The sequence below is a fragment of the Pseudomonas sp. TMW 2.1634 genome (assembly GCF_001703595.1).
GTDB lineage: Bacteria > Pseudomonadota > Gammaproteobacteria > Pseudomonadales > Pseudomonadaceae > Aquipseudomonas > Aquipseudomonas fragi.
In genome coordinates this window covers 4,290,066-4,405,408 of record NZ_CP016849.1, presented here as the reverse complement: position 1 = coordinate 4,405,408, position 115,343 = coordinate 4,290,066, and the positions used below count along the sequence as shown (strand labels likewise).

General features: G+C 60.4%; 99 protein-coding genes, 1 tRNA gene and 1 riboswitch (2 of these 101 cut by a window edge). Of the genes, 64 read left to right on the top strand and 36 right to left on the bottom strand.

Features of this window, described 5'->3' with window-relative positions; translation table 11 throughout:
• The 11 genes from BFC21_RS20840 to BFC21_RS20790 form a co-directional block, all read left to right on the top strand.
• Positions 1-2,384, top strand: the 3' portion of a protein-coding gene (locus BFC21_RS20840) for an LPS-assembly protein LptD (RefSeq protein WP_095003885.1). Its footprint begins 370 nt before the window's first position; only the last 2,384 of its 2,754 coding nucleotides appear in the window; its start codon lies off the left edge, out of view; the stop codon is at positions 2,382-2,384.
• Positions 2,359-3,699, top strand: a complete 1,341-nt coding sequence (surA, locus tag BFC21_RS20835; RefSeq protein WP_177342599.1) for a peptidylprolyl isomerase SurA — start codon at positions 2,359-2,361, stop codon at positions 3,697-3,699. Before BFC21_RS20840 ends, surA begins: the two co-directional genes overlap by 26 nt.
• Positions 3,696-4,685, top strand: a complete 990-nt coding sequence (gene pdxA, locus BFC21_RS20830) for a 4-hydroxythreonine-4-phosphate dehydrogenase PdxA (RefSeq protein ID WP_016782428.1) — start codon at positions 3,696-3,698, stop codon at positions 4,683-4,685. The genes surA and pdxA overlap by 4 nt, the downstream gene beginning before the upstream one ends.
• The gene (gene rsmA / locus BFC21_RS20825; RefSeq protein ID WP_086795727.1) at positions 4,682-5,500 is read left to right on the top strand and encodes a 16S rRNA (adenine(1518)-N(6)/adenine(1519)-N(6))-dimethyltransferase RsmA; all 819 of its coding nucleotides are present in this window, start codon (positions 4,682-4,684) and stop codon (positions 5,498-5,500) included. The genes pdxA and rsmA overlap by 4 nt, the downstream gene beginning before the upstream one ends.
• A gap of 123 nt (positions 5,501-5,623) precedes the next feature.
• Complete coding sequence (gene apaG, locus BFC21_RS20820) at positions 5,624-6,004, top strand: Co2+/Mg2+ efflux protein ApaG (RefSeq protein WP_016782430.1); 381 nt, start codon at positions 5,624-5,626, stop codon at positions 6,002-6,004.
• The gene (locus BFC21_RS20815; RefSeq protein ID WP_120266463.1) at positions 6,004-6,885 is read left to right on the top strand and encodes a symmetrical bis(5'-nucleosyl)-tetraphosphatase; all 882 of its coding nucleotides are present in this window, start codon (positions 6,004-6,006) and stop codon (positions 6,883-6,885) included. The genes apaG and BFC21_RS20815 overlap by 1 nt, the downstream gene beginning before the upstream one ends.
• Before the next feature lie 32 nt (positions 6,886-6,917).
• Positions 6,918-7,247, top strand: coding sequence for a thiosulfate sulfurtransferase GlpE (gene glpE / locus BFC21_RS20810; RefSeq protein ID WP_016782432.1), 330 nt, complete (start codon positions 6,918-6,920; stop codon positions 7,245-7,247).
• Between the two features lie 299 nt (positions 7,248-7,546).
• Entirely contained in the window at positions 7,547-9,469 is a 1,923-nt protein-coding gene (locus BFC21_RS20805) for a PrkA family serine protein kinase (RefSeq protein WP_016782433.1), read from the top strand.
• Between the two features lie 100 nt (positions 9,470-9,569).
• On the top strand, positions 9,570-10,844 hold the full coding sequence (locus BFC21_RS20800; RefSeq protein WP_016782434.1) for a YeaH/YhbH family protein: 1,275 nt from the start codon (positions 9,570-9,572) through the stop codon (positions 10,842-10,844).
• On the top strand, positions 10,841-12,403 hold the full coding sequence (locus tag BFC21_RS20795; RefSeq protein ID WP_120266462.1) for a SpoVR family protein: 1,563 nt from the start codon (positions 10,841-10,843) through the stop codon (positions 12,401-12,403). Before BFC21_RS20800 ends, BFC21_RS20795 begins: the two co-directional genes overlap by 4 nt.
• A 58-nt stretch (positions 12,404-12,461) precedes the next feature.
• On the top strand, positions 12,462-13,685 hold the full coding sequence (locus tag BFC21_RS20790) for a multifunctional CCA addition/repair protein (RefSeq protein ID WP_088378818.1): 1,224 nt from the start codon (positions 12,462-12,464) through the stop codon (positions 13,683-13,685).
• A 132-nt stretch (positions 13,686-13,817) separates the two neighbouring features.
• Here BFC21_RS20790 and folK read toward each other — a convergent pair whose 3' ends face one another.
• Positions 13,818-14,342, bottom strand: coding sequence for a 2-amino-4-hydroxy-6-hydroxymethyldihydropteridine diphosphokinase (gene folK, locus BFC21_RS20785; protein WP_088378817.1), 525 nt, complete (start codon positions 14,340-14,342; stop codon positions 13,818-13,820).
• Complete coding sequence (gene folB, locus BFC21_RS20780) at positions 14,333-14,686, bottom strand: dihydroneopterin aldolase (RefSeq protein ID WP_029611601.1); 354 nt, start codon at positions 14,684-14,686, stop codon at positions 14,333-14,335. The genes folK and folB overlap by 10 nt, the downstream gene beginning before the upstream one ends.
• A 74-nt stretch (positions 14,687-14,760) precedes the next feature.
• Between folB and plsY the strand changes: the two genes are divergently transcribed.
• Positions 14,761-15,330, top strand: a complete 570-nt coding sequence (gene plsY, locus BFC21_RS20775; RefSeq protein WP_088378816.1) for a glycerol-3-phosphate 1-O-acyltransferase PlsY — start codon at positions 14,761-14,763, stop codon at positions 15,328-15,330.
• A gap of 44 nt (positions 15,331-15,374) precedes the next feature.
• Here plsY and tsaD read toward each other — a convergent pair whose 3' ends face one another.
• On the bottom strand, positions 15,375-16,400 hold the full coding sequence (gene tsaD / locus BFC21_RS20770) for a tRNA (adenosine(37)-N6)-threonylcarbamoyltransferase complex transferase subunit TsaD (protein ID WP_086795725.1): 1,026 nt from the start codon (positions 16,398-16,400) through the stop codon (positions 15,375-15,377).
• A gap of 198 nt (positions 16,401-16,598) precedes the next feature.
• Between tsaD and rpsU the strand changes: the two genes are divergently transcribed.
• The 15 genes from rpsU (at position 16,599) to BFC21_RS20695 (ending at position 36,017) form a co-directional block, all read left to right on the top strand.
• Positions 16,599-16,814, top strand: coding sequence for a 30S ribosomal protein S21 (rpsU, locus tag BFC21_RS20765; RefSeq protein WP_002551877.1), 216 nt, complete (start codon positions 16,599-16,601; stop codon positions 16,812-16,814).
• Between the two features lie 470 nt (positions 16,815-17,284).
• Complete coding sequence (gene dnaG / locus BFC21_RS20760) at positions 17,285-19,240, top strand: DNA primase (RefSeq protein WP_088378815.1); 1,956 nt, start codon at positions 17,285-17,287, stop codon at positions 19,238-19,240.
• 67 nt (positions 19,241-19,307) lie between these two features.
• On the top strand, positions 19,308-21,155 hold the full coding sequence (gene rpoD, locus BFC21_RS20755; protein WP_016782443.1) for an RNA polymerase sigma factor RpoD: 1,848 nt from the start codon (positions 19,308-19,310) through the stop codon (positions 21,153-21,155).
• A gap of 116 nt (positions 21,156-21,271) precedes the next feature.
• Entirely contained in the window at positions 21,272-24,628 is a 3,357-nt protein-coding gene (locus BFC21_RS20750) for a bifunctional diguanylate cyclase/phosphodiesterase (protein ID WP_088378814.1), read from the top strand.
• Between the two features lie 30 nt (positions 24,629-24,658).
• A tRNA-Ile gene (locus BFC21_RS20745) sits at positions 24,659-24,735 on the top strand.
• A gap of 262 nt (positions 24,736-24,997) precedes the next feature.
• Complete coding sequence (locus BFC21_RS20740) at positions 24,998-25,450, top strand: Lrp/AsnC family transcriptional regulator (protein WP_016782458.1); 453 nt, start codon at positions 24,998-25,000, stop codon at positions 25,448-25,450.
• Positions 25,451-25,600: 150 nt separating this feature from the next.
• Positions 25,601-27,283, top strand: a complete 1,683-nt coding sequence (locus BFC21_RS20735) for an NAD(P)/FAD-dependent oxidoreductase (RefSeq protein ID WP_088378813.1) — start codon at positions 25,601-25,603, stop codon at positions 27,281-27,283.
• A gap of 172 nt (positions 27,284-27,455) precedes the next feature.
• Positions 27,456-28,250: a carbon-nitrogen hydrolase family protein gene (locus BFC21_RS20730; RefSeq protein ID WP_088378812.1), complete on the top strand. Its 795-nt coding sequence runs from the start codon at positions 27,456-27,458 to the stop codon at positions 28,248-28,250.
• Between the two features lie 39 nt (positions 28,251-28,289).
• Positions 28,290-30,719 carry a pyrroloquinoline quinone biosynthesis protein PqqF gene (pqqF, locus tag BFC21_RS20725; protein WP_120266461.1) on the top strand — a complete coding sequence of 810 codons (2,430 nt, stop codon included), beginning with the start codon at positions 28,290-28,292 and terminating at the stop codon, positions 30,717-30,719.
• A gap of 152 nt (positions 30,720-30,871) precedes the next feature.
• Positions 30,872-30,946, top strand: a complete 75-nt coding sequence (gene pqqA, locus BFC21_RS20720) for a pyrroloquinoline quinone precursor peptide PqqA (protein WP_003444522.1) — start codon at positions 30,872-30,874, stop codon at positions 30,944-30,946.
• An 82-nt stretch (positions 30,947-31,028) separates the two neighbouring features.
• Positions 31,029-31,940, top strand: coding sequence for a pyrroloquinoline quinone biosynthesis protein PqqB (gene pqqB / locus BFC21_RS20715; protein WP_120266460.1), 912 nt, complete (start codon positions 31,029-31,031; stop codon positions 31,938-31,940).
• A gap of 116 nt (positions 31,941-32,056) precedes the next feature.
• Complete coding sequence (gene pqqC / locus BFC21_RS20710) at positions 32,057-32,809, top strand: pyrroloquinoline-quinone synthase PqqC (RefSeq protein ID WP_016782463.1); 753 nt, start codon at positions 32,057-32,059, stop codon at positions 32,807-32,809.
• Positions 32,806-33,081: a pyrroloquinoline quinone biosynthesis peptide chaperone PqqD gene (gene pqqD, locus BFC21_RS20705; RefSeq protein WP_016782464.1), complete on the top strand. Its 276-nt coding sequence runs from the start codon at positions 32,806-32,808 to the stop codon at positions 33,079-33,081. Before pqqC ends, pqqD begins: the two co-directional genes overlap by 4 nt.
• A complete protein-coding gene (pqqE, locus tag BFC21_RS20700; RefSeq protein ID WP_186349587.1) occupies positions 33,074-34,219 on the top strand; it encodes a pyrroloquinoline quinone biosynthesis protein PqqE in 1,146 nt (381 codons plus the stop codon). The genes pqqD and pqqE overlap by 8 nt, the downstream gene beginning before the upstream one ends.
• Complete coding sequence (locus tag BFC21_RS20695; protein ID WP_120266459.1) at positions 34,185-36,017, top strand: S9 family peptidase; 1,833 nt, start codon at positions 34,185-34,187, stop codon at positions 36,015-36,017. Before pqqE ends, BFC21_RS20695 begins: the two co-directional genes overlap by 35 nt.
• Before the next feature lie 132 nt (positions 36,018-36,149).
• On the opposite strand, the gene BFC21_RS20690 is transcribed toward BFC21_RS20695, so the two are convergent.
• Both BFC21_RS20690 and BFC21_RS20685 read right to left on the bottom strand, forming a co-directional pair.
• Positions 36,150-36,311 (bottom strand): YqaE/Pmp3 family membrane protein, encoded by a 162-nt coding sequence (locus BFC21_RS20690; RefSeq protein WP_016782466.1) that lies wholly within the window; start codon positions 36,309-36,311, stop codon positions 36,150-36,152.
• A gap of 185 nt (positions 36,312-36,496) precedes the next feature.
• On the bottom strand, positions 36,497-37,780 hold the full coding sequence (locus BFC21_RS20685; RefSeq protein WP_095003899.1) for an aspartate aminotransferase family protein: 1,284 nt from the start codon (positions 37,778-37,780) through the stop codon (positions 36,497-36,499).
• Positions 37,781-37,997: 217 nt separating this feature from the next.
• Between BFC21_RS20685 and BFC21_RS20680 the strand changes: the two genes are divergently transcribed.
• Positions 37,998-38,897 carry a LysR family transcriptional regulator gene (locus tag BFC21_RS20680; RefSeq protein WP_016782468.1) on the top strand — a complete coding sequence of 300 codons (900 nt, stop codon included), beginning with the start codon at positions 37,998-38,000 and terminating at the stop codon, positions 38,895-38,897.
• Positions 38,898-39,240: 343 nt separating this feature from the next.
• On the opposite strand, the gene BFC21_RS20675 is transcribed toward BFC21_RS20680, so the two are convergent.
• The 7 genes from BFC21_RS20675 to bioB all read right to left on the bottom strand — a co-directional run bounded on the left by BFC21_RS20675 (position 39,241) and on the right by bioB (position 47,923).
• Positions 39,241-41,019 (bottom strand): acyl-CoA dehydrogenase C-terminal domain-containing protein, encoded by a 1,779-nt coding sequence (locus BFC21_RS20675; protein WP_088378807.1) that lies wholly within the window; start codon positions 41,017-41,019, stop codon positions 39,241-39,243.
• 275 nt (positions 41,020-41,294) lie between these two features.
• On the bottom strand, positions 41,295-43,100 hold the full coding sequence (locus tag BFC21_RS20670; RefSeq protein WP_016782470.1) for a phenylacyl-CoA dehydrogenase: 1,806 nt from the start codon (positions 43,098-43,100) through the stop codon (positions 41,295-41,297).
• Positions 43,101-43,354: 254 nt separating this feature from the next.
• Positions 43,355-44,035, bottom strand: coding sequence for a dethiobiotin synthase (gene bioD / locus BFC21_RS20665; RefSeq protein WP_088378806.1), 681 nt, complete (start codon positions 44,033-44,035; stop codon positions 43,355-43,357).
• A complete protein-coding gene (bioC, locus tag BFC21_RS20660; RefSeq protein ID WP_095003900.1) occupies positions 44,032-44,844 on the bottom strand; it encodes a malonyl-ACP O-methyltransferase BioC in 813 nt (270 codons plus the stop codon). Before bioC ends, bioD begins: the two co-directional genes overlap by 4 nt.
• Positions 44,837-45,568, bottom strand: a complete 732-nt coding sequence (locus tag BFC21_RS20655) for an alpha/beta fold hydrolase (protein ID WP_088378804.1) — start codon at positions 45,566-45,568, stop codon at positions 44,837-44,839. The genes bioC and BFC21_RS20655 overlap by 8 nt, the downstream gene beginning before the upstream one ends.
• Positions 45,561-46,733 (bottom strand): 8-amino-7-oxononanoate synthase, encoded by a 1,173-nt coding sequence (gene bioF / locus BFC21_RS20650; RefSeq protein ID WP_088378803.1) that lies wholly within the window; start codon positions 46,731-46,733, stop codon positions 45,561-45,563. The genes BFC21_RS20655 and bioF overlap by 8 nt, the downstream gene beginning before the upstream one ends.
• A 134-nt stretch (positions 46,734-46,867) precedes the next feature.
• A complete protein-coding gene (bioB, locus tag BFC21_RS20645) occupies positions 46,868-47,923 on the bottom strand; it encodes a biotin synthase BioB (RefSeq protein ID WP_016782475.1) in 1,056 nt (351 codons plus the stop codon).
• A gap of 87 nt (positions 47,924-48,010) precedes the next feature.
• Here bioB and BFC21_RS20640 point away from each other — a divergent pair, with 87 nt between their 5' ends.
• The 5 genes from BFC21_RS20640 to rarD all read left to right on the top strand — a co-directional run bounded on the left by BFC21_RS20640 (position 48,011) and on the right by rarD (position 53,920).
• Positions 48,011-48,751 (top strand): ComF family protein, encoded by a 741-nt coding sequence (locus BFC21_RS20640; protein WP_088378802.1) that lies wholly within the window; start codon positions 48,011-48,013, stop codon positions 48,749-48,751.
• Positions 48,752-48,808: 57 nt separating this feature from the next.
• On the top strand, positions 48,809-49,573 hold the full coding sequence (locus BFC21_RS20635) for a TOBE domain-containing protein (RefSeq protein ID WP_088378801.1): 765 nt from the start codon (positions 48,809-48,811) through the stop codon (positions 49,571-49,573).
• A 183-nt stretch (positions 49,574-49,756) separates the two neighbouring features.
• A complete protein-coding gene (locus BFC21_RS20630; protein WP_088379563.1) occupies positions 49,757-51,658 on the top strand; it encodes a PhoX family phosphatase in 1,902 nt (633 codons plus the stop codon).
• A gap of 177 nt (positions 51,659-51,835) precedes the next feature.
• Complete coding sequence (locus BFC21_RS20625; protein WP_088378800.1) at positions 51,836-52,810, top strand: serine/threonine protein kinase; 975 nt, start codon at positions 51,836-51,838, stop codon at positions 52,808-52,810.
• 222 nt (positions 52,811-53,032) lie between these two features.
• On the top strand, positions 53,033-53,920 hold the full coding sequence (gene rarD / locus BFC21_RS20620) for an EamA family transporter RarD (protein WP_088378799.1): 888 nt from the start codon (positions 53,033-53,035) through the stop codon (positions 53,918-53,920).
• 3 nt (positions 53,921-53,923) lie between these two features.
• Here the strand turns inward: rarD and BFC21_RS20615 are convergent, their stop codons facing one another.
• Complete coding sequence (locus BFC21_RS20615) at positions 53,924-54,442, bottom strand: glycine cleavage system protein R (protein ID WP_016782481.1); 519 nt, start codon at positions 54,440-54,442, stop codon at positions 53,924-53,926.
• A 431-nt stretch (positions 54,443-54,873) separates the two neighbouring features.
• Between BFC21_RS20615 and BFC21_RS20610 the strand changes: the two genes are divergently transcribed.
• Positions 54,874-57,051, top strand: a complete 2,178-nt coding sequence (locus tag BFC21_RS20610) for a malate synthase G (RefSeq protein WP_088378798.1) — start codon at positions 54,874-54,876, stop codon at positions 57,049-57,051.
• A 60-nt stretch (positions 57,052-57,111) separates the two neighbouring features.
• On the opposite strand, the gene BFC21_RS20605 is transcribed toward BFC21_RS20610, so the two are convergent.
• A complete protein-coding gene (locus tag BFC21_RS20605) occupies positions 57,112-57,552 on the bottom strand; it encodes a response regulator (protein ID WP_016782483.1) in 441 nt (146 codons plus the stop codon).
• 294 nt (positions 57,553-57,846) lie between these two features.
• On the opposite strand from BFC21_RS20605, the gene BFC21_RS20600 reads away from it, so the two are divergent.
• From BFC21_RS20600 to BFC21_RS27335, 7 genes are all read left to right on the top strand, one after another.
• Positions 57,847-59,781, top strand: coding sequence for a putative nucleotidyltransferase substrate binding domain-containing protein (locus BFC21_RS20600; protein ID WP_088378797.1), 1,935 nt, complete (start codon positions 57,847-57,849; stop codon positions 59,779-59,781).
• On the top strand, positions 59,778-60,488 hold the full coding sequence (locus BFC21_RS20595) for a PolC-type DNA polymerase III (protein WP_086795690.1): 711 nt from the start codon (positions 59,778-59,780) through the stop codon (positions 60,486-60,488). Before BFC21_RS20600 ends, BFC21_RS20595 begins: the two co-directional genes overlap by 4 nt.
• Positions 60,489-60,689: 201 nt before the next feature.
• Complete coding sequence (locus BFC21_RS20590) at positions 60,690-61,214, top strand: RNA polymerase sigma factor (protein WP_162939361.1); 525 nt, start codon at positions 60,690-60,692, stop codon at positions 61,212-61,214.
• The gene (locus BFC21_RS20585) at positions 61,211-62,188 is read left to right on the top strand and encodes a FecR family protein (RefSeq protein WP_095040597.1); all 978 of its coding nucleotides are present in this window, start codon (positions 61,211-61,213) and stop codon (positions 62,186-62,188) included. The genes BFC21_RS20590 and BFC21_RS20585 overlap by 4 nt, the downstream gene beginning before the upstream one ends.
• A 90-nt stretch (positions 62,189-62,278) precedes the next feature.
• Entirely contained in the window at positions 62,279-64,714 is a 2,436-nt protein-coding gene (locus tag BFC21_RS20580) for a TonB-dependent siderophore receptor (protein ID WP_088378796.1), read from the top strand.
• 141 nt (positions 64,715-64,855) lie between these two features.
• A complete protein-coding gene (locus BFC21_RS20575) occupies positions 64,856-65,968 on the top strand; it encodes a PepSY domain-containing protein (RefSeq protein ID WP_088378795.1) in 1,113 nt (370 codons plus the stop codon).
• Positions 65,965-66,141: a hypothetical protein gene (locus BFC21_RS27335; RefSeq protein ID WP_162939360.1), complete on the top strand. Its 177-nt coding sequence runs from the start codon at positions 65,965-65,967 to the stop codon at positions 66,139-66,141. Before BFC21_RS20575 ends, BFC21_RS27335 begins: the two co-directional genes overlap by 4 nt.
• 63 nt (positions 66,142-66,204) lie before the next feature.
• Here the strand turns inward: BFC21_RS27335 and fba are convergent, their stop codons facing one another.
• The 5 genes from fba to tkt form a co-directional block, all read right to left on the bottom strand.
• On the bottom strand, positions 66,205-67,269 hold the full coding sequence (fba, locus tag BFC21_RS20570; RefSeq protein WP_004419605.1) for a class II fructose-bisphosphate aldolase: 1,065 nt from the start codon (positions 67,267-67,269) through the stop codon (positions 66,205-66,207).
• A 258-nt stretch (positions 67,270-67,527) separates the two neighbouring features.
• The gene (locus BFC21_RS20560) at positions 67,528-67,746 is read right to left on the bottom strand and encodes a hypothetical protein (RefSeq protein ID WP_016782492.1); all 219 of its coding nucleotides are present in this window, start codon (positions 67,744-67,746) and stop codon (positions 67,528-67,530) included.
• 32 nt (positions 67,747-67,778) lie between these two features.
• Entirely contained in the window at positions 67,779-68,942 is a 1,164-nt protein-coding gene (locus BFC21_RS20555) for a phosphoglycerate kinase (protein ID WP_016782493.1), read from the bottom strand.
• 26 nt (positions 68,943-68,968) lie between these two features.
• Positions 68,969-70,024, bottom strand: a complete 1,056-nt coding sequence (gene epd / locus BFC21_RS20550; protein ID WP_083369740.1) for an erythrose-4-phosphate dehydrogenase — start codon at positions 70,022-70,024, stop codon at positions 68,969-68,971.
• Between the two features lie 145 nt (positions 70,025-70,169).
• Positions 70,170-72,167, bottom strand: coding sequence for a transketolase (gene tkt, locus BFC21_RS20545; protein WP_016782495.1), 1,998 nt, complete (start codon positions 72,165-72,167; stop codon positions 70,170-70,172).
• Between the two features lie 260 nt (positions 72,168-72,427).
• Between tkt and BFC21_RS20540 the strand changes: the two genes are divergently transcribed.
• The 3 genes from BFC21_RS20540 (at position 72,428) to BFC21_RS20530 (ending at position 75,218) form a co-directional block, all read left to right on the top strand.
• On the top strand, positions 72,428-73,423 hold the full coding sequence (locus BFC21_RS20540; protein WP_088378794.1) for a metalloregulator ArsR/SmtB family transcription factor: 996 nt from the start codon (positions 72,428-72,430) through the stop codon (positions 73,421-73,423).
• 19 nt (positions 73,424-73,442) lie between these two features.
• The gene (metK, locus tag BFC21_RS20535) at positions 73,443-74,633 is read left to right on the top strand and encodes a methionine adenosyltransferase (protein ID WP_016782497.1); all 1,191 of its coding nucleotides are present in this window, start codon (positions 73,443-73,445) and stop codon (positions 74,631-74,633) included.
• A gap of 189 nt (positions 74,634-74,822) precedes the next feature.
• Entirely contained in the window at positions 74,823-75,218 is a 396-nt protein-coding gene (locus tag BFC21_RS20530; protein WP_095003908.1) for a DUF1090 domain-containing protein, read from the top strand.
• A 120-nt stretch (positions 75,219-75,338) separates the two neighbouring features.
• Here the strand turns inward: BFC21_RS20530 and BFC21_RS20520 are convergent, their stop codons facing one another.
• A complete protein-coding gene (locus tag BFC21_RS20520; RefSeq protein WP_029611611.1) occupies positions 75,339-75,788 on the bottom strand; it encodes a cytochrome c in 450 nt (149 codons plus the stop codon).
• A gap of 128 nt (positions 75,789-75,916) precedes the next feature.
• Here BFC21_RS20520 and BFC21_RS20515 point away from each other — a divergent pair, with 128 nt between their 5' ends.
• Positions 75,917-77,071, top strand: coding sequence for a murein transglycosylase A (locus tag BFC21_RS20515; RefSeq protein WP_088378793.1), 1,155 nt, complete (start codon positions 75,917-75,919; stop codon positions 77,069-77,071).
• 135 nt (positions 77,072-77,206) lie between these two features.
• Here the strand turns inward: BFC21_RS20515 and BFC21_RS20510 are convergent, their stop codons facing one another.
• Positions 77,207-77,593, bottom strand: coding sequence for an MAPEG family protein (locus BFC21_RS20510; RefSeq protein WP_088378792.1), 387 nt, complete (start codon positions 77,591-77,593; stop codon positions 77,207-77,209).
• Positions 77,594-77,606: 13 nt separating this feature from the next.
• Entirely contained in the window at positions 77,607-78,440 is an 834-nt protein-coding gene (locus BFC21_RS20505; protein WP_088378791.1) for a DMT family transporter, read from the bottom strand.
• 199 nt (positions 78,441-78,639) lie between these two features.
• On the opposite strand from BFC21_RS20505, the gene BFC21_RS20500 reads away from it, so the two are divergent.
• The 3 genes from BFC21_RS20500 to BFC21_RS20490 all read left to right on the top strand — a co-directional run bounded on the left by BFC21_RS20500 (position 78,640) and on the right by BFC21_RS20490 (position 82,460).
• On the top strand, positions 78,640-79,899 hold the full coding sequence (locus BFC21_RS20500) for a sodium:proton antiporter (RefSeq protein WP_083369739.1): 1,260 nt from the start codon (positions 78,640-78,642) through the stop codon (positions 79,897-79,899).
• A gap of 198 nt (positions 79,900-80,097) precedes the next feature.
• Positions 80,098-80,472, top strand: coding sequence for a hypothetical protein (locus tag BFC21_RS20495; protein ID WP_088378790.1), 375 nt, complete (start codon positions 80,098-80,100; stop codon positions 80,470-80,472).
• On the top strand, positions 80,469-82,460 hold the full coding sequence (locus tag BFC21_RS20490) for a pyrroloquinoline quinone-dependent dehydrogenase (protein WP_088378789.1): 1,992 nt from the start codon (positions 80,469-80,471) through the stop codon (positions 82,458-82,460). The genes BFC21_RS20495 and BFC21_RS20490 overlap by 4 nt, the downstream gene beginning before the upstream one ends.
• Before the next feature lie 116 nt (positions 82,461-82,576).
• Here the strand turns inward: BFC21_RS20490 and BFC21_RS20485 are convergent, their stop codons facing one another.
• Positions 82,577-83,485, bottom strand: a complete 909-nt coding sequence (locus BFC21_RS20485; protein ID WP_088378788.1) for a LysR family transcriptional regulator — start codon at positions 83,483-83,485, stop codon at positions 82,577-82,579.
• Positions 83,486-83,592: 107 nt separating this feature from the next.
• On the opposite strand from BFC21_RS20485, the gene BFC21_RS20480 reads away from it, so the two are divergent.
• The 3 genes from BFC21_RS20480 to BFC21_RS20470 are packed head-to-tail and all read left to right on the top strand — an operon-like array spanning position 83,593 to position 86,131.
• A complete protein-coding gene (locus tag BFC21_RS20480; RefSeq protein WP_088378787.1) occupies positions 83,593-84,825 on the top strand; it encodes a D-amino acid dehydrogenase in 1,233 nt (410 codons plus the stop codon).
• Positions 84,826-84,855: 30 nt separating this feature from the next.
• The gene (locus BFC21_RS20475; RefSeq protein WP_088378786.1) at positions 84,856-85,206 is read left to right on the top strand and encodes a RidA family protein; all 351 of its coding nucleotides are present in this window, start codon (positions 84,856-84,858) and stop codon (positions 85,204-85,206) included.
• A gap of 22 nt (positions 85,207-85,228) precedes the next feature.
• Positions 85,229-86,131 carry a transporter substrate-binding domain-containing protein gene (locus BFC21_RS20470; RefSeq protein ID WP_088378785.1) on the top strand — a complete coding sequence of 301 codons (903 nt, stop codon included), beginning with the start codon at positions 85,229-85,231 and terminating at the stop codon, positions 86,129-86,131.
• Between the two features lie 169 nt (positions 86,132-86,300).
• On the opposite strand, the gene BFC21_RS20460 is transcribed toward BFC21_RS20470, so the two are convergent.
• Both BFC21_RS20460 and BFC21_RS20455 read right to left on the bottom strand, forming a co-directional pair.
• Complete coding sequence (locus tag BFC21_RS20460; protein WP_016782510.1) at positions 86,301-87,020, bottom strand: 16S rRNA (uracil(1498)-N(3))-methyltransferase; 720 nt, start codon at positions 87,018-87,020, stop codon at positions 86,301-86,303.
• A gap of 136 nt (positions 87,021-87,156) precedes the next feature.
• Positions 87,157-88,563 (bottom strand): adenosylmethionine--8-amino-7-oxononanoate transaminase, encoded by a 1,407-nt coding sequence (locus BFC21_RS20455; protein ID WP_088378784.1) that lies wholly within the window; start codon positions 88,561-88,563, stop codon positions 87,157-87,159.
• A gap of 272 nt (positions 88,564-88,835) precedes the next feature.
• Here BFC21_RS20455 and BFC21_RS20450 point away from each other — a divergent pair, with 272 nt between their 5' ends.
• Both BFC21_RS20450 and BFC21_RS20445 read left to right on the top strand, forming a co-directional pair.
• Positions 88,836-89,387, top strand: coding sequence for a cytochrome b (locus BFC21_RS20450; protein WP_016782512.1), 552 nt, complete (start codon positions 88,836-88,838; stop codon positions 89,385-89,387).
• A 32-nt stretch (positions 89,388-89,419) separates the two neighbouring features.
• Positions 89,420-89,995, top strand: a complete 576-nt coding sequence (locus tag BFC21_RS20445) for a YceI family protein (protein ID WP_088378783.1) — start codon at positions 89,420-89,422, stop codon at positions 89,993-89,995.
• Between the two features lie 159 nt (positions 89,996-90,154).
• Here the strand turns inward: BFC21_RS20445 and BFC21_RS20440 are convergent, their stop codons facing one another.
• From BFC21_RS20440 to ahcY, 3 genes are all read right to left on the bottom strand, one after another.
• On the bottom strand, positions 90,155-91,999 hold the full coding sequence (locus BFC21_RS20440) for a DEAD/DEAH box helicase (RefSeq protein ID WP_095003915.1): 1,845 nt from the start codon (positions 91,997-91,999) through the stop codon (positions 90,155-90,157).
• A 387-nt stretch (positions 92,000-92,386) separates the two neighbouring features.
• Positions 92,387-93,232, bottom strand: coding sequence for a methylenetetrahydrofolate reductase [NAD(P)H] (gene metF, locus BFC21_RS20430; RefSeq protein ID WP_016782516.1), 846 nt, complete (start codon positions 93,230-93,232; stop codon positions 92,387-92,389).
• Positions 93,233-93,380: 148 nt separating this feature from the next.
• Positions 93,381-94,790 carry an adenosylhomocysteinase gene (gene ahcY / locus BFC21_RS20425; RefSeq protein WP_088378781.1) on the bottom strand — a complete coding sequence of 470 codons (1,410 nt, stop codon included), beginning with the start codon at positions 94,788-94,790 and terminating at the stop codon, positions 93,381-93,383.
• Between the two features lie 22 nt (positions 94,791-94,812).
• Positions 94,813-94,919: riboswitch (S-adenosyl-L-homocysteine riboswitch) on the bottom strand.
• A gap of 195 nt (positions 94,920-95,114) precedes the next feature.
• Between ahcY and BFC21_RS20420 the strand changes: the two genes are divergently transcribed.
• Both BFC21_RS20420 and BFC21_RS20415 read left to right on the top strand, forming a co-directional pair.
• Positions 95,115-95,516 carry an acyl-CoA thioesterase gene (locus tag BFC21_RS20420; RefSeq protein ID WP_088378780.1) on the top strand — a complete coding sequence of 134 codons (402 nt, stop codon included), beginning with the start codon at positions 95,115-95,117 and terminating at the stop codon, positions 95,514-95,516.
• 169 nt (positions 95,517-95,685) lie between these two features.
• On the top strand, positions 95,686-96,543 hold the full coding sequence (locus BFC21_RS20415; RefSeq protein ID WP_016782519.1) for a formate/nitrite transporter family protein: 858 nt from the start codon (positions 95,686-95,688) through the stop codon (positions 96,541-96,543).
• Between the two features lies 1 nt (position 96,544).
• On the opposite strand, the gene BFC21_RS20410 is transcribed toward BFC21_RS20415, so the two are convergent.
• The 7 genes from BFC21_RS20410 to pilG all read right to left on the bottom strand — a co-directional run bounded on the left by BFC21_RS20410 (position 96,545) and on the right by pilG (position 107,683).
• Positions 96,545-97,162 (bottom strand): hemolysin III family protein, encoded by a 618-nt coding sequence (locus tag BFC21_RS20410; RefSeq protein ID WP_086795678.1) that lies wholly within the window; start codon positions 97,160-97,162, stop codon positions 96,545-96,547.
• A gap of 695 nt (positions 97,163-97,857) precedes the next feature.
• Positions 97,858-98,310: a chemotaxis protein CheW gene (locus tag BFC21_RS20405; protein ID WP_088378779.1), complete on the bottom strand. Its 453-nt coding sequence runs from the start codon at positions 98,308-98,310 to the stop codon at positions 97,858-97,860.
• Positions 98,303-104,179, bottom strand: coding sequence for an Hpt domain-containing protein (locus BFC21_RS20400; RefSeq protein ID WP_088378778.1), 5,877 nt, complete (start codon positions 104,177-104,179; stop codon positions 98,303-98,305). Before BFC21_RS20400 ends, BFC21_RS20405 begins: the two co-directional genes overlap by 8 nt.
• 27 nt (positions 104,180-104,206) lie before the next feature.
• Positions 104,207-106,264 carry a methyl-accepting chemotaxis protein gene (locus BFC21_RS20395; RefSeq protein WP_016782523.1) on the bottom strand — a complete coding sequence of 686 codons (2,058 nt, stop codon included), beginning with the start codon at positions 106,262-106,264 and terminating at the stop codon, positions 104,207-104,209.
• 41 nt (positions 106,265-106,305) lie between these two features.
• Positions 106,306-106,845, bottom strand: coding sequence for a chemotaxis protein CheW (locus BFC21_RS20390; RefSeq protein ID WP_016782524.1), 540 nt, complete (start codon positions 106,843-106,845; stop codon positions 106,306-106,308).
• A gap of 10 nt (positions 106,846-106,855) precedes the next feature.
• Positions 106,856-107,233, bottom strand: coding sequence for a twitching motility response regulator PilH (gene pilH / locus BFC21_RS20385; protein WP_016782525.1), 378 nt, complete (start codon positions 107,231-107,233; stop codon positions 106,856-106,858).
• 42 nt (positions 107,234-107,275) lie between these two features.
• Entirely contained in the window at positions 107,276-107,683 is a 408-nt protein-coding gene (pilG, locus tag BFC21_RS20380; RefSeq protein ID WP_016782526.1) for a twitching motility response regulator PilG, read from the bottom strand.
• A 340-nt stretch (positions 107,684-108,023) separates the two neighbouring features.
• Here pilG and gshB point away from each other — a divergent pair, with 340 nt between their 5' ends.
• The 7 genes from gshB (at position 108,024) to BFC21_RS20345 (ending at position 114,004) form a co-directional block, all read left to right on the top strand.
• Complete coding sequence (gene gshB / locus BFC21_RS20375) at positions 108,024-108,977, top strand: glutathione synthase (protein ID WP_088378777.1); 954 nt, start codon at positions 108,024-108,026, stop codon at positions 108,975-108,977.
• A 77-nt stretch (positions 108,978-109,054) separates the two neighbouring features.
• Positions 109,055-109,954 carry an energy transducer TonB gene (locus BFC21_RS20370; RefSeq protein WP_088378776.1) on the top strand — a complete coding sequence of 300 codons (900 nt, stop codon included), beginning with the start codon at positions 109,055-109,057 and terminating at the stop codon, positions 109,952-109,954.
• Positions 109,955-110,116: 162 nt separating this feature from the next.
• On the top strand, positions 110,117-110,689 hold the full coding sequence (locus BFC21_RS20365; RefSeq protein ID WP_088378775.1) for a YqgE/AlgH family protein: 573 nt from the start codon (positions 110,117-110,119) through the stop codon (positions 110,687-110,689).
• Positions 110,689-111,129 (top strand): Holliday junction resolvase RuvX, encoded by a 441-nt coding sequence (gene ruvX / locus BFC21_RS20360; RefSeq protein ID WP_088378774.1) that lies wholly within the window; start codon positions 110,689-110,691, stop codon positions 111,127-111,129. Before BFC21_RS20365 ends, ruvX begins: the two co-directional genes overlap by 1 nt.
• Positions 111,130-111,212: 83 nt before the next feature.
• Positions 111,213-111,719 (top strand): bifunctional pyr operon transcriptional regulator/uracil phosphoribosyltransferase PyrR, encoded by a 507-nt coding sequence (gene pyrR, locus BFC21_RS20355; protein WP_016782531.1) that lies wholly within the window; start codon positions 111,213-111,215, stop codon positions 111,717-111,719.
• 12 nt (positions 111,720-111,731) lie between these two features.
• The gene (locus BFC21_RS20350) at positions 111,732-112,736 is read left to right on the top strand and encodes an aspartate carbamoyltransferase catalytic subunit (protein ID WP_088378773.1); all 1,005 of its coding nucleotides are present in this window, start codon (positions 111,732-111,734) and stop codon (positions 112,734-112,736) included.
• Positions 112,733-114,004, top strand: coding sequence for a dihydroorotase (locus BFC21_RS20345; protein WP_088378772.1), 1,272 nt, complete (start codon positions 112,733-112,735; stop codon positions 114,002-114,004). The genes BFC21_RS20350 and BFC21_RS20345 overlap by 4 nt, the downstream gene beginning before the upstream one ends.
• 119 nt (positions 114,005-114,123) lie before the next feature.
• On the opposite strand, the gene BFC21_RS20340 is transcribed toward BFC21_RS20345, so the two are convergent.
• Positions 114,124-114,540 carry a TM2 domain-containing protein gene (locus BFC21_RS20340; protein WP_120266457.1) on the bottom strand — a complete coding sequence of 139 codons (417 nt, stop codon included), beginning with the start codon at positions 114,538-114,540 and terminating at the stop codon, positions 114,124-114,126.
• Positions 114,541-114,542: 2 nt separating this feature from the next.
• Here BFC21_RS20340 and BFC21_RS27330 point away from each other — a divergent pair, with 2 nt between their 5' ends.
• Both BFC21_RS27330 and BFC21_RS20330 read left to right on the top strand, forming a co-directional pair.
• Positions 114,543-114,782, top strand: a complete 240-nt coding sequence (locus BFC21_RS27330) for a hypothetical protein (RefSeq protein ID WP_029611614.1) — start codon at positions 114,543-114,545, stop codon at positions 114,780-114,782.
• Between the two features lie 10 nt (positions 114,783-114,792).
• Positions 114,793-115,343 carry the 5' portion of a C40 family peptidase gene (locus BFC21_RS20330; protein ID WP_029611615.1) on the top strand. It continues 97 nt past the right edge of the window, so the window shows 551 of its 648 coding nt (coding positions 1-551); it begins with the start codon at positions 114,793-114,795; the stop codon falls past the right edge of the window.

Here is a 115,343-nt window from a genome sequence, read left to right as displayed (position 1 = left end):
CCGGTTCGTACGTGGAGCCCATCCGTCCGGGCATGAACGACCCCACCAGCAAAAGCGATGCACCGACCTTTATCGGCGCCAAAGCCTCCCGCTACGAGCAGGAAGAGCAGGTGGCGACCCTGGCAGGTGACGTCGTGATGCGTCAGGGCAGCATGCAGATCGAAGCCGACGAAGCCAGCCTGTACCAGGCTGAAAGCCGTGGCGAGCTCAATGGCAAGGTGCGCCTGCGCGACAACGGCGCGCTGATCGTCGGCGACCACGCCGATGTGCAGCTGGACACCGGTGCGGCCAAGGTCGACAACGCCGAATACGTGCTGCACAAGTCGCGTATCCGCGGCAGTGCGCTGTATGCCAAGCGTGCCGAAGACTCGATCATCCGCCTCAAGGATGGTACCTACACCACGTGTGAGCCAAGCAGCAACGCCTGGCAGCTCAAGGGCAACAACATCACGTTGAACCCGGCCACCGGTTTCGGTACGGCCACCAACGTGACGCTGCGGGTCAAGGACATTCCGGTGTTCTACACCCCGTACATCTACTTCCCGATCGACGACCGCCGTCAGTCCGGTTTCCTGCCGCCGTCCTTCAGCAGCAGCACCGACACCGGCTTTATGCTCGTGACCCCGTACTACTTCAACCTGGCACCCAACTACGATGCCACGTTGTACCCGCGCTACATGACCAAGCGCGGCTTGTTGATGGAAGGCGAGTTCCGCTACCTGACCGAATCCAGCGAAGGCCAGTTCGGTGCCGCGTACCTCAACGACGACGACACCAAGCGCAAGGGTCAAACCGACTACACCGACAAGCGCTACATGCTCAACTGGCAACACAAGGGCGGCCTGGACTCGCGCGTACTGACCGAGGTTGACTACACCAAGATCAGTGACCCGTATTACTTCCAGGACCTGCAAAGCGACCAGATCGGCGTTGAAAGCCGTGACTACCTGAACCAGCAGGCCGCCGTCAGCTACCGTGGCGATGACTACACCGCCAAGCTGAACGTGCAGGCCTATCAACTGGCCACCGTTACCCAGATCACGCCTTACGACAAACTGCCGCAGCTCACCCTCGATGGCATGCTGCCCACTCACCCGGGTGGCCTGAACTTCGCCTACAACACCGAGCTGGTGCGATTCGACCGCAGCCTGGAAAACGGCAAGTACACCAACGAAGACGGCACTGAAGCAGATCGGCTGGATACCAACGTAACCGGCCTGGCCCGTGCCAACGGTACGCGCATGAACCTGGCGCCAAGTGTCAGCCTGCCGCTGAACTGGAGCTATGGCTTCCTGACGCCGTCCCTCAAGTACATGTACACCCAGTACGATCTGGATCTGGATGGCACTGGCAAGACTCAGTTGGCCACTGCTGGCGGCAAGTTCGACAGCTCGGTCAACCGCAGCGTGCCAATCGCCAGCGTCGACAGCGGCCTGTACTTCGACCGCAACACCAACTGGTTCGGCACCAACTACCGCCAGACCCTGGAGCCGCGTGCGTTCTACCTGTATGTGCCGGAGCGCAATCAGGATGACATCCCGATTTTCGACACCAGCGAAAGCACCTTCAGCTACTCCTCGCTGTGGCGTGACAACCGCTTCACCGGCACCGACCGTGTGGGCGACGAGAACAAGCTGTCGCTGGGCCTGACCAGCCGCCTGATCGAAGACAACGGCTTTGAGCGTCAACGCATCAGCGTGGGCCAGGCCTACTACTTCAAGGACCGCAAGGTTCAGTTGCCGGGCATTGACGCAGACCGTGCCGATGCAACCTCCAGCGTGTCGCCGTATGCACTGGAATACGCCTATCGCTTCAACCGCGACTGGCGTGCGACGGCCGACTACAACTGGGACCCGGAGAGCCACAGCCCGCGCTCTGGCAGTGCGATGATGCACTACCAGCCTGAAGACAACCCGAACAAGGTGGTCAACGTCGGCTACCGCTACCGCAACGACCAGGTTCGTTACGACCAGTACACCGGCAAGTGGATTGTGGGCGGCGGTGACTACGGCACCCCTGGCCAACCGGGTTACATCAAGGACTACTACAAGATCCAGCAGCACGACTTCTCGGTTATCTGGCCGATCGTGCCGCAATGGAACGCCATCAGCCGCTGGCAGTACGACTACAACCGCAACCGTACCCTGGAAGCCTTCGGTGGCTTCGAGTACGACAACTGCTGCTGGAAGCTTCGTCTGATCAGCCGTTACTGGGTATCCAACGACGAGTACACCCAGGAAGCCCCTCAAAACGAGAAGGGCGACCATGGTCTCTTCCTCCAAGTTGTGCTGAAAGGTCTCGGTGGCGTTGTTGGCACCAAAGTAGAGAGCTTCCTCGACAAAGGCATCCAAGGTTATCGTGAACGTGAAGATCAAGCTTTCTGAGTGTCTGCGCCCGCTAATGCTGGGCGCGTTGTTCCTGGGTACTGCAGCCAGCGCTGCAGTACAGCCCCTGGATAAAGTGGTGGCCATCGTCGACAACGACGTGATCATGCAGAGCCAACTGGACCAGCGTGTCCACGAAGTTCAGCAAACCATCGCCAAGCGCGGCCAGGGCGTACCGCCTGCCAGCGTTCTGGATCAGCAGGTGCTTGAGCGCCTGATCGTCGAAAACCTGCAACTGCAGATCGGCGAACGCTCTGGCATCCGTATCACGGATGAAGAGCTGAACCAGGCCATTGGCACCATTGCCCAGCGCAACAACATGACCATCGAGCAGTTCCGTCAGGCCCTGGCCCACGACGGTCTGTCCTATGAAGATGCCCGCGAGCAGGTTCGTCGCGAAATGATCATCAGCCGTGTGCGTCAACGCCGCGTGGCCGAGCGCATTCAGGTCACGGACCAGGAAGTGAAAAACTTCCTGGCCTCGGACCTTGGCAAAATGCAGATGTCCGAAGAGTACCACCTGGCCAATATCCTGATCCCGACGCCTGAAAGCGCCAGTTCGGAAGCCGTCCAGAACGCAGCACGCCAGGCTGAAGAGGTCTACAACAAGCTCAAGCAAGGCGCTGACTTCGCACAAATGGCCATCGCCCGCTCCGGCAGCGACACGGCACTGGAAGGCGGCGACATGGGCTGGCGTAAAGCTGCTCAACTGCCACCCCCTTTCGACCGCATGCTCAGTGAGATGCCGGTGGGTGACGTAACGCCTCCGGTACGGACGCCAGGCGGCTTTATCATCCTCAAGCTGAATGCAAAACGCGGCGGCGGATCGGTGGTGGTGGACGAAGTCCATGTGCGCCATATCCTGATCAAGCCAAGCGAAATTCGCACTGAAGCACAAACCAAGGAACTGGCCGCCAAGATCTACGACCGCATCACCTCGGGCGAAGACTTTGCCACCCTGGCCAAGACGTACTCCGAAGACCCGGGTTCCGCCCTCAACGGTGGCGACCTGAACTGGGTTGACCCGAATTCGCTGGTACCCGAGTTCCGCGAAGCAATGGCCGACACCCCGCAAGGTGTACTGTCCAAGCCGTTCAAGACCCAATACGGCTGGCATGTTCTGGAAGTCCTTGGCCGTCGTGCCACTGACAGCACCACCCAGGCACGCGAGCAACAGGCCATGAACGCTCTGCGTAACCGCAAGTACGACGAAGAGCTGCAATCCTGGCTGCGCCAGATCCGCGACGAAGCCTATGTTGAAATCAAGCTTCCGGGCGCCAGCGCAGCAGACGGCTCCAACCAGGACGCGCAGTGAAAACACAGCGTTTTGCCCTGACACCCGGCGAACCGGCAGGCATAGGTCCCGACCTGTGCCTGCTGCTCGCCTCGCAACACCAGCCACACCCCCTGATTGCCATCACCAGCCGCGACCTGCTCCTTGAGCGGGCCGCGCAGCTCGGTGTGGCTGTCAGCCTGCTACCGGTGGGGCCAGGCAACTGGCCCGAACAGCCAGCTCCGGCAGGCAGCCTGTATGTGTGGGACACCCCGCTGAATGCCACGGTTACCGCCGGCAAGCTGGACAAGGCCAACGCAGCCTTTGTGCTGCAGACCCTGACCCGCGCCGCACAAGGCTGCATGGATGGCGACTTCGCCGGCATGATCACCGCCCCGGTGCATAAAGGCGTGATCAACGAAGCAGGCATCCCGTTCTCCGGGCACACCGAATTCCTTGCCGACCTGACCCATACCCCACAGGTCGTGATGATGCTGGCCACCCGCGGATTGCGCGTGGCACTGGTCACCACGCACCTGCCGCTACGTCAGGTCAGCGATGCAATAACCCCCGAGCGACTGATGCGGGTCACCCGCATTCTGCACGCCGACCTACAACAAAAATTCGGCATTGCCCGGCCGCGAATCCTGGTGTGCGGGCTCAACCCCCATGCCGGTGAAGGCGGCCATTTGGGCCATGAAGAAATAGATATCATCGAACCAACCCTGGAGCGCCTGCGCAGCGAGGGCATGGACCTGCGTGGCCCGCTGCCTGCCGACACTCTGTTTACCCCCAAATATCTGGAACACTGCGACGCAGTGCTGGCGATGTACCACGACCAGGGCCTGCCCGTACTCAAGTACAAAGGGTTTGGCGCCGCCGTCAACATCACCCTGGGCTTGCCGATTATCCGCACCTCTGTCGACCACGGCACCGCCCTGGATCTGGCGGGCAGCGGCAAGATCGATACCGGCAGCCTGCAAGTCGCGCTGGAAACCGCCTACCAGATGGCCGAGACCCGTATATGAACGAGCAATACCAACACAAGGCGCGCAAGCGCTTTGGCCAGAACTTCCTGCACGATGCAGGCGTTATTGACCGCATCCTGCGCGCCATCAACGCCAAGGCAGGCGAACGCCTGCTGGAAATCGGCCCGGGCCAGGGCGCCCTGACCGAAGGCATCCTCAACAGCGGCGGTCAGCTCGACGTCGTTGAACTCGACAAGGACCTGGTGCCGATCCTCAACCGCCAGTTTGCCGGGATGAGCAACTTCACCCTGCACCAGGGTGACGCGCTGAAGTTCGACTTCAAAAGCCTCAATGCTGCACCGCGCACCCTGCGCGTGGTCGGTAACCTGCCGTACAACATCTCTACGCCGCTGATTTTTCACCTGCTGAAAAACGCCGACCTGATCCGTGACATGCACTTCATGCTGCAAAAGGAAGTGGTCGAGCGTATGGCCGCCGGCCCTGGCGGTGGTGACTGGGGTCGTCTGTCGATCATGGTTCAGTACCACTGCCGCGTCGAACACCTGTTCAACGTAGGCCCGGGGGCATTCAACCCGCCGCCGAAAGTTGATTCGGCGATTGTCCGCCTGGTACCGCACGAAGTCCTGCCGCACCCGGCAAAGGATCATCGCCTGCTTGAGCGCGTGGTTCGCGAAGCGTTCAACCAGCGTCGCAAAACCCTGCGCAACACCCTCAAGGCCTTGCTCAGCAACGCTGAAATCGAGGCCGCTGGCGTCGATGGCAGTAAACGCCCGGAGCAACTCGACCTGGCCGCTTTCGTGCGCCTGGCCGACAAACTCAGCGAACAACCGGTCGTGGCGCCCGCCGAAGACTGATCGCCGAGAAAAAACGGCTGCCCGGCCAGACGCCACGTCTAGCCGGGTACCCGTTGTTTGGCCTAGACTCAGGGATCAGTTTTATCCCGAACTGTGTCTTCGCTTTCAAGTAAGGCCTCTCGCATGCACGATCCCCGCTATCTGGTCGACGTCAGCGTCGTCACACGTTACCTGCCAGAACAATCGCAGCCCGAACACCAGCGCTTTGCCTTTGCATACACCATTACGGTGCGCAACAACGGCTCAGTCGCCGCCAAGCTGCTGTCCCGGCACTGGGTCATTACCGACGGCGATGGGCATGTTGAAGAAGTCCGTGGCGCAGGCGTTGTAGGGCTGCAACCCAAGATTGATCCTGGCAGCGAACACACCTACAGCAGTGGCTCAGTAATCACCACCAAAGTCGGCACCATGCAGGGCAGCTACCTGATGCACGCCGATGACGGCCACGAGTTCAAAGCCATTATTGCGCCCTTCCGCCTCGCGGTACCCGGAGCCCTGCACTGATGGCGGTGTATGCCGTGGGTGACCTGCAAGGTTGCCTCAAGCCGCTCAAACGCCTGCTCGAACGTGTGGCCTTCGACCCTGCCAAAGACAAGCTCTGGCTGGTGGGCGACCTGGTCAACCGCGGCCCCGAATCGCTTGAAACCCTGCGTTTTCTGTACCGCATGCGCGAGTCACTGGTCTGCGTACTGGGCAACCATGACCTGCACCTGCTGGCCGTGGGGCGCAATATCGAACGCCTGAAAAAAGGCGACACCCTGCGCGAAATCCTCCAGGCCCCCGACTGCGATGAACTGCTGAACTGGCTACGCCAGCAACCGCTGCTGCACTTCGATGCAGAGCGTGATACCGCACTGGTGCATGCCGGGATTCCGCCGCAGTGGACGCTGAAAAAAGCCCTCAAATGCGCCAGCGAAGTCGAACAGGCCCTGCGTGATGACAACCTCATAGGGCCTTACCTTGACGGCATGTACGGCAACGATCCCGCCAAGTGGGACAACGAGCTGACCGGTGTGACCCGCTTGCGGGTTATTACCAACTATTTCACCCGCATGCGTTTTTGTACCCGAGAGGGCAAACTCGACCTCAAAAGCAAAGAAGGCGTAGGCACTGCACCGCCAGGCTTCGCGCCGTGGTTCAGCTACAAAGAACGCAAGACCCAGGGCCTCAAGATCATCTTCGGGCACTGGGCCGCACTGGAAGGCAACTGCAAGGAGCCGGGCATCTATGCCCTTGATACCGGTTGCGTCTGGGGCGGGGCCATGACCCTGCTCAATGTCGACACCGGCCAGCGCCTGCTCTGCGACTGTGACGACCCGGCCCTTGCCGCGCCCTCCATTGCTCCACACACCGAGCCATCTTCCCAACCCTTGGGCGCCGGCTAACCGCGCCCGCTGTCAGGCCACAGGAATCCCCCATGACCGAATTCAAACGTATCCCGCCCGAGCAAGCCCAGGCCCTGCGCGAACAAGGCGCCGTCGTCGTTGATGTGCGCGACCCGCAGGCCTTTGCCGCCAGCCATATCAGCGGCGCCAAGCACCTGGACAACCACTCGCTGCATGACTTCATCGCCAACGCCGACCTCGACGCCCCGCTGATCGTGGCCTGCTACCACGGCAACTCCAGCCAGAGTGCTGCAGCGTATCTGGTCGGCCAGGGCTTCAGCGAGGTCTACAGCCTGGATGGCGGCTTCGAGCTGTGGCGCGCCACTTACCCGGACGAAACCGCCCAAAGCCCGGGCGAATAATATTTTTATCAGCCCCAGCCCCCGTGATCAGAGGGCTGGCGGCCCGCCTGACCAACGGTCAGGCGCAACATTTCACGCATCCGCCCTTGACCTCCCGGATTACCAACTATCCTTTACCTCAGGCCATCCAAATCTGGGGAGAGCCGGTACACCGGCGAATGGATCATCGGTAGTAACTTCAAGGGTTTAGCCACCTTGATGGTGTCCTGGGGGGTACACAGCAGCACACATGCTGCTGCATGCCAGCACTCGAACTGACCGATCTATCGCCGACTCCACGTATCGAGCGAGGTGACGTCATGAGTATTTTTAGCCACTTCCAACAACGCTTTGAATCCACACGCCAGGAAGAGCTCACGCTCCAGGAATATCTTGAGCTGTGCAAACAGGACAAAAGCACTTATGCCTCTGCCGCTGAACGGCTCCTGCTGGCCATTGGTGAGCCGGAACTGCTGGACACCTCAACCGATTCCCGGCTATCGCGGATTTTTTCCAACAAGGTGATTCGCCGCTATCCGGCCTTTGAAGACTTCCACGGAATGGAAGAATGCATCGACCAGATCGTTTCCTACTTCCGCCATGCTGCACAGGGCCTGGAAGAGAAAAAGCAAATCCTCTATCTGCTGGGCCCGGTCGGGGGCGGCAAATCATCCCTTGCCGAAAAACTCAAACAGCTGATTGAAAAAGTGCCCTTCTATGCCATCAAGGGTTCACCGGTTTTCGAGTCGCCCCTGGGCCTGTTCAACGCCACCGAAGATGGCGCGATCCTCGAAGAAGACTTCGGCATCCCCAAACGCTACCTGAGCACCATCATGTCGCCGTGGGCCACCAAGCGCCTGGCCGAGTTTGGCGGTGATATCAGCCAGTTCCGCGTGGTTAAGCTCTACCCTTCGATCCTTAACCAGATCGGTGTCGCCAAAACCGAACCCGGCGACGAAAACAACCAGGACATTTCGGCTCTGGTCGGCAAGGTCGATATCCGCAAACTGGAAGAATTCCCGCAAAACGACGCCGACGCCTACAGCTACTCGGGCGCCCTGTGCCGGTCCAACCAGGGCTTGATGGAATTCGTGGAGATGTTCAAGGCACCGATCAAGGTGCTGCACCCACTGCTGACGGCCACCCAGGAAGGCAACTACAACAGCACCGAAGGCCTGGGCGCGATCCCGTTTACTGGCATCCTGCTGGCTCACTCCAACGAATCGGAGTGGCACACCTTCCGCAACAACAAGAACAACGAAGCCTTCATCGACCGGATCTACATCGTCAAAGTACCGTATTGCCTGCGCGTCAGTGACGAAGTGAAGATCTACGACAAACTGCTGTTCAACAGCTCGCTGGCCAAAGCCCATTGCGCGCCCGACACCCTGAAAATGCTGGCCCAGTTCACCGTACTGTCACGGCTCAAAGAGCCGGAAAACTCCAACATCTATTCCAAGATGCGGGTGTATGACGGCGAGAACCTCAAGGATACCGACCCGAAAGCCAAGTCCATCCAGGAGTACCGTGACAACGCGGGTGTCGACGAAGGCATGAATGGCCTGTCGACCCGTTTCGCGTTCAAGATCCTGTCCAAGGTGTTCAACTTCGACCCCCACGAAATTGCCGCCAACCCGGTCCACCTGCTTTATGTGCTCGAACAGCAGATCGAACAGGAACAATTCCAGGCTGAAACCCGTGAGCGCTACCTGCGTTTCCTCAAGGAATACCTGGCGCCGCGCTACATCGAGTTTATCGGCAAGGAAATCCAGACCGCTTACCTGGAGTCCTACAGCGAATACGGGCAAAACATCTTCGATCGTTATGTGCTCTACGCCGACTTCTGGATTCAGGACCAGGAATACCGCGACCCGGAAACCGGCGAGATCCTCAATCGCGTGGCCCTCAACGAAGAGCTGGAGAAAATCGAAAAACCGGCCGGTATCAGCAACCCGAAAGATTTCCGCAACGAAATCGTCAATTTCGTGCTGCGTGCCCGCGCCAACAACAACGGCAAAAACCCGACCTGGCTCAGTTACGAGAAGCTGCGGGTGGTGATCGAGAAGAAAATGTTCTCCAACACCGAAGACCTGCTGCCGGTTATCAGTTTCAACGCCAAGGCAAGCAAAGAGGACCAGCAAAAACACAACGACTTCGTCACGCGAATGGTCGAACGTGGCTACACCGACAAACAAGTACGGCTGCTCTCCGAGTGGTACCTGCGGGTCCGCAAGTCGCAGTGAGGCGGTTGTAAGCCTCAAGCCTCAAGCTGCTTGAACAGGCAGGGCAACTGCTTGGACTTGCAGCTTGCAGCTCACAACTTGAAGCTGCCCGGAGGGCCTAATGAGCTATGTGATCGACCGACGCCTCAATGGCAAGAACAAGAGCACGGTTAACCGTCAGCGTTTTCTGCGGCGCTACCGTGACCATATCAAAAAGGCCGTAGAAGAGGCCGTGGGCCGCCGTTCCATTACCGATATGGAACATGGCGAGCAAATCAGCATCCCTGGCCGCGATATCGATGAGCCGGTGCTGCATCACGGCCGTGGTGGCAAGCAAACCGTGGTTCACCCCGGTAACAAGGAATTCACCAGCGGTGAACATATTCCGCGCCCTCAAGGTGGCTCGGGAGGTGGCGGCGGGCCAGGCAAAGCGGGCAACTCCGGCGAAGGCATGGATGAGTTCGTGTTCCAGATCACCCAGGAAGAGTTCCTCGAATTCATGTTCGAAGACCTTGAGCTACCCAACCTGGTCAAACGCAACCTGACGGGCACCGACACGTTCAAAACCGTTCGCGCCGGTATCAGCAACGAGGGCAATCCGTCCCGTATCAATATCATCCGCACCTTGCGCTCCGCCCATGCACGGCGCATCGCCCTGTCCGGCAGCAGCCGGGCAAAACTGCGCGAAGCCAAGGCTGAGCTTGAGCGGTTAAAACGCGAAGAGCCGGACAACTTCGGCGATATCAAGACCATCGAAGCTGAAATCGAGAAGCTCAGCGCGCGTATTCATCGCGTGCCGTTCCTCGACACCTTTGACCTCAAGTACAACCTGCTGATCAAACAGCCCAACCCCAGCTCCAAAGCCGTCATGTTCTGCCTGATGGACGTTTCAGGCTCCATGACCCAAGCCACCAAAGACATCGCCAAACGCTTTTTCATCCTTCTGTACCTGTTTCTCAAGCGCAACTACGACAAGATTGACGTGGTGTTTATTCGCCATCACACCAGCGCACGGGAGGTCGATGAAGAGGAGTTTTTCTATTCCCGGGAAACCGGCGGCACCATCGTTTCCAGCGCACTCAAACTGATGCAGGAGATCATGGCCGAGCGTTACCCCACCAACGAGTGGAACATCTACGCAGCCCAAGCCTCCGACGGAGACAACTGGAACGACGACTCCCCCATTTGCCGCGACATTCTGATCAACCAGATCATGCCGTTCGTGCAGTACTACACTTATGTAGAGATCACCCCGCGCGAACATCAGGCGCTGTGGTACGAATACGAACGCATCAGCGAGGCGTTTTCCGACACCTTCGCCCAACAGCAACTGGTCTCGGCCGGCGATATTTATCCGGTCTTCCGTGAACTCTTCCAGCGCAGGTTAGTGACATGACCGCCAAAGAGAATAAGCGCCAACCCATCTCCACCGGCTCAGAGTGGACCTTTGACCTGATCCAGGCCTATGACCGCGAAATCGGCCGCCTGGCTGGCCGCTATGCGCTGGACACCTACCCCAACCAGATCGAAGTCATCACCGCCGAGCAAATGATGGATGCCTACGCATCGGTGGGCATGCCGCTGGGTTATCACCACTGGTCCTATGGCAAGCACTTCCTGAGCACCGAAAAATCCTATAGCCGAGGCCAGATGGGGCTGGCCTACGAAATCGTTATCAACTCAGACCCCTGCATTGCCTATCTGATGGAAGAAAACACCATCTGCATGCAGGCATTGGTGGTGGCCCATGCCTGCTATGGCCACAACAGCTTCTTCAAGGGCAACTACCTGTTTCGCACCTGGACCGATGCCAGCTCGATCATCGATTACCTGGTGTTCGCCAAGCAGTACATCATGCAGTGCGAGGAGCGCCACGGCATCGACGCGGTGGAAGACCTGCTCGACTCCTGCCATGCCCTGATGAACTACGGGGTGGACCGCTACAAACGACCTGATCCGATTTCAGCCGAAGAGGAGCGCCGTCGACAAAAGGAACGCGAGGAGCACCTGCAAAAGCAGATCAACGATTTGTGGCGCACCATCCCCAAAAGCGCAGACAAGCTCAGCGAGAAGGACAACGCCCGCTTCCCCGAAGAACCTCAGGAAAACATTCTGTATTTCCTGGAAAAACACGCGCCCCTGCTGGAGCCCTGGCAGCGTGAAGTGGTGCGCATCGTGCGCAAGATCGCCCAGTACTTTTACCCACAGCGGCAAACCCAGGTGATGAATGAGGGGTGGGCAACCTTTTGGCACTACACCCTGATGAACGACCTCTATGACGAAGGCCTGGTCACCGAAGGCTTTATGATGGAGTTCCTCATTTCCCACACCAGCGTGGTGTTCCAGCCCGGTTTTGACAGCCCCTACTACAGCGGTATCAACCCCTACGCCCTGGGCTTTGCGATGTATTGCGATATCCGGCGCATCTGCGAACACCCGACGGACGAAGATCGCTACTGGTTCCCGGACCTTGCGGGCAGCGACTGGCTGTCGAGCATCAAATTCGCCATGGCCAGCTTCAAGGACGAGAGTTTTATCCTTCAGTACCTGTCACCCAAGGTGATCCGCGACCTGAAGCTGTTCAGCATCATGGACGACGATCAAAAAGACGACCTGCTGGTACCCGCCATCCATGACGAAAACGGCTACCGCATCATTCGCGAAACCCTGGCCGCGCAATACAACCTGGGCAATCGCGAACCCAACGTCCAGATCTGGAGCATCGACCGGCGTGGTGACCGCTCACTGACCCTGCGTCACCAGCAACACGACCGCAAACCCTTGGGCGACTCCACCGAGGAAGTTCTCAAACACCTGCACCGCTTGTGGGGCTTCGACATCCACCTGGAAACACTGCAAGGCGACCAGGTCATGAAGGTCCACCATGTCCCGCCAAAAGGCGACCACGGTGATCTTGACCGTGGCCGCCTGGACATGGGAGCCATTCACCTGTAACCCAAGCCTCCGTTAACACGGCACACGCGCTATCCTGTCGCGCTAACGGAGGTTTTTTATGCAGATCTATAAAGTTGGCGGTGCTGTACGCGATCGCCTGCTGGGCAAGCCGGTCACCGATATCGACTGGGTGGTGGTCGGCGCTACGGCCGAACAAATGCAGGCCCTTGGCTATCGCCCTGTCGGCTCCGACTTCCCGGTATTCCTTCACCCCAAAACCGGTGATGAATATGCGTTGGCGCGCACCGAACGCAAAAGTGGTCATGGCTATGGCGGCTTTGTTTTTCACGCCAGCCCCGACGTCACCCTCGAAGAAGACCTGATTCGTCGCGACCTGACCATCAATGCGATGGCCGAGGACGAGGCCGGCAACGTGACCGACCCTTATCATGGCCAGCGCGACCTTCAGGCCCGCATTTTGCGCCACGTTTCCCCCGCATTCGCCGAAGATCCACTCAGAGTGCTGCGCGTGGCCCGATTTGCTGCGCGCTACGCCAGCCTGGGTTTCAGCATCGCCACCGAGACCCTGGAGCTGATGCGCCAATTGTCCCGCTCCGGCGAACTGCAAGCCTTGACCCCGGAGCGCTGCTGGAAGGAAATCTCCCGCGCCTTGATGGAAGATCAGCCGCAGGTCTTTATTCAAGTGCTGCGCAACTGTGACGCGCTTGAAGTGCTGCTGCCCGAGGTCAACGCCCTGTTTGGCGTGCCGCAGCCCCCGGCCCATCACCCGGAAATCGACAGCGGCGTGCATACCCTCAGCGTGCTGGAGCAATCGGCCTTGCACAAACAGCCCCTGACGGTGCGCTGGGCTTGCCTGCTGCACGACCTGGGCAAGGGACTGACCCCTGAGAAGGACTGGCCAAGGCACATTGCCCACGAGCACAAGGGGCTGCGCCTGATCAAGGCGGTCAATGACCGCTACAAGGTGCCGCGTGACTGCCAGGAACTGGCCCTGCTGGTGGGCGAATACCACACGCACGGCCATCGAGCCCTTGAACTCAAGGCTTCGACGCTTCTGGAGCTGCTGCAACGTTTTGACGTGTACCGGCGGCCGCAGCGCTTCGAGGAGTTTATCGTCGCATGTGAGATGGATGCCAAAGGGCGTCTGGGGCTGGAAGATCGCCCGTACCCGCAGGCGGACTACCTGCGCGGCGCGGCACAGGCAGCCCTGGCGGTAGCGGTGCAGCCGCTGCTGGAGCAGGGCTACAAAGGCCCGGAACTGGGCGAAGCGCTCAAGCGCGAACGGCTCAAGGCACTGCAAGCCTACAAGGATGCGGCGTAGCGCAAACCTTGTAGGAGCGGGCTTGCTCGCGATCAGGGCTGCGCGGTCTTTCAGCCAGACCGCATCGACGCCATCGCGAGCAAGCCCGCTCCCACAAAAAAGGCGGCAACCTGCCGCCCATTCAAACGGCTATCAGCCCGCCAGCATCTCCAACGGCGTCAAGGACTCCCCCCGCCACTCGAAGGCTGCAGGCGCAAGCACCTGATCGATCTGCGCCTCAGCCCACAACTGCGCAAGGGGCTTGCCCACACCCGGGTGGATTTTGTCTGGAGCTATCAAAGACAGCGGCCACAACACAAAAGCATTCTTGAGAATTTCGGCACGCGGCAGGGTCAAGCCATCGAAATTACCCTCCAGATCGCCGTAAAACAACACGTCGATATCCAGGGGCAAGCCCTTGCGTTCTTGGGCGTAACGCCCGTTATCCGCCTCGATCAGCTTCAAACGTCGGCTTAACTCAACCAGCGGCAAATCGGTTTTCGCCGACACCACCAGATTGAAAAACGGCCCGCTCTTGATCCCTACCGGCTGGCTTTCGAACACGGGCGAACACTGCATGCCCAGCAAAAACCCGGCCAGCGCATCCAGCCCCGCCTGCAAATGTGTTTCGCGCTCGACATTACTGCCCAGCCCAAGATAAATCCGAGTTAGCGACATCCGCGCTCAATCTCCACGCCCACCCCAGTGGCCGCCGCAACGGCGCCGGGCTTGGTCAGCTTGAGGTGCAGCCAGGGAATATTGAACTCGCTCATCAGCACTTCGGCCAGACGCTCGGCGAAGGTTTCCACCAGCTGAAATTGGGCCTGCTCGGCAAACGCCTGAATGCGCGCGGATACACTCGCGTAATCCAGAGCCAGCGTCAGATCATCCCCAGCCGCAGCCGGGCGGTTATCCCACGCAAAACTCAGATCAAGGCGCAGGCACTGACGGATGCCACGTTCCCAGTCATAAGCACCGATAACGGTGTCAACTTCCAGGCCTTCGATAAACACTCTGTCCAAGCACTCTTCTCCGCAGCACGACAAGGGCGCAAAGCGCCGTTAGAATCAGGGCGTCCTCGCCCGGAATAGTTAGCATGTTTTGGTTACTGGCGATCCTCGCCTACCTGCTCGGCTCTCTGTCCTTTGCCATTTTGCTCAGCCGCCTGACGGGAACCCCCGACCCGCGAATGAGTGGTTCCGGCAATGCCGGCGCAACCAACATGTTGCGTCTGGCCGGCAAAAAACTTGCCGTCCTGACCTTGCTCGGCGACCTGTGCAAGGGGCTTTTGCCCGTCCTGCTGGCCAGCCAACTGGATTTCTCGCTCCAGGACCAGGCCTGGATCGGCGGCTGCGCCGTTGTAGGCCACATGTACCCTGCCTACTTCCGCTTTCGCGGCGGCAAGGGTGTCGCCACGGCGGCCGGCATGCTGCTGGGGCTGTATCCGCCTGCCGCACTGCTGGCTGTCGCCGCATGGCTGCTGACCTTCCAGCTGACCCGTACCAGCTCGCTGGCGGCCCTGATCGCCACGCCCCTGACCCTGCCACTGCTGGCCTGGCAAGAGCCTGCCGCACTGCTGCCCATGAGCGCCTTGACGGCACTGATTGTCTGGCGCCACCGCGGCAATTTACGCGACCTGATGGCCGGGCGCGAACGGCATTTCTGAATATTGCCCGTGAAAAATCTTCACCATTGCGCCCACCCCTGTCATCACAGGGGCTGCAATTGCTCCATCGGCCAGCGTGCTTGCACGCTGATGGCCAATGTTTCGTGCTGGCCTGCCTGCAAACGCTGGCAGCCGGCGAATGCGATCATCGCGCCGTTATCCGTGCAAAATTCCGGCCGGGCGTAATACACATTGCCCTTCATCTCACCGAGCATTTTCTCCAGCGAAACACGCAGTGCCTTGTTCGCACTCACCCCGCCGGCAATCACCAGACGCTTCATGCCCGCATGCTTCAAGGCCCGCTTGCACTTGATGGTCAGCGTCTCGACCACCGCCTGCTGGAAGGCCAGGGAGATATCGCAACGGGTCTGCTCAGTATCGTCACCCTCGGCCACGCACCGCTGCCAGGTGTTCAGGGCAAACGTCTTGAGGCCGCTGAAGCTGAACTGCAGGCCGGGACGGTCGGTCATGGGTCGCGGGAACACAAAGCGCCCGGCAACCCCCTGAGCGGCCAGACGGGCGATCTCAGGACCACCGGGGTAGTTGAGCCCCATCATCTTCGCCGTCTTGTCGAACGCCTCACCCGCTGCATCGTCCAGGGTCTCGCCCAACAACTCGTATTGGCCGATGCCATCCACGCGAACCAGCTGCGTATGACCACCCGATACCAACAAAGCGACGAACGGAAACTCCGGAGGCTGTTCTTCCAGCATCGGAGCCAGCAAGTGACCTTCCATGTGGTGCACGCCAAGGGCCGGAATACCCCAGGCAAATGCCAGCGCCTGGGCGCAAGAAGCCCCAACCAGCAGGGCTCCGACCAATCCTGGGCCAGCCGTATAGGCAATCGCGTCAATCTCCGTAGGCACACAATCGGCCTCGGCCAGCACCTGACGAATCAAGGGCAGCATTCGCTTGACGTGATCCCGTGAAGCCAGCTCCGGCACCACACCGCCATAAGCGCGGTGCAGGTCGATCTGACTGAACAGTGCATCGGCCAAAAGCCCGCGTTCACTGTCGTATAGCGCGACGCCGGTTTCGTCGCAGGAGGTTTCTAATCCCAGTACTAGCATGGGTTTACGCCTTGTAGAGGCTAAATTCGAAGGCGCGCATAATAGTCGCCACTCCCGCCCCCGGCCAGCGGTTTTCGATCAGAGGCTTTGCATTCCGGGCGATGAGGGGTTAACATCCGCAACCCTTAAAAACCGACGTCTTCCAACGCGATTTTGCCTTGAGACGTTGACCCCGGTAATGAATGAAGGTAGCTCTGGATGCCAGCCGTCAAAGTAAAAGAGAACGAACCCTTCGACGTAGCTCTGCGTCGTTTCAAGCGCTCCTGCGAAAAAGCCGGTGTTCTGGCTGAAGTTCGCAGCCGCGAATTTTACGAGAAGCCGACTTCTGAGCGTAAGCGTAAAGCAGCAGCTGCTGTTAAGCGTCACGCGAAGAAAGTTCAGCGCGAGCAGCGCCGCGCCGTTCGTCTGTACTAATACACAGACGTTCGTTGCACGCTTCTGCCAAGCCCGGCCTAAAGCCGGGCCGTAGGCAGTTGTTGCAAGTTACATGCTTTATCGTCAAGGCCGCAGATGCGACCGCGACAAGCGTTACATCACGTCAGACCTGGCCTAATAGCCAGCGGTGCACGTCTTTACTGACGAGCCTTCCAAGGCTACCGACGCGCACACCTCTCTGATTTTCCTTAAAGACGATCAGCCCAAGGCACCTCTCCAGTGCCTGCTTATGAGCTATCCGAGACCAGCCATTGGTCAGTGCCGGACTCAGAGCGTGACATTTATCGATCCCATCGACTCTGATTAATATGAGTAGAGCGGAGTTCGACAGATACACTTCCCCGAAATAATTGAGCAGACACCCCGTGATCGAGCAGAGCTTTCGCCTGCACGCACGACGATCAAGCCAGTTATGCGGTTAATTTCTGCGCAGTGATGACGAGAACGCCATGGCCGGGTTAATCCCCCAGAGCTTTATTGACGACCTTCTGAACCGTACCGATATCGTCGATGTCGTTAGCTCGCGCGTGCAAATGAAGAAAGCCGGCAAGAACTACACCGCCTGCTGCCCCTTCCACAAAGAAAAAACCCCGTCCTTCAGCGTAAGCCCCGACAAGCAGTTCTATTACTGCTTTGGCTGCGGCGCTGGCGGCAACGCCCTCGGCTTTATCATGGACCACGACAACCTGGACTTCCCCCAGGCTGTCGAAGAACTGGCCAAAGCCGCCGGCATGGAAATCCCGCGAGAAGAAAGCGGTCGCCCACATAAACCACGGCAGCCGACTGACTCACCGCTCTACCCACTTCTGACTGCCGCTGCTGACTTTTATCGCCAGGCTCTAAAAAGCCATCCGGCACGCAAAGCAGCTGTGGACTACCTGAAGGGCCGAGGCCTGACCGGTGAAATAGCCCGCGACTTCGGTTTGGGCTTTGCGCCACCAGGCTGGGACAACCTCTACAAACACCTGAGCAGTGACACGCTGCAACAAAAAGCCATGATCGACGCCGGCCTGCTGGTGGAGAACGCCGAGACCGGCAAGCGTTACGACCGTTTTCGTGACCGGGTCATGTTCCCGATCCGCGACAGCCGTGGCCGTATCATTGCCTTTGGCGGCCGGGTGCTGGGCGACGACAAGCCCAAGTACCTGAACTCCCCGGAAACCCCGGTCTTTCACAAAGGCCAGGAACTGTACGGGCTGTTCGAGGCGCGCAAGTTCAATCGCAGCCTCGACGAAATCATCGTGGTGGAAGGCTATATGGACGTCATCGCCCTGGCCCAGCAAGGCCTGCGCAATGCTGTCGCGACCCTGGGTACCGCCACCAGCGAAGAACACATGAAGCGTCTGTTTCGCGTGGTGCCCAGCGTGCTGTTCTGCTTTGACGGCGACCAGGCGGGCCGCAATGCAGCCTGGCGCGCACTTGAAGCCACGCTGCCCTGCCTGCAGGACGGGCGTCGCGCCCGCTTCCTGTTCTTGCCCGAAGGCGAAGACCCGGACACCCTGGTGCGCTCCGAAGGCACCGACGCCTTCAAGGCCCGCATTAACCAGCACGCCCAACCGCTGGCAGATTACTTTTTCCAGCAACTGACCGAAGAAGCCGACCCACGCTCGCTCGAAGGCAAGGCCCATATGGCCACGCTGGCAGCACCGTTGATCGACAAGGTTCCGGGCGCCAACCTGCGGGCCTTGATGCGCCAGCGCCTGAGTGAAATCACCGGCCTTACCAGTGAAACCGTCAGCCAACTGGCGCAAAGCGCACCTGTAAAAGCCCAGGCACAGCCGGCCTACGATCCGGGTATCGATTACGATGCAATGCCCGACTACAGCGACTTCCAGCAACCGGACATGTACATCCCCCAACAGGAATGGACCCCGAAAAAGCCTGGCGCTAGCGGCAAAAAGTGGGAAAACAAGCCCTGGGACAAAAAAGGCAAGCGTGGCGGCGAACGCGAGCAGGCCTGGATCCCGGTAGGCGTTGAACCCCCCACCCTGACGGCGTTGCGCACCCTGCTGCACCATCCGCAACTGGCGAAAAAAGTTGAGGATGCCGGGCACTTTGCTGCAGAAGACCAGACTAACAATCAACTGCTGATTGCTCTGGTCGAGGCCGTACAGAAAAATCCTAAGCTAAGCTCTATTCAGCTACTGTCCCGCTGGCACGGCACTGAACAGGGCCGCTTGCTGCAAAGACTGCTGGAAAAGGAATGGCTAATTGATGCCGATAACCTTGAACAACAGTTTTTCGACACCATAACTAGCTTGTCAGCTCGCCAACGCGAGCGAAATCTTGAACAACTTCTTCGAAAAGCACGTCAAGGCGAGCTAAGTAGCGAGGAAAAAAATCAGTTACGCGACCTTCTAAGTCGCAATAATCCCGCATCAAACCCGACCTCAACTGGCGCGTGAGGTCATAGCTAAGGTATAATCCTCGGCTTGTTTTTTGCCCGCCAAGACCTTCAGTGGATAGGGTGTTATGTCCGGAAAAGCGCAACAGCAGTCTCGTATCAAAGAGTTGATCACCCTCGGCCGTGAGCAGAAGTATCTGACTTACGCAGAGGTCAACGACCACCTGCCCGAAGATATTTCAGATCCGGAGCAAGTGGAAGACATCATCCGCATGATTAATGACATGGGGATCCCCGTACACGAGAGTGCTCCGGATGCGGACGCCCTTATGTTGGCCGATGCCGACACCGACGAAGCAGCGGCTGAAGAAGCGGCTGCAGCGTTGGCGGCAGTAGAGACCGACATTGGTCGTACTACCGACCCTGTGCGCATGTATATGCGTGAAATGGGCACGGTAGAACTGCTGACACGTGAAGGCGAAATCGAAATCGCCAAGCGTATCGAAGAAGGCATCCGTGAAGTGATGGGCGCAATTGCGCACTTCCCAGGCACGGTTGACCATATTCTCTCCGAGTACACTCGCGTCACCACCGAAGGTGGCCGCCTGTCCGACGTTCTGAGCGGTTATATCGACCCGGACGACGGTATTGCGCCGCCCGCAGCCGAAGTGCCGCCTCCTGTCGACCCCAAGGTGAAAGCCGAAGGTGATGACGAAGAGGACGATAAGGAAGAGTCCAGCGAAGACGAGGAAGAGGTCGAAAGCGGCCCGGATCCGATCATCGCGGCCCAGCGTTTTGGCGCTGTTTCCGATCAGATGGAAATCGCTCGCAAGGCCCTGAAAAAGCACGGTCGTGGCAGCAAGCAGGCGATTGCCGAGCTGGTTGCACTGGCTGAGCTGTTCATGCCGATCAAGCTGGTCCCGAAGCAATTCGAAGGCCTGGTTGAGCGTGTTCGCAGCGCCCTGGAGCGTCTGCGTGCCCAAGAGCGCGCCATCATGCAGCTGTGTGTGCGTGATGCACGCATGCCGCGTACCGATTTCCTGCGCCTGTTCCCGGGCAACGAAGTCGACGAAAGCTGGAGCGACGCGCTGGCCAAAGGCAAAAGCAAATACGCTGAAGCCATTGGTCGCCTGCAACCGGATATCATCCGTTGCCAGCAAAAGCTGTCTGCTCTTGAGGCCGAAACCGGCCTGAAGATTGCCGAGATCAAGGACATCAACCGTCGCATGTCGATCGGTGAGGCCAAGGCCCGCCGCGCGAAGAAAGAGATGGTTGAAGCCAACTTGCGTCTGGTGATCTCCATCGCCAAGAAGTACACCAACCGTGGCTTGCAGTTCCTAGACCTGATCCAGGAAGGCAACATCGGCTTGATGAAAGCGGTAGACAAGTTTGAATACCGCCGCGGCTACAAATTCTCGACTTATGCCACCTGGTGGATCCGTCAGGCGATCACTCGCTCGATCGCCGACCAGGCCCGCACCATCCGTATTCCGGTGCACATGATCGAGACGATCAACAAGCTCAACCGTATTTCCCGTCAGATGTTGCAGGAAATGGGCCGTGAACCGACCCCGGAAGAGCTGGGCGAACGCATGGAAATGCCTGAGGACAAAATCCGCAAGGTATTGAAGATCGCTAAAGAGCCGATCTCCATGGAAACCCCGATCGGTGATGACGAAGACTCCCATCTGGGTGACTTCATCGAAGACTCGACCATGCAGTCGCCAATCGATGTAGCCACAGTTGAGAGCCTTAAAGAAGCGACACGCGACGTACTCGGCGGCCTCACAGCGCGTGAAGCCAAGGTACTGCGCATGCGCTTCGGTATCGACATGAATACCGACCACACCCTTGAGGAGGTTGGTAAGCAGTTCGACGTTACCCGTGAGCGGATTCGTCAGATCGAAGCCAAGGCACTGCGCAAGCTGCGCCACCCGACGCGAAGCGAGCATCTGCGCTCCTTCCTCGACGAGTGACAACAAAACCCCCGGCCCTGCCGGGGGTTTTGCTTTACCGCGAATCATTTCCTGCCCCTCCCCTCTGCCACAGCCCGACTACACTGGATGCATCCAGGTGTATTGAAGGGACTCGCATGTCACGCTTGCTGGCTATCCTGCTACTGTCGCTTGTCGCATGGACCTCTGGCGCCCAAGCCCTGACGTTCACCGACGAAGAACAGCAGTGGCTCAAGGAGCACCCTGAACTGCTCCTGGGCATCGATACCACCTGGCCGCCCTTTGAATTCCTTAACGCACAGGGCATCTATACAGGCCTGGCTGCCGACTATGTGAATCTGATCACCAACCAACTGGGAGTAAGCGTCAAGCAGGTCGCGGCCTCGAACTGGAGCGAAGTGCTGGAGCAAACCAAGGATGGCAAACTCGACTGGCTACCCGGCATCATGTCGACACCCGAGCGCCAAAAGCGCCTGGCGTTTACCCGGCCCTACCTGGACTTCCCCATTGTCATCCTCGCCCATGAGGGCGGCGCGGCGCCTAAAAACATCCAGGAACTCTACGGCCTGCGGGTTGGCGTAATCGAGAACTACGCCCCGCATGAGCTGCTGCGCACCCAACACCCCGACCTCAACATCGTCGCCCTGCCCAATGTCAGTTCGGCACTGCAGGCCTTGGCCACCGACCAGGTAGATGCGATGGTGGGTGATCTGGCTTCCAGCGTATGGAGCCTGCGCCAGCTCAAACTCGATGGCCTGTACGTCAGCGGCGAAACCCCTTATCGCTTTCAACTGGCTATGGCCGTGCCTAAAGACCAGACCGTCCTGCTGGGGCTGCTGGACAAAGTGCTGGCCAATATCAGCCCCAGTGAAACCGAGCGCATTCAGCAGCACTGGGTCGGCAATATGAGCGACTATCGAACCCTGTGGCGCACCCTGCTGCTGTATGTCCTGCCCGGCATACTGCTACTGGTGGTCGTGCTGATCGTGGTCATCCGCATTAACCGACGCCTGAGTTCCGAGATTGCCCAGCGCACAGCCCTCGAACAAGAACTGCGCAGCAGCGAGGATCACTACAAGGGCTTGATTGAAAGCCTTTCAGCCATCGCCTGGGAAGCGCGCCTGGACAACGAGACCTACACCTATGTGTCCCCGCAGGCCGAAGCCTTGCTCGGTTATCCCGTCGCCGACTGGCTAGTCCCCGGGTTCTGGAAGCGGGTCGTCCACCCCGATGACCTGCCCCGGATCCAGGCCTGGCGTAAAAAGGAGATCAGCGCAGGCCACGATCACAGCCTGGACTATCGCGTGATCACCGCAGAGGGCAACACCCTTTGGTTACGCGACATTGCCAGCATCACGACGCACCACCAACAGGCCGTGGTGCGCGGCCTGATGATCAATATCAGCGAAACCAAGCAGACCGAAGAAGCCTTGCTCCTTTCCGAAGAAAAGTTTGCCAAAGCCTTTCACGCGTCCCTTGATGGCTTGTTGCTCAGTCGTCAGAGCGATGGCCTGATTATCGAGATAAACGAAGGCTTCAGCCGCCTCATCGGCTATGACAGTGCCAGCGCCCTGTACCACTCAACGCTGGAACTGCAATTGTGGGTCGACCCCCAGGAGCGTCGTAACCTGCTCGCGATCCTGGAAAAAAACGGCTTTGTGCGCGACTTCACCTGCCATATCCGGCACAAGGAAGGGCAAGTGCGTCTTTGCGAAATCTCCAGTTACCCGCTGATGATCGGCGCCGACGACTGCATCTTGACCATCGTCCACGACATTACCGAGCGCCACCAGATGCAGGAAAAACTTCTGCAAACGGCCACCGTATTCGACAGTACGGCCGAAGGCATCATCTTTACCGATCCCGAGCAAAAAATTACGGCTGTAAACCGGGCCTTCAGCGAAATTACCGGTTACTCCGAAAGTGAAGTGCTGGGCCAGACGCCGCGCATCCTGGCCTCTGGCCGGCACGACAAACTGTTCTTTGCATCCATGTGGTACCAGCTGTCGAGCGCTGACAACTGGCAGGGCGAAATCTGCAACAGGCGCAAAAACGGAGAGACCTACCCCAGCTGGATGACCATCAGCGCCGTGCGCAATAACACTGATGTGGTGACGCATTTTGTGGCCGTATTTTCAGATATTTCCACCCTCAAACAGGCCCAGGAACGCCTTGATCACCAGGCCCACCACGACCCGCTGACCAACCTTCCCAACCGCTTGCTGTTTGAAAGCCGGGTGCGCCAGATTCTCAGCGATCAACGACGCAACGATCAATACAGCGCCGTGCTGTTCCTGGACCTTGATCGCTTCAAGAACATCAATGACAGCCTCGGCCATCCAGTGGGTGACCAGTTGCTCAAGGGCATCGCGACCCGCCTGACGGAGCAGTTGCGCGACATCGACACGGTTGCCCGCCTTGGCGGTGACGAATTTATTGTGCTGTTGCCCGGGCTTAAACACCCGGACGCGGCACAGATGATTGCCGAAAAACTGCTGGGCAGTTTTAACGAGCCGTTTCTGACCGACGAAAGCGAACTGTTTATCAGCGCCAGCATCGGCATCAGCGTTTACCCGGACGATGGCGCTGACGTGGCCACACTGATCAAGAATGCCGATATCGCGATGTACCACTCCAAACTCAAAGGGCGCAATCGCGTCGAACGTTACAGCCACGACCTCAACTCCCAGACCAGCGCCCGAATTCTTCTGGGGCAAGAGCTGCGCCGCGCCCTGGAACGTGGCCAGGTATCACTGCTGTACCAACCCAAAGTCCGCTTGCGCGACCACACGCTGGCCGGCGCCGAAGCACTGCTGCACTGGAACCACCCTCTACTCGGAGGAATCTCACATGAGCGCTTGATTCATCTGGCCGAAGAAAACGGCATGATCATACAAATCGGCGACTGGATGCTGGAACGTGCATGTCAGCAATTATGCTCATGGAATCAGCTGTACAAGCCCTTTGGACCGATCTCGGTCAACCTTGCCAGCGCTCAATTGCACCAGCCGGGACTGATCGCACACATCCAGCAACTGCTCGAAACCTGCAGGCTCAAACCCGAGAGCCTGAAACTGAAAATCACCGAAACCTTTCTTACCGGCCAGACCGAAGAAGCGTTTGACGCCTTGCACCGGCTCAAGCAACTGGGGGTAAAACTGTCCATCGACAACTTCGGCACCGGCAACTCGTCGCTCAGCTACCTCAAGCGCTTGCCGCTGGATACGCTGAAAATCGACCCGTCATTTGTGCATGGCTTGCCCGACGACAGCCATGATGCTGCCATTGTGCATGCCATCATCGCGCTGGGGCACAGCATGCACTTCTCCATCATTGCCGACGGCGTTCAAACCCGGGAGCAACAGGTCTTTCTGGCGCAGGCAGGTTGCGAACTGATCCAGGGCGAGATCGTCAGCCCGCCGTTGCTGCCCGAAAATTTCGCAGCGACCTTTCTTCACCTCGCAATTTCAGATCTTTCGGATAGCACTACTTAGAATCCGTCGTTATAATCCGCGACCTACTGAGGGCCTATAGCTCAGTTGGTTAGAGCAGGGGACTCATAATCCCTTGGTCGTAGGTTCGAGTCCTACTGGGCCCACCAAACTCAAAGCCGCGCACTGCGCGGCTTTTGTGTTTCCGGGGTTTGGGGTTTTGCTTTTCAAACGCCCCAAAAACCGGTTTGCGTCCACAAAACGTCCACAGCCAGTCCTATAGCCCCTCCGCTGCTGACCGCGTGTCCCGGGTTAGGCCATAAGCCTGTTACCAGCCTAATCAGCTCAAATAGTGAGCCGATTAAGCTCATTAATCGGCTCACAAAAGATAAACTCCAGGACTGCCAAACACGCTCAACCCTGGAGCCACCCTTGCCTGACACCCGCCCCCCTGCACTGGATGAAATCGACCGTCAATTGATCGCGGCCTTGCAGCTCAATGCCCGGGAAAGCGTGGCAATGCTGGCACGCCAATTGGGCATTGCCCGCACCACCGTGACCTCACGGCTGGCGCGGCTGGAGAAAACCGGGGTGATTACCGGCTACGGAGTCCGCCTGGGCCAGCGCCTGATTGATGGCGGCCTGCAGGCTTATGTCGGGATTACCGTGCAGCCACGCTCCGGCAAAGACGTCGTGCGCCGCTTGAGCGCAATGGCCCAGGTGCAGCAGCTGTGCGCAGTCAGTGGCGAATTCGATTATGTGGCCTGGTTGCGCAGCGACTCGCCCGAGCAACTTGACCAATTGCTCGATCAAATCGGCAGTGTCGAAGGCGTCGAGAAAACCACCACCTCCATCATCCTCAGCAGTAAAGTTGATCGCGGATAAGTCATTTCGACTGCCATTTTCGTCATATCGACCAAACAAAAGCCATAACGACGACACTTTGCGTCTTATTTACGTGTTCTACGCTGCCTATCATGGTGCCTGTCTTTTTCTATACTCAAGGTTACGCTTGGGTCGCCAGCAAGGTCAGCCATGAACAAGAATAATCGCCACCCTGTCGACGGTAAAAAACCCGTCACCATCTTCGGCCCGGACTTCCCGTTTGCCTTCGATGACTGGATCGAACACCCCGCTGGCCTGGGCAGTATTCCCACACACAAACTTGGCGCTGAAGTGGCGATTGTCGGCGCCGGCATGGCCGGGATGGTGGCCGCCTACGAGCTGATGAAGCTGGGCCTCAAGCCCGTGGTGTATGAAGCCTCGAAAATGGGCGGGCGCCTGCGCTCACAAGCTTTTGAAGGCAGTGAAGGGGTCATCGCCGAGCTCGGCGGCATGCGCTTTCCGGTGTCGTCCACGGCGTTCTACCACTATGTGGACAAGCTGGGGCTGGAGACCCAACCCTTCCCCAACCCGCTGACCCCTGCGTCGGGCAGTACGGTCATCGACCTCGAAGGCCAGACGTTCTACGCACAAAAGCTGGCGGACTTGCCTGCGCTATTTCAAGAAGTGGCTGACGCCTGGGCAGACGCCCTGGAAGAAGGTTCGCGCTTTGGCGATATTCAGCAAGCCATCCGTGACCGTGACGTCCCTCGCCTCAAAGAGCTGTGGAACACCCTGGTTCCACTGTGGGACGACCGCACGTTCTACGACTTCGTCGCTACCTCCAAGGCCTTCGCCAAGCTGTCGTTCCAGCATCGAGAAGTGTTTGGCCAGGTCGGTTTTGGCACCGGCGGATGGGACTCGGACTTCCCCAACTCGATGCTGGAAATCTTCCGCGTGGTGATGACCAACTGCGACGACCATCAGCATCTGGTGGTGGGCGGTGTCGAGCAGGTGCCACTGGGGATCTGGCGTCATGCCCCCGAGCGCTGTGCCCACTGGCCTGCAGGCACCAGCCTGAGTTCGCTGCACAACGGCGCGCCGCGTACCGGGGTCAAGGCCATCTCTCGTGCAGCGGACGGGATGTTTTCCGTCACTGACATTCTTGGTGTCACACGCCCCTACGAGGCCGTGCTGGTTACCTGCCAAAGCTGGTTGCTGACCACCCAGATCGAATGCGAAGAGTCGCTGTTCTCGCAAAAACTGTGGATGGCCCTGGACCGAACGCGCTACATGCAATCGTCGAAAACCTTCGTTATGGTCGACCGCCCGTTCTGGAAGGACAAAGACCCGGAAACCGGCCGCGACCTGATGAGCATGACCCTCACCGATCGCCTGACCCGCGGCACCTACCTGTTCGACAACGGTGACGACAAGCCGGGGGTTATTTGCCTGTCGTACTCGTGGATGAGCGATGCGCTGAAAATGCTCCCGCACCCTGTGGAAAAGCGCGTGAAGCTGGCCCTCGACTCGCTGAAAAAGATCTATCCGAAGGTGGATATCGCCAGCCGTATCATCGGCGACCCGATCACCATTTCGTGGGAAGCCGACCCGCATTTCCTGGGGGCCTTCAAGGGCGCCCTGCCGGGGCATTACCGCTACAACCAGCGGATGTACGCGCATTTCATGCAGCAGGACATGCCCGGCGAACAGCGCGGTATTTTTATTGCCGGTGATGATGTGTCGTGGACCCCGGCCTGGGTCGAAGGCGCGGTGCAGACTTCATTGAACGCGGTGTGGGGCATCATGAAGCACTTTGGCGGCAGCACCCATGCCGAGAACCCGGGGCCAGGCGATGTGTTCCATGAAATCGGCCCGATTGCCCTGCCGGATTGACGCCGAAGGGCAGATTGATCCCTGTGGGAGCGGGCTTGCTCGCGATGGTAACGCCGAGGTTTACCTGACAGACCGCGCCACCTGCATCGCAGGCAAGCCAGCTCCCACAGACAATGCGTTGCCAGCAGAGCCCGCAGCCTGCCACACCAACAGTCAACACCAGGAGAACCCCATGCGCGTCGCCCTCTACCAATGCCCGCCCTTGCCGCTGGATGTTGCGGGCAATCTGCAACGCTTGCGTGACATCGCCCGACAAGCCGAAGGCGTAGACCTGCTGGTACTGCCCGAAATGTTCCTGACCGGCTACAACATCGGCGCCCAGGCTGTAGCCGAACTCGCACAAGCCCACGACGGCGACGCCGCGCAGCAGATTGCCCAATTGGCCAAAGCCACTGGTATGGCGATCGTCTACGGCTACCCCGAGCGCGGTGCGGACGGGCTTATCTACAACAGTGCACAGTTGATCGACGGCCACGGCCAAAGCCTGTGCAACTACCGCAAAACCCACCTATTCGGTGAACTCGACCATTCGATGTTCAGCAAAGGCCCCGACTCATTCCCGGTCATTGAATTCAATGGCTGGAAGCTCGGGCTGCTGATCTGCTACGACCTCGAATTCCCGGAAAACACCCGCCGGCTAGCCCTCGCCGGAGCGGAAGCGATTGTGGTGCCCACCGCCAACATGGCGCCCTACGACTTTATCGCCGATGTCACCGTGCGTTGCCGCGCCTTCGAAAATCAGTGCTATGTGGCCTATGCCAACTACTGCGGCCATGAAGGCGAGATCCATTACTGCGGCCAAAGCAGCATCGCCGCACCCAACGGCAAGCAGATTGCACTGGCCGCCCAGGACGAGACCCTGCTGGTTGCAACGCTGCAACGCCAACAGCTGGCTGATGCCAAAACCGGCAATTTCTACCTCGCAGACCGTCGCCCCGAGCTATATGGCGAGCTGAGCAAGCGTTAAATCCGCTAGCATGAGCGCTTCTCTGTTCCGGAAGTGCCCATGCCTGCGCTGAATCACCCTCACACCCAACGTCTGACGCTTGAAAACGGTCTGACCCTCTGCGTGCGCCATGAGCCGCGCCTCAAGCGCTGCGCGGCCGTTCTACGGGTCGCCGCAGGCAGCCACGACGTACCCGCTGCCTGGCCCGGCCTCGCGCACTTCCTGGAACACTTGCTGTTTCTGGGCACTGAACGCTTTGCGGCGGCAGACAACCTGATGGCCTGGGTGCAGCGCCACGGCGGGCAGGTAAATGCGAAAACCTGCGAGCGCCATACCGACTTCTTTTTCGAACTGCCACCGGGTGCCTTTGCAGGCGGTCTTGAGCGCTTGTGCGACATGCTCGCCCACCCGCGCATGAACCTGGCTGACCAACTGCGTGAACGTGAAGTGCTGCACGCCGAATTTATCGCCTGGGCCCGTGAGCCTTTGGCGCAGCGCGAGATCAAACTGTTCCAGGCATTGAACCCGGCCCATCCGATTCGGGCATTCCATGCCGGCAACCGTTACAGCCTGCCCGTACCGCGGGCGAATTTTCAGCAAGCCCTGAAAGATTTCTACCAAAGGTTCTATCAGACCGGGCAAATGACCTTAAGCCTGAGCGGCCCGTCAGCCCCCTCTGAGCTGATCACCCTGGCTGAGCACTGCAGCGCGGTGTTACGCCCCGGCAAAGCCGTGCCACAAGCCGATGCGCCTGCCTTGATGACCGGCCAGCAGCACTATCAACATATCGACGGCCCGCGCCTGAGCCTGGTGTTTGCCCTGGAACATTTGCCAGCAGAGTCTGAAAAGGCGCTGGAATTCCTGTGCCACTGGATCAATGCTGACAAAGCCGGTGGCCTGTACGCACAGTTAAGCCAGCAGCAGCTGATTGACACTCTCAAGGCCACGCCGCTCTACCACTTCAACGGCCAGGCACTGCTGCACGTTGAGTTCACCGCAGCCCATGATATTGCCCCGCACGCCACACTCATCAGCGACACCTTCCATGACTGGCTGGGGTTTTTCCGGGCACAGCAGGATTGGCCGGCGCTGCGCGAGGAATTGCGCCTGCTGCAACAACGCCAGCAAGACACCCACAGCGCACTGGCGCTGGCTCGAAGTGACTGCAAGCAACATGTACCCGGCTTGTCGGATCAAGGCGTAACAACCCTTAAGACCGTGCTTGCACAGCTACAACCAGAGGCGTTGCCGCCATCGCCACACACCTGGCAACTGCCCGCGCCCAACCCGTTTCTGCAACCGCCGAAGGAGCCCGCCAGTGCCGGCCTGATTCGCGGGCAAACCAGCGCTCACCGAGGTTTGCGCACCTTTGCCCAGGACCGCTTGCGCAGCCGTCGCGACCTTTCAGCGATGCGTTTTAGCACCGCGCTGCCAAGCCTTGGCGGCGAGGCCGCGGTTTACCTGCGCTGGCGTTTCCCCGCAAAGCCTGCTGACAACCCGTTGCCTGCACTGGAACACAGCCTGCGTGCGCTGATCCTGGATGCTCGCCATGCCGGGGTCGAACTGTCACTCAACGCACTGGGCAATGACTGGCTGCTGAAAATGCACGGCTACCATGCGCCGATGCCCGCGATTCTGGAGCAGGCCTTGCGCACACTCAGCGCTCCCGTCGAGCCGTCCACCCCGCCAGCTGACGCTGCATTGATCCCGATCCGCCAACTGCTCAAGCGCCTGCCTGAATTGTGCCAGCCGGTGGCCGAAGCAACCCTGCCCCACGATTGGGCCAATGCTCGCTGGGACGGCTTGGCAGTGGGTTTGCCCAGCGCCACCCAGGCCCTGATCACCCCCGTTCTAAACAAGGTACCCGGCACCCCGGACGCACAACTGGCCCAGCAAACCCGGCTCCCGGCCCAAAGCCAGTGGTACACCGAGCCTTGCGACTCCAGCGAACACGCATTGCTCCTGTTTTGCCCGACTCCCGAGGCAACACTGGCCGACGAAGCGGCCTGGCGCCTGCTCGCCCACATTGCGCAAACCCCGTTCTATCAACGCCTGCGGGTTGAACTGCAACTGGGCTACGCGGTGTTCAGCGGTCTGCGCCAAATCAACGGTCAAACCGGCCTGCTATTGGGTGTGCAATCACCCCACACCTCAACGACGCAAATCTTCGAACACATTCGGGATTTCCTCGCGCATTTGCCAGACCTGGTGTCGGAACTGGATGAAATATCTTTCACCCAGGCCCGCGCTACCCTGGCACAACAATTCTCGATCGAGGCCCTGGGCGTGTCTCAAGCCAGTGAGTTGCTGTGGCAAGCCACGTTGGCCGGCCACCCGTCGGATTACCTCTCAGCCCTCTATCCCGCCCTTATGGCGCTGGATCAAGGCACTACACTCAAGGCTGCACGGCAAATCAGCCAGACCGACAGCCGCTGGTTGTGTGTGGCCACAAGCCCGCCAACTGAAACGTTTTATCCCGGGAGAAGCTGATCGTTACCAACCGTGCAATGAGCTTTCTTCGACTTCGGGCGTTCAAAAAGCGTCAAATTTAGTAACATAGCCACCTAAGCGTTTGAACATCTCCTTCGGGAGCTGGACTAATCAAGAGACACCACTCACCCACCCGCTGAAGGAGTCACGTTATGGCTTGGACTAAACCTGCTTACACCGACCTGCGTATTGGCTTTGAAGTCACCATGTACTTCGCTAGCCGTTGATCTGCGTCTTCACTGAGCAGAGCAACCCAACGCCTCGGTTCGCCGGGGCGTTTTTATTTTCAGATTTGCAAGAGAACACGCCATGTTTGTCCAGATTCTAGGTTCCGCCGCTGGCGGCGGTTTCCCGCAGTGGAACTGCAACTGCGTCAACTGCGCGGGTTTTCGTGATGGTTCGTTAAACGCCAAGGCGCGTACCCAATCGTCGATTGCGATCTCCGACGACGGCGTGAACTGGGTGCTGTGCAACACCTCGCCCGATATCCGTGCGCAACTCCAGGACTTCGCCTCGATGCAACCGGGTCGTGCCCTGCGTGATACCGGGATCAGCGCCATTATTCTGATGGACAGCCAGATCGACCACACCACCGGCCTGCTGAGCCTGCGCGAAGGCTGCCCCCACGATGTGTGGTGCACCGACATGGTCCACGAAGACCTGAGCACCGGCTTCCCGCTGTTCACCATGCTCAAGCACTGGAATGGCGGCCTGAACTGGCACCGCATCGAGCTGGAGGGATCATTCACCATCCCCGCCTGCCCCAACCTGCGTTTCAGTCCGCTGCCATTGCGCAGTGCGGCACCGCCGTATTCGCCGCACCGTTTCGACCCGCACCCGGGCGACAACATCGGCCTGATCGTCGAAGACCTGCGCACCGGCGGCAAACTGTTCTATGCCCCGGGCTTGGGCAAGGTTGACGCGCCCTTGCTGGAAATCATGGCGGGCAGCGACTGTCTGCTGGTGGACGGCACGATGTGGGACGACGACGAAATGCAGCGTCGGGGCGTGGGCACCCGTACTGGCCGCGAGATGGGCCATCTGGCACAAAACGGCCCCGGCGGCATGCTCGAAGTGCTTGAGCAATTGCCCCAACAGCGCAAAGTGCTTATCCACATCAACAACACCAACCCGATCCTCGACGAAGACTCTGCCGAGCGTGCCGAACTGGCACGCCGGGGTGTTGAAGTGGCCTTTGATGGCATGAGTATCGAGCTTTAAGCTACACCACAACCCCTGTGGGAGCGGGCTTGCTCGCGATGCAAACGGCGCGGTGCATTTGACACACCGCAGCGATCCCATCGCGAGCAAGCCCGCTCCCACCCTGGAGAACCCTGATGACCCAAGCCCCACTCTCCACCGCCGAATTCGAGGCCGCCCTGCGGGCCAAAGGCGCTTATTACCACATCTACCACCCCTACCAGGTGGCAATGTACGAAGGCCGCGCCACCCGCGAGCAGATTCAGGGCTGGGTCGCCAACCGTTACTACTATCAGGTCAATATCCCGCTTAAAGATGCCGCGATCCTGGCCAACTGCCCTGACCGTGAAGTGCGCCGCGAGTGGATCCAACGCATGATCGACCACGACGGCGCACCTGGTGAAGATGGCGGTATCGAGGCCTGGCTGCGCCTTGGCCAGGCCGTGGGCCTGGATCCGGACCAGTTGCGCTCCCAGGAGCTGGTCCTGCCCGGCGTTCGTTTTGCCGTGGACGCTTACGTCAACTTCGCCCGCCGCGCCACATGGGAAGAAGCCGCCAGCAGCTCGCTGACCGAGATGTTTGCGCCGCAAATCCACCAGTCACGCCTGGACAGTTGGCCCCAGCATTACCCGTGGATCGACCCGGCCGGCTACGAATACTTCCGCACCCGCCTGGGCCAGGCCCGGCGCGACGTGGAACACGGGCTGGCAATTACCCTGCAGCACTACACTACTTATGAAGGCCAGCAGCGCATGCTGGAAATCCTCCAGTTCAAACTCGATATCCTGTGGAGCATGCTCGATGCCATGACCATGGCCTACGAACTGGACCGCCCGCCCTATCACAGCGTGACCAGCCAACGTGTCTGGCATAAAGGAATCACCCTATGAGTTTCGATCGCAGCAAAATCCCGACCTGGCGCACCGGCTATCGTTACCAGTACGAACCCGCGCAAAAAGGCCATGTGCTGCTGTACCCCGAGGGCATGATCAAGCTCAATGACAGCGCAGCCCTGATCGGCGGTCTGATCGACGGCCAGCGCGACGTCGCGGCCATTATTGGCGAACTGGACCAACAGTTCCCTGGCGTACCCGAGCTCGGCGCAGATATCGAGCAATTTATGGAGGTCGCTCGTGCAGAGCACTGGATCGAACTTGCCTGACAGCCGTATCCCGCCCAAGCCTGAAGTTGGCCTGCCGCTGTGGCTGCTCGCCGAATTGACCTACCGCTGCCCGCTGCAATGCCCCTACTGCTCAAACCCGCTGGACTTCGCCCAGCAGGGCAAAGAACTCAGCACCGAGCAGTGGATCAAGGTGTTTCGCGAGGCGCGGGAGATGGGTGCAGCGCAACTGGGGTTCTCCGGTGGCGAGCCGCTGGTGCGCCAGGATCTGGCCGAGTTGATTGGCGAAGCACGCAAGCTGGGCTTCTATACCAACCTGATCACCTCAGGGATAGGCCTGACCGAGCAAAAGATCAGCGACTTCAAGAAAGCCGGGCTGGACCATATCCAGATCAGCTTCCAGGCCAGCGACGAGCAGGTAAACAACCTGCTGGCCGGCTCGAAAAAAGCCTTCGCGCAAAAGCTCGAAATGGCCCGGGCAGTCAAGGCCCACGGCTATCCGATGGTGCTGAACTTCGTCACCCACCGGCACAACATCGACAAGATCGACCGCATCATCGAGCTGTGCATCGCCCTTGAGGCCGACTTTGTCGAGCTGGCGACCTGCCAGTTCTACGGCTGGGCCCAGCTCAACCGCGTTGGCCTGCTGCCGACCAAGGAGCAGCTGGTGCGGGCCGAGCGCATCACCAATGAGTACCGGGCCAAACTTGAGGCCGAAGGCCACCCCTGCAAGCTGATTTTCGTGACCCCGGATTACTACGAAGAACGCCCTAAAGCCTGCATGAACGGCTGGGGCAGCATCTTTTTGACCGTCACACCTGACGGTACGGCCCTGCCGTGTCATGGTGCCCGGCAAATGCCGGTCGAGTTTCCCAATGTGCGCGACCACAGCATGCAGCACATCTGGTATGACTCGTTTGGTTTCAATCGCTTTCGCGGTTATGACTGGATGCCCGAGCCCTGCCGCTCGTGCGACGAGAAAGAAAAGGACTTCGGCGGCTGCCGTTGCCAGGCCTTTATGCTCACCGGGGACGCCAGCAATGCCGACCCGGTGTGCAGCAAATCGCCCCAGCACGACCTGATTCTCAAGGCGCGCGAAGAAGCCGAGCACGCCACTCAGACCATCGAACAATTGGCCTTCCGAAATGAACGAAACTCACGCCTTATCGCCAAAAGCTGAACCCTTCAGCGCTGCACTCGCCGTGGCCGCCGGCGTCGACTTCGCAGAATTGCGGGTCGGCCCACGGGGCCTGTTCTGGAACGAATATCGCCCCCAGGACGCCGCCTCGCGTATCTGGCACTGGCGCGAAGGCCAGGCTCACTGCCTGACACCCACCGGTTTCAGCGTGCGCAGCCGGGTCTACGAGTATGGCGGTGGCAGTTTTTGCCTGAGCGATGACGCGGTGGTATTCGTCAACGAAGCCGATCAACAGTTGTACCTGCAACCCCTGGACGGCTCGGCACCACAGGTGCTGACCCAGGGCACTTGCCGTTACGGTGGCGTGCAGTTTGCCGGCGGGCAGGTGCTGGCGGTCGAGGAAACCGGCGATCAACATCGACTGGTCAGCATCGATCTTGCAACCCTTGAACGCCAGGTGCTGGCCGAAGGTGCCGACTTCTATGGCGCACCGGCACTGAGCCCCGACGGCCAGCGCCTGGCCTGGATTGAATGGAGCCGTCCGCACCAGCCGTGGACATCTACCCGCCTGATGCTGGCCGAAGGCCAAACGGCCGGACGCTGGAATACCGCGCAGTGCCTGGCCGGCGATCTTGAAGAGGAATCGCTGCAACAGCCTCGCTTCGACGCAGATAACCGCCTGCATTGCCTGACCGACCGCGCAGGGTTCTGGCAGCCCTGGGCCGAGTCCGGCGAAGGCCTGGTACCCGCACCCAGCCCGCGCGCCGATCACGCCCCGGCCCCCTGGCAACTGGGCACCACCACCTTTGTGCCGCTTGGCGAACAGGCCTGGCTGGCCAGTTGGACCGAAGACGGCTTCGGTCGCCTAGGCATCCGCACAGCTGACGGCAACCTCGAAGACTTCACCGGTGACTACAGCCACTTTCGCAGCCTGGCACTGGATGAGGCCTTTATCTATTGCATCGCCGCATCACCCATACGCCCTTCAGCCGTGATCCGCATCTGTCGCGCCGACCATAAGGTCGAGGTACTGGCTGGAGGCGTTGCGCCGCTGCCCCCTGAACGTATCAGCCGCCCGAGAACCCTGCGCTATCCCTCTGGCGAGGGCCATGCTCACGGCTTTTTCTACCCGGCGATGAATGGCGAGAAAAAACCGCCACTGCTGGTCTTTATCCACGGTGGCCCGACTTCAGCCTGTTACCCGATGCTCGACCCGCGCATTCAATACTGGACCCAGCGCGGCTTTGCCGTGGCCGACCTCAACTATCGCGGCAGCACCGGCTATGGCCGTGACTATCGTCAGGCCTTGCATCTGAATTGGGGCGTTGCGGATGTCGAAGATGCTTGCGCGGTTGTCAGTTATCTCACCGAGCAAGAACTGATTGCTCCCCGCACTGCGTTTATTCGTGGCGGCAGCGCAGGGGGCTACACCACCTTGTGCGCGCTGGCATTCCATAACGTATTCCGGGCGGGTGCCAGCCTGTACGGAGTCAGCGATCCGATTGCGCTGGCGCGAGCCACCCACAAGTTTGAAGGTGACTATCTGGACTGGTTGATTGGTGACCCGCAACGGGACGCTGACCGTTATGCGGCGCGCACTCCGTTGCTGTATGCCAACCAGATCAGCGTGCCGGTGATCTTCTTCCAGGGCGAACTGGACGCCGTAGTGGTGCCGCAACAAACCCGCGACATGCTCCAGGCCCTGCAATACAACGGCATCCCGGCCCAGGCCCATTACTACCCGGACGAACGCCACGGCTTTCGCAAGGCCAGTAACCAGGCCCACGCGCTGGAACAGGAGTGGTTGTTTTACAGCGACTTGCTGACAAAGACGCCTTGAAAAACGGTGGGAGCGGGCTTGCTCGCGAAGCATGCCACGCGGTCCGTCTGGATTAACGCGGTGATGCAATCGCGAGCAAGCCCGCTCCCACATCGCAGCAGATGCCTGTCCCACACAGGCATCCTTCCGACATTACGAACGCTTGGCGATAATCCACACCGCATGCACGATCCCTGGAATATAACCGCACAGGGTCAGCAGAATATTCAGCCAGAAAGCCCCTGCAAAACCCACTTGCATAAACACGCCCAGCGGCGGAAGCAGAATGGCAAAGATGATTTTAATAAGATCCATATGCGCAGCTCCCTGAAAGTGGCGGGCCAGAACCGGCCCTGCTTCTAATCGACTCCAGGCGCAAGCCAAAGGTTCAGCGCAAACTTATCCACAGGCAAAAAAAACGCCCCGTGCCGAAGAAAACAGGCACAGGGCGATGCGTTATACCGCGAGACGGTTCTTTAAATTCGGTGTGAGCGCTGCAGTCAGACGACAACTGCGCGACGGCACTGCAACTGGGCCGTGCGCACACGGGCAAACGCCCGGGCCAGACGCAGCAGCATTTCATCGATATTGCCTTTGCTCACGCACAGGGCCGGGGTGAAACGCAGGCAGTCAGGCTGTGGCGCACTGATCAGCAAACCCTCATACAAGGCTGCCTTGACCACAGCATCTGCCGAGTTATCCGACAAAGTCAGACCCCAAAGCAGACCCTGGCCGCGCAATTCACCCTGTGCATAACTATTGGCCAACCGGCCCAGGCCCTCGCGCAGGTGTTGCCCCGCGTCGCGAACCTGCTGCAAAAAGCCTTTTTCCAGCACGGTGTCCAGCACCGCCAAGCCGGCGGTGCTCATCAGGGCGTTGCCATGATGGGTGCCGCCCAGCTCACCGGGCTCCAGGCAGCAGGCTTTGCCCCGAGCCAGCAGCGCCGCCAGTGGCACGCCGCCACCCAGGCCTTTGCCCAAGGTGATGATGTCGGCACGGATGCCGTAATTCTGCTCTGCCAGCAACGTGCCGCAACGCCCCATGCCGGTCTGGACTTCGTCCAGGATCAGCAAAATGCCCAGCTCACGGCACAAACGCTCAACACCCTTGAGGTAGTGTTCGGTCGCCGGAATCACCCCGGCTTCGCTTTGTACCGGCTCCAGCATGATGGCCACGGTCTGCGCATCGACTGCCGCATGCAGCGCCGGCAAATCGTTGAACGGCACATTGATAAAGCCCGGCAACTGCGGCTCGAAGCGGTTATCCAGGGTGGCGCCGCCCGAGGCTGACATCGCGCCAAAGCTGCGACCGTGACAGCTGCGGCTCGCGGTGATAATCCGATGCGCACCACCCCGATGCAGCTGGCCCCACTTGCGCGCCAGCTTGATCGCCCCCTCATTGGCCTCGGCCCCGGTGTTGAGCAAGTGCACCTGATCGCTACCGGTGCTTTCACACAAGCGCTGAGCCAGGTTCAACATCCCGCGGTTTAAAAAGCCTGCGCCCGGGTTCAGCAAAGATTGCGCCTGCTCGGTCATCGCCTTGACCAGCACTGCCGGGCTGTGGCCCAGGCTGTTGGCGGCACTGCCCTGGGTAAAGTCCAGATACGCCCGGCTGTCGCTGTCCCACATCCACGACCCCTGGCCTCGCACAAACACTTGGCTCTCACGCTCAACGCAGGGCATCAGGCAGTCTCGGGACGGAGGGTTGCCAGCCTTGGATGGCGCAGAATGCGCAGCCATCTCTTCAAGGCTGGGGGAATGGCGACGCAGGTTAAACAGGTTCATGCACGCGGACCTTGTGACCATAAACAGATTTGATTTGCAACTGCCGGCGGTTCTTACAGAAGGTAAACCTCTGATTGGGTTTATTGCCCTGCCTATGTAAAACGCCACTGCCTATCAGCATCTCTGGCTCGATGAGCCTTGTGGAATGCGCGTAGACTAGGCGCCAGCGGGCCGTTGAGCCATTTCGTTTTTTAAGCAATTTCGATAAGTATTACTTATGGATTTCAAGCAACTGCGTTATTTCGTCGCGGTCTATGAAGAAGGCCATGTGGGCCGTGCCGCCGAGCGTCTTTGCATCTCGCAGCCAGCCCTGTCGCAGCAGATCCGCCAGCTCGAACACAACCTCGATGTGAGCCTGTTCGAGCGCAGCAGCAAGCGCCTGCTGCCGACATTGGCAGCGCACACGCTCTACAACCACGCGCTGCCGCTGCTCGACGGGCTGCAACGGGCCAAAGAGGCGTTGCACAATTTCCAGGGCCAGGCCCTGCGCACCATCGCCATCGGCGTGTTGCAAACCGTGCATACCAGCCTGGTGCCGCAGATGCTGGAGCGGGTGCGCCAGGCCCAACCCCATTTGGTGGTGCAGATCTACGAGCTCACCGGCATCGAGATCGAACGGCGCCTGCTCAATGGTTCACTCGACATTGGCATCAGCTACCTGCCGCCACGCCAGCCCGGGCTGCACGGCATGCTGCTGTATGAAGACGAACTGCAACTGGTAATCCCGGCAGATCATCCTCTGCGCGAATTCAAGAAGGTATCTGTAAGCCAGGCGGCAGAGCTGCCGATGCTGCTACTGGGAGAAGAGTTTCAGGTACGCCAGATCTGGCAAACCCAGCTCGCCAACCTGGGGCGGCGCCCGCAGGTACAAGCCGAACTGAACACTATGGCGGGGATTCTCGACAGCCTGCCCCACAGCAAGCTGGCCACCGTATTGCCTGGGCGCTCGCGTCATCAGCACGACGACAAGGCGCTGCTGTGGAAGCCGCTGAGTGAGCCCCGTGTGCCACTGAAGGTGGGGTTGGTGTGCCGCGATGTGCAACGTCAGCAGGCAACATTGGGGCTGTTGCGCACCTTGCTTGAGGATGTGATGCAGAGCGATGAAGGGGCGTTGTAGCTGACCATCTTGTGGGAACGGGCTTGCTAGCGATTCAGGCGACGCGGTGTTTCAGGCACACCGTGGTGATGCGATCGCGGGCAAGCCCGCTCCCACAGGAACTGGGAAATCGAGAAAATTCTGACGCAGAAAAAAGAAAACCCCGCCGAGGCGGGGTTTTGCAGACTGTTTCCCTGACATCCTTTTCACTCCGCCATCCTGGCAGAATCCTACGTGTCCGTGTTGTTGCTTTGAGCTTCCTGCTCTACGTCCATGGAAAGTAGATTACCCCTGGATCCAATCTGCCGATATGGGAGATTGTCAGCATGTAATGTAAGCAAATGCTTACAAAACACTAAACAGGTTAAAAGTGTGCTTCGTCCAGCAGGTAAAGCGACTCGCTACCCGCCTTGACCGAAGCGCTCAGCGAGTGGATACGCGGCAGCAAACGGGCGAAATAGAAGCGTGCCGTGCCCAGTTTGCTGGCATAGAAGGCTTCATCGGCCTCTTTGCCCAACGCGGCCCTGGCCATCAACGCCCACATGTACGCATACGTTGTGTAACCAAAAACCTGCAGGTACTCGACAGAGGCAGCACCGATCTCGTTCGGGTTGTTTTGCGAGCGGTCCAGTACCCAGGCTGTCAACTGGTCAAGTGTGTCCAAAGCTGCAGCCAGTGGCTGGGTAAACTCGTTCAGGTCACTGCCGGCCCCGGCAATAAACTGACGAATCTCGTCGGCGAACTGACGGTAGTAAGCACCCTGGTTGCCCACGATCTTGCGCCCCACCAGATCCAGCGCCTGGATACCGTTGGTGCCTTCGTAGATCTGCGTGATGCGCACATCGCGCACCAGTTGTTCCTGGCCCCACTCGCGAATGTAGCCGTGGCCGCCGAACACTTGCTGGCCATGCACGGTGGTTTCCAGGCCCAGGTCGGTGAGGAAGGCTTTGGCCACCGGGGTCAGCAAGGCCACCAGGCCATCAGCGCGCTCGCGGGCGGCGGGGTCTTCACTGAACTTGGCAATGTCCAGCTGGTTGGCAACGTAAGTCGAAAACGCCCGACCGCCTTCGTTCGAGGCTTTCATGGTCAGCAACATGCGCCGCACGTCGGCGTGGACGATGATCGGATCGGCCACTTTATCCTTGGCCACCGCGCCGGTTGCTGCGCGCCCCTGCAGGCGGTCGCGGGCATATTCCACGGCGTTCTGGTACGAGCGCTCGCCCGAAGCCAGGCCCTGAATGCCCACCCCCAGACGCTCATAGTTCATCATGGTGAACATCGCGGCCAGGCCACGGTTGGGCTCGCCCACCAGGTAGCCAACCGCCTCGTCGAAATTCATCACGCAAGTGGCCGAGGCCTGGATACCCATCTTGTGTTCAATGGAGCCACAAGTCACCGGGTTGCGCTCACCCAGGCTGCCATCGGCATTGACCATGAACTTGGGCACCAGAAACAGCGAGATGCCTTTCGGCCCCGCAGGTGCATCCGGCAGTTTGGCCAGTACCAGATGGATGATGTTCTCGGTCAGGTCGTGTTCACCACCGGTGATGAAGATCTTGGTGCCGCTGACTTTGTAGGTGCCATCCGCCTGAGGCTCGGCCTTGGTGCGAATAATCCCCAGATCAGTACCGGCATGGGGCTCGGTCAAACACATGGAACCAGCCCACACACCCGAGTACATATTCGGCAAATAGGTGGCTTTCAGTTCGTCGCTGGCGTGGGCGTTGATCGATACACAGGCCCCGGCAGTCAGCATCGGGTACAGGCCGAACGACAGGCTGGAGGAGTTGATCATCTCTTCGACCTGCGCTGACACGGCCTTGGGCATGCCCATGCCGCCGAACTGCGGGTCGCCACCCACGCCCACCCAGCCGCCTTCGGCGTAGGTGCGATAGGCATCGACAAAACCGGCCGGGGTGGTCACTGCGCCATTGTCCCAGTGGCAGCCTTCCTCATCACCACTGCGGCTCAGCGGCGCGATGCTTTTGGCCGTGACCTTGCCCGCTTCTTCAAGAATGGCTTCAACCGTTTCAGCATCGACGGTCTCTGCCAACGCAGGCAATTGCGCCCAAAGTGTAGCGACCTCGAAGACTTCATTGAGGACGAAGCGCATATCGCGCAGGGGCGCTTTGTAGTCAGCCATGGCAAACCTCGTAATCTGTAAACGGCGATTAATGTAGAACCCAGTCTAGCTTAACGACGATAGCGATACATAGGGTCATCGTGTGACCAAAGATACAAATTAGGTCACTGTGGATTTTTTGTGGGAGCGGGCTTGCCCGCGATTCAGGCGACGCGGTGTTCCAGGAAGACCGTGGTGATGCCATCGCGAGCAAGCCCGCTCCCACATGTAGCCAACCCAAAAAAAAGCCGCTTCCCCCAAAGGAGAAGCGGCTTTGCAAGATGACCCGCCGAGGCTTAGTAGCCCAGGTCGAAGTCTTCTTCTTTCATGTCCATCAGGTTGGCAGCGCCCGACAGCATGGTGGCAACGTGCGCGCGGGTGCGCGGCAGGATGCGCTGGAAGTAGAAGCGTGCCGTTTGCAGCTTGGCTTTGTAGAACGCTTCTTCGGACGTGCCTTCAGCCAGCTTTTCAGCGGCCAGGCGCGCCATGTCAGCCCAGAAGTAAGCCAGGCAGGCATAACCGGAATACATCAGGTAGTCGACCGACGCCGCACCCACTTCTTCACGGTCTTTCATGGCGGCCATACCGACCTTCATGGTCAACTCGCCCCATTCCTTGTTCAGTGCTGCCAGTGGCGTTACGAACTCGTTAAGGGTTTCGTTGCCTTCGTTGCTCTGGCAGAACTTGTGCACGATCTTGGTGAAGCCCTTGAGCGCCTCGCCTTGAGTCATCAGCACTTTACGGCCCAGCAGGTCGAGTGCCTGGATACCGGTGGTGCCTTCGTACAGCATCGAAATGCGGCTGTCGCGAACGTTCTGCTCCATGCCCCACTCGGCGATAAAGCCGTGGCCGCCGTAGATTTGCACGCCGTGGTTGGCGGACTCAAAACCGACTTCGGTCATAAAGGCCTTGGCGATCGGAGTCATGAAAGCCAGCAGTGCGTCGGCTTTCTTTTTCTCTTCTTCATCAACGCCGTATTTCACGATGTCGACTTGCTTGGCGGTGAAGTACACCATCGCACGGTTGCCTTCGGCGAATGCCTTGGTGGTCAACAGCATGCGGCGTACGTCCGGGTGAACGATGATCGGGTCAGCCGCTTTTTCAGGGGCTTTCGGGCCGGTCAGCGAACGCATTTGCAGACGGTCACGGGCGTATTTCAGGCCGCCCTGGAACGCGATTTCAGCGTGGGACAAGCCCTGCAGCGCGGTACCCAGACGTGCGGTGTTCATAAAGGTGAACATGCAGTTCAGGCCTTTGTTCGGCGGGCCGATCAGGAAACCGGTGGCACCGTCGAAGTTCATCACACAGGTGGCGTTACCGTGGATGCCCATTTTGTGCTCTAGCGAACCACAGGACACGGCGTTGCGCTCACCGATGCTGCCATCGGCGTTGGCCTTGAACTTGGGCACGATAAACAGCGAAATGCCTTTGGTGCCAGCCGGTGCATCCGGCAGGCGAGCCAGCACGATATGCACGATGTTGTCGGCCATGTCGTGTTCACCGGCCGAGATAAAGATCTTGGTGCCGGAAATCTTGTAGGAACCGTCAGCCTGGGGTTCAGCTTTGGTGCGCAGCAGGCCCAGGTCGGTACCGCAGTGCGATTCGGTCAGGCACATGGTGCCGGTCCATTCGCCGGTCACCAGCTTGGTCAGGTAGGTCTCTTGCTGCTCGGGGGTGCCGTGCTCGGAGATGGTGTTCATCGCACCGTGGGACAGGCCCGGGTACATGCCCCACGACCAGTTGGCCGCACCGACCATTTCGCTTACCGCCAGACCCAGAGATTCCGGCAGGCCCTGGCCACCGTGCTCCACGTCGTGAGCCAGGCTCGGCCAGCCGCCTTCAACGAATTGTTTGTAGGCTTCTTTAAAGCCAGTCGGGGTTTTAACCCCGGACTCGCTCCAGGTGCAGCCTTCAATGTCACCCACACGGTTCAGAGGTGCCAGCACCTGCTCACAAAACTTGGCGCCTTCTTCAAGAATGGCGTCAACCATATCTGGAGTGGCGTCCTGGCAAGCCGGCAGGCTCTGATAGTGCGCTTCGTAACCGAGCAGTTCGTCACGAACGAAGCGAATATCACGCAAGGGGGCCTTGTAGTCAGGCATAGCGATAAACCTCTGCTGATGAAACCGGGGATGAACAACCGCGTGGATTTGTTATGGCGGTCAAACAGGTGTTTGAAACATACGTTTACGCCTATTTATTGTCAAGCAGCGCGAAGCGTCCGTTCGTCTTGGGTCGGATTTTTCTGACAAGGGAAGGGAGATGGGTGGGAGCGGGCTTGCTCGCGATAAAGGCGGCGCGGACAGTCAGGTAGACCATCGCGAGCAAGCCCGCTCCCACAGGTTTTAGCCGTGTATCAGTCCAGCAAATCCAGTTGCAGGTATTGCGCCACGGACTGTGCCGACGCCGATTTAAGTTTTGGCACACGCCCCAGGCAGGGTGCAGGCAAGCGCTCGGCCAGGGTGGCGAGGTTTTCTTCCAGGCGCGAGGTTTTCGGGCCAATGATATTGGCCACCCAACCCGCCAGTTGCAGGCCATCACTGGCAATCGCCTCGGCCGTGAGCAGGGCATGGCTGATACAGCCCAGGCGCACGCCCACCACCAGTATCACCGGCAAATCCAGCGCCTGGGCCAGATCCGACAAGCTGTCTTGCCCCGATATCGGCACGCGCCAGCCGCCAGCACCTTCAATCAGGGTGAAGTCGGCTTGTTTACTCAGGATGTGCTGCATCGGCCCCAACAGCGAGCGCACCGTCAGCACCACCCCGGCTTCGCGCGCGGCAATATGCGGGGCAATGGCCGGTTCAAATGCCACCGGGTTGACCTCGTCATAACTCAACTTGATCGAGCTTTCAGCAATCAAGGCCAGAGCATCGGCATTGCGCAGCCCCTGCCGGGTGACCTCACAGCCCGAGGCCACCGGCTTGCCTGCCGCCGTGCTCAAGCCGGCCGCGCGAGCGGCATATAAAAAGCCCGCCGCTACTGTGGTTTTGCCTACATCGGTATCCGTACCGGTGATGAAGTACGCAGGGTTCATCGCGTTTTCTCCAGAATGCCGTAGACCACCTGATAGGTCGCCGGTAGCCCGAGCGGCTGACGATACGCTTCATAGGCAGCCACCAGCCCCTGAATCCGTGCCCTGCCCGTCAGCCCTTCAGGCCGCCCGGGGTTAAGGTTGTGCGCACCCAGCGCCTTGAGCTCATGGGTCAGTTGGCGAACCTGCGGGTAGTGCAGCACATGGGGCTGATTGTGCAAGCTGAGCACCTGCAAGCCGCTGTCGGCACACAGTTGCTGATAGGCGTGGAACTCACGGAAGCGATTGACATGCACCTGGCCGTCCACCGCCTGCCAGCTGTCTCGCAGCTCATGCAAGGTGCCCACGCACAGGCTGGCAAATGCCAGCACGCCGCCAGGCTTGAGCACCCGCCGGGCCTCGCTGAGCACCCCACGAAAATCCGCACACCATTGCAGCGCCAGGCTGGAGAAAATCACATCGCAGCTGTTCGATTGCAGCGGCAGGCTTTCGGCATCCCCGGCAATAAAATGCTGGGCTCCGCCCAAGGGCCGGGCATACGCCAGCATGCCCTGGGCAATATCCAGCGCCAGCCCCTGGCTGTGGGCATAACGCTGGCCCAGCTCACGGCTGAAATACCCGGTGCCGCTGCCCAGGTCCAGCCAGCGCTGCGGGTTCAAATGCCGGGGCAGGCGGGCCATCAACTCATGGCCGACCGCCCGTTGCAGCTCGGCGACGCTGTCATAACTGGCGGCCGCCCGGGAAAACGAAACCGCCACCTGACGCTTGTCCGGCAAACCGGCTGCCAGCAGCGCAATACTCAAATCATTCATCGCCCGACTCGTGTAAAAAAGCCTGGATTGCCGCCGCCAGCTCGTGGGGGGCTTCCAGTAAAAAAGCATGACAGGCCTGTTCAATCAGGCCCACTTCGACATCGGGTAACAGCGCCAGCACATCGCTCGCCGCCTGCACCGGCACCAGAGCATCCAGCCCCGCGAACAGGTGCAATTGCGGCCCGTTAAAACGCTGCAAGGCTGCCCGCGTATCCAGCTTGCCCAGCAGTTCAAGGCCGGCCAGCAGGGTATCGGGTTGGGCTTTTGGCGCGCCGCCCAGCAGTAACCCGGCCATTGCCCGGGCTTCGGCCGAGCCCTGGCTGCACAGCAGGCAAAAGCGTTTCAGGGTGGTGTTGGGGGCATCGCGAAAACCGCTGAGGAAGGGTTCGAATGTGGCTACCGGCATAGCGCTTGGCCAGTCCTCGCGGCTGACAAAGCTCGGGTTACTGGCCAGGGTCACCAGCCCGCAACAGCGATCGCCGCGACGCGCAGCCAGCTCGCTGGCGAGCATCCCGCCCAGCGACCAGCCGCCCAGCCAGATGTTGTCGGGCAAGGTGGCGTCGAGTTCGTCGAGCCAGTCGTCAAGGTCGGCGGACAACAGCACCGGCAACGGTTCGATTTCAACCCGCAGGTGCTCGTCCAGCCCACGCAGTGCCACGGCCAGCGGTTCCAGAGGTGACACCCCCAGGCCCCAGCCCGGCAGCAAAACCAAGCGATCACGCATGATCGGCCTCCAACGTGCGCCAACAGTCATCAAGTGCTGTTAACAATAGCTGCACCTGCGCCTCTGTGTGAGCCGCCGACAGGGTCACGCGCAGCCGGGCACTGCCCGCGGGCACCGTGGGCGGGCGGATTGCGGTCACCAGCAGGCCGCGCTCGCGCAACATCTGCGACAGACGAATGGCCTGGCCACTGTCACCGATCATGATCGGCTGGATCGGCGTGAAGCTGTCCATCAACTGCAGGCCGATCTGTTCGGCACCCCGGCGAAATTGCCCGATCAGGCTGTTGAGGTGCTCGCGGCGCCAATGCTCAGTGCGCAACAGCTCAAGGCTTTTGAGCGTTGCGCAGGCCAATGCCGGAGGCTGGCTGGTGGTGTAGATATAAGGCCGGGCGAACTGGATCAGGCTTTCAATCAGCTCTTCGCTGCCCGCCACAAAAGCGCCGCTGGTGCCAAAGGCCTTGCCCAGCGTGCCCACCAGCACCGGCACATCGTCCATGCCCAGGCCAAAGTGCTCGGCAATCCCGCCGCCAGTGGCGCCCAGCGGGCCAAAGCCGTGGGCATCGTCGACCATCAGCCAGGCCCCTTTAGCCTTGGTCTCACGGGCCAGCGCCGGCAGGTCGGCAAGATCGCCGTCCATGCTGAATACGCCATCGGTGACCACCAGCGTACTGCCGCAGGCCTTCTCCAGGCGCTTGGCCAGGCTGGTTGCATCGTTGTGCAAATAGCGGTTGAAGCGCGCCCCGCTGAGCAAGCCGGCATCCAGCAGGGAGGCATGGTTGAGACGGTCTTCGAGCACCGTATCGCCCTGCCCCACCAGCGCGGTGACGGCGCCCATATTGGCCATGTAGCCGTTGCTGAACAGCAGCGCCCGTGGGCGACCGGTGAACTCGGCCAGGGCTTCTTCCAGTGCGTGATGGGGGGTGCTGTGGCCAATGACCAGGTGGGAGGCACCGCCGCCCACACCCCAACGCGACGCACCGGCTTGCCAGGCTTCGATCACCTGCGGGTGATTGGCCAGGCCGAGGTAGTCGTTATTGCAGAAAGCGAGCAGAGGCTGGCCATCGACCACCACCTGCGGGCCTTGCGGGCTTTGCAGCAGCGGGCGTTGGCGATACAGGTTCTCGGCACGGCGAACGGCCAGGCGGGCGCTTAGATCAAATGACATGCTGGCTATAATCCCTTGTAGCCGCTGCCGCAGGCTGCGATGGGCAGCGAAGCGGCCCCGGCTTCGGTATTGAAAGCGAAGGTCCTGCGGACCTTATCGCAGCCTGCGGCAGCGACTACAGGTCTACGCGGTGGTTAAACCACAGCGTTATAGAACTGCTCGCTGGACTTCTGATCCCGCAGTGCATGCTCGATCACCGCCTGATGCACTTCATCGGCGTGGTCTTCACGCTCTTCCGGCAGGATGCCCAGACGGCTGAACAGCTGCATGTCCTTGTCCGCCTGCGGGTTGGCAGTAGTGAGCAATTTGTCGCCGTAGAAAATCGAGTTGGCCCCGGCAAAAAACGCCAGTGCCTGCATTTGCTCGTTCATTGCTTCACGACCGGCCGACAGGCGCACATGGCTCAAAGGCATCATGATTCGTGCTACCGCCAGCATGCGGATGAAATCAAACGGGTCGATGTCTTCGGCATTTTCCATCGGCGTACCGGCCACTTTCACCAGCATGTTGATCGGCACCGATTCCGGGTGCTCGGGCAGGTTGGCCAGCTGGATCAGCAGGTTGGCGCGGTCGTCCAGCGACTCGCCCATGCCCAGGATGCCACCGGAGCAGATTTTCATCCCGCTGTCGCGCACATAGCTCAGGGTTTGCAGGCGCTCGCTGTAAGTACGGGTGGTGATGATGCTGGTGTAAAACTCAGGGGAGGTGTCGAGGTTGTGGTTGTAGTAGTCGAGGCCAGCGTGGGCCAGCGCGGCGGTTTGCTCCTGATCGAGCTTGCCCAGGGTCATGCAGGTTTCCAGGCCCATAGCCTTCACGCCTTTGACCATTTCCAGCACATAGGGCATGTCTTTGGCCGACGGGTGTTTCCAGGCCGCCCCCATGCAAAACCGGGTGGCACCGATGGCCTTGGCCCGCTGGGCTTCTTCAAGCACCTTCTGCACCTGCATCAGCTTCTCTTTGGCCAGGCCGGTGTTGTAGTGGCCCGACTGCGGACAATATTTGCAATCTTCCGGGCAAGCACCGGTCTTGATCGACAGCAGCGTCGAAACCTGGACCCGGTTGGCGTTGAAATGCCTGCGGTGAACGGTCTGCGCCTCGAAAAGCAGGTCGTTGAACGGCTGGGTGAACATCGCCCGGACTTCGGCTAATGACCAATCATGTCGCAAGTTGGCAAGGCTGCTGGCGCTCATCGGCGTTTCTCTTGTTTATGCTTTGACTAGAACCTGAGGGCGGATCCTCAGGCACGGCACGGATGTCGGCATGTTTAAGGATGTGACATGAACTGTCAACCACAATGGATAAAGCGGGTTTACAACTGGTTATTATCTAACCAGTCGTGTTTGTTGTGCGATCTGCGCGCCGGCACCGGGCAGGCCCTGTGCATGGCCTGCGAGCTGGAACTGCCCTGGCTGGGTGACTGCTGCCAGCGCTGCGCTTTGCCGTTGCCGATGGCGGGGTTGATGTGCGGCCATTGCATCAGGCAGCCGCCCGCCTTTGCGCGGGTGCATGCACCCTGGGTGTATGGTTTCCCGATCGACAGCCTGATCGTGCGCTTCAAGCACCACAGCAAATGGCCTTATGGCCGTCTTTTAGCCGAAATTCTTGGCCAATCGCTGCTTGATGGCTTCAATTCGGGAGAGCCTCGACCCGCCTTCCTATTGCCAGTCCCCCTGTCCCGCAAGCGCTTGCGTGAGCGTGGCTATAACCAGGCCGGCATGCTGGGGGACTGGCTCAGCAAGCAGTTGCGCATCCCCTGCCAGCCGCACTGGCTGCTGCGTACCCAGGACACCGCCGCGCAACAGGGTCTGGACGCCAAAACCCGCAAACGCAACCTGCGCCACGCCTTTCGCCTCGCAGCCGGGGTGCAGGTGCATGGCTTGCATCTGGCCCTGATCGATGACGTGCTGACCACCGGCGCCACGGCACAAAGCCTGGCACTCCTGCTACTCAAGGCCGGGGCACGACGGGTTGATGTGTATTGCCTGGCACGCACGCCAAAACCCGACGGGCTTGCTTGACGCCACCCCGCGCAGCAGGCACTTTTCGGGCACGCCCCGCTTTGCGAACCTGCCTTCATGCACCTGCCTGCCCTGCTTGCCCAACATATCGTCCGCCGCCCGCAACGTATCGCCCTGTTGCAACACATCGCCGAACAAGGCTCGATCACGGCCGCCGCCAAAAGTGCGGGCATCAGCTACAAAGCGGCGTGGGATGCCATCGACGAGTTGAACAACCTGGCGCAAACCCCCTTGGTGGAGCGCAGCATCGGCGGCAAGGGCGGAGGGGGTGCCCGGTTGTCCGTGGCAGGCTTGCGGGTGCTGCGGCTTTACCAGCGTTTGCAGGCAATACAGGCCCAGGTCCTGGACGCTGCCGAAGACGCCCGGGATCTCGACTTGCTGGGCCGTCTGATGTTGCGCACCAGCGCCCGCAACCAGTTGCACGGCAGCGTTGTGGCCATTCACCCTCATGGCCACAACGACCTGATCGAACTTGAGCTGCCCGGCGGCCTGGGCCTGCGCGCGCAAATTACCCGCGACAGCACCCAGCGCCTGGAACTGGCCATCGGCAGCCCGGCGGTGGCGTTGATCAAAGCGGGCTGGCTGCAACTGATCGACATCACCCAGCCGCCCGGCCCGGAATACAACCACCTGCACGGGCACATCGAACAGATCCTGCACACAGACGACGGCCCCAGCGAAGTGCGCATCAACCTGCCCAGCGGCCAGACCCTGTGCGCGCTGACCGAACCGCAACACCTTGAAACACTCAAGTTGGTCGTGGGTAGCGATGCGCAGGTGCAGTTCGCGCCGTCGCTGGTGTTGCTGGGGACAGCGCTCTAGTCCGGCCCCTCACCCCAACCCTCTCGCATAGGGAGAGGGGGCTGATTTGCGCAGTTCTTGAATCCGCGTGCGGTCAGTCCCCTCTCACTTTGGGAGAGGGCTAGGGTGAGGGGAAACACTGAAACATCCCTGTCATACCCGCTGCTTATGGTGTCTGCCAAAACCGTCAGAGCCGAGCCAGCCATGAGCCTATTAGAAGAACATCAACCCACCGACCTTGAGCAGATGGTTGGCCTCAGCCGACGTGGCTTTATCAGCGCTGGCGCCTTGTGCGGCGCGGCGATGTTCCTCGGCGGCGGCCTGCTCGGGCGCAGCGCACTGGCGGCGGGTGTCAGCGCTGCCAACAGTAACTTGCTGGGCTTTGACAGCATCAACGCAGCCACCACCGATACCATTAGCCTGCCACCTGGCTACCGCGCTTCGGTACTCATCAGCTGGGGCCAGCCGCTGCAAGCCGCAGGCCCGGCGTTCGACCCGGCCGGCAACGGCACGGCCAGCGAGCAGGAAGTGCAATTTGGCGACAACAACGACGGCATGAGCCTGTTTGCCTTCCCCGATGACCCCAACCGGGCCCTGATGGCAATCAACAACGAATACACCAACTATCGCTACCTCTACCCCCACGGTGGCACGCCTGCCAGCGCCGAAGAAGTGCGCAAGGCCCAGGCCTCGGAAGGCGTGTCGGTGATTGAGATTCAGCGCCAGGGCAACGGCTGGCAGTTTGTCCAGGGTTCGCCTTTCAACCGCCGCATCCACGGCAACACGCCCATTCGCCTCAGTGGCCCTGCTGCTGGCCACGAACTGCTGCGCACCCAGGCCGACGCCACGGGCACCCACGCATTGGGCACATTCCAGAACTGCGCCAACGGCAAAACGCCGTGGGGCACCTACCTGACGTGCGAAGAAAACTTCACGGACTGTTTTGGCAGCTCTGATCCCAAGCAGGCCTTCAACGCCGCACAAAAGCGCTATGGCGCCGTGGCCGCCAGCAAAGACATCAACTGGCACCAGCACGATCCGCGTTTCGACCTGGCACTCAACCCCAACGAACTCAACCGCCACGGCTGGGTGGTGGAAATCGACCCGTTCGACCCGCTTTCCACGCCCGTCAAACGCACCGCCCTGGGCCGCTTCAAACACGAAAATGCCGCACTTGCCGAAACCGGAGACGGCCGCGCCGTGGTCTACATGGGCGACGATGAGCGCGGCGAGTTCATCTATAAATTCATCAGCCGCGACAGGATCGACCACCAGAACCCCAAGGCCAACCGCGACCTGCTCGACCACGGCACGCTTTATGTGGCGCGCTTTGACGGTGGTGACAGCAACCCCGATCGCCCCAAGGGCCACGGCCAGTGGGTTGAACTGAGCCACGGCAAAAACGGCGTCGATGCGACCAAGGGTTTTGCCAATCAGGCCGAAGTGTTGATTCATGCACGCATGGCGGCCAGCGCCGTCGGGGCCACACGCATGGACCGCCCGGAGTGGATTGTGGTCAGCCCCAAGGACGGCCAGGTTTATTGCACCCTGACCAACAACGTCAAACGCGGCGAAGACGGCCAGCCGGTGGGCGGGCCCAACCCGCGGGAGAAAAACGTCTATGGGCAAATTCTGCGCTGGAATGCCCACAAGGGTGATCACGGCGCGGACACCTTCGACTGGGACCTGTTCGTCGTTGCCGGCAACCCGGCCGTTCACGGCCAGCAGGCCAAGGGCGGTTCGGCCAACATCACCGCGCAGAACATGTTCAACAGCCCCGACGGACTGGGTTTTGACGCCACCGGGCGCCTGTGGATCCTGACCGACGGTGATGTCAGCAACGCGGGCGACTTCGCTGGCATGGGCAATAACCAGATGCTCTGCGCCGACCCGGCCAGCGGTGAGATCCGCCGCTTCATGGTCGGGCCGATTGGCTGTGAAGTCACCGGTATCAGCTTCTCGCCCGACCACAAGACCTTGTTCGTGGGCATTCAACACCCCGGCGAAAATGGCGGTTCCACCTTCCCCGAGCACCTGCCCAACGGCAAACCGCGCTCCTCGGTCATGGCCATCAGCCGTGAAGACGGTGGCGTCGTCGGCGCCTGACCTTTCCTTGTGGGAGCGGGCTTGCTCGCGATCGGGTCGATGGGGTTTAACTGACAGACCGCAGCGCCTGCATCGCGAGCAAGCCCGCTCCCACACAGGATTAAGTCGCCTTCCAGGTCCCGGTCTGCGTTAACATGCATGGCCGGACGCGGCAGCCTGCTGCGCGCAGGAGTCAGCATGTCTCATCCGTTTGCAACACTTACCCCTGATCTGGTGCTCGACGCTGTCGAAAGCATCGGTTTCCTGAGCGATGCCCGCGTGCTGGCGCTCAACAGCTACGAAAACCGTGTGTACCAGGTCGGCATCGAAGACTCGCAGCCGCTGATCGCCAAGTTCTATCGCCCTCAGCGCTGGACCAACGAAGCGATTCTCGAAGAGCACCGCTTCACCTTCGAACTGGCCGAATGCGACGTCCCGGTTGTGGCGCCGATGATTCACAACGGCCAAAGCCTGTTCGAACACCAGGGTTTCCGCTTTACCCTGTTCCCGCGCCGGGGTGGCCGTGCGCCAGAACCGGGCAACCTCGACCAGTTGTATCGTCTGGGGCAACTGCTGGGCCGCCTGCATGCCGTGGGTGCGACCAAACCGTTCGAACACCGTGAAGCGCTGGGGGTGAAAAATTTCGGTCACGACTCGCTGACCACCCTGCTTGAAGGCAACTTCATACCGCGCAGCCTGCTCCCGGCCTACGAGTCCGTCGCCCGCGACCTGCTCAAGCGGGTTGAAGACGTCTACGCCGCCACCCCGCACGCCAATATCCGCATGCACGGCGATTGCCACCCCGGCAACATGATGTGCCGCGACGAAGTGTTCCATATCGTCGACCTCGATGATTGCCGCATGGGCCCTGCGGTGCAGGACTTATGGATGATGCTGGCCGGTGACCGTCAGGAATGTCTGGGGCAGTTGTCGGAACTGATGGACGGTTACAGCGAGTTTCATGACTTCAACCCCCGCGAACTGGCGCTGATCGAACCGCTGCGCGCCTTGCGCCTGATGCATTACAGCGCCTGGCTGGCCCGGCGCTGGGACGACCCGGCGTTCCCCCACAGCTTCCCGTGGTTTGGCAGCGAGCGTTACTGGGGCGACCAGATCCTGGCGTTGCGCGAACAGCTGTCGGCACTCAATGAAGAGCCGCTGAAGCTGTTCTGACCCCATGTATATGGCTCTTGCTCGCGATCGGGTCGATTGTGGTTTAACTGACAGACCGCAGCGCCCGGATCGCGAGCAAGCCCGCTCCCACAGAAAACCGGGGCCGCTGCGGGTGCAAAAAAACATGTCCGCCTTGCAGATCTCCTGCACGACACGCCTGCAAAACCTGCTTACACTCTTGGCTTCTTCCGTGTCTGTTAGTTGCCTGAGCAAGGATTCTGCATGCAAGCCGCCAACCCGCGTCGCGGGTATATTTTAGGCCTCACGGCCTATGTCATCTGGGGTATTTTCCCGCTCTACTTCAAACTGCTGGCCAGTGTTCCGGCCGCCGAGATCATCGTTAACCGGGTGCTCTGGTCGGCCTTGTTCGGTTCGCTGTTGCTGCTGGTGTGGAAGCACCCCGGCTGGTGGCAGGAGCTGCGTGACAACCCCAAACGCCTTGGCGTGCTGACCCTCAGCGGCCTGCTCATTGCCGCCAACTGGCTGACCTACGTGTGGGCAGTCAATAACGACCGCATGGTCGAAGCCAGCCTGGGCTATTACATCAACCCGCTGGTCAACGTGCTGCTCGGCATGCTGCTGCTGGGCGAGCGCCTGCGTCGCCTGCAGTGGATTGCCGTAGGCCTGGCCGCTGCCGGTGTGGCCCAGCAAGTGTGGCAAGTGGGCAGCCTGCCGTGGGTGTCGCTGGTGCTGGCACTGACCTTCGGCTTTTACGGGCTGATCCGCAAACAGGCGCCGGTCAAGGCGCTGCCGGGGCTGGTGGTCGAAACCTGGATTCTGGTGCCCGTGGCTATTGGCTGGTTGCTGCTGCACCCCGAGGCCAACAGCGCTCATGTTGATTTCTGGAGCACTTCAGAAGCCTGGTTGCTGGTACTGGCCGGCCCGGCCACGCTGATTCCCCTGGTCAGTTTCAACGCCGCCGCACGGCATCTGCCCTACACCACCCTGGGCTTTATGCAGTACATCGCGCCGACGCTGGTATTGATGCTGGCGGTGTGGGTGTACGGCGAACACCTGTCCGAAAGCACCTTGATCGCCTTTGCATTTATCTGGGCCGGGCTGGTGGTGTACAGCCTCGATGCCTGGTTCAGCATGCGCCAGCGCGGTTGAGGCTTACTCCTCGGTGCTGAACTTGAGGTCCACCAGCAGTTCGTCGGCCAGGGTTTCCAGGCGCTTTTGCAACACATCCAGGGACAGGGTCAGGGGCACAGCCAGGATCGCCTCGGCATGAAACAGCGGCTCGTTGCTCATGGGCGCGGGCCGCACATCGGTCACCAGCCGCTCCAGGCTCACCCCCTGCTCCGTCAGCACCCGGGTAATGTCGCGCACAATACCCGGGCGGTCATTGCCCACCAGCTCCATTGCAATGGGCTTCCAGGTGCAGGACTGCTCGATGCCGCTCTCGGCGATCAATACCCGAATCCCTTCCTTGCCCAGGCGCTGCAACGCGTCCACCAGCTCATCGTGGGCCTCGGCGGGCACACCCACACGCAGGATCCCGGCAAATTGCCCGGCCATGCGCGACATGCGGCTCTCCAGCCAGTTACCACCATGCTCGGCGATGCACTGGGCAATACGCTCAACCTGCCCGGCCTTGTCCTGGGCAAACACCGTAATCACAAGATGGTTCATGGCGAGGGCTCTCTTATTAGGGGGGTCGAATGAGTATAGGCAACAGCCTCCCCTGTGGGAGCGGGCTTGCTCGCGATAGTCTCGCCACGGTTAGCCTGACAGACCACCTCGCCCGAATCGCGAGCAAGCCCGCTCCCACAGAAGCCATTGCAAATCACAAATTGTGTACTGTTTTTAGAATTATCTGGAACAACCTGCCTGTTTCTTGAGAACATCCTGTTCTTGCGTGTGACCGTTAGCGTAAAAACGGTCGCAGAACGACGTGATCAGTCTGATTTTCACATCTGCAATTGATCATGTAGTATGCCTCGGCAGCCACTACATAATTTGCAACATGGTCTGCCAAGTCGTCTGCAATCCCCGTACAAACCCGCTCTGGCGGTGTTTTGAGAAGCGCTCCAGGCTTTAAATAAAAATGAGTGAGGCAAGCAATGACTGAACACGTTCACGTCGGTGGCCTGCAGGTCGCCAAAGTCCTGTTCGACTTCGTCAACAACGAAGCTATCCCCGGTACCGGCCTCACCGCCGATCAGTTCTGGGCCGGTGCCGACAAGGTCATCAACGACCTGGCACCCAAGAACAAAGCACTGCTCGCCAAACGCGATGATTTGCAGGCGCGCATCGACGCCTGGCACCAGGCCCAGGCCGGCAAGGCCCATGACGCCGTGGCTTATAAGGCCTTCCTCCAGGACATCGGGTATCTGCAGCCAGAAGCGGCAGATTTCCAGGCAACGACGCAAAACGTCGATGACGAAATCGCCCGCATGGCCGGCCCGCAACTGGTGGTGCCGGTGATGAATGCGCGCTTTGCCCTCAATGCTTCGAACGCCCGCTGGGGCTCGCTGTACGACGCGCTGTATGGCACCGATGCCATCAGCGAAGCCGACGGCGCCGAAAAGGGCAAAGGCTACAACAAGGTTCGTGGCGACAAGGTGATTGCCTTCGCCCGCGCCTTCCTCGACGAGGCCGCGCCCCTGGCCGGTGCCTCGCATACTGATTCCACCGGCTACGCCATCGTCGGCGGCGCCCTGCAGGTCACCCTCAAGGGCGGCGCCAGCACCGGCCTGCGTGACACCACACAGCTGATCGGTTACCACGGCTCGGCCGCAGCGCCGACGGCCGTGCTGCTCAAGCACAACGGCCTGCACTTCGAAATCCAGATCGACGCCTCCAGCCCTGTCGGCCAGACCGATGCCGCCGGGGTCAAGGACGTGCTGATGGAAGCCGCCCTGACCACCATCATGGACTGCGAAGACTCGGTTGCCGCCGTCGACGCCGATGACAAGGTGGTGATCTACCGCAACTGGCTCGGCCTGATGAAAGGCGACCTCAGCGAGCAGGTGTCCAAGGGCGGCACGACCTTCACCCGCACCATGAACCCGGACCGCGAGTACACCGCACCCAACGGCGGCACCGTCAGCCTGCATGGTCGTTCGCTGCTGTTCGTGCGCAACGTCGGTCACCTGATGACCATCGACGCGATCCTCGACAAAGACGGCAACGAAGTGCCCGAAGGCATCCTCGACGGCCTGCTCACCAGCCTGGCGGCGATCCACAGCCTCAACGGCAAGGCCACGCGCAGCAACAGCCGCACCGGCTCGGTGTATATCGTCAAGCCGAAGATGCACGGTGCTGAAGAGGCCGCGTTCACCAACGAGTTGTTCGGTCGCATCGAAGACGTGCTCAAGCTGCCACGCAATACGCTCAAAGTCGGGATCATGGACGAAGAGCGCCGCACCACGGTCAACCTCAAGGCCTGTATCAAGGCCGCCAGCGAGCGTGTGGTGTTTATCAACACCGGGTTCCTCGACCGCACTGGCGACGAAATTCACACCTCGATGGAAGCCGGCCCGGTAGTACGCAAGGCCGACATGAAAGCCCAGAAGTGGATTTCGGCCTACGAAAACAACAACGTCGATGTCGGCTTGAGCACTGGCCTGCAAGGTCGTGCGCAAATCGGTAAAGGCATGTGGGCCATGCCCGACCTGATGGCCGCCATGCTGGAGCAGAAAATCGCCCACCCGCTGGCCGGTGCCAATACCGCCTGGGTGCCGTCGCCGACCGCCGCCGCCCTGCACGCACTGCATTACCACAAGGTTGACGTGTTCGCCCGTCAGGCCGAACTGGCCAAGCGTACACCGGCCTCGGTGGACGACATCCTGACCATCCCCCTGGCGGTGAACCCGCAGTGGACCCCGGAACAGATCCAGAACGAACTGGACAACAACTCCCAGGGCATCCTGGGCTACGTTGTGCGCTGGATCGACCAGGGCGTGGGTTGTTCGAAGGTGCCGGACATCAATGACATCGGCCTGATGGAAGACCGTGCCACGCTGCGTATTTCCAGCCAGCACATCGCCAACTGGCTGCGTCACGGCATCGTCAACCAGGACCAGGTCATGGCTAGCCTCAAGCGCATGGCGCCGGTGGTTGACCGCCAGAACGCCAACGATGCGCAGTACCGCCCGCTGGCACCGAACTTCGACAGCAACATCGCCTTCCAGGCGGCAGTCGAACTGGTGATCGAAGGCACCAAGCAGCCTAACGGCTATACCGAGCCGGTACTGCACCGTCGTCGGCGCGAGTTCAAGGCCAAAAACGGCCTGTAACCCGCAGCAATAAAAAAGCCCCGAATATTCGGGGCTTTTTTATGCCTGCAGGAACAAGCCCTAGATGCCCAGCTCCTGGCGGATCAGCTTGAGCAACTTGTCGGTATCAATGGGCTTGAGCAGAAAGTCCACCACGCTCAGGTGCATGGCATCGATGGCGTCACGCACATTGGCGTCACCCGACATGATGATGATCGGCAAGGCCGCCCGCTCGGACTCACGCACCTTGCGGATCAGATGCAAACCGTCGTGGGGCAGCATGCGCAAATCGGTGAGCATCAGGTTGATCGGCTGGCCCGCTGCCAGCAGCGCCAGCGCTTCTTCTTCATTACTGGCCTTGAGGCACTCAATCGCGTTGAGTTCCAGAAACTCGGCCAACAACTCCCGCGCCACGGGGTCGTCTTCAACAATCAACACACATGACGAGGCCGAAGCAGGTGTCTGCATGACCTCTTGCAAGGCCTCTTTTTCGGCGTCAGTCAAAATGTCGTGTTCAGTCATAGGCTTCCCGGAAGCGGACTTGCAGGCGAAATATCCTAACAGCGTAGTCGGTTATCCGTTACAGAATGCCAATGTGCGCTCAGCCGTAGGTATTTCCAAGCCTATAAGAACAAGAAACACACAAAAAACCTGTACGAATTTTCTAAAACAGTCATGGCCTGATGCCCCCTAGACTTACGTCCAATGGGCACCCGGACGCAGACCGCCGAGCATGAGGGATAGAAAAACACCACAGGGCGCAGCCCTGGCCGGTCATAACAACAACGGTTCACAACCCACCACGCGGTATCAGTAATGAGTAAATCGGATGCGTTTCTCCAGGCAGGGAAAACCGCGGTGTTGCAGAACATTCACGGCACCATGCAGTTTTTGCAGCGATTCCCGCCGTTCAACCACATGGAAAACACTCACCTGGCGTACCTGGTCGAGCAGTGCCAACTGCGCTTCTATGCCCCGGGCGAAAGCATCATCCGACCGAATGACGGGCCGGTGGAACATTTCTATATCGTCAAGCAGGGTCGCGTGGTCGGCGAGCGTACCCACGAAGGCCGTGAAGAGGCCCAGACCACCTTCGAAATCACCGCTGGCGAGTGCTTCCCCCTCGCCGCGCTGCTGGGCGAGCGCGCCACCCGCACCGAACACCGCGCCGCCGAAGATACGTTCTGCCTGCAACTGAACAAGCCGGCATTTATCAAGCTGTTTGCCTTATCTGACGAGTTCCGCGACTTTGCCTTGCGCGGTGTCAGCAGTCTGCTCGACAAGGTCAACCAGCAAGTGCAGCAAAAAGCCGCGCAAACCCTAGGCACGCAATACTCGCTCAATACCCGCCTGGGCGAACTGGCCATGCGCCACCCTGTCACTTGCGCCCCGGACGTTGCCCTGCGCGAAGCCGTTCGGCTGATGCACGAACAGCAAGTGGGCAGCATTGTCGTGGTCGACGAGCACAAGGCCCCGCTGGGGATTTTCACCCTGCGCGACCTGCGTCAGGTGGTGGCCAATGGCATTGAGGACTTCGCGCAGGCCATCGATCAGCACATGACCCCCGAGCCGTTCTACCTGAGCCCCGACCACAGCGCTTTCGACGCCGCCATCGCCATGACCGAGCGGCATATTGCCCACGTGTGCCTGGTTAAAGATCAACGCTTGTGTGGCGTTGTTTCCGAGCGCGATCTGTTCTCCCTGCAACGGGTCGACCTGGTACACCTGGCGCGTACCATCCGCCATGCCCCCCGGCTGGACACCCTGATCAACCTGCGCGGCGAAATCGGCCAGCTGGTTGAGCGCATGCTGGCCCACGGTGCGTCTTCCACGCAGATCACCCATATCATCACCCAGCTCAACGATCACACCGTCTGCCGGGTGATCGAGCTGGTACTGGCCGACAAGGGCGACCCCGGCGTGCCGTTTACCTGGTTGTGCTTTGGCAGCGAGGGGCGGCGCGAGCAAACCCTGCACACTGACCAGGACAACGGCATCCTGTTCGAGGCCAGGGACGCAGCCGAAGCCGCCAGTATTCGCCAGCGCCTGCTGCCCATCGCCCAGCAGATCAACCAGCACCTGGCGGCCTGCGGTTTTACCCTGTGCAAGGGCAATATCATGGCCGGCAACCCCGACCTGTGCCTGTCCCGTGCTGAATGGGCGCGCCGCTTTGGCGCCTTTATCCGCGAGGCCACCCCGGAAAACCTGCTGGCCAGCACCATCTATTTCGACCTGCGCGTGGTCTGGGGCGATGAACAGGGCTGCGCGCAGCTGCGCCGCGGCATCCTTGAGCAAGTGGCCGATAACCGCCTGTTCCAGCGCATGATGGCCGACAACGCGTTGCGTCACCGCCCGCCGGTAGGGCGTTTTCGCGAATTTGTGCTGGAGCGCAAAGGCAGCGACAAGGCCACCCTCGACCTCAAGGTCCAGGGCCTCACGCCTTTTGTCGACGGTGCGCGCTTGCTCGCGCTGGCCAACGGTGTCGAAGCCAACAACACCCTGGAACGCTTGCGCCAACTGGTTGCTCTGGACGTGATTGAAGCGCTGGACGGCGCCGCCTACGAGGAGGCGTATCACTTTATCCAGCAAACCCGCATGCAACAGCACCAGTTGCAAACCCGGGAAAACCGCCCGTACTCCAACCGCGTCGACCCCGACAGCCTCAACCAGCTGGACCGCCGTATCCTGCGTGAAGCGCTGCGTCAGGCCCAGCGTCTGCAAAGCAGCCTGGCGCTGCGGTATCAGCTATGAGCCTGTTGTCCTGGTTGTTGCCGCGCAAAAAACCGCTGTTGAGCCTTGAGCAACAACAACGCCTGCAGCAACTGGCGCCCGCCCCGGCGTTGAGCGAGGCGCCATTGCGCACGCAACGCTGGGTGGTGGTGGACCTGGAGACCAGCGGCCTGAACCTTAACCGCGATCAGGTGCTGTCGATGGGTGCAGTGGTCATTGAAGACGGTGCGATCGACCTGGGCCAGGCGTTTGAACGTACCCTGCAGCGTCCCGACAGCGCTCTGAGCCCCAGCATATTGCTGCATGGCCTGGGGCCTGCGGCCATTGCTGCAGGCAGTGACCCGGTGGATGCCCTGCTCGATTTCATGGAATTTGTGGGTGATAGCCCGGTGCTGGCGTTCCATGCGCCGTTTGACCAGCACATGCTCACCCGTGCGCTCAAGGACAGCCTGGGCTACCGCTTGCAGCACCCGTTTATGGATGTGGCGGCACTGGCACCGATGCTGTGCCCGCAGGTGCATCAGCGCGAAGCCGGACTCGACCAATGGATCAATCACTTCAACCTGCAGGTGGAAGACCGCCACAACGCCAGTGCCGACGCCCTGGCCACTGCCGAATTGGCCCTGATCCTGTTCAGCCGCGCCCGGGCACAGGGCATCGACAGCCCCCTGGCCCTGCAACAGCGGCTCAACCAGTGGCAGCGGCGCAAGCAGATGCACGGTTTTTAATCTGTGGGAGCGGGCTTGCTCGCGATTCATGCGACGCGGCGCATCAGGCGAAACGCGGCGATCCCATCGCGAGCAAGCCCGCTCCCACAAAGAACGACCCTCCCCCCCCTTATCGGTCATCCGATGAGCGTCAATTGCGTAGGACCATTCCCTCTGCCACAATCGCGAATAATTATCGTTAGTTAAAACTTGCAGTCGGTGATGCCCTTGTCGTCAGTCCAAAACCCCCACAGTGAGCTGGTTGGAGCGCTTTATCGCGACCATCGCGGCTGGCTGCTGGCGTGGTTGCGACGCAACGTGGCCTGCCCGCAACGGGCCGAAGACCTCAGCCAGGACACCTTCGTGCGCCTGCTGGGCCGTACCGAACTGCAAGCCCCCCGCGAGCCCCGGGCCTTTCTGGCGGCCATCGCCAAGGGCCTGCTGTTTGACTACTTTCGCCGCGCCGCACTGGAACAGGCCTGGCTCAACGAATTGATGCTGATCCCCGAGGCCGAGCAGCCTTCGCCCGAGGCCCAGCAACTGATCCTCGAAGACCTCAAGGCCATCGACCGCATGCTGGCCAAGCTGTCGAGCAAAGCCCGCGCCGCCTTCCTGCACAGCCGGCTCGACGGCATGACCCACGCCGAAATCGCCGAACGCCTGGGCGTGTCGGTGCCCCGTGTGCGCCAATACCTGGCCCAGGGCATCCGCCAGTGCTATATCGCCCTGTATGGCGAACCGACATGAGCCAGGCCAATACCAAACCGGTCTCGGCCCAGGTGCTGGACGCCGCCATTGCCTGGCAACTGTGCCTGGACTGCGGCAACGGCAGCGCCGTGGAACAGGCCGAATTCGCCAAGTGGTACAGCGCCAGCGAAGAACACGCCCGTGCCTGGTTACAACTGGGCATGCTCGACCAGCGCTTCAGCAACACTGGCATCCCGGCGCGCAACGCCCTGCTCAATGCGCGCAATGGCGTGCAGCAGCGGGTACGCAAGCTCGGTAGCGGCCTGGCGAGTGTCGCGCTGGTGTGCGGGCTGGCCCTGTTCGCCGGTAAAAGCTACCTGCCCATCGATTACTGGATGGCCGACCAGCGCACCGCCACCGGCGAACAACGCCAACTGCGCCTGGCCGATGGCACGCTGCTCAACCTCAATACCCATAGCGCAGTCGATGTACAGTTTGACGACAGCACCCGGCGCATCGTCCTGCAAGAAGGCGAGATCATGGTCGAGACCGGCCACGGCGACCCTCGGCCCTTTATCGTACAAACCCGCGATGGCAGCTTGCTGGCCCTGGGCACCCGCTTCATGGTCAAACGTGAAGACGACGGCACGCGCCTGAGCGTGCTGCAATCGAGGGTCCAGGCCCACCCTCAAGACAGCGTCGAGCAGACCATCTACAGCGAAGGTCAGCAAGTACTGATGCACCGCGACCGTCTGGGCCAGATGTATGCCGTCAGCCCCGGAGCCGATGCCTGGACACGGGGCATGCTGGTGCTGGACAACGTGCGCCTGGCCGACATGGTGGGCGAACTCAACCGCTACCAGCGCGGCCACCTGGGCGTAGCGCCTGAAGTAGCCGACCTGCGCATCACTGGCAGCTTCCCGCTGAACAATGTGGAGCTGGCACTCAACGCCCTGTTGCCGACCTTACCTGTCGAGATCCGGCAACGTACCCCGTGGTGGGTCACTGTCAGCGCCAAGCCTGCGGCGAACTGAATCTAAATTATTTTCAATCAGCCCTATCACTTTTCCAATCTCGTGCGGCACATAGGCATTGAGAAACATTTCCATTCAGGAACCCGCCGAATGTCCCGCACCCTCGACACGTTTTTGCGTCCCACCCTGTTGGCTGTCGCCATTGCCCTCAGCGCCCCGCTGGCCAGCACCCCACTGATGGCCGCCGAGCAGGCGTCGTCTGCGCGCAGCTACAATTTGCCCGCCGGGCCATTGGCGGCCACCCTGAACCAGATCGCCAGCCAGGCCGGCATCACCCTGGCCATCGACTCGTCCCTACTGGCGGGCAAAACCTCAGCGCCGGTCAAGGGCACATTCGAAGCCACGTCCGCGATGCGTGAGGCGTTGCAGGGGAGCGGGTTGCAATTGGTGCCGGGCAGTGCGGGCAGCTTCACGCTGATCGAAATCCCCCAGGGCGCATTGGCCCTGGGGGCAACGACCATTTCCGGCCAGGGCAATTACGAGAGCGCCTGGGGCCCGGTGGATGGTTACCTCGCCCAACGTACGGCGTCGGGTACCAAAACCGATACCTCACTGGCTGAAGCCCCCCGCTCCATCTCCGTGGCCACTCGCAGCCAGATGCAGGATCGGGCGGTGCAGAACCTGGATGATGCGGTTCGTTACATGCCCGGCGTTACGGCCAGCAGCTATGGCAGCGACAGCCGCTCAGAGTGGCTGAAGGTGCGCGGCTTCGAACCCACCCAGTTTCTCGACGGCCTGCCGCTGCCCAAGGGCTCCTACACCATGCCCAAGCTGGAAACCTGGGACCTTGAGCGCGTAGCCCTGCTGCGTGGCCCGGCGTCATCGGTCTACGGCCAGACCCCTGCCGGTGGCTTGCTGGATATGGTCAGCCGTCGCCCGCAAGACACCCCGAGCCATGAAGTGCAGGTACAAGTCGGCAGCTACCAGCGCAAACAAATCAGCTTCGACAGCACCGGCCCGATCGATGATGAAGGCCGCTTTCTTTACCGCATCAGCGGCCTGGTACGCGACAGCAACACCGCGATCGATCACAACGAAGACAAGCGCTACAACCTCGCGCCCAGCCTGACCTGGAACATCGACCCGGACACCAAGCTGACCTTCCTCAGCCAGTTCAACCGTGACGACACGGGTATCACCAGCCAGTTCTTGCCGATCCAGGGCACCAAGGTCGACTCACCGGCGGGCAAGGTGAAGTATCACGAAAACCTGGGTGACCCGAAGTGGGAGTTCTACGACAAGACCTACTACGCACTCGGCTACGCCTTCGAACACCGCTTTGACGATGTATGGCAGTTCCGTCAGAACTTGCGCTACACCAAAAGCGACCTGTCGTTTCAGGGCATCACGGCGGGCGGTTACTACGGCTCCGTTGCCGACGACGGCACCGTGCAGCGCGGCGCCAATATCGTGAACGAAGACATCAGCCAGTTCGCCGTGGACAACAACTTCCAGGCGGACTTCAACACGGGAGCCCTCAAGCACACGGTACTGATCGGCCTCGACCACCAGCGCGTCAACACCAACTACAAATGGCAATACGGCGCCGCCCCGGCCAGCAACATCATCAACCCGATCTACGGGCAGGATTTCAGCAACGTCAAATACACCGCTTACAACGACTACAACCAAAAAACCCGTGACACCGGCCTCTACCTGCAAGACCAGATGGCGCTGGACAACTGGCGCCTGACCCTGGGCGGGCGCCAGGACTGGCTGCACACCGACACCACGTTCTACAACGAGAACAACGCACGCGACAAACGTGATGACAGTGCCTTCACTGGCAATGCCGCGCTGAGCTATGTGTTCGATTCCGGCTTCACGCCTTATGTGTCCTATGCCGAATCGTTCCAGGCCGAGCCGGGTGGTTTTGGCGGCAAGGCGTTCAAGCCCGGCACCGGCAAGCAATACGAAGTGGGCCTCAAGTACCAGCCACCCGGCACCGAGATGCTGTTCACCGCTGCCGTGTATGACCTGACCCGTAAAAACATCGTGCTCAGCGACACCCTGGGTGTAAGCCGGCCACTGGGTGAAGCCAACGTACGCGGCGTGGAGCTGGAGGCCGTGGGCAACGTCAACGAGAACCTTAAACTGACCGCTGCCTACACCTATGCCAACACCAAGATGACCAAGGTCTCCGACCCGCTGGACAAGAACCGTCCTCTCCCCCTGACGCCTGAACATCAAGCCTCGATCTGGGCGGACTACACCTGGCACAAAGGTGTTCTGGATGGCTTCGGCGTCGGCTTTGGTGCCCGCTACATTGGCGAGACCGACAACATCGCAATCGGCAGCATGGCTTATGTGCCCGACGCTTCTTATGGCCACACCGACGCTTACACCGTCTACGATGCCGCGGTGCATTACGACTTGGGTAAGGTTAGCAAAACGCTCAAGGGCGCTACGGTTTCTGTGAACGCCAACAACGTATTCGACAAGGAATACCTGTCGACCTGCGACGGTTTCTATTGCTACTACGGCGACCGCCGTAACGTCATGGCCAGCGTCAACTACAAGTGGTAACCCGCTAAGGGCTGCACCCCCTTCCCCCTGTGGGAGCGGGCTTGCCCGCGATGGCATCACCTCGGCTTTTTCAGACACACCGAGTTGCCTGCATCGCGAGCAAGCCCGCTCCCACAGGGGGTTTACGCATTCAGGATTTTCATGAAAAGCAAAACCATCCGCCGCTGGTCCTTTGTCCACACCTGGACCAGCCTGATTTGCACCGCGTTCTTGCTGATGCTGGCACTCACTGGCCTGCCATTGATTTTTCATCATGAAATCGACCATCTGCTGGGCGATGCGCCGCAGGTCAAGGCGCTGCCTGCCGATACCCCGACCCTCGACCTGCAACAACTGGTACGCGCCGCCGAAGCCCATCGCCCGGGCGAGGTCATGCAGTATTTCGGCTGGGAAGAAGACGAGCCCAATGCCGTCCTCACGATTATGGCCCCCACTGCCGGCACCGAACCCAATTCCTCCCACACCTTTATGCTCGACGCTCGCACCGGCGAAGCCATTGAAACGCCGTCAGCCAATGGCGGGCTGATGATGGTCATGCTGCGCCTGCATGTGGACATGTTCGCCGGGCTGCCCGGCAAGCTGCTATTGGCCTTTATGGGGCTGCTGTTTGTGCTGGCGATCATCTCCGGCACAGTGCTGTACCTGCCCTTTATGCGCCGCCATGAATTCGCCACCGTGCGCACCGACAAATCCACCCGCCTGCGCTGGCTCGACCTGCATAACCTGATTGGCGCCGTGACCCTGACCTGGGCCTTGGTGGTGGGTGTGACCGGGGTGATCAGCGCCTGTGCCGACCTGATTATCGCCGCCTGGCGCAATGACAGCCTCAGCGCCATGATCGAACCCTACCGCGATGCCCCGCCGCTGACCCACCTGGCCCCGGCCAGCCAGCTGCTGGAGATTGCCGCCAGGGCCGCACCCGGCATGCGCCCGGACTTTATCGCCTTCCCCGGCACGCGGTTCTCCAGCGAGCACCATTACGCAGTCTTTATGAAAGGCAGCACGCACCTGACCTCGCACCTGCTGACCCCGGTCTTGATTGACGCCAGCACCCTGGAGGTCACCGCCGTGGCCGGGCGACCCTGGTACATGGACGCTATGGGCATGTCGCAGCCGCTGCATTTTGGCGACTACGGCGGCATGCCGATGAAAATCCTCTGGGCAGCCCTCGACGTGTTGACCATCGTGGTGCTCGGCAGCGGGTTGTACTTGTGGTGGGTGCGCCGCCGCGCCGCCAGGGAGAGCGCACGATGAGGCCGCGTCAGTCGAACTTCTGGAAGGTGTTTGCCATCCCGTTAGCGATCGGGCTGGTCTGCGTGACGGGGCTGTTCAGTGCGCTATTGGGTGACGGCGCCTGGGATGTGCTGAGCTGGATTGGCTTGGGGATTCCTGTGTGGATCAGTGTGCGCGGGTTGCTCAAGCGTTGAGGGCCACAACTGACACCCACAAAAAAGCCCGCATCGCTGCGGGCTTTTTTGTACGCGCCGGTCTTAGTTGACCTTGGCGTTCAGCTCACCCTTGAGGTAACGCTGGTACATGGCTTCCAGGGAGATCGGTTTGATCTTCGAAGCATTACCGGCAGTACCGAAGGCTTCGTAACGGGCGATACACACGTCACGCATGGCCGTTACGGTGGCGCCGAAGAACTTGCGCGGGTCGAACTCGCTCGGGTTGGTTGCCATCAGGCGACGCATGGCGCCAGTCGATGCCAGACGCAGGTCGGTGTCGATGTTGACCTTGCGCACGCCGTGCTTGATGCCTTCAACGATTTCTTCTACCGGCACACCGTAGGTTTCTTTGATGTCGCCGCCGAACTCGTTGATGATCGCCAGCCACTCTTGTGGAACAGAAGACGAACCGTGCATCACCAGGTGAGTGTTCGGAATGCGCTTGTGGATCTCTTTGATCCGGTCAATCGCCAGTACGTCGCCAGTAGGTGGCTTGGTGAACTTGTAAGCGCCGTGGGAAGTACCGATGGCAATGGCCAGGGCATCAACCTGGGTGCGCTTGACGAAGTCAGCCGCTTCTTCCGGGTCGGTCAACATCTGGCTGTGATCCAGAACGCCTTCTGCACCGATGCCGTCTTCTTCGCCAGCCATACCGGTTTCCAGGGAACCCAGGCAGCCCAGCTCGCCTTCAACCGATACACCGCAAGCGTGCGCCAGGGCAACGGTTTGCTGAGTAACGCGAACGTTGTAGTCGTAGTCGGTAGGGGTCTTGCCGTCTTCGCCCAGCGAGCCGTCCATCATCACCGAGCTGAAGCCCAGCTGGATCGAGCGCTGGCACACGTCAGGGCTGGTGCCGTGGTCCTGGTGCATGCACACCGGGATATGCGGGAATTCTTCGATTGCAGCCAGGATCAGGTGACGCAGGAAGGGAGCACCTGCGTACTTGCGCGCACCGGCCGAAGCCTGAACGATCACCGGGGAGTCGGTCTTGTCAGCGGCTTCCATAATGGCGCGCATCTGCTCAAGGTTGTTTACGTTGAAGGCTGGAACGCCGTAGCCGAATTCGGCGGCGTGGTCCAACATCTGGCGCATGCTGATAAGTGCCATTGTGTGTGTCTCTCCCGGACAAGGGTCGTTAATCGTGCAAGCCTGCCGTAGCGGCGGCTGCTATTCAAGTTATTGCAGATCGGGGGTTTGCCCCATTCTGCCAATTCGATGCAGCTGAAACGTTACAGCTCCAGCTATAGCTATGCGGCCTGTTTGTGAGAGCGGGCTTGCTCGCGATGCAGGCAATTCGGTCTAATTGCCGAACCGCGGTGATGTAATCGCGAGCAAGCCCGCTCCCACGCACAAACCCATATCAAATCAAGGGCACCCGCGCTCTTGTGAAGCCTTGGGCGACTCGTATTTTTCCAGCGCCTCAGGCCCTGAGCGTTTATTGACCAGCGGCACGCTTTGCGCCTGCCAGTCAGCCTGGTAGCAACCACTCTCTTCAGGGGTTGCAGCCTCGGGCGCCGGCTTGCTCGAGCCGGCGCAACCGGCCAAAAAGCCCGCGATCATCAACAGCGGTAACAACTTGACCATGTCCATGCTTCCTTTCAGGGCCTGAAACACCTTCAGGCTTTGGCGCGGCTTTCCAGGATCTCGACGGCAGGCAGTACCTTGCCTTCGACGAACTCCAGGAATGCACCACCGCCGGTGGAGATGTAGGAGATTTGATCAGCAATGCCGTACTTGTCGATAGCCGCCAGGGTATCGCCGCCGCCAGCAATCGAGAACGCTGCACTGTCAGCAATGGCCTGGGCCAGAACCTTGGTGCCGTTGCCGAACTGATCGAACTCGAACACACCGACCGGGCCGTTCCACAGGATAGTCTTCGAAGACTTGAGCAGCTCTGCGAAATGCGCCGCGGTTTGCGGGCCGATATCCAGGATCATGTCGTCTGCAGCCACGTCGGCAATCAGCTTGACGGTTGCAGCGGCACTTTCAGCGAACTCTTTGGCCACGACTACGTCGGTAGGCAGGGGCACGTTAACCTTGGCAGCGATGGCGCGAGCGGTTTCCAGCAGGTCGGGCTCGTACAGCGACTTGCCCACCGGGTGACCGGCGGCGGCCAAGAAAGTGTTGGCGATACCGCCACCCACGATCAGCAGGTCGCAGATCTGGCTCAGGCTGTTCAGTACTTCAAGCTTGGTCGACACCTTGGAGCCGGCAACAATCGCCGCCATTGGCTTGGCCGGGGCGCCCAGGGCCTTGCCCAGTGCTTCCAGCTCAGCAGCCAGCAGAGGGCCTGCAGCTGCCACCTTGGCAAACTTGGCCACGCCGTGGGTCGAACCTTCGGCGCGGTGAGCAGTGCCGAAAGCGTCCATCACAAACACGTCGCACAGGGCGGCATATTGCTTGGCCAGCTCGTCGGCGTTTTTCTTTTCGCCCTTGTTGAAGCGCACGTTTTCAAACAGCACGATGTCGCCGGCTTTAACGTCGACGCCATTGAGGTAATCGCTGACCAGCGGCACTTCACGGCCCAAGGCCTTGCTCAGGTAATCGGCTACAGGCTTGAGGCTGTTTTCAGCCGAAAACTCGCCTTCAGTCGGGCGCCCCAGGTGCGAGCAGACCATGACCGCCGCGCCTTTTTCCAACGCCAGCTTGATGGTCGGCAGCGAAGCGAGGATACGCGCATCGCTGGTGACTACACCGTCCTTGACTGGGACGTTGAGGTCTTCGCGGATCAGTACGCGTTTACCTTGCAGATCGAGGTCGGTCATCTTCAACACGGTCATGGGTCGCAATTCCTGAGTTTCTAATGTTAGAGAACGGATTTTGGGTGGGTAACGTGCAAGTAGTGCTCTGCCACATCGATCATTCGATTGGCAAAACCCCATTCGTTGTCGAACCAGGCCAGCAGGTTCACCAGGCGGGGGCCGGAAACGCGGGTCTGGCTGGCATCGACAATGGCCGAATGCGGGTCATGATTGAAATCACAGCTGGCGTGCGGCAACTCGGTATAGGCCAGCAAGCCCTTGAGCGGACCGCTGGTGGCAGCCTCGCGCAGTATGCGGTTCACTTCTGCGGCATCGGTGTCCCGGGCCGTGGTCAGGGTGATGTCCAGGCACGACACGTTCAAGGTCGGCACCCGTACCGCTTTGGCCTGAATCCGGCCAGCAAGTTCCGGCAACAGGCGCTCGATGCCCTTGGCCAGGCCGGTAGACACCGGAATCACTGACTGAAAAGCCGAGCGCGTACGCCGCAGATCTTCATGATGGTAGGCATCGATTACCGGCTGATCGTTCATTGCCGAGTGAATCGTGGTGATCGACACATACTCAAGGCCAAGGGCCTGATCCAGCAAACGCAACAGCGGCACACCGCAGTTGGTGGTGCAGGAGGCGTTGGAGACCAGGCGTTCTTCGCCGGTCAGGCTGTGCTGGTTGACGCCATAAACGATGGTGGCGTCGACATCGGCGTCGCTGGCCATCGGTTGCGAAAAGAGCACGGCGGGCGCACCGGCATCCAGGAAACGCTGGCCGTCGGCGCGGGTGTTGTAGACGCCGGAGCATTCCAGCACCAGGTCAACGCCCAGCGCGGCCCAGTCGATCCCTTCGGGGGTGGCACTGCGGAACACTTTCACGCAGTCGCCATTAATATGCAGGCAATCGCCTTCGATCCGTATTTCGCCGGGAAACCGGCCATGAGTGGAGTCGAAGCGCGTCAAATATTCGAGACTGGCCATATCGGCCAGGTCATTGAGTGCAACAATTTCGAACCCGGCTTCTGCCCCTCGCTCGAACAACGCACGCAAGACGCAACGACCAATTCGGCCGTAGCCGTTGAGTGCAACTTTGTAGGGACGCGGTTGAGGCATGGGGGTTCTCTTGTTTTTACGGGTGAATCAGTCACCACAGCATCAATGCCACTTATGCCATCGCGGGCAAGCCCGCTCCCACATGGACAGTGCATATCCTGTGGGAGCGGGCTTGCCCGCGATGGAGCCAAGCGCTAATGCCGAATCAGTCTTCCAGCAATTCGTCAGCCTGACCCAGGATGTTTTCCAGGGTGAAGCCGAACTCTTCGAACAAGGCAGGCGCAGGCGCCGACTCGCCGTAGGTGGTCATACCGATCACGCGGCCTTCCAGGCCCACGTACTTGTACCAGTAGTCAGCGTGGGACGCTTCGATAGCGATACGGGCGCTTACCTGCAGCGGCAGAACCGACTGCTTGTAGCCTGCATCCTGAGCTTCGTACACGCTGGTGCATGGCATCGACACCACGCGAACCTTGCGGCCCTGTTCGGTCAGTTTTTCCCAGGCCTGAACAGCCAGGCCCACTTCGGAACCGGCCGAGATCAGGATCAGCTCAGGCTCGCCTGCGCAGTCCTTGAGCACATAGCCACCACGGTTGATATCGGCAATCTGGCCGGCATCACGGGTCTGGTGGTTGAGGTTCTGACGCGAGAAGATCAACGCGGACGGACCGTCGTTGCGCTCCAGGGCGTATTTCCAGGCAGCTGCGGATTCCACCGCATCGGCCGGGCGCCAGGTGTCCAGGTTCGGCGTAGTACGCAGGCTGGTCAGTTGCTCGATTGGCTGGTGAGTCGGGCCGTCTTCGCCCAGGCCGATGGAGTCGTGGGTGAACACATAGATCACGCGCTGCTTCATCAGGGCCGACATGCGGATGGCGTTGCGGGCGTATTCCATGAACATCAGGAAGGTCGCGCCGTAAGGCACCAGGCCGCCGTGCAGGGCAACGCCGTTCATGATGGCGCTCATGCCGAACTCGCGTACACCGTAGTACACGTAGTTGCCGCTGGCGTCTTCAGCCGATACGCCTTTGCAGCCTTTCCAGAGGGTCAGGTTGGAACCAGCCAGGTCAGCGGAGCCGCCCAGCAGTTCCGGCAGCAACGGGCCAAAGGCGTTCAGGGCGTTCTGGCTGGCTTTGCGGCTGGCGATGGTTTCGCCTTTGGCAGCGACTTCAGCGATATAGGCGTTGGCCTTGGCATCGAAGTCAGCTGGCAGCTTGCCGCTCAGGCGACGGGACAGCTCGGCGGCCAGTTCCGGGAACTCGGCAGCGTAGGCAGCGAAGCGCTTGTCCCACTCGGACTCAACCGCAGCACCGACTTCCTTGGCATCCCATTCGGCGTAGATATCAGCCGGGATTTCAAACGGGCCGTGGTTCCAGTTCAGGGCCTTGCGGGTCAGGGCGATTTCGTCGTTGCCCAGCGGAGCGCCGTGGCAGTCTTCCTTGCCCTGCTTGTTCGGCGAACCGAAACCGATGGTGGTCTTGCAGCAGATCAGCGTTGGCTTGTCGCTTTTGCGTGCGGTTTCGATGGCAGTCTTGATTTCTTCCGGGTCGTGACCGTCAACGTTGCGGATCACTTGCCAGTTGTAGGCTTCGAAACGCTTTGGCGTGTCGTCGGTGAACCAGCCTTCCACTTCGCCATCGATGGAGATGCCGTTGTCGTCGTAGAACGCGATCAGCTTGCTCAGGCCCAGGGTGCCGGCCAGCGAGCCAACTTCGTGGGAAATGCCTTCCATCATGCAGCCATCACCCAGGAACACATAGGTGTGGTGATCGACAACGTTATGGCCAGGACGGTTGAACTGCGCGCCCATGACTTTTTCGGCCAGGGCGAAGCCCACGGCGTTGGCCAGGCCCTGACCCAACGGGCCAGTGGTGGTTTCAACGCCCGGCGTGTAGCCCAGCTCCGGGTGGCCCGGAGTACGGCTGTGCAGCTGGCGGAAGTTTTTCAGGTCGTCGATCGACAGGTCATAGCCGGTCAGGTGCAACAACGAGTAGATCAGCATCGAACCGTGGCCGTTGGACAGCACGAAGCGGTCACGGTCAGCGAACGAAGGATTGCTCGGGTTGTGCTTCAGATAATCGCGCCACAGTACTTCGGCGATATCAGCCATACCCATAGGGGCACCTGGATGGCCGCTGTTGGCTTTTTGCACGGCATCCATGCTGAGTGCACGAATGGCGTTGGCACGCTCACGACGGCTGGGCATCGCTGTTCTCCTGGGTATTGAAAGTTAAATCGAAACGGAAAAAAGGCGAGCATTTTCCCTCACCCACCCCCTCGGGGCAATGACAGATAGTCAGCTGAAACGTTTTTCCTTTGTTCAGGCGTTCAATCTGTTAAGGATCGGACATTTCATTTCGTTAATAAGCACATCTGACCCGACAAACGCGCCATTTATCGACCAATATCAAAAAGTTTTGATATTGAACTTGCGGGGGCTTGAGCGGGTAACTAGACTGCGGCCCCATGAACTTACGCGTGCCTTCAATCCGCCATGACGATTGCGACGAGCTCTCCGCCCTGTGCAAGGCTGGAGGCGATCCGCTGCGACTCAATGTGCTGCGCGCGTTGGCCAACGATTCGTTTGGTGTGCTGGAGCTGGCGCAGATTTTCGCCACCGGCCAGTCCGGCATGAGCCACCACCTCAAGGTGCTGTCCCAGGCGCGGCTGGTTGCGACCCGGCGCGAAGGCAACGCGATTTTTTATCGCCGCGCCCTGCCCCATACCGAACAACTGGGCGGCAAATTGCATGCAGCACTGCTGGAAGAGGTCGATAACCTGACCTTGCCCGCGGAAGTACAGGCGCGCATCAGCGCCGTACACGGCCAACGTGCAGCCGCCAGCCAGGACTTTTTCTCACGCATAGCCGAGAAATTTCGCGCTCAACAGGATTTGATCGCCGGCTTGCCGCAATACCGGGACAGTGTTTTAACCCTGCTCGACAAGCTGAGTTTCAGCCCGGCGGCCACGGCCCTGGAAGTCGGCCCCGGCGATGGCAGCTTTTTGCCCGACCTGGCCCGCCGCTTTCATCAGGTCACGGCGCTGGACAACAGCCCGGTGATGCTGGAGCTGGCCCGTCAGGTGTGTGAACGCGAGTCACTGAACAACGTCAGCCTGATCCTGGCCGACGCGTTGCACGAAGCACCGCTGCAGGTCGACTGCGTGGTGGTGAACATGGTCTTGCACCATTTCGCCGCGCCGGCCGAGGCACTCAAGCAACTGGCAACCTTGCTGCAACCGGGCGGTAGCCTGCTGGTAACAGAGTTGTGCAGCCATAATCAGGCGTGGGCCCGCGAGGCCTGCGGGGATTTGTGGCTGGGTTTTGAACAAGATGATCTGGCCCATTGGGCCACCGCTGCGGGACTCGTTCCCGGGGAAAGCCTCTATGTAGGCTTACGTAATGGTTTCCAGCTTCAGGTCCGCCACTTTCAGCGGCCAGCTGGCGACACTCACCATCGGTAAATATTAGGAAACCGTCGAGATGAGCGAATACTCCCTTTTCACCTCCGAGTCCGTGTCTGAAGGGCATCCGGACAAAATCGCCGACCAGATTTCTGACGCGGTGCTGGACGCCATCATTGCTGAAGACAAGTTCGCCCGTGTGGCGTGCGAGACTCTGGTGAAAACCGGCGTAGCAATCATCGCCGGCGAAGTGACCACTTCGGCCTGGGTTGACCTGGAGCAGATCGTTCGTGACGTGATCACCGACATCGGCTACACCAGCTCCGACGTCGGCTTCGACGGCGCGACCTGCGGCGTGATGAACATCATCGGCAAGCAGTCCCCTGACATCAACCAGGGTGTTGACCGTGCCAAGCCTGAAGATCAGGGCGCCGGCGACCAGGGCCTGATGTTCGGCTACGCCAGCAACGAAACCGACGTGCTGATGCCTGCACCGATCACCTTCTCCCACCAGTTGGTGCAGCGCCAGGCCGAAGCCCGCAAGTCCGGCCTGCTGCCGTGGTTGCGCCCGGATGCCAAGTCCCAGGTTACTTGCCGCTACGAAGGCGGCAAGGTTGTGGCCATCGACGCCATCGTGCTGTCGACCCAGCACAACCCGGAAGTGTCGTACAAAGACCTGCGCGAAGGCGTGATGGAACTGATCGTCAAGCATGTGCTGCCAGCCGAGCTGCTGCACAAGGACACCCAGTTCCACATCAACCCGACTGGCCAGTTCATCATCGGTGGCCCGGTTGGCGACTGCGGCCTGACCGGTCGCAAGATCATCGTTGACACCTACGGCGGCATGGCCCGTCACGGTGGCGGCGCGTTCTCGGGCAAGGATCCGTCCAAGGTTGACCGTTCGGCAGCCTACGCTGGTCGTTATGTAGCCAAAAACATCGTGGCTGCAGGCCTGGCTGATCGTTGCGAGATCCAGGTTTCCTACGCTATCGGCGTCGCACAACCGACTTCGATTTCGTTGAACACCTTCGGCACTGGCAAAATCAGCGACGACAAGATCATCAAGCTGGTGCGTGACGTGTTCGACCTGCGTCCATACGCCATCACCACCATGCTCGACCTGCTGCACCCGATGTACCAGGAAACTGCCGCTTACGGTCACTTCGGCCGCACGCCGCAGACCAAGACAGTGGGCAACGATACCTTCACCACGTTTACGTGGGAGCGTACCGACCGCGCTGAAGAACTGCGCGCCGCTGCTGGTTTGTAAGTAAAACCTGCTGCACCAAAAGCCCCGTACAGGCAACTGTTCGGGGCTTTTTGCTGCTGGCGGGAAAAGCTCGACGGATTGCTTGCGTGCGGATGCTGCTAACATCCACGGTTTGGATCCGCCAAAACGCTCTTGTGTAGCGTTTTTTTCAGCCTTATTTAATTGTCATCTTTGGTCATGGAGCTATTTATGAAATTACTTTCACCGCTCGCCCTGTTTACTGTTTGCGGCCTGTTGGCCTCCCCGCTGATGGCCGCTGATGCAGCCCCGGAACTGACCGGCTGTGCGGCCAAGAAGCAGGCCATCACCCTGCAACTGGAGCAGGCGCGAGCCCACGGCAACAGCAACCAGGTGGCCGGCCTGGAAAAAGCCCTGAGCGAAGTTCAAGCCCATTGCACCGACGCGGGCCTGCGCAAGGAACGCGAAAACAAGGTGCTGGAAGCCAAGCATGAAGTCAGCAAGCGCCAGGCAGACCTGGACAAGGCCATGAAAAAAGGCGACCCGGAAAAAATCGACAAGCGCAAAAACAAGCTGGCCGAGTCGCGTAAAGAGTTGCAGGAAGCGCTGGATCAGCTGGACAAGTAATACGCCTTGTAGGAGCGGGCTTGCTCGCGATGAGATCGCTGCGGTCTGCCTGACAGATCGCGTCGCCTGCATCGCGAGCAAGCCCGCTCCCACAGCAGGTGGGTACCGGCTCAACTTTACTCAGTGATTCCTGAATGCCTTGTGGCACGCACTGCAGGTGTCTTCGACCTTCTGCACTGCCGGCATCAGGTTGCTGGCTTTGTAGGGCTGCACCTGGCTGGCGATCACCAGCTCACCCGTAGCAGCCTCCAACTGGCGCGCCAGCTCCTGAAAACGTGCCTGCTTTTGCCAGACATCATCAGTAGCGCTGGTTTGATCGCTCTCTTTGACTTGAGGGAAATGCTTCCACGGTTCGTAAGCCAAGGCATCCAGCTTGATCGCGCCCTCGGTAAAGCGCGGACCATCGAACGGAATTCGACCCCGCAACATGCCGCCCAGGTCTTCACTGGTCTTTAGCATTTGCTTGAAAATCGCTTTACGCTGGCCCAGCGGCGAATCGGGATCAACCCCGCCACACGCCGTCAGCGTCAGGCAGGCGAGCACTACAACAGTCAATCGTTTAAGAGTCATGGTGGCTTCAGGTCACGGAAATCGGCCGCCAGTATCCTCGTGTCACCTGCAAAGACCAATACCCTTATTAAATATACGGTTTGCCTTGACGGCCATCAGACCTCGGCAGCCTTGAAGGAACAGCGTCAATGAACAGATTTTTCAAACCACTGGCCTGGGCGCTGCCCGTTGTCATGTTGCTGGCCGGATGCAACGGCACCGACAAGGACGCAGACAAGAATGCCGTCAAACCTGAGCCGCACACCACCTACAGCAAAGCCGACTGGAGTGCCCTGCCGGAAGTGACGGGCAGTGACCTGCAAAGCGGCTTCGCCTCATGGCGCAGTGCCTGTACCCGCCTCAAGGCGGATGCCAACTGGGGACCGGTCTGCACCGACGCTGCGGCATTGCCTGCCAGCCCGAGCGTGGCCGAAATCAGCAATTTCCTGCAAACCCACCTCGACGTGTACAGCCTGCGCTCGGCCGAAGGCAGCAGTGACGGCCTGATCACCGGTTATTACGAACCCGTTTACCCGGGCAGCCTCAAACCCACCCAAGCGGCCAATGTGCCGATCTATGGCGTGCCCACTGACCTGATCGTGGTCAACCTGGACAGCATTTACCCCGAACTCAAGGGCAAGCGCCTGCGCGGTCGCCTCGAAGGTCGCGTGCTCAAGCCTTACGACACCGCCGAGACCATCAACAGCAAAGGCCTGGACGCCCCGGTACTGGCGTGGCTGACCGACCCGATGGACCTGCAGTTCCTGCAGATCCAGGGTTCTGGCCGGGTCCAGCTCGACAATGGCCGTCAACTGCGCATCGGCTACGCCGACCAGAACGGCCACCCGTACAAACCGATTGGCCGCTGGCTGGTCGAGCAAGGCGAACTGAAGAAAGAAGACGTCACGATGGGCACCATTCACGCCTGGGCAATGGCCAACCCGCAGCGTGTCCACGAGATGCTGGCCAGCAACCCGAGCTATGTGTTCTTCACTCAGAATCCTGACAGCAACGAAGGCCCGCGCGGCTCGCTGAACGTGCCGCTGACCGCCGGTTACAGCGTGGCAGTTGACCGCAAGGTGATTCCGCTGGGCAGCCTGTTGTGGTTGTCGACCACCCAGGCCAACGGCCAGCCCATCGTGCGCCCGGTTGCCGCCCAGGACACCGGCGGCGCGATTGCCGGCGAGGTGCGGGCTGACTTCTTTGTCGGCACGGGCCCCGAGGCAGGGCAAATTGCAGGCGACATGAAACAAAAGGGCAATATCTGGCTGCTGTGGCCTAAAGGGGCGGCGTTGCCGTTGTAAGAGCACCTGCTGGCCATAGAATCCGACTTTTGTGGGAGCGGGCTTGCCCGCGATGCAGACGATGCGGTTCGCCTGATGCACCGCGTCGAGGCCATCGCGAGCAAGCCCGCTCCCACAGGCAGTGTGGTGATTGCGTTACATCGACACAAAAAAGAAGCTGACCACCAGCCCCATGCCGATAAACCACACGATTGAACGCAGAATCGCCCAGTCGGCCAGGTAACAGATGATGTAGAGCATGCGGCTGGTGACAAATAACACCGCCAGCACATCGATGGTCACCGGCTGGGCGTTGCCCACGATATCGGCAATGATCACCGCCGCGGCAAACGCCGGGGTCACTTCAAAGCTGTTGAGCTGGGCACTGTGGGCGCGCTTGGCAAACCCTTGCAGGCCGTCGAGAAACGCACGCGGATCATGGTTCTGTTTGGGCCCGAACTTGCCATCACTGAACTTGGCAAACGCGGTGCACACATAGGTCAGGCAGAAGGCAATCAGTACACACCAGAAAGCAACCGTCATTGGAATTTCCTTTTTAGAGTTTCATCACGAGCATGCCGATCAGCACCAGCCCACAGGCTATGAGCCTCGGCCCGCCGAAAGGTTCTTTGAGGTAACGCATACCGAACAGCACCACCAGAATCACACTGACCTCACGCAGCGCCGCCGCCTCGGCAATCGAACCCAACTGCATGGCCCACAGCACCAGCGCATAGCTGGCCAGCACGCAAACCCCCACCGCCACACCCAAGCGCCATTGCGTGCGCCAGAACAGCTGGAACGCAGCACGCTTGCGGGTGACCGCCAGCAGCGGGAACGGCCAGGCACTGAGCAAGGTGACCCACACCAGATAATCCAGCGGATGGGACCAGCGCCGGATCGCCTGCCCGTCCAGGAAGGTATAGCAACCGATGCACAGGCCGATCAGCGCCACCACCGGCAGCATCGACCAGGGCAGGCGATCACCGCCACCGCCCTGCCACAACAAGCAGGCCATGCCGCACGGAATCAGCAAAATGCCGATGATCTGCTGCCCGCTCAGCACTTCACCGGCAAAGGTCAGGGTCAGCGCCAGCACCACCAGCGGCGAAAGCCCGCGCATCAGCGGGTACACCAGCCCCAGGTCGCCCACCCGATAAGCGCGGATCAACAGCACCCGGTACACCAGCTCGAAAAACACCGAAGCCAGAATCCACGGCCAGATATCCGCCGGCGGCCATTGCGCAAAACCCACCAGCACCGCCACCACCACCAGCGCCACCGTGTCCATGCAGGCGATCACCAGCAAACGCTCACCGCTGAACTTGATCAGCGTGTTCCAGATCGCATGCAACACCGCCGCGACCAACACCAACACCGTTGCCAGCACCGCAGACTCCTTATTGTTATCAACCTGCGACTGCCGCAAGCGCCACCATGCAACCTCAGTGCTACAGTGTGGTCAATGACCTCGCACTTCGCGTCCCTTTGCCACACCCCCGGGATGTGCCCCTGATGCCCGTTTTTGCATCCAAACATGACCCGAACCCGTCGGGTTTCCATTCACTCTCGCCACCACAGGATCCCGGATGCTTGAGCTTGTTGCTGCGTTTATCTGCCTGACTTCACTACTGACTTATGTGAACTTCCGCTTTATCGGCCTGCCGCCGACGATTGGCGTGATGGTCACCGCCCTGATGTTTTCCCTGCTGTTGCAAGGCTTGAGCTTCCTCGGTTACCCGGGGCTGGAAGAGCGTGTGCAGGAGCTGATCGGCCAGATCGACTTCGGCGACCTGCTGATGAACTGGATGCTGTCGTTCCTGCTGTTTGCCGGCGCGCTGCATGTGAATTTCAACGACGTGCGCAGCTATCGCTGGCCTATTGGCCTGCTGGCCACGGTCGGTGTATTGATCGCCACCACAGTGATCGGCAGCCTGGCGTACTGGATTTTCGGCCTGTTCGGCTGGCATATCAGCTTCTTGTACTGCCTGCTGTTCGGCGCACTGATTTCCCCTACCGACCCGATTGCCGTGCTCGGCGTGCTGCGCACCGCCAACGCTTCCAAGCCACTGAAAACCACCATTGTGGGCGAGTCGCTGTTCAATGACGGCACCGCCGTTGTGGTGTTCACCGTGCTGCTGGGCATCGTGCAACTGGGTGAAACCCCGAGCCTGAGCGCCACGGCCATGCTGTTCGCCCACGAAGCCATTGGCGGCGTGGTGTTCGGTGGCCTGATCGGTTACCTGGTGTACCGCATGATCAAGAGCATCGAGCAATACCAGATCGAAGTGATGCTGACGTTGGCCCTGGTGATTGGCGGCTCGGCCATGGCCAGTGAGCTGCATGTCTCGGCGCCGATTGCGATGGTGGTGGCCGGTTTGATCATCGGCAACCTGGGCCGCAACAAGGCCATGAACGAAATGACCCGTCGCTATATGGACGGCTTTTGGGAATTGCTCGATGACATGCTCAATGCCCTGTTGTTTGCGCTGATTGGCATGGAGCTGTTGCTGCTGCCGTTCTCGTGGCTGCATTTGCTGGCGGCCAGCGGCCTGGCCGTGGCCATTTTGCTGTCGCGCCTGCTGACCGTGGCACCGGCCATTGTCTTGCTGCGTCGCTGGCGCACCGTGCCCCGCGGCACCATCCGCATCCTCACCTGGGGCGGCCTGCGCGGCGGTGTTTCGGTGGCTTTGGCCTTGGCCTTGCCACTGGGCCCGGAACGCGACCTGATCCTGAGTATCACTTACATCGTGGTGCTGTCCTCGATCCTGTTCCAGGGTTTGACCATCGGCAAACTGGTCAAGCATGTGACCAAGGATGCGCCGGTGGAGGCTGAGCAGGCGCACTGACACTCACATTTCCTGTGGGAGCGGGCTTGCCCGCGAGGGCATCTACTTGGTCTGTCAAAGAGACCGAGCCGCCTGTATCGCGAGCAAGCCCGTTCCCACAAAGATTCCTGCCGCTTGCATCATCCCGGCGATTTCCCCCGCCTTGGCTACACTCACTTTCCGTAATGCCCTCGGGTATATATCGCTAAGGAGAAAGGGATGAGTACTTCTGCTGCCTACGCACCGCCCAGGCGCCAATTGGGCGCCCATATCATGATCATCGCGGCTCTGGCCGCCCTGGCCATTACGGCAGGGCGATTCTTTATGCCCCTGTCCGGCGTGACGGGCTCCGGCGGAGCGATGACCACGATGTTTGCCGAATTAGTGTTGTTCGTTCTGGGCGTGCTGCTGGTCAAGACCGGTGCAGGCGGCTTGCGCAACTTCGTGCTGTTCCTGGGCTGGGCCGGGGTCATCGGCACCCTATTTGCCTCCAGCCTGCTGCATGGTTGGTGGACGGTAATTGCCCTGCTGGTCTACGCCGTGGGTGTTGTCATCGAAACCTTTGGCCCCAAGCCAACAAGGAGCGCGCTATGAACGGGATCAAGAAGCACTTTTTGACAGCTCCGACGCTGTGCTTGCTGGCCGGGGTATCCAATGCCTACGCCCAGGACACCTACACCGTACCGCCGCCGTTGCTGGCTCCGTCGAGCATCTCTGCCGAAGCTGCCAAAATTCCGATCCCCAGCGGCAAGGAATGGGACAGCTTCCACGGCCAGCTCAGCTCGCAGAAGTACTCGCCCCTGACTCAAATCAACAAGGACAACGTCGGCAAGCTGACCAAGGTCTGGCAGTACTTTACCGGTGACATGTCCACTGGCACCGGCAAAATCCCGCCATCGGTGTGGTCCGCTACCCCCATCTTTGCCAATGACACGCTGTACGTCGGCACGCCGTTCTACCGGATCATCGCCCTTGAGCCCGAGACCGGCAAAGAGAAGTGGACCTACGACACCAAGTCGCCCCTGGTGGCCGAAACCCAGCCCGCGCTGAAGTCACGCGGCGTGGCCTACTGGCAGGAAAAAAACCCGCAAGCGGGCGTGGCCTGCCAGAAGGTCGTGTACCTGGGCAACATGACCGCCCAGCTGTATGCGGTAGACGCCGACACCGGCAAGCCCTGCGAGGGTTTCGGCAAAAACGGCGTGGTGGACGTCAACCAATGGAACACGGTCAACGCCAAGTGGCCGCTGTCGCAACTGCAACCGCCTACCGTGATCGGCGACAAGCTGATCGTCGGCTGGGCCGGCAAGGATTGGGAATACGAAGTTGAATCACCGGGCTCGCTGTTTGCCCTCAATGCCCGTACCGGCGAGCTGGAGTGGGAATTCAAGCCGATCCCCGATGAAGAGGCCGGCAACACCGGTACGGCCAACATCTGGACGGCGATGTCTTATGACCCGGCGTTGGGCTTGCTGTACATCCCTGTGTCCTCGCCTTCGCCCAACTACTGGGGCGGCAACCGGGCCAAACCGATTCCGCTGGGCACCTCGACCACCGCGCTGGATATCAACACCGGCAAGGTCGTCTGGTCTCGTCAGTGGGTTCACCATGACCTGTGGGACTACGATATCAACTCTGCGCCGACGCTGATGGACATCACCGTCAATGGCAAGCCTGTAGCGGCGCTGGTGCAAGCGACCAAAATGGGCTTCCTGTTCACCGTTGACCGCCGCACCGGCGAAGACGTGTGGCCGATCGAAGAACGCCCGGTGCCAAAAGGCGACGCCGACGGCGAGGTGTATTCGCCAACCCAGCCGTTCCCGACCAAGCCTGCGCCGCTGCTGGACCAGTCGAAAAAACCGGCCATCTGGAAAATCGCCGACATCGTCGGGTTTGGCCAGTGCAGCAAAATGTGGGACGGCCTGGAATACAACGGCATGTACTCGCCGCCATCCACCAAGGGCAACGGCGTGCTGGCTTACCCGGACAGCGCAGGTGGTGTGCAGTGGGGCGGCGTAGCGTTTGACCCGGTGAGTCAGGTGGCGATCGTCAACACCTCGCACATCGTGCAGATGATCAAGCTGTGGGATCGTGCTTCCTACGACAAACAGCCTAAAGATTCTGGCAACGAAAACGGCTTCTACCCACAGATCGGCGCGCCATATGGCATGAGTTTGCTCAATGCGCAGAACTGGGCAGGCATGCCGTGCTGGGCACCGCCTTTCGGTGAAATCGTGGCCATCAACATGAACACCGGTGACGTGAAATGGCGTCGGCCGATGGGTGCCGTGCAGCAGTGGGGCTGGTACATGCCTGAAAGCATGGGTTCACCGACCATTGGTGGTCCTGCGGTGACCGCAGGTGGCCTGGTGTTTATCGGTGCGTCGATGGATGCCAAGGTGCGCGCTTACTCCCTGGAGGACGGCAAGGAGCTGTGGTCGGATATCGTCATGGCCCCTGCAGTCGCCAACCCCGCCGTCTATGAATACAAGGGCCGGCAGTATGTGGCGTTTGTGGCGGGTGGCAACTCGATCCTGAAAGATCAGGTGGGCGATCAGGTGGTGGTGTACGCCTTGCCGAAGTAACTCCCGCCCCACCTGTGGGAGCGGGCTTGCTCGCGATGGTATCGATGCGGTTCAACAATAAAACCGCGCCGTCTGTATCGCGAGCAAGCCCGCTCCCACACGGTTAGATCGCGTTATCAACCCGCCAACCGCTGCAACTGTTCACTGGCATGCTCTGCGAACAGTTGCAGCAACCCTTCCAGCGTATGCGCCGGAGCCTCATCGGCCCGGGTCAGCGCATACAGCGTAATCGGCAGCGCCGGGCTCAAGGGCCGGATCACCGTACTCCCCCGCGATGCACCCAACGCCGTAAACGGATCGATCACCGCCAACCCCGCACCCGACTCCACCATCGCCCGCGCCAGTGAATAGGTCTGCACCGCAATGCTGATGCGTGGTGGCGGCTCCACCGCCTGCAGGTAATTGTCCAGGCGGGCAAACAGCGGATCGGCACTGCTCAACCCGATCAACGGCGCATCCGCCAACTCATTCAGGGCCAGTGGCAGGCCTTCGCTTTCATCCGCCCAATACCCCCGCGGAGCCAGCGCCACCAGCACACCGTGGGCCAATGCCCGAGCCTTGAGCCCGGGGTGATCAGGCAACTTGAAGGTCAAGGCCACATCCAGCTCGCGCATCAACAGGTTTTGCACCAGTTCCCGACTATGGGCACTGGCCAGCTCACAGTTGATATCGGGGTAACGCCGCGTCCACTCACTGATCACCGGCGGCAACAGCGCCAAAGCCAGCGCCGGCGTACTGCCGATCCGCAAACGCTGGCCCGGCTCACGGCGCAGGCTTTGGGCCAGGCGCTGCACGCCTTGCAGGCTTTCGGTCACCTTGTCGACTTCGCGCTCCAGCAACAGCGCCTCGGGAGTGGGCTGCAACTTGCCACGCACGCGCAAAAACAGCGGGAAGCCCAAGCGCTGCTCAGCGTGTTGCAGCACCTTGCTCACCGCAGGCTGCGACACATGCAGCAACTGCGCAGCCGCACTCACAGAACCGGTTTGGCGAATCGCCTGGAACACTTCGATATGACGCAAGCGCATGGCAGCAGTCCATAACCTTTGTTTATGGGAGGACCATCTTTATTCATTGTTCGCCGCCTGTCACCTGCCCCTAATCTGAAGCCCGAACAACAAGGGTAAGGACTGACATGGCACAGCGAGTTTGCATCATCGGCGGGGGCGTCATCGGGCTGGCCACAGCGTATGCCCTGGTGCGCGACGGCTTTGAAGTGACGGTTATCGAGGCCCGGCCGACCCTGGGCAGCCAGACCAGCTTCGCCAATGGCGGCCAACTTTCCTACCGCTATGTAGCACCGCTGGCCGATGCCGGCGTGCCGTGGCAAGCAATGGGCTGGATGTTGCGCGGTGATTCGCCCCTCAAGCTGCGCCCACGCATGGACCCGGCCCAATGGCGCTGGCTGGCCTCGTTTGTTGCTGCCTGCCGTGGCTCGGTGAACCAGCGTAATGGAGCACATTTGCTGCGCCTGGCGTTGCTCAGCCAGGCCACGCTGCAGCAATGGCGCGAAGAAGATCAGCTCGACGGTTTCGCCTGGCAGCGCAACGGCAAACTGGTGGCGTTCCGTGAACGCGGCAACTTTGAAAAGGCCCGCAAAAAAGTTATCCACAGCTCATTTCAACAGGCCCTGACTGCCGGCGAGTGCGCCAGCCTGGAACCCGGCCTGCAAGGCTCGGCATTTGTCGGCGGTATCTACACCCCCAGTGAAGAAGTCGGTGATTGCCATGCGTTCTGTCAGCAACTGGCCGCCCGCCTGCAGGCCAGTGGCCGTTGCACCTTTATGCTGGGCAAGACCGTCACCCGCCTTCGTCACGCCAACGGTGCCGTAGAAGCAGTGGAAATGGGCAACGAAGTGCTGCCCGTGGACCAACTGGTGCTCGCCGCCGGGCACAACAGCCCGGCCCTGCGCTTGCCGGGGCTGCACTTGCCTCTGTACCCGCTCAAGGGCTACAGCCTCACGTTGGCGCTGACCGACCCGCAAAAGGCACCACACGTAAGCATCACCGACTACGACCGAAAAATTGTCTACGCGCGTATCGGCGAACAACTGCGCATCGCCGCGATGGTCGACATCGTCGGCTTCGACCCCGCACCAGACCCCAGGCGCCTGGCGCAAATGCGCCAACTGGCCAGCAGCACCTTCCCGGATGCGGGCAACTATCAAACTGCCATCGAATGGGCTGGCATGCGCCCTGCAACCCCCAGCGGCGTGCCCATCCTGGGTGCCAGCGGTTATCGCAACCTGTGGCTCAACCTGGGCCACGGCGCCCTGGGCTTCACCCTGGCCTGCGGCAGCGGGCGCTTGCTCAGCGAGCTGATTGCACAACGCAAAACCTCCATTGACATGCAAGGCCTGGCCGCCTGAGTGCGCCAGCCCGTCCAGAAGGAAAGCCCTATGACCATTCAACGCATCAACAGCAATGACCGTTTGAGCGCCGCCGCAACGTTTGAAGCCCTGGTATTTCTGTCCGGACAGGTGCCCACGCAAAGCGAGGACATTACGGCGCAGACCCAGGAAGTGCTGAGCAAGATCGACGCCCTATTGGCCGAAGCTGGCAGCGACAAAGACCACATCGTTAATGCCACCATTTACCTGCAAAACATCCAGCGCGACTTTGCGGCGATGAACGCCGTGTGGTCAGCCTGGCTATCGGCAGGCAAGGCCCCCACCCGCACCACCCTGCAGGCGGAGCTGGCGCGGGCAGAAGTACGGGTGGAAATCAGCGTGATTGCAGTTCGTCATTAATCTGAGTGAGGGGAAAACAACAATGAAAAAACTGACCTTGATCGGTTGCACCCTGGGCCTGCTGATAAGCCATACCGTACACGCCAACGAAGCCCCGCTGCAGGGCACGCTGAAAAAAATTGCCGACTCGGGAAGTATTACCCTGGGTTATCGCGATGCATCGGTGCCGTTCTCCTATGTCGGCGATAACAGCGGCAAGCCCATGGGCTATTCGGTGGAGCTGGCCAACAAGATCGTCGAGCGCGTCCAGCAGCAAGTGGGCGGCAAGCCGCTGAAGATCAAATACAACCTGGTGACCTCGCAAACCCGCATCCCGCTGGTGCAGAACGGCACGGTCGACCTGGAATGCGGCTCAACCGGCGTGACCGCCGAACGGCAAAAGCAGGTGGCATTTTCCTATGGGTTTATTTACGTCAAAGGCCAACTGCTGACCGCCAAGGACAGCGGCATCAAGGGCTTCGATGATTTGCGCGACAAAAACGTGGTGACAACAGCGGGCACCACCAACGAGCGCTTTATCAAAAGCTACAGCGCCGACCACAAAATGGGCATGAACGTGATCAGCGCCAAAGATCATGGTGAAGCCTTCAAGATGCTCGAAACCGGTCGCGCCGTGGCGTTTTATATGGACGATGCGCTGCTCTACGGCGAGCGGGCCAAAGCCCGTGATCCGCACAAATGGGTAGTTGTAGGAGATGAGCAATCCCGGGAAATCTACAGCTGCATGGTGCGCAAGGACGACCCGCAGTTCCTGGCCGTGGTCAACAAGACCCTGGCCGACCTGTATCAGTCCGGGGAAATCACCGGCATTTACCAGCGCTGGTTCGAACAACCGATCCCGCCCAATGGCCTGAACCTGGAATTCCCGATGACCGCTGAACTGAAGCAGATCATCGCCACGCCGGTCAGTGATCCGGTGGAGTAGGTGTGAAGCTGAAAGGTGCAAGCGAGCGAAATCTTCTCGGATGCTTTACGGGAGTGAAGGCCTCGCCTTTGTGGGAGCGGGCTTGCTCGCGATGCATGCGCCGCGGTTTGTCTGAATAACCGCGTCGATCCCATCGCGAGCAAGCCCGCTCCCACAAAAGCAAAAGAACTTAGAAATCGCCCCACAACTGCTGCGCCACGGCCAGGGCTACCACAGGTGCGGTTTCGGTACGCAGTACCCGTGGGCCAAGGCGTGCAGGCTGGTAGCCGGCGGCCTGGGCCTGATCGATTTCGTTGTCGGTCAAACCGCCTTCGGGGCCGATCAAAAACGCCAGGCGCGCAGGCTTGGCGTGACTGGCCAGGGGCTCGGATACCGGGTGCAGCACCAGCTTGAGGTCGGCCTCAGTGGTTTTGATCCAGTCGCCCAGCAACACCGGCGGATGAATCACCGGCACCCGCGAACGACCGCATTGCTCACAGGCGCTGATCGCCACTTGCCGCCAGTGGGCCAGGCGCTTGTCGGCGCGTTCGTCCTTGAGCCGCACTTCGCAGCGCTCGCTCATGATCGGGGTGATTTCAGTCACACCCAGCTCAGTGGCCTTCTGAATCGCCCAGTCCATGCGCTCGCCACGGGACAGGCCCTGACCGAGGTGGATGGCCAGGGGCGACTCGACTTGCCCGGCAAAGGTTTCGTCGAGCAGCACACGCACGCGTTTTTTGCCGACTTCCAGCAAACGCCCCAGAAACTCCTGACCCGAGCCGTCGAACACTTGTAGGGCATCGCCCTCGGCCATGCGCAGCACGCGGCCAATGTAATGCGCCTGGGCTTCAGGCAGTTCGTGCTCACCGAGACTCAAGGGGGCGTCGATAAAGAAGCGGGACAATCTCATTTATATTCTCTGAAAATTCGGGTGCTAATGTGGGAGCGGGCTTGCTCGCGATTGTATCTACGCGGTGATTCAAACACACCGCGCAGCCTGCATCGCGAGCAAGCCCGCTCCCACAGGAGATACAGTACGGCCCGGTTTAACCCGGATCGCGGAAGTCCGGGTGGAAGTTCGACGGCACGGCCACGCTGATGTCGCTGCGGGTCGCGATGTCGATCCCTTCACTCGCCACTTCGGCCAAAAAGTCGATCTGCTCGGGGGTGATCACGTATGGCGGCAAGAAATACACCACGCTGCCCAGCGGACGCAACAACGCACCGCGCTCCAGGGCGTGCTGGAAGACTTTCAGCCCGCGGCGCTCCTGCCACGGGTAGGCGGTTTTGCTGGCCTTGTCCTGAACCATTTCAATGGCCAGCACCATACCGGTCTGACGTACTTCCGAGACATGGGCATGGTCTGCCAGGTGCGCCGTCGCACTCGCCATACGTTGTGCCAGGGCCTTGTTGTTTTCGATGACGTTGTCTTCTTCGAAAATATCCAGCGTGGCCAATGCAGCTGCACAAGCCAGCGGATTGCCCGTGTAGCTGTGGGAATGCAGGAAGGCGCGCAAGGTCGGGTAGTCGTCGTAGAACGCGCTGTACACCTCGTCCGTGGTCATGCAGGCAGCCAACGGCAAATAGCCACCGGTCAGGGCCTTGGACAGGCACAGGAAGTCCGGCGTAATGCCCGCCTGCTCGCAGGCGAACATGGTGCCGGTGCGGCCAAAGCCCACGGCGATTTCATCGAGGATCAAGTGCACGCCGTAACGATCACAGGCCTCACGCAGCAGCGTGAGGTACACCGGGTGGTACATGCGCATGCCGCCAGCGCCCTGGATCAGCGGCTCGACGATCACCGCAGCCACCGTCTCGTGATTTTCGGCGAGCGTCTGCTCCATCGCCAAGAACATCGTGCGCGAATGCGCTTCCCAGCTCACGCCCTCAGGGCGCAGGTAGCAGTCGGGGCTTGGCACCTTGATGGTGTCGAGCAGCAACGCCTTGTATGTCTCGGTGAACAAGGGCACATCGCCCACCGCCATCGCGGCCATGGTTTCGCCGTGGTAGCTGTTGGTCAGGGTCACGAAGCGCTTTTTGTTCGGCTGCTCGCGGTTGAGCCAGTAGTGAAAGCTCATCTTCAGCGCGACTTCGATGCACGACGAACCGTTATCGGCATAGAAGCAACGGGTCAGGCCTGCAGGTGTCATCTTGACCAGGCGCTCGGACAGCTCGATCACCGGCTGGTGGCTGAAACCTGCAAGGATCACATGCTCCAACTGATCGACCTGATCCTTGATGCGCTGGTTGATTCGCGGGTTGCAGTGGCCAAACACGTTGACCCACCAGGAGCTCACGGCATCGAGGTAGCGCTTGCCTTCAAAGTCTTCCAGCCACACGCCTTCGCCGCGTTTGATCGGGATCAAGGGCAGTTGTTCGTGATCTTTCATTTGGGTGCAGGGATGCCACAACACGGCAAGGTCGCGTTGCATCCACTGGTTATTCAGGCCCATTTCCACTCTCCTGGCGCTGGCTCCCGGCGTGTGCGGGCAAACAAGAGTGCAAGCCTATGCAATGCGCAGGCGTGTAACAACCTATTACGTTTACTCTGTATTCAAAGACGACCTTGGACACCCACAGGCAACACAAATATTGTTAACGTTTGCTTAACGTTTGACTCTCAGGCTTCAGATCGTATTTATCGATAGCTTGCAGCAAAAAAATGCGCTTTCAATCGATAGGTAAACCATTAGTCTTAGGCCCAAGTTCCTACAGGATGTTGGTCATGCAGCTACGTAACTCTTCTTCTCGCTATGGTGCCGTCAGCATCTTCATGCACTGGTCTGTTGCGTTGGCGGTGTTCGGGTTGTTCGCACTGGGTTTGTGGATGGTCGGTCTGGACTACTACAGCCCTTGGCGCAAAGAAGCGCCTGACCTGCATAAAAGCATTGGTCTGACGCTATTCGCTGTAATGCTGCTACGCGTTGTATGGATCTGGTTCAGCCCGGCACCACCGGCACTGGCCAGTTACAGCCGGGCAACACGAATCGGTGCCAAACTCGGGCATGGTTTTTTATATCTGGGTTTGTTTGCCGTGATGATCGCCGGTTACCTGATTTCCACCTCTGAAGGCGTGGGCATCCCGGTTTTCGGCCTGTTTGAAGTGCCTGCTCTGATTTCCAACCTGCCTGACCAGGCCGATGTGGCGGGTGTCGTGCATCTGTATCTGGCATGGGCCGTGGTCATTTTTGCAGGGCTTCATGGTCTGGTTGCTTTGAAACACCACTTTATTGATCGTGATGCGACCCTGACTCGTATGCTGGGGCGCAAAGCCTGATGCTCAACCTCAACTCAAAAGGAATAGAACGCATGTTGAAAAAGACCCTCGCTGCGCTGGCTCTCGGTACTGCAATGCTGACCGCAGGTCAGGCCATGGCTGCTGACTACACCATCGACAAAGAAGGCCAGCACGCCTTTATCGACTGGAAAGTCAGCCACCTGGGCTTCAGCTTCATTCACGGTACTTTCAAGGACTGGAGCGGCACTTTCTCGTGGGATGCAGCCAAACCTGCCGACAGCAAGATTGACGTAACCCTGAAAACCGCCAGCCTGTTTTCCAACCACGCCGAACGTGACAAGCACATCGCCAGCAAAGATTTCCTGGACGTGAGCAAGTACCCGGAAGCAACCTTCAAGTCGACCAAGGTTGTGCCGACTGGCGAAAATACAGCTGACGTGACAGGCGACCTGACCCTGCACGGTGTGACCAAGCCTGTAACCTTCAAGGCAACGTTCAACGGTGAAGGCAAGGATCCGTGGGGCGGCGAGCGTGCTGGTTTCAATGCGACCACCAGCATCAACCTGCAGGATTTCGGCATCAAGTCCCCAAGCAAGGACCAGACCCTGAGCCTGGATATCTCGCTGGAAGGCGTGAAAGCCAAGTAATAGCGCTTTTATACGGCTAAAAAAAACGCCCCGGCTTGTGAAAGCCGGGGCGTTTTTTTGTGTGCCGTCGTAGGAGCGGGCTTGCTCGCGATTGGATCGCCTCGGTGTAGCCGTTAACCCGAGGTGCCTGAATCGCGAGCAAGCCCGCTCCCACAATTTTTAGCGGTTACGCGTCAACAGCGCTGGCTTCTCGCCACGAGGACGGTTCGGCAGTTGATCGAGCTGCTCAGGCGTCGGGAAGCGATCGCTTTTCGACTCTTTGTGCATGATCTTCGGCTGGTTCTCGCGTGGGCCTTTTACCGCTGGCTCTTGACGGGCATCGTCACGGGCCGGGCGGTTTTCGCGACGGGCCTGGCCGTCACGCGGAGCACCACTGCGTGGCCCGCTGCGCTTGGCAGGCGGAGTGCCCGTGCTGGCACCGCTGCCGGTGCGCGGACCGTTCTGGCGGCCACCGGTACGACCAGCTGGCGCAGCGCCCGTGCCCTGGGCCGGAGCCCCCGGACGACGACCACGGCTCTGGTTGTTCTTGTTCTGGTACGGGCTGACGTAATCAGCGCGGTTACCAAAGTTATCCACATCGTCATCCCGGAACTCGTCCGGCGCGCGGTTGGCGTCGGCACGCGGGGTTGGCTGACGCTGTTCACGGGCAGGCTGAGCTTCGCGTGGCTTTTGCTCACGAGCTGGACGCTCGCTGCGAGCAGCTGCCGGCTTCTCTTTGCTCTTTTCCTTGCCCTTGTCCTTGCGGCCACCGCCGCCGCCATTACCCGGGCCATCGCCACGCGGGCCGCGCGGTGGGTTGCGCGGGTTACGCACATCCGGACGCTCGCGCACTTCTGGCTTCTCGGCCTCAACGCTGCTGGCGTCAAAACCCATCAGGTCGCCATCGGCGATTTTCTGCTTGGTCATGCGCTCGATGCTTTTCAGCAGTTTTTCTTCGTCCGGAGCCACCAGCGAGATCGCTTCGCCCGAACGACCGGCACGGCCAGTACGGCCGATACGGTGAACGTAGTCTTCGTCGACGTTTGGCAGCTCGAAGTTGACCACGTGTGGCAACTGGTCGATATCCAGGCCGCGAGCGGCGATATCGGTGGCTACCAGGATGCGTACGGAACCGGCTTTAAAGTCGGCCAGGGCCTTGGTCCGGGCGTTCTGGCTCTTGTTACCGTGGATGGCCACAGCGCTGAGGCCGTGTTTGTCCAGGTACTCGGCCAGGCGGTTGGCGCCGTGCTTGGTACGCGTGAACACCAGCACCTGTTCCCAGGCGCCAGCGGTGATCAAGTGCGCCAGCAGGGCACGCTTGTGCGTGGCAGGCAGGCGGAAAACGCGCTGTTCGATACGCTCGACCGTGGTGTTCGGTGGCGTAACTTCGATGCGTTCCGGGTTGCGCAGCAGTTTACCGGCCAGGTCGGTGATGTCCTTGGAGAACGTCGCCGAAAACAGCAGGTTCTGACGCTTGGACGGCAGACGGGCGAGGACTTTTTTCACGTCATGGACGAAGCCCATGTCGAGCATCCGGTCGGCTTCGTCGAGCACCAGGATTTCAACGTGGGACAGGTCAACGCTGCCTTGGCCGGCCAGGTCGAGCAAACGACCCGGGCAGGCAACCAGTACGTCGACACCGCGGGCCAGGGCCTGAACCTGCGGGTTGGTACCCACACCGCCGAATACGCAAGCGCTGACGAACTTCAAGTCGCGGGCATAGAGCTTGAAGCTCTCGTGCACCTGGGCGGCGAGTTCGCGGGTAGGAGTCAGGACCAGCACGCGGGGTTGGCGTGGGCCGTGGCGCTGGGATTTGTCCGGGTGGCCATTGGGAAACAGCTTTTCCAGAATCGGAAGAGCGAAGCCGCCGGTTTTACCAGTACCTGTCTGAGCCGCAACCATCAGGTCGCGACCTTGCAACACGGCGGGAATGGCCCGCTGTTGCACCGGAGTAGGCTCGGTATAGCCCGCAGCTTCAATGGCGCGGACTAAAGCCTCGGAGAGACCGAGGGAAGCAAAGGACATGAGAAATCCTGTTCTAGTTAGGGCTTGGCCCAAAGGGATAGTCTTGCCTGGCGTGAATGGCGTTTAAGATGACGCAATCCCGTCCGGTCCTGCTCCAGTCCACAAGGCTCATTCGCACCGCTCGCGCGGGCAAGAGCTGCGCAGTAGCGGGGTTGAGTGGCTTGTACAAGGACGAGCGGCCGGGCGTAAGCCTGGCGGAAAACCCGGAGTATAACAGAGCAATCACGGCGCGCCGATTTCATGCTGCCCAACGGCTAATGGAGGTGATGGATAACTCCAGGAGCCCTAAGCCTTGTGGGAGCGGGCTTGCTCGCGATGCCGGCGACGCGATTCCTTGACAGACCGCAGCGATGCCATCGCGGGCAAGCCCGCTCCCACAAAGGCAGATCAGCGCGGCAGCTTGAGGTTGTTCCAGATCGCCAGGCTCGGATCAGCCTGGTTCAGGGTGTAGAAGTGCAACCCCGGGGCGCCGCCGTCGAGCAGGCGCTCGCACATTTCGCTGATAACCTGCTCACCAAACGCCTGGATGCTCTGCGTATCGTCGCCGTAGGCTTCAAGTTGCTTGCGGATCCAGCGCGGGATTTCAGCGCCACACGCATCAGAAAAACGCGCCAGCTTGCTGTAGTTGGTGATCGGCATGATGCCCGGCACGATAGGGATCATCACGCCCGCCGCTTCCACGCGCTCGACAAAACGGAAGTAGCTGTCGGCGTTAAAGAAGTACTGGGTAATGGCACTGTCAGCGCCAGCATGGGCCTTGCGCACGAAGTTGTTGATATCGTCTTCGAAGTTGCGCGCTTGCGGGTGCATTTCCGGGTACGCAGCCACTTCGATATGGAAGTGGTCGGCGGTTTCTTCACGAATGAAGCTCACCAGGTCATTGGCGTAGCGCAGTTCGCCGCTGGCCATGCCCATGCCTGAAGGCAGGTCGCCACGCAGCGCAACGATGCGCTTGATGCCCGCGGCCTTGTACTGGGCCAGCAGGCCGCGCAAATCGGCCTTGCTGTCACCCACGCACGACAGGTGCGGCGCCGCAGGGACTTTTACTTCGCTCTCCAGCTGCAGCACGGTATTGATCGTGCGATCGCGGGTCGAGCCACCGGCACCGTAGGTGCAGGAGAAAAAATCGGGGTTGTAGGTCGCCAGTTGGCGAGCCGTGTTCATCAGCTTTTCATGTCCAGCATCGGTCTTGGTCGGGAAGAACTCGAAGCTGAAACGACGATCTTGAGACATGGTCAAATCCTTGGCAATTCGAAAGCCGGACGCATTCCATGCAGGAGCTGGCTTGCTGCAAAGGTAACGTCGCGGTCTGCCTGGCAAACCACGGCGCCTGAATCGCGAGCAAGCCCGCTCCCACAAGGGAGCGGACAGTCTGATCCAATCAGTAGCGGTAGGTTTCTGGCTTGAACGGGCCTTCGACGGTAACGCCGATGTAGTCAGCCTGTTGCTTGGTCAGTTGGGTGACCACGCCGCCGAAGCCGCGAACCATTTCCAGGGCTACTTCTTCGTCCAGCTTCTTCGGCAGTACTTCTACGGTCAGACGCTCGGCTTGCAGCTCGGCCGGCAGGTCAGCGTATTTCTGCGCGAACAGGAAGATCTGCGCCAGTACCTGGTTGGCGAACGAACCATCCATGATGCGGCTTGGGTGACCTGTGGCGTTGCCCAGGTTAACCAGACGGCCTTCGGCCAGCAGGATCAGGTAGTCGTCGTTCTGTGGGTCGAATTCGCCCAGGCCAGTACGGTGAACCTTGTGAACCTGTGGCTTCACTTCTTCCCATGCCCAGTTTTTGCGCATGAAAGCGGTGTCGATTTCGTTGTCGAAGTGACCGATGTTGCACACTACCGCGCGTTTTTTCAGCGCAGCCAGCATGTTCTTGTCGCACACGTTGACGTTACCGGTAGTGGTCACGATCAGGTCGATCTTGCCCAGCAGCGCAGCGTCGATGCTGGCAGCGGTGCCGTCGTTCTGGCCGTTGATAAACGGCGAAACCACTTCAAAGCCGTCCATGCACGCTTGCATGGCGCAGATCGGGTCAACTTCGGACACTTTAACGATCATGCCTTCCTGGCGCAGGGACTGAGACGAGCCCTTGCCCACGTCACCGTAGCCGATAACCAGTGCTTGCTTGCCGGACAGCAGGTGGTCAGTACCACGCTTGATGGCATCGTTCAGGCTGTGACGGCAGCCGTACTTGTTGTCGTTTTTGCTTTTGGTGACCGAGTCGTTCACGTTGATCGCAGGGATCATCAGCTCGCCTTTGGCCAGCATGTCCAGCAGACGGTGAACACCGGTGGTGGTTTCTTCAGTCACGCCGTGGATCTTTTTCAGCATGGCCGGGTATTTCTTGTGCAGCAGCTCGGTCAGGTCGCCGCCGTCGTCGAGGATCATGTTGGCATCCCATGGCTCGCCATCTTTAAGGATGGTTTGCTCCAGGCACCACTCGTACTCTTCTTCAGTTTCGCCTTTCCAGGCGAACACCGGGATACCGGCAGCAGCGATAGCGGCAGCGGCCTGGTCCTGAGTCGAGAAGATGTTGCACGACGACCAACGCACTTCGGCACCCAGGGCAACCAGGGTTTCGATCAGTACGGCAGTCTGGATGGTCATGTGGATGCAGCCCAGAATCTTCGCGCCCTTGAGCGGTTGTTCTGCGGCATAACGGCGGCGCAGACCCATCAGGGCCGGCATTTCGGACTCGGCGATAAAGGTTTCGCGACGGCCCCACTGGGCGAGGGACATATCGGCGACTTTAAAGTCGTTAAAACCTGCAGGCGTGTTTACAGCGCTCATCAAGAGCCTCCATTCGTTTAATCGCGAATGGGCGCCGTTGTGCGTTTAGTGCCTGAACAGGGAGCCCTGAACAAACAACGCCCCATCCGAGCCTGACAGGTTGAACCTGCTGCAGCGCCCCTCGGACAGGTGGCGGGAACGGTACTGGGTAAATATGACCGTTTTGAAGCGGGGGTGATTATAGCCATCCGCGCCGATGTTCCCAAGGGTTTATCCGCGGCATTTTTATTTGCTTAATCGAGACCATAGTCGAAGCTCAATAGAGCTGAGTGCCGGTGTCTGACATCATGGTCGGCATCCAAGTCAAGACGGTCAGGAGCGAATATGAATTTTCACACCCGCAAATGGGTTAAACCCGAAGACCTCAACCCCAACGGCACCCTCTTTGGTGGCAGCCTGTTGCGCTGGATCGACGAAGAAGCGGCGATTTACGCCATCGTTCAATTGGGCAACCAGCGTGTGGTGACCAAGTACATCTCCGAAATCAACTTTGTCAGTGCCTCGCGCCAGGGCGACATCATCGAACTGGGCATCACCGCCACCGAGTTCGGCCGCACCTCGATCACCCTGACCTGCGAAGTGCGCAACAAGATCACCCGCAAAAGCATCCTGACTGTGGACAAGATGGTTTTCGTCAACCTGGGTGAAGACGGCCTGCCGGCGCCGCACGGGCGCACCGAGATCAAATACGTCAAGGACCAGTTCCAGGATGACAACCAGGCTTGATGCCTGACCTGTGTAGTCGCTGCCGCAGGCTGCGAAGGGTTGCGCAGCAACCCGTTTAATTGAAGGCCCATCGGCCCCTTCGCAGCCTTCGGCAGCGACTACGGGTTTTGAGTGAACAGCTACAGTCCATGCGTGTCGTACATCCACACGCCAACGGTTCTGGAGCCTTATGGACACTCAAAAATCAGGCAAGACCCCCAACCTGTCGGCTGAAGAAGAGCACGACGTCATCAAGAACCAGCCACCGCGCGCCGCGGTGCTGCACGAAATCATCCGCCAGCAGGGCGATCAGGAACTGGAACGCAGCATCGCCGCGCTGTTCTGGTCGGCACTGGCCGCCGGGCTGACGATGGGCCTGTCGCTGATGGCTATGGGCTTGCTCAATTCGCGCCTGCCCAGCGCTGAAGGCTTCAAGGTTATCGCCAGCTTCGGCTACTGCGCGGGGTTTCTGGCGGTCATCCTGTCCCGTCAGCAGCTGTTTACCGAAAACACCCTGACCGCCGTGCTGCCGATCATGAGCAAACCCACGCTCAAGAACGTCGGGCGCCTGCTGCGGCTCTGGACGGTGGTGCTGGTGGGCAACCTGATGGGCACCCTGCTGGTGGCTTATGTGATGCTGCATTTGCCGATTTTCGACACGCAGACCGACAAGGCCTTCCTGGAGATCGGCCGCAAGGTCATGGAAAACGACGCCAGCCAGATGTTCGCCAAGGGCATCATCTCGGGCTGGATGATTGCCACGATGGTGTGGATGATCCCGTCCATGGAAAGCGCCAAGATGTGGATCATCATCCTTATCACCTACCTGATGGCCCTGGGCGACTTCACCCATATCGTGGTCGGTACCGCCGAGGTGTCGTATCTGGTATTTGCGGGCGAGTTGCCCTGGAAGGACTTCTGGCTGATCTTTGCCGGCCCTACCCTGGCCGGCAATATCATCGGTGGCAGTTTTATCTTTGCCCTGATCAGCCACGCGCAGATCCGCAGCGACACCCAAAAGCCCAAGCCCGAGGCGCAGTTGCCCTGAGTCAGATCACATAATGCGCGATGGCCACAAAATGCAGCAGGCTGCCGGCGATCACGAACAGGTGCCAGATGCCGTGGGCATGGCGCAGACGGTGATCGAGGGCAAAAAAGATGATCCCCACGGTGTACATCACCCCGCCAGTGGCCAGCCAGATGAAGCCGGCGGTGCCCAGCGCCGCCAGCAACGGCTTGACCGCCACCAGCACAATCCAGCCCATCACGGCATAAATCACGATGGACAGGATGCGGGCTTCAGAACGTGGCTTGATCTCCTGCAGCATGCCGATCACCGCCATGCCCCAGACGATCCCGAACAACGACCAGCCCCAGGGCCCGTGCAGCGTGACCAGGCAAAACGGCGTGTAACTGCCGGCGATCAACAGGTAAATGGAGAGGTGATCGAACTTCTGCATGATCACCTTCGAGCGCCCGCGCACGCTGTGGTACACGGTCGAAACGCTGTACAGCAACACCAGCGTGACCCCGTAGATGGCCACACTGACAATCTTCTGCGGGCTGCCATCGAGGCAGGCCATTACCAACAACCAGATACTGCCCACTGCTGCCGCCACGGCACCCACCAGATGGGTCCAGGCGTTGAGTTTCTCCCCGTGATACATGTGCAAAATCCTCAAAAGCCGAGAGTGCGACTGTGTCACCTGGTTACGAGATAAGGGTCAGGGTTGCGAAGTTAAAGGGCAATGCGGCGTTGGTCGAGCAATATGACCGACACGCAGCTTTATGTAGTCGCTGACGAGGCACGAGGCTGCGATAAGGGCTGCCAGGCCCTTCAAAACGCCGGGGCCGCTGCGCAGCCCATCGCAGCCTCGTGCCTCGTCAGCGACTACAAGAACACCCGCTGTTCCACGACCTCGTCATGGAGTCCCAAAAAGGGAGCGACAAGTCCCTTTTAAGGACTGATCAAGTTCTATGTGTGGGCCCGGATACGACCAATCCCTCTCCCTTGCCCGAGCTTTCCGAGACAATCCCGAGCGCATTGCGCCTGAAGGATCACCCGTTGAGTCTCGCCCCATCGCTGGGAGATTTTCTACAACTTTGCGCTGAGGCCAAACTGCTGTCGTGTTCGGCACTGACGTGGTTCGGTGCAGGCTGGCTTGAAAAGCACAAAGCCACTGAACCTGCTGAGGGCGGGCGTCGCGCTGGGCCTGCTCAGTGCAAGCCTGGGCATGCACTGGTTTGGAGGCTGATCGAGCTTCACCTGTGGGAGCGGGCTTGCTCGCGATGCAGGCGATGCGGTCAGTCAGTTAAACCGCGGTGCTGCTCTCGCGAGCAAGCCCGCTCCCACAAGTGCTGCTTAATCCGTGCTGCCCCGCACCAGCCTTTCCAGCGCCAGCAAGTCCGGGATTTTCGCCACATGATCGCCCACTTGTACCGCCGCGCGCTCCAACGGGCTCAGCGGTACGTCGACGAAGCTCAGTTGGCTGTCGACTTTGTAGGAACGCGGGATGCCCTGAACCACCATCGCCATGAATTTGAAATCCGGGTCACCGCCCAGGGTGTTGAGGATCACGATCCGCGCCCGCTCACCGATCACCAGCGGCCCGCCGCAGGCGGCTTCAAAGCTGATCAGCGGCAGTTGGTGGTCGCGCCAGGTGATCTGGCGCAGGTGCCAGGGCGGGGAGTCACTGCTGGGTTCGCCGCGCTGCCAGCCGATCAGTTCGGCGATGGCGACGTTGGGCAGCAGCAGGTAACGGTCGGCCAGGGGCAGCAACAGGGCGGTCAGGCTGCCCACGCGATGGTCAAGCATGGAAGTTACTCCAGTAGGCGATGCGTTCCAGCAACACCGACTCTTGATACGGCTTGCCCAGGTAATCGTTGACGCCAATGGCCATCGCCCGGTTCTGGTGCTTTTGCCCGGTGCGCGAGGTAATCATGATGATCGGCAGGTCCTTGAGGCGCGGGTCGTTGCGCACGCGGGTGGCCACTTCAAAACCGTCCATGCGCGGCATTTCGATGTCCAGCAGCATCAGGTCAGGGGTGTGTTCTTCAAGCACGCTCATGGCATCGACCCCGTCCTTGGCCGTGATGACGTTCATGCCATTACGCTCCAGCAGGCGGCTGGTGACTTTGCGCACGGTGACCGAGTCGTCCACCACCAGCACCAGCGGCGGACGCACCGCCGGGGTGAATTCCAGTGCGCCGACGGCTTCATGATGCGCCCGCTGCAACGGCTGGCGCGCCTGGTGGGCACGGATATAGGCCAACAGATCGAGGATCAGCACCACCCGCCCGTCGCCCAGAATGGTAGCGCCCGACAGGCCCTGCACCCCGGTAAACTGTGGGCCGAGGCTCTTGACCACAATCTCCCGCGAACCCGCCAGCGCATCCACCTGCAACGCTACGCGCTGGTCCTGGCAATGCACCAGCAGCACCGGCAGCGAATGGCTTTCGCCCACCAGCTTGGGTTTGCCCACAGTTTGCAGCAACTCGCCCAGGTAGCGCAGTTCGTAGGTTTGCCCGCCGTAGTGATACAGCGGCGGGTTGAGCTGGTAGTAGCCCTCCAGTTCGTTGGGCATGACACGCACGATGCCTTCAACGGTGTCCAGGGCAATGGCGTATTGTTCGTCCGCGCACTGAACCATCAACGCACGGTTGAGCGATACGCTGAACGGCAGGCGAATCTGAAAATGCACGCCCTGCCCGGCCACCGAGTCGATGGTCATGCTGCCGCCCAACTGCCGCACCTCTTCGTGTACCACGTCCATGCCGACGCCACGCCCGGAGATCTGGGTGATTTTTTCGGCGGTGGAGAACCCCGGCTGCAGGATGAACTGCAGCACCTCGCGGTCGCTGATGCTCACTTCGGGGTCCAGCAAGCCGCGCAGGATGGCTTTGCGGCGCACGGCTTCCAGCGGCACGCCAGCACCATCGTCGTGCATGTCAAAGACCACGTCGCCACCCTCGTAAGACAGCTCCAGGCTGATCAGCCCCTGCTCCGGCTTGCCGCTGGCATGGCGCACGTCGGCGGGTTCCAGGCCGTGGTCGACGGCGTTGCGCAGCATATGTTCCAGGGGCGCGACCATACGCTCCAGCACGTTGCGGTCGATTTCGGCCTCGGCATTGATCACGCTGAATTCAACCTGTTTGCCCAACTCGCTGGCCACCTGGCGCACCACGCGCTTGAGGCGCGGCAATACCCGCTCGAATGGCACCATGCGCGTGCCCATCAAGCCCTCTTGCAGTTGCGTGTTCACCCGCGCCTGCTTTTGCAGCAGGCCGTGGGCGTCCTGGTAGCGTGCCGTCAGGGTGGCCTTGAGGTCGAGCAAGTCGGAGGCCGACTCGAACAGGGCGCGTGACAGTTGCTGCAGCAGGGAATGGCGGTCCATTTCCAGCGGGTCGAATTCGTCGTAGGCCACGCCATCGGCTTCGGTGTGTGCACGGTTGTACAGTCGGCCCTGGGTTTCGCTGTCGAGGCGCCGCAGTTGGTCCTGCATGCGCTCAAGGGTGGTCTGCATTTCGTTGAGGGCGACCTGACCGTCGTTGACCTGCTGCTCCACGCGCCCGCGAATGATCGAGGCTTCGCCCGCCAGGTTGACCAGGTCTTCCAGCAGCTCGGCCGGCACCTTGAGGGTGTCCAGCCCGGTGCGTTCACCTTCGGGCAGCGGCGCCGGTGCGGGCTCTGGCTTGACCGGGGCGGCGGGCGCCTGCCGGGCGTTGCGCTCAATCTGGCGGATCTTCTCGATCAGCACCGAAGGCGAAGGCAGCGACTGGCCACTGCGCAGTGCGTCAAACATCTGCGCCAGCTGGTCGTGGCAGCGCTGCAACAACACAAACAGCTCATCACTGGGGGTGATGGTGCCTATCGAAATATCTTCAAAAAGGGTTTCAAGTTCGTGGGCAAAATCGCCAATCGCGGCGACTTCCACCATCCGCGCTCCGCCTTTGAGGGTGTGCAGGTCGCGCAGCAGGTTTTCCACTTCAAGATGGTTCTGCGGCTCGGCTTGCCAGCGTGCCAGGGCCGCACCCGAACTTTCGAGGATATCGAAGGCTTCATCGAGGAAGATGTCCTGCAACTGCGGATCTTCATTGCTCGGTGGCGCTTGCGGGGCAACACTGCCGGGCGCTGGCAGGGCTGCACTGTACAAACGAAAGCCGCGAATGGCCTCGATCAGTTCATAAGGTTCGCTCAACGGTTGCTTGTGCAGCAGTTTTTCAAGCATCAGCGCCAGCTGTTCGTGGCTGCGCTCCAGCAGGCGAGCCAGTGCCGGGCTGTCACTCAGGCGCCGGTCCAGCAGGCCTTCGTACAAGTGTTCAAGCTCATGGGCCAATTCGGCTATCGGCTCGATGCCGGCCATGCGCGCACCGCCCTTGAGGGTGTGCAAGTCACGCTGCAGGGACGACAGTGATGCCAGGCTGTCGGGCGTACTGAGCCAGCGCTGCAGGGCCTGCGCGGCACTCTCGAGGATATCCACCGCCTCTTCGAGGAAAATCTCGACGATTTCCTCGTCGAAATCCTCATCCTGGCCGCCCCCCAATTGCTCGGTGGCCGCGCCCAGCTCGGTTGCCTGCCCGCCATCACGGCGAATCAGCCCCGTGGCATCGGGCGCCAGCCCCTCGTGCAGCAAGGCGTGCAGGGTCTGGACCAATTGCGGCTGCGGGGTGATCTCCTGCCCCGCGGCCAACTGGTCGAGCATGTTGATCAGCGCTTCATGGGCGTCATCGGCCGCCTCGAAAAACCGCTCGCTGGGCGCCAGGCTGCTTTCTTCAACCGCGCCATAGAGGTCCAGCAAGGCTTCGCACAGCGCATCCATCGGCTGCAAGTCGAGCAGGTGGGCAGACTCGCCCAGGGTGGTCAACTGGTCCAGCAAGGTGTCCAGGCCATCGCGCTCATGGGGGTTCTGGTGCCAGGTTTTCAGCAGCTCCTGGGCATCGAACAGGATGTCCATGCTTTCGCCCAGAAACTCGGCCGTGCGCTGCGGGTCACGCTTGGCCACCCAGTTGCTCGCAGGGCTGTTGAGCAAGGTATCCAGGCGGCTGGCGATCAACTGCTCGGTGCGCTCGATCAGTGACCGCGCGCCCTGTATCTCGGCCAGCGGATCGCTGTCCAGTTGCTTGAGCCCCGCATGCAGCAAAGTGCCAGCCTCCTGCAGCAGGTCAATTTCTTCCGCGCCCAGGGCCAGGGTGTGCGCCTTGTATTCACGCACCAGGTGGTCCAGCGGCGCGGCCAGTTCGGCCATCGGCACCACGCCCGCCATGTGCGCGCTGCCTTTGAGGGTATGCATGGCCAGCTGCAAATCGTCACTGGCGTGCAATGGCCTATGTACCCGGGCCTGGTCCAGAAAACGGTCGAGGCGCTCCAGGTGGCTTTGTGCTTCCTGGCGAAAGATATCCAGCAACTGGGGGTCGAAACTGCTGGAGTCCTGGGCGATCAGCAGCGGTTGCGGCTCGCCTTTGGCCAGGCGCTGGGCGCGTGCGGCCAGTTGGTCGACGTCTTCGCGCTGGCGCTGGCTTTGCTCGGCAAACGCCTGGATCAACTCAGGCAGCATGACCAGCACGTCTTCAAGCAGCTGGAAGATCTGCGCAGACGCTGCCACGCTGCGCTCGATCACCCGGTTGAGCAGGTTTTCGACCGCCCACGCCAGCTCCGCCAGCACCAGCGCACGCACCATGCGCCCGCTGCCCTTAAGGGTATGAAAGCCACGCCGCAACTCGGCCAGCGCAGCACTGTCCGCCGGGTTGGCGGCCCATTGCGGCAGGCAGTCGTGCAGGGTGATCAGGACTTCGTCCGTTTCTTCGAGAAACACTTCCAGCAGTTCTTCGTCCAACGGCGCCTCATCGACCGGCGGTGGCAGCAAACTGGCAGGCATGTGCTGCGCCGGCGGGTTGAGCGCCGACAGCGGGCTGGCCAGGGCATCGGCCAGGCTTTGCGCCTGCAGATCGGGCATCAGCCGTTGCGCTGGGTGCCCGGGGCTGTCATCGGGCAACGCCACGGGCTTTACCGCTGGCGCATAGCCCAGCTCGGCCAGGCTATTTTCCGCTCGATCCAGCACCTGTTCGCTCGAAGCGCCAGGGTCTTGGGCCAGACGCTCCAGGTAATACTCGATGCTGACCAGTGCATCGGCCAGGTGATCAAGCTGCTCATCCGCGGGCTGGCCGGGGCCTTGCACCAAACACTCGTTCACATATTGATTGCAGGCTTGCAGCAAGCTGGCCGCGCGATTAAGGGGAATCATCGCCAGCGCACCGCGGATTTGCGTCAACAGCGCGGGCACAGGCTGCAGGTGCTGGCGGTCGTGGTCAGCCGCCAGGTAATCGCCGATCAGGTCTTTGACTTCTTCAAGACCGATGCGCGCTTCCTTGATCACCAATTGGTGAATCTGCATCAGGTCGGTGGTGGGCAAGCGGCTTTCTTCGCGCTGCGAAGGCTCGACGCTGCCGACCATGCCCGCCAGGGTGGCTTCGACATACAGCAGGGCCGAAGCCACATCCATCAACACCGCATCGGTGGGTTCGCGCTGGCCCTGGGCCAGGCTTTGCAGCACCGCCAGTTGATCGATGATGACTTTACGCGGCTGCCCGAACCCCAGCACGGCCAAGGTGTCGGCAATCTGGCGCAGCGGCGCCATCAGGCTGCTCAACTGCGAGACATGCAGGCGGTCACTGCGCACAAACAGGTCAAGGCGTTCCTTGACCCGCACCAGTTCTTCGCACAGCGCGGCCACCACCGAGCGCATGGCGTCGCGGTCAGGGCCGGCCAGGCGCGCCCGTTCCTCATCGACCATCGCCGCATCGGGCATGGCCTGGTCCAGCTCGTAGTGGTTTTTCAGCGCGAGCATTTTCGTGGTCGGGTGCTCGGCCTTGGCAATATAAAACAGCAGGCTGGTCAGCAGTTCTTCGGGGGCTGGCTGATTGATGGCCTCGATGCCCTGTGCCAGCAGGCGCTTGAGCTCCCTGTCAGATTTTTTCAGCAGGCTGCGCAGGGCCGGGCTATTGGGCACCCGGCCTTTGAGCATGCCGTCGACCAGCGCAGCGGCAATTTTCCACAGGGCATTGAGCGGCGAGCCCTGGCACAGGCTTTGAAGATTGGCGAACACTCCCGCCATGATTTCCAGGTTGACCTGCACCGCTTCGCCACGGCGCAAGCCCAGGAATGCGGCCTGCAGGCTATGGCGCAGCGCACGCAATTCGCGCGGCAAATCTTCAGGCTGCAAGTGGGCCAGGGCCTCCGCATCCAGGGCGGGCACCACCTGCAAGGGCGGGCTGAACAGGCTGGTTTCCGACAGCAGGGCCTGGCCACGGGCGCTGCGCAAATCGTTGAGCAGCGGCAACACCACCAGAGGCCAGTCGCGCCGGGCACTGTGGACGCGGTCCAGATACAACGGCAATTGGCTGAAGGCTTGCTGCAACAGGCGCAGGGCTTCATCAACCTGGCTGACTCGGCCTTGCTGCAGGGCAATCACCAGTTGCTCCATCTCTTCGGCCAGCAAGGCCGCGCCGTAGAACTCAACCATCAGCAAGCTGCCATGCACCTGATGAATGCAGGCCAGGCATTGCTCCAGTGGCGCCGCCGCCGGTTGCAGCGCATAGGTCTCCAGCGCCGCGCGGGCCTGCTTCAGGGTGTGGGCAATTTCGCCTTTAACCCACTCAAGGGCCACATAGTCGTGCCGGTCAACCATAACGACTCCAGTCAGAATTGCTGCGCATTACTGTGGCTCATGGTCTTTGGACGGAGCAGGCAACGTGAAGCCGGACACCGAGCGCCGCAATTGGCTGGCCATTTTGGCCAGGTTGCCAATGCTTTCGGCCGTCGCCGTGGAGCCGGACGAGGTCTGATTGGTGATTTGCTGAATGACATTCATGGTCAGGGAAATCTGCGCCGCCGAAGTGGTCTGCTTTTGTGCGGCGTTGGAGATGCTTTGAATCAGGTCCGCCAGGTTTTGCGACACGCCTTCGATCTCTTCCAGCGCGACCCCGGCGTCATGGGCCAAGCGGGCACCACGCACCACTTCCGTGGTGGTTTGCTCCATGGAAATCACCGCTTCGTTGGTATCCGCCTGAATGGCCCGCACCAGCGTCTCGATTTGCCGTGTCGCTGCCGATGAGCGCTCGGCCAGGCGCTGCACTTCGTCGGCTACCACGGCAAAGCCGCGCCCGGCATCACCGGCCATCGATGCCTGGATGGCGGCGTTGAGTGCCAGAATATTGGTCTGGTCGGCAATGTCATCAATCAGGCTGACAATATCGCCGATTTCCTGGGAAGACTCGCCCAAGCGTTTGATCCGCTTGGCGGTGTCCTGGATCTGGTCGCGAATGTTGTCCATGCCGTGGATGGTGTTGTGCACCACTTCATTGCCCTTGTTGGCAATCGCCACGGAGCGCTCGGCCACCGCCGAAGATTCGGAAGCGTTGGCAGACACTTGATCGATGGAATGGGCCATTTCCTGGATCGCCCCCGAGGCCTCGGCGATTTGCTGGGCCTGATGCTCGGACGCTTCGGCCAGTTGCATGGCGGTGGCCTGGGTTTCCTGCACCGCTGCGGCCACCTGCCCTGCCGTCAGGTTGATGGTGGCCACCAGTTCGCGCAGTTGGTCGATGGAATAATTGATCGAATCGGCAATGGCACCGGTAAAGTCTTCGGTCACCGAGGCGGTCACGGTCAGGTCGCCGTCGGCCAGGTCGGCAATTTCGTCGAGGAGGCGCATGATCGCATTCTGGTTTCGTTCGTTCTTTTCAGCCGTTTCACGCAACTGGCGGTTAGTTTCGCGCACCATCACCAGGCCGATCAGGATAATCGATGCCAGGGCCAGCAAGCCCAGAACGTAGCCGCCGATAATGTCCAGCGAGCGACCGCTGGCGAGGTTTTCAAAGCCATTGGCCAGGGTCGAGGCTTCGTCGAGCAAGGTTTGCGACAGGCTGAAAATGGTGTTTGCCGCTTCCCGCACATGGAACAGTTGCGGCGAGGTTTCGAGGATTTCGTCCACGGAACCGGAGACAAACTGGAACAGTTCGGAAATTTCCTGCAGGCGGGCGCGGGCATCCTTGTCTTCAACCTGGGTAATACGCAACCCTTCATTGCCTTCAAGCATGCCGTTGAGCACTTGCCCGAAACGGTTGGCATCACGCCCAAAGGCACCTGCAGCCTGGGCGGCATTTTCGTCGCCGGCCAGCACCGTATTGACCGCCCCCAGAATACGCTCGGCCAGCAAGGACTGGCGCTGGGCCAGGGCCACCTGGCTGGCGGGGGCGCCACGTTGCAGGAGGATTTCGACGACTTTCTCGTATTCGACCTGCAACTGCGGCACGGTCTCGGCCAGCGTGGCGGCCACCTGATGCAGCGACAGCACGGTTTGTTCACTGGCCAGGATGGCGTTGGCGTTATTGAGCAGCAGCTCCCAGTCACGCTGCACCGCCTGCATTTCCTTGTGTACGGCCGCAGGCGCAGGAGGCAGGCCGGTGGCCGGGTCACCTTTTTTCAGATAGCCCCAGCGCTGGCTGAAATCATTGCGCGCATCGATCAGCAACTTGAATGCGGCGGCTTTGCCGGCAGCGGCTTCGGTGGCGTTCTTGGCAATGCGCTGGGACAACACCCGCAACTCGCCCGCGTGGCTGATGTACTGCTTGTCGTAGTTGGACTGGGTATTGAGGTACGCAAAGTTGGCGAACAACAGCATGATGAACACGATCAGGGCGATAAACAGCACGATGATCTGCGAACGACTGCGCGACCCTTCCATTGGCTTAGCGGTATTGGCTGTGGTCATCGATCAGGTCCTGAGATCCCGTATTAAAGCTGAAGGCCTGTTCACACGGCCACCGCCCAGAATTGTGGAGCGCGGGCCAGGGCAAACGGGCTAAAAACCCACCACAGCTGCTCAGCGGCAAAGTGCCCTTGCACATAGGGCGCAAACACCGGATGGGGCAGGGTTTGCGTATCAGTATTGAGGTCGGCGTGGGCAAAGTGCTGCATGCCTTGCACTTCATCGACCTGCAGGCCGACAAACACGTCTTTGTATTCCAGCACCAACACGCGGCGCTGTTTGCGCAAGGGTGACAGCTCAATGCCGAAAAACCCGCACAGGTCCATGATCGGCAACAGTTGCCCGCGCAAATTGGCCACGCCCTTGACCCAGGGCTTTACACCGGGCAACAGGGTAAACCGCGGCTCATGCAGGATTTCGGCAATTTCGCCCATCGGCGCCACAAAACACTGTTCGCCGATGCGAAAACCAATACCGCTCCAAGTATCGAGCTGTGCCTGGGCAGGCACCAGGCCTGCCGCCAGCGAGCGACAGCGCTGGTCGATCTCAAGCAGCAGTTCAAAGGCTGTCAATGCGCCGGGCATAGGGTGACCGTCATTTTGGAGGGTTTTCTTCCAGGACTTTTTTCACCTTGAGGATCAACTGCTCTTCATCCACCGGCTTGGTCAGGTAACCCTTGGCACCCTGGCGCTGGGCCCAGACCATATCGGTTTCCTGATCCTTGGTAGTCACTACGATAACCGGGATGTAGCTTGTTTCCGGGTCTTTTGTAAGCTGGCGCGTAGCCTGAAAGCCGTTGAGGCCCGGCATCACGATATCCATCAACACCAGATCGGGTTTTTCCAGTCGTGCCAGGGCGACGCCGTCTGCGCCGTTTTCTGCCTTGAGCACTTCATGGCCGTGCTTTTCGAGCATGCCGGTCAATTTGTACATTTCAGTCGGCGAGTCATCGACGATCAGAATGCGAGCCATGGTGTTCCCCATTTATCAGGTGGTTGGCCGGCTGGCCGGGTGTTATTGGGCACTGGGTAGAATATTGAAGGCTGGCACATGAGCCTTGATCGCGCTCAGCAATTCGTCGCGACTGAACGGTTTGGTCAAAAATTGATCAGAACCCACGATCCGCCCCTTGGCCTTGTCGAACAGGCCGTCCTTGGACGACAGCATGATCACGGGGATCGACTTGAACGCCCGATTGCTCTTGATCAGTGCGCAGGTCTGATAACCATCCAGACGCGGCATCATGATGTCGACAAAGATAATGTGCGGAGGGTGGTCGACAATCTTGGCCAGCGCATCGAAACCATCGATGGCGGTAATAACCTCGCAGCCCACGTTTTTCAGCAGCGTTTCGGCGGTGCGGCGAATGGTTTTCGAATCGTCGATCACCATCACCTTCAAGGCGCTGGAATGCTTTTGCATATGTGCTCTACCATCGCCACGGCGACCCATTTTGTTACAAGTGTGCGGCTTATACCCCCAACTCCTTGATGGACAAGGGTTGCAAGCACTGTGCGAGCCTTTTTAGCACAGTCACGACCTTCAATCTATCGAAGGGTCCAAGCGGCGGTTTTTCCTTGACCGAGGCCACACTCAGCGCCACTCTGGCGCCACTTTTCAGGTCATACCGATCCCTGTGCGGGAGCGGGCTTGCTCGCGATACAAGCGCTGCGGTCTGTCAGGCAAATCGCAGTGATGTCATCGCAAGCAAGCCCGCTCCCACACGATCAGATCGTCACTCACTTTATTTGAGGAATTTGCCATGAGCGTTCGAGTCGGGATTGTCATGGACCCCATTGCGGGCATCTCCTATAAAAAGGACAGCTCGCTGGCCATGTTGCTGGCCGCCCAGGATCGCGGCTGGACCCTGTTCTACATGGAACAGCAAGACCTTTACCTGAGTGAAGGCAAGGCCCGGGCCCGCATGAAGCCGCTGAAGGTGTTCGCCAACCCGGAAAAATGGTTTGAGCTGGACGCCGAGACCGACACGGCCCTGAGCGATCTGGACGTGATCCTGATGCGCAAGGACCCGCCCTTCGACATGGAGTTCGTGTACTCCACCTACCTGCTGGAACAGGCCGAGCGTGATGGCGTGCTGATCGTCAACAAACCGCAGAGCCTGCGCGACTGTAACGAAAAGCTGTTCGCCACCCAATTCACCCAATGCACGCCGCCGACCGTGGTCAGCCGCCGCGCCGACGTGTTGCGTGAGTTTGCGGCCTTGCACGGTGACGTGATCCTCAAGCCGCTGGACGGCATGGGCGGCACCTCGATTTTCCGTCACCGCGTGGGTGACCCCAACCTGTCGGTGATCCTCGAAACCCTGACCCTCAACGGCACCCAGCAGATCATGGCGCAAGGCTATTTGCCGGCGATCAAGGATGGCGACAAACGCATCCTGATGATCGACGGCGAGCCGGTCGATTACTGCCTGGCACGGATCCCGGCGCAGGGCGAAACCCGTGGCAACCTCGCTGCAGGTGGCCGTGGCGAAGCTCGCCCGCTAAGCGAAAAGGACCGCTGGATTGCAGCCCAGGTTGGCCCGACACTGCGTGAAAAAGGCCTGTTGTTCGTAGGCCTGGACGTGATCGGTGAGCACCTGACCGAAATCAACGTCACCAGCCCGACCTGCATTCGCGAGATCGACAATGCCTTCGGCACCAATATCGGCGCCCTGCTGATGGATGCAATCGAGCGCAAGCTGGCGGCTCGCTGATCTGCAACAGCCTGTAATAGACCAACATTGCGCTATCATGCGCACCCTGTGAAACCCGCGATGTTGGTCTTTTTGCCATGACACTCCCCAGCGACCTGCCCCCCGAACTCAGCCATAAAGGCGTGCGCGCGGCCGATCGCCTTGGATTTACCCTGTTTGTCGCGGCGTTGCTGCACATCGCCGTGATCGTCGGCGTGGGGTTCAGCCTGGAAGCGCCCAAGCCGGTCAGCAAAACCCTGGAAATCACCCTGTCCACCTTCAAAAGCGAGAAAGCCCCGGAAAAAGCCGACTTTCTGGCCCAGGACAACCAGCAGGGCAGCGGCACGCTGGACAAGAAAGCCGTGCCCAAGACCACCGAGGTCGCCCCTTTCCAGGACAACAGCGTCAAAAAGGTCACCCCGCCGCCTGCCGCCAAACCCGAGCAGCCCCAGGCCGCGCCCAAGGCCGCCGTGACCACCGTGGCACCCGCAGCGAAAAAAGCCCCGAGCCAGCCGCAGAAGGTCAAGACCGAGGCGGCGCCCAAGGCCAGCATTCCAACGTTCGACAGCTCGCAGCTGTCCAGCGAGATTTCCAGCCTCGAGGCCGAACTGGCCAACGAGCAACAGCTGTACGCCAAGCGTCCGAAGATCTATCGCATGAGCGCGGCCTCGACCATGCGCGACAAGGGCGCCTGGTACAAAGAGGACTGGCGCAAGAAGATCGAACGCATCGGCAACCTCAACTACCCTGAGCAGGCGCGCCGGGAAAAGATCTACGGCAAGCTGCGCCTGCTGGTGTCGATCAACCGCGACGGCTCGCTGCATGAAGTGCTGGTGCTTGAGTCTTCGGGCCAGCCGCTGCTGGACCAGGCGGCACAACGCATCGTGCGCCTGGCGGCACCTTTTGCCCCGTTTACCGGTGACCTGGCGGATATCGACCGGCTGGAGATTATCCGCACCTGGAAATTCGCCGAAGGCGACCGCCTGTCCAGCAACTGATCCACAGGGCAACGGTGGGAGCGGGCTTGCTCGCGATTGGATCGCTGCGTTTTAACGTTAAACCGCGCCGCCGGTATCGCGAGCAAGCCCGCTCCCACAAAGACCCAGGAATCTTGATCGCCCAACTTGTCAGTTCACGTTGCCAGCGCCACACTAAGACTCATGAAAAAACACGCGCCGACTTACCTCAAGCATCAATTCCTGATCGCCATGCCCCATATGGCCGACCCGAACTTTGCCCATTCCTTGACCTACATCGTCGAGCACACGGCCAATGGTGCCATGGGGCTGATGATCAACCGCCCGCTGGAACTGAGCCTGGCGGATGTTCTTGAGCAGTTGCGCCCGGAACAACCTTCTTCACCGCTGTGCCAGCATGTACCGATCTTCGGTGGCGGGCCGGTCATGATTGACCGCGGCTTTGTCCTGCACCCGGCCAGCATGAACTTTGACGCCACCGTCGAACTCGACGACGGGCTGGCCCTGAGCACTTCTGCCGATGTGTTGTTCAGCATTGCCGATGGCCGCGGCCCGAACCGCAGCCTGATCTGCCTGGGCTATGCCGGCTGGGATGCTGGCCAGCTTGAAGCCGAACTGGCTGACAACGCCTGGCTGACCTGCCCGTATTCGGCGCATATCCTGTTTGATACCCCAAGCGAGCTGCGCCTCGACGCGGCCGCCAAACACCTCGGAGTGAACCTCAACTTGTTAAGCACCCAAGCAGGCCATTCCTGATGGCCAGCCTTCGTTTATTGCTGGGCTTCGACTACGGCACCCGCTCCATCGGCGTGGCTGTAGGCCAGATGATTACTGGCCAGGCCCGCGAGCTGTGTAACCTGAAAGCCGAGAATGGCATCCCCAAGTGGGAAGAGATCGAAAAGCTGATCAAGGAATGGCAGCCCGACGCGATGGTGGTCGGCATGCCCTTGAACATGGACGGCACCCCGAGCGACTTCTGCGCCCGGGCACAAAAATTTGCCAATCGCCTGAATGGCCGCTTCAATCTGCCGGTTTTTACCCATGATGAACGCCTGACCACCTTCGAGGCCAAGGGCGAACGCCGGGCCCAGGGCGGCCAGCGCGGCAGTTACCGCGACAACCCCGTCGATGCCATCGCCGCCAAACTGGTGCTGCAAGGCTGGCTCGACGAAAACCCGGCGCACTCTCAAGACTGACCCGGCGTTTGTACCATTGACCCGCCTCATTGTTTGCGCCCGCCGCCGCACGTTGTGCTGCGCGGGCCTTTTAAGGAGCCACCATGATCCTGCCTGTTCCCGCTGAACTGATCTCCCAGATGGCCCTTGATCTGAAGGCCCATCTGGCCCGTCGCGGCATCACCGAGCCGCGTTACATCGGTATCCGCACCGGCGGCATCTGGGTTGCCCAGGCGCTGCTCAAGGCGCTCGGCAGCGATGCACCGCTGGGCACGCTGGATGTATCGTTCTACCGCGATGACTTCAGCCAGAACGGCTTGCACCCGCAGGTGCGCCCTTCCGAGCTGCCGTTTGAAATCGAAGGCCAGCACCTGGTGCTGATCGACGACGTGCTGATGAGCGGTCGGACCATTCGCGCAGCGCTGAACGAGTTGTTCGACTATGGTCGTCCGGCCAGCGTCACCCTGGTCAGCTTGCTGGACCTGGACGCCGCCGAACTGCCGATCCGCCCGGATGTGGTGGGCGCAACCTTGTCGCTCAAGCCGAGCGAGCGGGTAAAATTGTCCGGCCCTGCGCCACTGACACTCGAACTTCAAGACCTAGCCCCTTAAGAGACCATTGCGATGACGCCGACTGACACCAAGCGCCCGCTGCAGCTCAATGACCAGGGCCAGCTGCGCCACTTTCTGTCGCTCGACGGTTTGCGCCGCGAGCTGCTGACAGAGATCCTCGACACCGCCGACTCGTTCCTCGAAGTCGGCGCCCGGGCGGTGAAAAAAGTCCCGTTGCTGCGCGGCAAGACCGTATGCAACGTGTTCTTCGAAAACTCCACCCGCACCCGCACCACCTTCGAAATGGCCGCCCAGCGCCTGTCGGCCGACGTGATCACGCTCAACGTGTCGACCTCGTCGGCGAGCAAGGGCGAAACCCTGCTCGACACCCTGCGCAACCTTGAAGCGATGGCCGCCGACATGTTCGTGGTGCGCCACGGCGACTCCGGCGCCGCGCACTTTATTGCCGAGCACGTGTGCCCGCAGGTGGCGATCATCAACGGCGGCGACGGCCGCCACGCCCACCCGACCCAGGGCATGCTCGACATGCTGACCATCCGTCGGCACAAGGGCGGCTTCGAAAACCTGTCGGTGGCCATCGTCGGCGACATCCTGCACTCACGGGTAGCGCGCTCGAACATGATCGCCCTCAAGACCCTGGGCTGTCAGGACATTCGCGTTATCGCGCCGAAAACCCTGCTGCCGATCGGCATCGAGCAATACGGCGTCAAGGTCTACACCGACATGACCGAAGGCCTCAAAGACGTCGACGTAGTGATCATGCTGCGCCTGCAGCGCGAGCGCATGTCCGGTGGCCTGCTGCCGAGCGAAGGCGAGTTCTACCGCCTGTTCGGCCTGACCACTGCACGCCTGGCCGGGGCCAAGCCTGATTGCATCGTCATGCACCCGGGGCCGATCAACCGTGGCGTCGAGATTGAGTCTGCGGTGGCCGATGGCCCGCACTCGGTGATCCTCAACCAGGTGACCTACGGCATTGCCGTGCGCATGGCGGTGTTGTCCATGACCATGAGCGGGCAAACCGCCCAGCGCCAATTCGAACAGGAGAACGCCCAGTGAAGCTCAGCATTCTCGGCGCCCGCGTAATAGATCCGACCAGCCAGCTGGATCAAGTGACTGACCTGCACCTGGAAGCCGGCAAGATCGTTGCCATCGGTGCAGCGCCAGCCGGTTTCACCCCCACGCAAACCATCGAGGCCAAGGGCCTGGTGGCCGCCCCCGGGCTGGTTGACCTTAACGTTGCCCTGCGCGAGCCGGGCTACAGCCGCAAAGGCACCATCGCCAGCGAGACCCGCGCCGCTGCGGCAGGTGGCGTCACCAGCCTGTGCTGCCCGCCGCACACCAAACCGGTGCTGGACACCTCGGCCGTCGCCGAACTGATCCTGGACCGCGCCCGTGAAGCCGGCAACTGCAAGGTGTTCCCGATCGGTGCGTTGAGCAAAGGCCTGGACGGCGAGCAACTGGCCGAGCTGATCGCCCTGCGCGACGCGGGCTGCGTGGCATTTGGCAACGGCCTCAACAGCTTCACCAACACCCGCACCCTGTGCCGGGCACTGGAGTATGCGGCCACGTTCGACCTGACCGTGATCTTCCACTCCCAGGACCGTGATCTGGCCGAGGGCGGTATCGCTCACGACGGCGCGATGGCAGCGTTCCGTGGTTTGCCGGGCATTCCGGAAACCGCCGAAACCGTAGCCTTGGCCCGTGACCTGCTGCTGGTTGAGCAAAGCGGCGTGCGCGCGCACTTCAGCCAGCTGACCAGCGCCCGCGGTGTGGCCCTGATCGCCCAGGCCCAGGCTCGCGGCCTGAAAGTCACTGCGGATGTGGCGTTGTATCAGCTGATCCTGACTGACGAAGCGCTGGTGGATTTCTCCAGCGTTTACCATGTGCAACCGCCGCTGCGCACGCGCGCCGACCGTGATGGCCTGCGTGAGGCCGTGAAGTCGGGTGTGGTGCAGGCCATCTCCAGCCATCACCAGCCCCACGAGCGTGACGCCAAGCTGGCCCCGTTCGGCGCGACCGAACCGGGCATGAGCAGCGTTGAAGTGCTGCTGCCGCTGGCAATGACCCTGGTCGAAGACGGCTTGCTCGACTTGCCGACGCTGCTCAGCCGCCTGAGCGCTGGCCCGGCTGACGCCCTGCGCCTGCCAGCCGGCAAGCTGGCGGTGGGTTCGGCAGCAGACCTGGTGCTGTTTGACCCGGCGGCCTCGACCCTGGTGGGTGAGAAATGGCATTCCAAAGGCGACAACTGCCCGTTCCTCGGCCATTGCCTGCCGGGTGCCGTGCGTTACACGCTGGTGGATGGGCGGATCAGCTACGAAGGCTAAGGCCTGATATGCCCCCTGTGGGAGCGGGCTTGCCCGCGATTCAGGCGCCTCGGTCTTTCTGAAAGACCGGGTTGCACCAATCGCGAGCAAGCCCGCTCCCACCCTCTTGAATATGCTGCTTAACGACGCTCTGCGTTCTTGATCGAGATCTGCTCGTTCAAGGTCCAGAAGTCATACAGGATACCGATCAGGAACAAACCACCGGTAAACAGGTAGATGATCCCCGTGATCCATTTGCCCATGTACATGCGATGTACGCCAAATACCCCCAGAAACGTCAGCAGAATCCATGACACGCTGTAGTCAGTGTCACCTGCGATAAACCGCAAGTCGGCTTCACGGTCCATGCTCGGGATCAGGAACAAGTCGATCAGCCAGCCAATACCCAGCAAGCCCAAGGTGAAAAACCAGATCGTCCCGGTCACCGGCTTGCCGTAATAGAAGCGGTGCGCACCCAGGAAACCAAAAATCCACAGCAAATAACCCAGCACTTTGCTGTGAGTATCGCGCTGTACATCGTCTCGATAGCCGCTCATAAATGCCCTCTTTGCTGCTGATAGAAAAATATTGTGAAGTTTTTTGTGACTTTTTTACTGTCGTGCAAAAGGTAAAAGTGTCTTACAAGAATTGGCGCAAAGCCTTGTACTACCTGACCTGCACCCTCGCCATGCGACAATTTGCCATCACCTTTGCGGAAATTGACCCCACAGTCCACCTGACAAATGGCCTGAGAAAGGACAAAAAAGCTGTTATAAAGTTTCGCGTTTATAACCATTGAGCCCTGCCGAATGCGTCCTATATTCAAGACATGGCTAACCATTTGCCTATTATTGCCACTGGCCGCCCACGCCACCAATCGTGAGCAACACCTTCCTTCGGGCTTCACCGGCTACACCGCAAAGTCATCTGCGGCTGCACCCTATGTTGCCTCTACCAGCAAGACCGTAGCACGTCCTGCCACCAGTAAAGCCCACCGCAAGGCCCCGGGCAAAATGGCAGCGGCGTCCCTGGCTGCCGCCAACAAGCAGAGCAGCACGGTCCTGAGCCGCGCCGTAAACGTGCTGGGCACCCCTTATCGTTGGGGCGGTAGCAGCCCAAGTAAAGGGTTCGACTGCAGCGGGCTGGTCAAATACGCCTTTAATGACGTAGCCGCCGTTGATTTGCCGCGCACCTCCAGTGAAATGGCCAGTGGTCATGGGCAAAAAGTCGAGCGCAAGGACTTGAAACCCGGCGACCTGCTGTTTTTCAACATCAAGAGCCGCAAGGTCAACCACGTTGCCATTTACCTGGGCAACGACCGCTTTATCCACGCTCCGCGTCGCGGCAAGTCGGTGACGAT

Bases quoted from the DNA above. Each gene is read 5' to 3' on its own strand.
- rsmA (WP_086795727.1), top strand. From the start codon at position 4,682: ATGAACGAGCAATACCAACACAAGGCGCGCAAGCGCTTTGGCCAGAAC.
- apaG (WP_016782430.1), top strand. From the start codon at position 5,624: ATGCACGATCCCCGCTATCTGGTCGACGTCAGCGTCGTCACACGTTAC.
- BFC21_RS20815 (WP_120266463.1), top strand. From the start codon at position 6,004: ATGGCGGTGTATGCCGTGGGTGACCTGCAAGGTTGCCTCAAGCCGCTC.
- glpE (WP_016782432.1), top strand. From the start codon at position 6,918: ATGACCGAATTCAAACGTATCCCGCCCGAGCAAGCCCAGGCCCTGCGC.
- BFC21_RS20805 (WP_016782433.1), top strand. From the start codon at position 7,547: ATGAGTATTTTTAGCCACTTCCAACAACGCTTTGAATCCACACGCCAG.
- BFC21_RS20800 (WP_016782434.1), top strand. From the start codon at position 9,570: ATGAGCTATGTGATCGACCGACGCCTCAATGGCAAGAACAAGAGCACG.
- BFC21_RS20795 (WP_120266462.1), top strand. From the start codon at position 10,841: ATGACCGCCAAAGAGAATAAGCGCCAACCCATCTCCACCGGCTCAGAG.
- BFC21_RS20790 (WP_088378818.1), top strand. From the start codon at position 12,462: ATGCAGATCTATAAAGTTGGCGGTGCTGTACGCGATCGCCTGCTGGGC.
- folK (WP_088378817.1), bottom strand. From the start codon at position 14,342: ATGTCGCTAACTCGGATTTATCTTGGGCTGGGCAGTAATGTCGAGCGC.
- plsY (WP_088378816.1), top strand. From the start codon at position 14,761: ATGTTTTGGTTACTGGCGATCCTCGCCTACCTGCTCGGCTCTCTGTCC.
- tsaD (WP_086795725.1), bottom strand. From the start codon at position 16,400: ATGCTAGTACTGGGATTAGAAACCTCCTGCGACGAAACCGGCGTCGCG.
- rpsU (WP_002551877.1), top strand. From the start codon at position 16,599: ATGCCAGCCGTCAAAGTAAAAGAGAACGAACCCTTCGACGTAGCTCTG.
- dnaG (WP_088378815.1), top strand. From the start codon at position 17,285: ATGGCCGGGTTAATCCCCCAGAGCTTTATTGACGACCTTCTGAACCGT.
- rpoD (WP_016782443.1), top strand. From the start codon at position 19,308: ATGTCCGGAAAAGCGCAACAGCAGTCTCGTATCAAAGAGTTGATCACC.
- BFC21_RS20750 (WP_088378814.1), top strand. From the start codon at position 21,272: ATGTCACGCTTGCTGGCTATCCTGCTACTGTCGCTTGTCGCATGGACC.
- BFC21_RS20735 (WP_088378813.1), top strand. From the start codon at position 25,601: ATGAACAAGAATAATCGCCACCCTGTCGACGGTAAAAAACCCGTCACC.
- BFC21_RS20730 (WP_088378812.1), top strand. From the start codon at position 27,456: ATGCGCGTCGCCCTCTACCAATGCCCGCCCTTGCCGCTGGATGTTGCG.
- pqqF (WP_120266461.1), top strand. From the start codon at position 28,290: ATGCCTGCGCTGAATCACCCTCACACCCAACGTCTGACGCTTGAAAAC.
- pqqB (WP_120266460.1), top strand. From the start codon at position 31,029: ATGTTTGTCCAGATTCTAGGTTCCGCCGCTGGCGGCGGTTTCCCGCAG.
- pqqC (WP_016782463.1), top strand. From the start codon at position 32,057: ATGACCCAAGCCCCACTCTCCACCGCCGAATTCGAGGCCGCCCTGCGG.
- pqqD (WP_016782464.1), top strand. From the start codon at position 32,806: ATGAGTTTCGATCGCAGCAAAATCCCGACCTGGCGCACCGGCTATCGT.
- BFC21_RS20695 (WP_120266459.1), top strand. From the start codon at position 34,185: ATGAACGAAACTCACGCCTTATCGCCAAAAGCTGAACCCTTCAGCGCT.
- BFC21_RS20690 (WP_016782466.1), bottom strand. From the start codon at position 36,311: ATGGATCTTATTAAAATCATCTTTGCCATTCTGCTTCCGCCGCTGGGC.
- BFC21_RS20685 (WP_095003899.1), bottom strand. From the start codon at position 37,780: ATGAACCTGTTTAACCTGCGTCGCCATTCCCCCAGCCTTGAAGAGATG.
- BFC21_RS20680 (WP_016782468.1), top strand. From the start codon at position 37,998: ATGGATTTCAAGCAACTGCGTTATTTCGTCGCGGTCTATGAAGAAGGC.
- BFC21_RS20675 (WP_088378807.1), bottom strand. From the start codon at position 41,019: ATGGCTGACTACAAAGCGCCCCTGCGCGATATGCGCTTCGTCCTCAAT.
- BFC21_RS20670 (WP_016782470.1), bottom strand. From the start codon at position 43,100: ATGCCTGACTACAAGGCCCCCTTGCGTGATATTCGCTTCGTTCGTGAC.
- bioD (WP_088378806.1), bottom strand. From the start codon at position 44,035: ATGAACCCTGCGTACTTCATCACCGGTACGGATACCGATGTAGGCAAA.
- bioC (WP_095003900.1), bottom strand. From the start codon at position 44,844: ATGAATGATTTGAGTATTGCGCTGCTGGCAGCCGGTTTGCCGGACAAG.
- BFC21_RS20655 (WP_088378804.1), bottom strand. From the start codon at position 45,568: ATGCGTGATCGCTTGGTTTTGCTGCCGGGCTGGGGCCTGGGGGTGTCA.
- bioF (WP_088378803.1), bottom strand. From the start codon at position 46,733: ATGTCATTTGATCTAAGCGCCCGCCTGGCCGTTCGCCGTGCCGAGAAC.
- bioB (WP_016782475.1), bottom strand. From the start codon at position 47,923: ATGAGCGCCAGCAGCCTTGCCAACTTGCGACATGATTGGTCATTAGCC.
- BFC21_RS20640 (WP_088378802.1), top strand. From the start codon at position 48,011: ATGAACTGTCAACCACAATGGATAAAGCGGGTTTACAACTGGTTATTA.
- BFC21_RS20635 (WP_088378801.1), top strand. From the start codon at position 48,809: ATGCACCTGCCTGCCCTGCTTGCCCAACATATCGTCCGCCGCCCGCAA.
- BFC21_RS20630 (WP_088379563.1), top strand. From the start codon at position 49,757: ATGAGCCTATTAGAAGAACATCAACCCACCGACCTTGAGCAGATGGTT.
- BFC21_RS20625 (WP_088378800.1), top strand. From the start codon at position 51,836: ATGTCTCATCCGTTTGCAACACTTACCCCTGATCTGGTGCTCGACGCT.
- rarD (WP_088378799.1), top strand. From the start codon at position 53,033: ATGCAAGCCGCCAACCCGCGTCGCGGGTATATTTTAGGCCTCACGGCC.
- BFC21_RS20615 (WP_016782481.1), bottom strand. From the start codon at position 54,442: ATGAACCATCTTGTGATTACGGTGTTTGCCCAGGACAAGGCCGGGCAG.
- BFC21_RS20610 (WP_088378798.1), top strand. From the start codon at position 54,874: ATGACTGAACACGTTCACGTCGGTGGCCTGCAGGTCGCCAAAGTCCTG.
- BFC21_RS20605 (WP_016782483.1), bottom strand. From the start codon at position 57,552: ATGACTGAACACGACATTTTGACTGACGCCGAAAAAGAGGCCTTGCAA.
- BFC21_RS20600 (WP_088378797.1), top strand. From the start codon at position 57,847: ATGAGTAAATCGGATGCGTTTCTCCAGGCAGGGAAAACCGCGGTGTTG.
- BFC21_RS20595 (WP_086795690.1), top strand. From the start codon at position 59,778: ATGAGCCTGTTGTCCTGGTTGTTGCCGCGCAAAAAACCGCTGTTGAGC.
- BFC21_RS20590 (WP_162939361.1), top strand. From the start codon at position 60,690: ATGCCCTTGTCGTCAGTCCAAAACCCCCACAGTGAGCTGGTTGGAGCG.
- BFC21_RS20585 (WP_095040597.1), top strand. From the start codon at position 61,211: ATGAGCCAGGCCAATACCAAACCGGTCTCGGCCCAGGTGCTGGACGCC.
- BFC21_RS20580 (WP_088378796.1), top strand. From the start codon at position 62,279: ATGTCCCGCACCCTCGACACGTTTTTGCGTCCCACCCTGTTGGCTGTC.
- BFC21_RS20575 (WP_088378795.1), top strand. From the start codon at position 64,856: ATGAAAAGCAAAACCATCCGCCGCTGGTCCTTTGTCCACACCTGGACC.
- BFC21_RS27335 (WP_162939360.1), top strand. From the start codon at position 65,965: ATGAGGCCGCGTCAGTCGAACTTCTGGAAGGTGTTTGCCATCCCGTTA.
- fba (WP_004419605.1), bottom strand. From the start codon at position 67,269: ATGGCACTTATCAGCATGCGCCAGATGTTGGACCACGCCGCCGAATTC.
- BFC21_RS20560 (WP_016782492.1), bottom strand. From the start codon at position 67,746: ATGGTCAAGTTGTTACCGCTGTTGATGATCGCGGGCTTTTTGGCCGGT.
- BFC21_RS20555 (WP_016782493.1), bottom strand. From the start codon at position 68,942: ATGACCGTGTTGAAGATGACCGACCTCGATCTGCAAGGTAAACGCGTA.
- epd (WP_083369740.1), bottom strand. From the start codon at position 70,024: ATGCCTCAACCGCGTCCCTACAAAGTTGCACTCAACGGCTACGGCCGA.
- tkt (WP_016782495.1), bottom strand. From the start codon at position 72,167: ATGCCCAGCCGTCGTGAGCGTGCCAACGCCATTCGTGCACTCAGCATG.
- BFC21_RS20540 (WP_088378794.1), top strand. From the start codon at position 72,428: ATGAACTTACGCGTGCCTTCAATCCGCCATGACGATTGCGACGAGCTC.
- metK (WP_016782497.1), top strand. From the start codon at position 73,443: ATGAGCGAATACTCCCTTTTCACCTCCGAGTCCGTGTCTGAAGGGCAT.
- BFC21_RS20530 (WP_095003908.1), top strand. From the start codon at position 74,823: ATGAAATTACTTTCACCGCTCGCCCTGTTTACTGTTTGCGGCCTGTTG.
- BFC21_RS20520 (WP_029611611.1), bottom strand. From the start codon at position 75,788: ATGACTCTTAAACGATTGACTGTTGTAGTGCTCGCCTGCCTGACGCTG.
- BFC21_RS20515 (WP_088378793.1), top strand. From the start codon at position 75,917: ATGAACAGATTTTTCAAACCACTGGCCTGGGCGCTGCCCGTTGTCATG.
- BFC21_RS20510 (WP_088378792.1), bottom strand. From the start codon at position 77,593: ATGACGGTTGCTTTCTGGTGTGTACTGATTGCCTTCTGCCTGACCTAT.
- BFC21_RS20500 (WP_083369739.1), top strand. From the start codon at position 78,640: ATGCTTGAGCTTGTTGCTGCGTTTATCTGCCTGACTTCACTACTGACT.
- BFC21_RS20495 (WP_088378790.1), top strand. From the start codon at position 80,098: ATGAGTACTTCTGCTGCCTACGCACCGCCCAGGCGCCAATTGGGCGCC.
- BFC21_RS20490 (WP_088378789.1), top strand. From the start codon at position 80,469: ATGAACGGGATCAAGAAGCACTTTTTGACAGCTCCGACGCTGTGCTTG.
- BFC21_RS20485 (WP_088378788.1), bottom strand. From the start codon at position 83,485: ATGCGCTTGCGTCATATCGAAGTGTTCCAGGCGATTCGCCAAACCGGT.
- BFC21_RS20480 (WP_088378787.1), top strand. From the start codon at position 83,593: ATGGCACAGCGAGTTTGCATCATCGGCGGGGGCGTCATCGGGCTGGCC.
- BFC21_RS20475 (WP_088378786.1), top strand. From the start codon at position 84,856: ATGACCATTCAACGCATCAACAGCAATGACCGTTTGAGCGCCGCCGCA.
- BFC21_RS20470 (WP_088378785.1), top strand. From the start codon at position 85,229: ATGAAAAAACTGACCTTGATCGGTTGCACCCTGGGCCTGCTGATAAGC.
- BFC21_RS20460 (WP_016782510.1), bottom strand. From the start codon at position 87,020: ATGAGATTGTCCCGCTTCTTTATCGACGCCCCCTTGAGTCTCGGTGAG.
- BFC21_RS20455 (WP_088378784.1), bottom strand. From the start codon at position 88,563: ATGGGCCTGAATAACCAGTGGATGCAACGCGACCTTGCCGTGTTGTGG.
- BFC21_RS20450 (WP_016782512.1), top strand. From the start codon at position 88,836: ATGCAGCTACGTAACTCTTCTTCTCGCTATGGTGCCGTCAGCATCTTC.
- BFC21_RS20445 (WP_088378783.1), top strand. From the start codon at position 89,420: ATGTTGAAAAAGACCCTCGCTGCGCTGGCTCTCGGTACTGCAATGCTG.
- BFC21_RS20440 (WP_095003915.1), bottom strand. From the start codon at position 91,999: ATGTCCTTTGCTTCCCTCGGTCTCTCCGAGGCTTTAGTCCGCGCCATT.
- metF (WP_016782516.1), bottom strand. From the start codon at position 93,232: ATGTCTCAAGATCGTCGTTTCAGCTTCGAGTTCTTCCCGACCAAGACC.
- ahcY (WP_088378781.1), bottom strand. From the start codon at position 94,790: ATGAGCGCTGTAAACACGCCTGCAGGTTTTAACGACTTTAAAGTCGCC.
- BFC21_RS20420 (WP_088378780.1), top strand. From the start codon at position 95,115: ATGAATTTTCACACCCGCAAATGGGTTAAACCCGAAGACCTCAACCCC.
- BFC21_RS20415 (WP_016782519.1), top strand. From the start codon at position 95,686: ATGGACACTCAAAAATCAGGCAAGACCCCCAACCTGTCGGCTGAAGAA.
- BFC21_RS20410 (WP_086795678.1), bottom strand. From the start codon at position 97,162: ATGTATCACGGGGAGAAACTCAACGCCTGGACCCATCTGGTGGGTGCC.
- BFC21_RS20405 (WP_088378779.1), bottom strand. From the start codon at position 98,310: ATGCTTGACCATCGCGTGGGCAGCCTGACCGCCCTGTTGCTGCCCCTG.
- BFC21_RS20400 (WP_088378778.1), bottom strand. From the start codon at position 104,179: ATGGTTGACCGGCACGACTATGTGGCCCTTGAGTGGGTTAAAGGCGAA.
- BFC21_RS20395 (WP_016782523.1), bottom strand. From the start codon at position 106,264: ATGACCACAGCCAATACCGCTAAGCCAATGGAAGGGTCGCGCAGTCGT.
- BFC21_RS20390 (WP_016782524.1), bottom strand. From the start codon at position 106,845: ATGCCCGGCGCATTGACAGCCTTTGAACTGCTGCTTGAGATCGACCAG.
- pilH (WP_016782525.1), bottom strand. From the start codon at position 107,233: ATGGCTCGCATTCTGATCGTCGATGACTCGCCGACTGAAATGTACAAA.
- pilG (WP_016782526.1), bottom strand. From the start codon at position 107,683: ATGCAAAAGCATTCCAGCGCCTTGAAGGTGATGGTGATCGACGATTCG.
- gshB (WP_088378777.1), top strand. From the start codon at position 108,024: ATGAGCGTTCGAGTCGGGATTGTCATGGACCCCATTGCGGGCATCTCC.
- BFC21_RS20370 (WP_088378776.1), top strand. From the start codon at position 109,055: ATGACACTCCCCAGCGACCTGCCCCCCGAACTCAGCCATAAAGGCGTG.
- BFC21_RS20365 (WP_088378775.1), top strand. From the start codon at position 110,117: ATGAAAAAACACGCGCCGACTTACCTCAAGCATCAATTCCTGATCGCC.
- ruvX (WP_088378774.1), top strand. From the start codon at position 110,689: ATGGCCAGCCTTCGTTTATTGCTGGGCTTCGACTACGGCACCCGCTCC.
- pyrR (WP_016782531.1), top strand. From the start codon at position 111,213: ATGATCCTGCCTGTTCCCGCTGAACTGATCTCCCAGATGGCCCTTGAT.
- BFC21_RS20350 (WP_088378773.1), top strand. From the start codon at position 111,732: ATGACGCCGACTGACACCAAGCGCCCGCTGCAGCTCAATGACCAGGGC.
- BFC21_RS20340 (WP_120266457.1), bottom strand. From the start codon at position 114,540: ATGAGCGGCTATCGAGACGATGTACAGCGCGATACTCACAGCAAAGTG.
- BFC21_RS27330 (WP_029611614.1), top strand. From the start codon at position 114,543: ATGCCCTCTTTGCTGCTGATAGAAAAATATTGTGAAGTTTTTTGTGAC.